Raw genomic sequence first — 115,343 nt, 5'->3', positions numbered from 1 at the left:
TACTCCTTTTACCCATGGAACATGTGCATAAGAGTAAAATGCAAGCCTATCCGGCTTCAGCTCCATTGTTTTTCTGATGGTATGTTCCATTGCTTCCCAAGTCTGGTGTGGAAGTCCGAAAACCAAATCGTGGCTGATTCCTCTGTATCCAATTTCCTTAGCCCATTCCGTTACGTTTTTCACGTTCTCAAAAGGCTGAATTCTATTGATGGCTTTCTGTACTTTAGGATCATAATCCTGAACTCCAAAGCTTACTCTTCTGAATCCAAGGTTATATAAAGTCTGAAGGTGTTCCTTCGTGGTATTATTCGGGTGTCCTTCAAATGAGAATTCCGGGTGTTCTGCAATCTCCACCGTTGAAAAGATCCCTTCCAACAAAGTTTTCAGGTTTTCAGGTGAGAAAAATGTAGGAGTACCACCTCCAAGGTGTAATTCTTTCAGTTTTGGCTTTTCATTAAAAAGCTCAAGATAAAGTTTCCATTCCTTTAAAACACTTTCCAGATAAGGAACTTCAACGCTGTGCTGTTTCGTAATACGTTTATGACATGCACAGAACGTACACAATGCCTCGCAGAAAGGCAAATGGATATAAATAGAAATCCCCTCCTCTGCATTGCTTTCGTGAAACGACCTGATTACGCTCTCCTTCCAACTTTCCGGTGAAAATGTAGATTCATCCCAATATGGAACCGTAGGATAAGACGTGTAACGAGGCCCGGGAATATTATACTTATCTATTAAAGAATTCATTTTGAATAAAAAATTTTATAAGGTGAGGAAGTTTAACATTATTAAAATTCCATCCTACAAAATTAACCATTAGTTATGAATTTCTGTCTATGAATTATATTAGGTTATAGTTTAGAATGAGTCTAAATACACTGTTTAAACCTGTTACGGAAATAATGATAAATTCTATCAGTTTTATTTATTTTATTGATCCGAAATCTGATATCCATTAAGAAATACTATCTCTCATTTTTTTTTATTCAGACTTCTTATTTTATTTTCATTACTACAATCCTATCTTTCCCCGCAAACACTGCTCTATTCCCATCAATCCACTGCCCAATATACAATCCTTTTTCACCCGAAATTTTCTTCCACGTCTTTCCAAAATCAGATGAATAACTAATATGCTGATCACCTACTGCAATCATCTCTTTCCCTTTTGAACCCGGTTTAATTTTCACACAGGTCATATATCCCGCATTTTGCCCTGAAGCCTGAATCTGCCAGGTTTCTCCACCATCATGCGTTGTAGCAATATTATTAACATTAGCATCCTGTTTGGTATAATCACCCCCTACTGCAACTCCGAATTGGTCATCATTAAAATCTATGGAATACATTCCCTGAGAAGATTCTCCCTGAATAAAAGGTGTTTTGAAAACTTCCAGTTTTTCACTTTTAAGATTCAGTCTTAGAATTCTTGAAGCTTTCCCTCCTGTAGCAATCCAAAGATTTTTTTTCGTGGAAGAAATATTGGTATTGCTGGCTGCAAAAGCTGCTTCTCCCTCATTCAGCTTTATATTATTTTTAAACATCCCCCATTTGCCATCTTTATAAACGGCTAACTTTAATAACAGATCACTGCCTGAATCACTGAAGGTATAAGCCAACTTGTTGTTCACAAAATGTAAAGCATCATAAAAAGCCGTTTTTGCAGAATCTGTATAAACAATCTGTGATTTCAAATCCTTTTTATCAATTTTAAAAAAGCGGGCCGGGCTTACAATATTGATCGCATAGAATGACGTTTTATCCTGTGCCAGAGTTCTGAATTCAAGTTTTTCATCAGAAAGCTTAATTTGTTTTTGATTCTTGGCATCCTTAAGATCTACAAACCCGAATTTAGACTCCGAACCACTATACCAGACTTTGTTATCATATAACTCAAGAGCTCTGATGCTAATTTTATCATTAAGAATTGTTTCAATACTTTCCACCTGTTGGGAAAATGCAGCCATTCCTACAGAAAGGAATGCAATGGACAAAAACTTTTTCATATATTTTATTATGGCTTATTTGCAACAAAAAAACCGCCGAAGCGGTTTATATTATTATTAATCTTGGTTCTGATATTTTTCAGGATTGTTAAGTTTACTATTTGATTTTCCATAAAGGAAATATACTAAACCTCCTAAGAATAACCATACAGCCGAAAGCTCCAATGCATGAGCACTTAAGTTAAATATCAAATAAATATTGATAAATACTCCCAGTGCTACAACTATTTTGTAAGCAGGAACTTTGAAAGGCCTGATCAAATTAGGTTCTTTTTTTCTCATTACCCAAACGGCAATACAAACCAGTGTAAATGCAAACAAGGTTCCGAAACTTGTCATATCAGCCAGTGTTGAAATAGGGGTAAATGCAGCGATTAATGCTACAACAATTCCCAACAAAATGATTCCTTTGTAAGGTGTTTTTGTTTTTGGATGAAGATCACCGAAGAATTTAGGAATCAATCCGTCTTTTGCCATTCCGATGAAGATTCTTGACTGTCCCATCATCATTACCATTACTACGGAAATTAATCCTACAGTAGCAGCAATTGTTACTACATTACTAGCCCAGTGTTTTCCTGCAATTTCAAAAGCATAGGCTACAGGAGCTTTGATCGCATCAGGATATTTACCTTCCGGATTAAAGTCTGTATAATGCATCATCCCTGTTAATACAAGAGATACACAAATATATAAAGCCGTACACACCAATAATGAAGCGATAATTGCGAAAGGCACATCTTTCTTAGGATTAATAGCCTCCCCAGCCTGTGTAGAAACAGCATCAAAACCAATATAAGCAAAGAAAATAGCTGCTGCTCCGGAAATGATCCCTTTAATACCATAAGCCGAGACCAGATCTCCCTCAGAATTTTTAATCTGAACCTGATCCGGAATAAAAGGCTTCCAGTTTTTAACACCATCTACTGCATTATAAAGATCTGTATTAGAAAAAATAATATATACCCCTGCAATAATTACAAAGATAACGGCAGAAGTTTTCATCAAAACGATCAGGTTGTTAGCTCCTGCTGCTTCTTTAGTTCCTTTTACCAATAACGCGGTAATCAAAAGAACAAGAATAAACGCAGGCAGGTTCATTGAAAAACCGTCTCCTGTATAACTTGCCGGATCTGAGGTAAGATAAGCCGGTAAATGCACCCCAAAAATCTTCAGAAATTTGGTAAAATATCCAGACCAGCTCACGGAGACCGCCATACTGGCCATTGCATATTCCAGAATAAGACACCAGCCCATCGCCCATGCAAAAATTTCTCCTACTGTTCCATACGCATAGGCATATGCTGATCCTTCAACCGGAATAATGGAGGCAAACTCCGCATAGCATAATGCTGCAAAAACGCAGGCAATTCCTGCAATGATAAAGGAGATTGCAAGTGCTGGCCCTGCATGATAATAGGCTCCTGTTCCCGTAAGAACAAAGATTCCACCTCCAATGATAGCACCTACTCCTATTGCTGTTAAACTCCATTTTCCAAGGACTTTTTTCAGCTCACTTTTCTTCATATCTGCCTCATAGGCACTTAGTGGTTTTTTAACCCAAATTTTCGACATGTTTTTTTATTTATTAAGGATTTACGAAAATATAAAAAATTTAGGAACTCCCACGTTTATCGTTAAACTTTCGTCATTTATTTTACATTAAAGTCTTTAAAAACCTGAACAACACATTATTTAATCCATTTCAAAAAGTCCATATTTTTGCTTATTTTTGATCGCATGAATTTATATGATCTTTTCGTAAAACCTTATGAAAGCTACGATTCTTTACAGATTATGCTGGAAGCGTCAGGTGCTATTTTCGGAACTTTGAGCGTATATTTTTCCATTAAGAAAAATATATGGGTGTACCCTACCGGCATTATTTCAACCCTGATCTATGTATATATTCTTTTCAATTTCGGATTACTGGGAGATTGTCTGATTAATGTATACTATACGATAATGAGCGTCTACGGATGGATTTTATGGGCCAAAAACTCAGAAGATCATATACACGTAGATGTTACCTGGGCTACGAAAAAGGAATGGAATTACGCCATCATTCTTTTTATTCTGAGTCTGGGACTCGTCACTCTTATTTATTATTATAAACCTTATATTGATAATCATTTTTCAATGGAGGGAACCAACCTTGGATTATATCATTTGGATTGGGCGAATTGGATGGATGTTTTCACCACTTCAATATTTTTAGTAGGAATGTCGTTTATGGCCAAACAGCGCATTGAGAACTGGATTTTCTGGATTATCGGAGATTTTATTTGCATGCCTATGATGATTTTTAAGGGTCTTGGCATCACTTCGGTTCAATATTTGGTATTTACTATAATGGCTATCCTAGGATACCTTAGTTGGAAAAAAAGTTTTAAAGAAAAAAAAGTACAATAAAGTTATGAAAAATTTATTAAAAATAGCAGTTAGTATCTTTGCTATAAGCACTTTAACATCCTGTCTTGCCTACACAGACGGTTATGGCAGCAACGGTTATGGTGATCCATATTATAACAATGGTTATTACTATGCCCCTTCCGGATATTATGGTAGTGGCGGATATTATGGTAATGACGGCTATTATTATAGAAACAACGTTAATTACTACTATGATAATGGTATTCCTTACTATTATGACACTTATAATAACTCCAGAAGAAAAGTATATGTAGAAAGAAAAACTACAGTTACTTCACAGAGACCGAGTAATGGCTTCCGTAATAATAGTGATTCATATAATAACGGAAGATATAATAACAGAAATTCAAACAATACCAGCAGTGGTGGGTTCAGAAACTCAAACAACGGTTATCAGAACAATCAGGGAAATCAGAATAATCAAAGCAACGGCGGGTTCAGAAATCAGAACAGCACCTTTGAAAACAGAGGAACAAGTTCTGGTGGTTTCAGAAGTTCAGGAAATACTAACACTGGAAGAGTTGAATCATCCTCAAATGGCGGATTCAGAAGTGGCTCAAGCAGCAGCCAAAGTTCAGGTTCTAGCTCCAATTCAAGCTCAGGTTCAGTGAGACAACAGAGCAGCGGCGGCTTTAGATAAAACAATTATAAATAACGATTATAAATAAGAAAACGAACAGTTAACACTGTTCGTTTTTCGTTTTAATATATTAATTTTGTTTCTTTATTTAGACAAAAAACAATATGGAATTTTATAAATATCAGGGAACGGGAAATGATTTTGTAATGGTAGATAACCGTGATCTTCAGTTTCCTAAAGACAAAAAAATCATTGAAAAACTATGTGACAGACGTTTCGGAATAGGTGCCGATGGGCTTATCCTGCTGGAAAACGATCCTGATTATGATTTTAAAATGGTATACTATAATTCTGATGGCGGAGAAAGCACCATGTGTGGAAATGGCGGAAGATGTCTTGTAGCTTTTGCTTTTTTCCTTGATGTTTTTGAAGACAGATGTAAGTTTATTGCCATAGATGGTGAACATGAAGCAGAAATTCACAACGGGATCATTAAACTAAAAATGATTGATGTAGACACCATTTCACATGATGGAAATGATGCAGTTCTAAATACCGGCTCCCCTCATTACGTAAAATATGTAGAAAATATCGCTGATTATGACGTTTATACCCAGGGGCATGCTATCAGAAACTCAGAAAATTATAAAGAAAAAGGGATTAATGTCAACTTTGTAGAAAAAATTTCGGACAATGAGATTTTTGTAAGAACCTATGAACGAGGCGTTGAGGACGAAACTTACAGTTGTGGAACAGGAGTTACGGCTTCTGCTTTAACTTTTCTCCAAAAAGATAATCTAACTTCTGTAAAAGTTAAAACTTTAGGAGGAAATCTTAAGGTATATGCTGAAAAAAGCGGTGATTCTTTCTGCAACATCTGGCTGGAAGGTCCTGCAAAGCAAGTTTTTAAAGGTAAAGTAGATATTCTTTAAAATCAAAAACTTTTAATCAATAATATAGGAATGAAAAAAGCTATTCTCATTATCATTCTGCTTGTTTTTGTAGTAGCAGGATTTTTTGGATTGAGATTTTATAATAAGTATTTTGGAAACAATGTAGAAAAGGACGGTTATGTTTTGATCCCTCATAAGGCAAACTTTAATCAGATCATGGATTCTATTGCTCCATACATCAAAGACCATAAATCTTTTGAAGTGGTAGCCAAAGATAAAGGCCTTGCTTCTAATTTTAAAGCAGGACGCTATCATATCCAAAGTGGGAAAGGAAATACAGACCTTGTTAATATGATTAAAGCTGGTAACCAAACAGCAAATTCATTCAGAATCGGAGATTTTGGAGATATGTACCAGATGATTGGAAAGGTTACCAAAAAGACAGAATTGGATTCTCTTCATTTTGTAAATGATCTGGATATAGTGGCCCAACAAAAAGGATATAAAGACATTGAAGATCTAAAGAAATATTTCTTCATTGATACTTATAACTTTTTCTGGACCGTAAGCCCTAGAGAATTTTTTGCAAAATTCGAAGATCAGTACAATGAGTTCTGGACCAGTGAAAGAAAAAATAAAGAACAGCAATCAGGGCTTTCAAGAGAACAGATTTATGCTCTTGCATCTATTGTATATAAAGAATCGGGAGGAAAGAAGGATGAAATGAAAACCATTGCCGGTTTATATTTAAACCGTTACAGAAAAGGAATGAAACTTCAGTCTGATCCAACTGTAATTTATGCAATCAATAAGCAGACGAACTTTAAAGAATCGATTAAAAGAGTATTATATAAACATCTGTCTACTCCATCTCCATATAATACCTACGCTAATGCAGGAATTCCTCCGGGACCAATTTGTGTAGTGGATAAAAACTCAGTAGATGCAGTTTTAAATGCAGAAAACAATAATTATATATTTATGTGCGCAGATCCTGCAAGATTTGGGTATCATAAGTTTACGGCAAGTGCGGAAGAGCATGCTGTAAATGCAAAAGCTTATCAGGACTGGCTCAATTCAAAAAATATAAAATAAGCTTAGCAGACACCAGTATTTTATAGAAATAAAAAACAATAATTAAATCATAACATTTTGATAGTCAAATAAATATTGAATTTCAAAATGTTAAGGGTTATCCTTTCACGATTTTATACAAAAAAATAACCTATGAAGAATAAGACAGAAATTGTCAATATTTTTACCAGAAAAACACTAGGACTTACTTTAGTACTCTCGGCAGCTGCTATGGCTTTTGCCCAGGAAAAGGCTGATATTTCAGGAATCATTGTCAATAAAAAGAACCAGCCGGTTCCTTATGCCTCTGTAGCCTTTAGCAACAAGGCCAACAAATCATTAAGCGATGCTGTATTGACGGATGAAAAAGGACAATATAAATTACAGCTTACTCCCGGAAGTTATGATATTACTGTAGAAGCTATTGATTACAAAAAAAGTGTTGTCAGCAAAAATATTGCAGCAGCAGGTAATATCGGGGCGCTATCTATTGAGGCAGAGGCTACCTCTACTATTGACGGCAAAACCAATGAAATACAGGGTGTTGTTATCACAGCTTCAGCAACCAAAGCCTATAAAGTAGAACTTGACAAAAAGACTTATGATCCTTCACAGGATATTGTGAGCAAAGGAGGAAGCCTGCAGGATGTTTTAACCAATGTGCCATCGGTTACTGTAGATACGGATGGAACTGTTTCTATGAGAGGAAGTTCTAACGTAAAATTCCTAATCAACGGTAAGCCTTCTTCCCTATTGGGTATTGATGATGGAGCAAATGCTTTACAGAGTATTCCAGCAGATCAAATCGAGAGAATTGAAGTTATTACCAACCCTTCTTCAAAGTTTGAAGCAAGTGGTACTTCTGGTATTTTAAATATTATTCTTAAAAAAAGCAAAAAAGTAGGATTTAACGGGAGTGTGGTTGGAAGTCTTGGATATTTCCCAAGAACATCCCTGAATGCCAATTTAAGCTGGAGAAAAAATAACTGGACCTGGTTTGTAAATGGCGGCGGCGGCTATACGGAAAATAAAACCAAAAGTAATACTGAAACCACCTATCATAATATTAAATTCCCGAAAGTAGACCCTATTCCTACCACTCAGGCAGAAATAGATAAAATCCCTACTGTTCCCGTTCATCAACTTCAAAACTCTACCAGCAAAACCTATAATAAAAACTATAATGCAAGTGCCGGTTTTGTATATGATATTTCTGAAAAAACCTCTATTAATCTAACAGGATTGGTAAGGACTTTTGAAGGTGACGGAAATGATCTGGTAAATACTTATGACTCTTTTTACAAATACACAAAAGACACCTCAGATCCATGGAAACTTATGAATCCTTACACTTTGAGAGATTCTAAAAGTATCTTTAATAACCTTGCTTTCCAGGGGGATGTAGGGTTGGACCATAAATTTGACGATAAAGGTCAAAACTTATCTGTATCATTAAGTTTACAGAGAAACAGAAGTAATAATAATGCAGACATTCAGGAAAGTGTAGACCATATTCTTTCTGTACAGGATATTACCAGAAGACATTCTGTAAGCAAAACCATAATAGGAAAAGCAGATTATGAATTACCGATAGGCGAAAACTCTAAGCTTGAGGCCGGTTACAGATTGGATATCAATAACAATACATATAATAACTTTGTAAGCACCACATCAAACAACCCACTGATTGCAGATTACAATAACAATACAGACTACAAGGAAATGTTCAATGCCTTCTATTTACAGTTTAGAAGTAAGATTGGAAACTTTGGTTATCAGGTAGGATTAAGAGATGAGATTTCCAATGTTAAGATTAATTATATCAGCCAGAATCCTACGAAAGCTCCATTAGATAAACCTAAGAATTACAATAATTTATTCCCAAGTGTATTCTTAAGTTATGACATCGCTAAGAATAACCAGATCTTAGTTAATTATTCCCGAAGAATAGACAGACCTAGATCATTCTTTATGGTTCCTTTCTCGAATTATACCAATAATCAAAATATTTTCGAGGGAAATATTGATTTAAACCCGTCGTATGTAGATTCATACGAAGTAGGTTATAACCTTACAAAAAAGAAGTTTACCCTGAATCCTACCTTCTATTACAGACATGCCACAGAAGATACAAAAATGCTAGTCTACAGACCGGATGAAAGAGAAACTGTCTTCTACACTAAACCGGAAAACCTGGGCAATGACGATCGTATTGGTTTGGACTTAAATTTCACTTATGATCCTTTTGCATGGTTCAAAATTATGGGTAGTGCGGATATCTTCAGATACAAAACAACAGGAATCACTTCTTATGCTACAATAGATAAAGATGGATTGAACCAGATAAGAACATTAAACTTTACAGGAAGTGGTTTCTCTACCCGATTACGTCTTAATACTACATTCAGACTGGATAAGACATTAAGTGTACAGTTACAAGGTTTCTACAGAGGTGGACAGAAAACAGAAAACCAGGATAGAAAAGATATGTATGCTGTAAACTTCGGAGCATCCAAAACCATTTGGAAAGGAGATGGAACTATTACATTCAACATTCAGGATATCTTTAATACAAGAGGTATGGAAGTGTTTAATTACGCCAGCGATTATACCCGCAGTAGCTTCATGCAATGGCAGCCAAGACAGTTTTCTCTCTCTTTAACTTACAGATTCAAACAGGGTGAAAAGATAGAACAGCCGAAAAGAAATTTCGGGTTTTTTGTTTTTATTTTACAGACTCTACTCTGCTCTCTTTTTCTTTTTCAGCTTCGTAGATTCTTTTTCTTAAGTCGCTGGTGGAAAATCTGTGGTCTCTTTTGTTGTAAAAGATCTCAATCCCTTTTTCCTCACAGTATTGTTTACCTGTAAAATCTCTGTCTATATAATCATCACCAATGATTCTTATATCAATTACAAAAGATTTTAAGATATCCAGCAAATCTTCTTCCGTGTAATAAGGTACAATTTCATCCACAGCATTTACTGCTTTTAACTGAATATAACGTTCAACAATCGTCTGGCTGGGTTTGTTTTTATTTGGACGGTCGTGGGATGGATCAATCTGTAATCCTACAATCAGATAGTCACATACTGTTTTAGCTTCTTCAAGCATTTTGATATGTCCTGCATGTAATAAATCAAACGAGGAAAATGTAATCCCTATTCTTTGTGTCTTCATATTAATGATAAAATTAAAACTTCGCTGAAATAAAGGTTCTTTTAAACGGATAAAAGACCGGTGATTCAGGGAAGATGTTTTGTAATTGTTGTTTATAATCGTTTTTAAATTCTTCTTTCATTTCATCAGGAAGCTTTTCTATATAAGGAAGCATCGCTGTTCCGGAAGCCCAAGTAAATACTGCTTCTGCATTTTCAAGAACATGCGGGAACACTTTCTCAAATACTGTAATTTCTTTCCCATTATTCTCAAATAATATCTGAGCGTAGTCTTCAATTGCTAAAACCGTATACTCTCTTTCCCATCCATTATAGGCACTTTTATAAGGCTCTGTACCCGCAACTTTTCTGAGGAGCTGATGAACCACATATTCATGATTAGAAGGAATCTGCACCGCTAATTGTCCCCCTTCCTTAATTTTACTTATAATTCTTGGAAAAAGCTCTTTATGATGACTGCACCATTGGATCGCTGCATTGGAAATAATCAAATCAAAAGTATCTCCCAAATGAAGCTGCTCTTCAATGCTCCTTTTTTCAAAAGTCAATCTGCTTGTTTTAAACTGGGCTGCTTTCTCAAGCATTTCTCCAGAAGAATCTATTCCTAAAACCTTAGAATCTTCTAAATAATCTAAAAGTTTCGAAGTAAGTTCTCCCGTTCCACATCCTAAATCGATAACAGATATTCCCGTTCTTGATGCTACAAGCTTTAACAGGTCAAAGAAAGGAGTTGAACGCTCTTCTTTAAATTGGTCATATACTTCAGGATTCCAAGCCATATAATTGAATTTATGAGTTTAGTTTCTCGAGTTGAGATATTTTTGCCACTCCCAAACAGTCTTTAAAGACTCTTCCAAAGATGTGCCAGACTTCCAACCAAGCTCTCTTTCTGCTTTGGAAGGATCTGCATAAGCAATTGTAATATCACCTTCTCTCCTATCACAGATCTGATAAGAAACCTCTACGTTATTAGCTTTTTCAAATGCCTTCACCACTTCCAAAACGGATGATCCTTTTCCTGTTCCCAAATTATAAGTATCAATCACTGCTTCACCCGATTGGTCTTCTATTAGTTTTTTCAAGGCTGCTACGTGAGCTTTAGCCAGGTCTACAACATAGATATAATCACGAACAGCTGTTCCGTCTTCTGTTGGATAATCATCTCCCCAAACGCTTAATTTTTCGCGAACTCCTGCAGCAGTCTGCATTACGTAAGGAACAAGGTTATTAGGGATTCCTATTGGCAGCTCTCCAAGTTTTGCAGATGGATGCGCTCCAATGGGATTAAAGTATCTTAATAAGGATATTTTACGCTTGTATGCCTTAGCAAAATCAATAAGGATTTCCTCTCCCATTTGCTTAGTCTTCCCATAAACGCTTTCAGGCATTTTTAATGGTGTATTTTCATCAATTGGCATCACATCAGCCTGTCCGTAAACAGTACATGATGAACTGAAAATAAAGTTTGAGATTTCTCTTTCTTTAAACTCCTGTAAGATATTAATAAGAGAGAATAAATTATTTTCGTAATAATCTATAGGTTTTACCTGACTCTCTCCTACAGCTTTAAAAGCTGCAAAATTAATACATCCTTCAATGGTATGAGCATCAAAAACCTGATTCAGAAGTTCTTTACGCTTCAAATCAAAAGGATAAAAAACCGGCTTCTTACCCGTAATTTCCTCAATATTATTTAAAATAAATCTCTCCGAATGGGACAGATCGTCTACAATAACAACTTCAAAGCCATTATTAAGCAGTTCTACAACGGTATGAGAACCAATATATCCAAGTCCTCCTGTAACAAGTATTGCCATTTTTATTTTTTAATCTTTATATTTTCCAATCTCATCCATTTCCAGAAACTGTATTTTTTTATTTTTAAAAACATTAGTTATCAAAATAAAAACTGAGATGGTAGAAAATGTGAAAAATAATTTTAAACTATCACCTTCTTCAAACGTTTTTTTGACCAGAATGTTTATGTATCCTGAAACAAAAAATAATAAAATTAAAATATAGTTTATATTTAAATATAGAATCGCTTTTGTGCTTTTAAATAAAAGTAATATTAAGCTTAAAAATGTACTTATACAGATTGATGCTGCAGAAATAAAAATAAAACTCTCTACTGAAAATTTCTGTTCAATACTGAATTTTATAAATGAATCATAAGTACCATAGCCAAATAAAAAAAGTAAAAACAATTCGAACAGAAATACCACTATTCCAACTATTCTATATTTAAATATTCTATTTTTCATTCATTACCCCATAAACTCAAGTACAGCGTCTGTAATATACTTCAACTGTTCTTCGTCTAATTCCGTATGCATTGGTAAAGAGATCACCTGATCCAAAAGCTTATCTGTATTCACAAAATCAGCTGCATTACTCTCCTGGAAATACGCTTTTTGCTTTCTTAAGGCTACCGGATAGTAGATCATTGCAGGAATTTCCTTTTCTGTAAGGAATTTCTGAAGTTCATTTCTCTTACCATTCAGAATTCTCAGTGTATACTGGTGGAATACGTGAGTAGAACTCTCTGATCTTTTTGGAGTTAAAATATTTTCATGTCCAGCGAATGCTTCATCATAATAATCAGCGGCTTTTCTTCTCGCTTCGTTGTATGAGTCCAGGTGTGGTAATTTTTTTCTTAAAACTGCTGCCTGAATACTGTCCAGACGAGAGTTTACCCCAACCTCATCATGGTAATATCTTTCGTACATTCCATGGTTTACAATTCCCCTTAAACGGTGTGCCAGCTCATCATTGTTGGTAAAAATAGCACCTCCATCTCCATAACATCCAAGGTTTTTAGAAGGGAAGAAAGAAGTTGTACCTACAGTTGCCATTGTTCCGGCATATTTTGATGTCCCGTCAGAGAATGTATATTCTGCACCAATTGCCTGTGCATTGTCTTCAATTACGTATAAATTGTGCTCTTCCGCAATTTTAAGGATTTCTTCCATATTTGCACACTGTCCGAATATATGTACAGGAATAATAGCCTTTGTTTTTGGTGTAATGGCCTTTCTTAAAGCTTCTGTAGAAATAGTAAATGTATCATAGTCAACATCTACCAAAACAGATTTTAATTTAAGCAGATGAATCACCTCTACTGTTGCAGCAAAGGTAAAATCAGCAGTAATGATTTCGTCTCCCTCCTTCAGATCCAGTGCCATAAGAGCAATCTGTAATGCATCAGTTCCATTAGCACATGGAATAACATGTTTTACATCTAAATAAGACTCCAATTCATTCTGGAAAGACTTTACTTCAGGACCGTTAATAAAAGCTGCGGAATCCATTACATTTAAAACTGCATTGTCTACATCATTCTTTATTTTGTAATACTGACTTTGCAAGTCAACCATCTGAATTTTTTTCATAAATAAATTATTTCTGTAAAAATAAGGATTTTAAAATCCTACCAAAAATTTTATTGATTTTGTTTTTATCTTTATACAAAAATTTATATGAAAAAAATTTTACTGTTTTGTTTCCTAACAGGTTACTCTTATACCTTTGCGCAAACTCAGCTTGTTTTTGTATTTTTTAAAGACAAGCCCAATAAAGCTGCATTTTATGCTAATCCTCTTTCTGAGCTTAGTCAAAAATCACTTGACAGACGTACAACCTTAGGCATATCGCTTAATGACCAGGATGCTCCTATAGAACAATCTTATATACAAAATCTTCAGAATCTGGGATTTACTGTCACTGATTATTCTAAGTGGCTTAATGGAGCCGCCGTAAATGCAACCCCTGCTCAAATCACTCTCTTGCAAACACAGCCTTTTGTTTTGTCTGTAGAAAGTTTTGCGCGTAACGGAGCTCCTACTGTACAGCCAGCACCTGTCAATAAATGGAAAATGCCAACACATACTCAAAAGATTCTTACCACTTTTGAATACGGTACTGGTACAGCACAGATAGACCAAAGCAATATAAGACCTCTTCATCTGGCAGGTTATACCGGGAATGGAGTTTCTATAGCTGTTATTGACACCGGATTTCCTACAGTAAATACCGGAGATGCTTTTTTAAGATTACGAAACAATAACAAAATAAAAGGGGGTTATGACTTTGTCACTAAGTCTACTGACATTTACAACCCTTCTCTGAATGCCCATGGAACAACCGTTTTAGGTGTTATAGGCGGCTATCTCGAAAATGTATTTGTAGGTTCAGCTCCTGATGCTGATTTTTATCTGTACCGTAGTGAAAACACAACGGCTGAAGTTCCGGAAGAAGAACTCTATTGGATTGAAGCAGCTGAAGAAGCAGACAGAAAAGGTGTTGAAGTTATTACCACATCACTTGGATACAATGTTTTTGATAATCCGCAATACAGTTACACCTATGCTGATATGAACGGAAGTACCTCTTTTATTGCAAGAGGAGCAGGAATTGCTGCAGAAAAAGGAATTTTTGTTCTTGCTGCCGCAGGAAATTCAGGAACTGGTTCTTGGCATTATCTTTTGACACCTGCAGACAATGCTAAAGTGTTTACGATTGGTGCGGTAGACTCTTCAGGGAATTCTTCTGCTTTTTCATCTTACGGACCTAACTCCCTTGGAGTTGTTAAACCAGACGGAAGTACCCGAGGGACTGCGACCGCAACAGTTTTAGGGAATACCACCTATTCAACGAATGGAACTTCCCTTGCTACTCCCATAGCTGCTGGTGGAGTTGCCTGTCTTCTTCAGGCATTTCCTATTATGAACAGAGACCAGCTTAAATCCAAACTAAGACAAACAGCTTCATTATATCCTAACCATACAGATCAGATGGGATATGGCATTCTTAATTTCGGAAGCCTATATAACAGTGTATTAAACACTTCGGAAATTGTTAAAAAAGAAAAATTCGCTTTGTTCCCAAACCCTGTAAAAAATATCCTGAATATTACTTCAGAAAACGAGATCAACTCACTGGAACTTTATGATAATCTGGGAAGACTGATAAGAAAAGCAGATCATGAGAAGTCTGTAAAAGTTGATGATTTTGCAAAAGGAGTTTATTACCTTAAAATCCTCTCAAAAGATAAGGTTTACTATGAAAAGTTCATTAAAGAATAAAAAATAGCAGCCTCACTTGAGGCTGCCATTTTTTATTCAAGTTATATGAGTTTATTTCTTTTAAGCAGAATTTCGGCTTGCATTAATATTTCCAAACAATGATCTTGTCACTAATTTTTCATAGGCTTCTTTATTTCCTTCTCCTTTTTGGATTTTCATCAGTGCATATTGCTGAATACTTAGCAATGGTAGAACAATCTTCTCACGGATTTTCACAGATTTTCTGGATAACGGATCTTCTTCCTGAAGCATTTTGAACCCGGTAAGTTCCAGCATGATATCTCTTGAAAGTTCATATTCACTGAAAAGAATATTCCAGAAGGCTCCAAATTTAGGGTTCTTTTTAATGTAGTAAGTCAACGGGAAATAAGACTTGTTCATACTCATCATGGAGTTCAAGACCAATGTTTTAAAGAAATCTGATCCTTTATACAATTCTCTTACTTCTTCAAATCTTCCCTGCTCCTTCATCTGCTGCATAGCGTAGCCAAACCCAAAAAATCCGGGAACGTTCTGCTTCAATTGTGACCAGGAACCTACAAAAGGGATCGCTCTCAGATCTTCAAACTTCAGTTCATTTCCGTTTCCTCTTTTGGACGGACGGCTTCCGATATTGGTTTTCCCATAGTATTCCAGGGTACTCATCTCCTGCAGATAAGGCACAAACATTGGATGCGCCTTCAGATCCGAGTATTTCTGATAACTGATATTCGCCAGTTCAATAATCAAAGCTCTTTCTTTTTCCGTAAGGTCTTTTTTAGCATTTTTGAATACATCATTTTCTACTCCGGCAGTCAAAAGTTGTTCAAAATTATACATTGCCTGCTCCTTATTTCCAAAAATACTGGTAATCGTCTGCCCTTGGATCGTTAGTTCAATTTTATTGTTAGCAATTGTTTTTCCCTGAGAAGCATAGAAATCATGGGTTTTCCCGCCACCTCTTGCCGGAGGTCCGCCTCTACCGTCGAAAAATACAACTTTGATATTATTCTGTTCTGAAAGTTTTGTCAGGACTTCTTTAGCCTTATAAATTTCCCAGTTGGCTTTTAAATAACCACCATCCTTGGTTCCATCAGAAAATCCCAACATAATGGTCTGCTGGTTCCCTCTTCTTTCAAGATGTTTTTTATAAACAGGGTTCTGGTATAACTCATTCATCACATGTTCAGCATTATCAAGCCCTTCCATGGTTTCAAAAAGCGGTACAATATCCATGTTGATATCTTCATTCTTATATCCGCAAATCTTAAAGAAAGCATAAACATTCATTACATCTTTCACCGCATCAGAATTGGAGATAATATAACGGTTCATTCCTCTCAGTCCGTTCAAATTCTGAATTTCAGAGACCTGAGATACAGTTAATAAAGTATCCTTTACAATATCTTCAAAATCATTTGCATTTACAGGACCTGAAACCTGAATCAGTTTATTGAATTTCTCTTCATAATCCACTTCTTCATTGCCATATACTTTTACAAAAACCTCATCAATTACTTTTTGGTGAATTCTGCTGTCCTGGCGGATATCCAATGTCGCAAAATGAGTTCCGAAAATCTTCACACGATCCCTGAAATTAACCAAAAGATCTAAAAACAGGGCATTGTGCTCATTCACTAATATTTTTTCAGCCTCATCGGTTCTCTTTAACATATCTTCTGCAGTAATGGTTTTACCATCAAAAATAGCGGCATACAATTCCTCACTCAACACTGTCAATACTTCTGAAACGCCTCTGAAGCTTAATCTTCTTCTGATGAATTTCAAGTGACTGTAATAAGATTTCAGAATGGCTGAACGAAGTTCTTCCGCTACTCTTTTGGTAACATCTGCCGTCACAAAAGGGTTTCCGTCGCGGTCCCCGCCCGGCCAGAAGCCAAGTTGAATAAGATCTTCATGCAGATGAAAGTGTCCGTTTCCAAAAGTTTTTTTAATCTTGGTAAATAACTCACCGATCGTATCGTAATATACATATCTCAGGTAGGAAATAATGCTCAACGCCTCATCAATAGGGGTTGGTTTTTCTTTGTTCACAAAAGGCGTTTTTCCTAATTGCTGTAAAAGGGTATCAATCTGAGTAACGGAATCACTGGTAATGGCTCCTCTAAGATCCTGGATGATTCTCTGTACTGAACTTGGATAAAACTGAGTGGGGTGTGCGGTAAACACTACCTTCACACTGAAATCCTTTAGCTTTTCCCGTACTTTTTCAATTTTATGATCCTGGAAAGAACGTTCAAAGAGATTAGTAACGGTTCCACCATCACTTTCAGAATGCAGGTTCGGAAACGCTGCATCTTCGATACTATCAAATAAAACCACCTGTCTTTCTATATACTGGATAATCTTAAAAAGCAGTTCAAGTTTCTGCTCTTCGGTCTGTAGATCGGTATGGTTTTTAAAGAATTCTTCAACAATTTCTTCGGGTGTTTTGCCGCCTTCGTATCCGATTCTGCTTTCCTCATAAAGAAAAGGAAGCAGCATCCCAATATTAGTCATTTTATCATAGGGCAGGCTCATAAATAATGAATTGTAGATCTGGAATTTGTTCTCCACGATCTGCCTGAATTTTTCTGCGCGTTGGTCGTGTCTCATAATAACAAATGTAAGTGATTTTGGAATTAGTTGAATTGATAAATGACAAAAAATAAAAACTTTATTGTAACCTGAAAAATAAAAATAATAAGGGGAATTACATCCTGTTTTAACATAAAAAGTTAGGCGCTCCATACATCATCCATATTGATCTCTTCAATTAAACATTTCGTAACTTTGCTCTTTGATTTCTTCTTGAATACAGGATTACATTAAAATTTTCGAATATGGGTTACATCAGAGAATATTATGAGCAAATTGTTAAGCTACAGGAATCTGAGTGGAAGTTTATCGCAGGGTATTTTCATAGAAAGGTGTATGCTAAAAACGAAATTATTACCCAGCAGGGCGATACGGAAAATCACCTGTCCTTTATAGAATCCGGACTGGTAAGATTTTATATTCCTGATGATGAACATGGCTATACTTTCAGCTTCAGCTTTGAAAAAGAATTTACCTGTGCCTATGATTCTTTTCTTACCCAAACTCCATCTGAATATGAGATGCAGGCATTAACTGAGACTGTAGTATGGCAAATCTCATATAACGACTTACAGAAAATTTACAGCCAGACGAATGTAGGAAATCATTTGGGCCGTTTTGCTTCTGAAAAATTGTTCCTATCCAAAAGTAAAAGAGAACTTTCTTTATTGAAACTTACCGCCAAAGAACGTTATTTAAAACTATTTACAGAGCAACCTGAGCTCTTACAACGTGTTCCCTTAAAATACATTGCTTCCTATATCGGAATTACTCCACAGGCTTTAAGCAGAATCCGCAGACAGATTAATTAACATAGGTTCATTGTATATCTTTACTCTTCTGCTGAACTTTGCAGAAAAATATTTCAATGAATTTACCTATTGTAGCCTATGGAAACCGCATTTTAAAACAGAAATGCATACAGATTAATGAAAACAGTCATGAAATCCAGGACCTCATTACCAATATGTGGGAAACCATGGAAAATTCCAACGGTTGTGGTCTCTCCTCTTCTCAAATCAATAAACCTTTGCAGCTATTTATTGTTGACAGCCAGATCGCCTTTGAAAATTTTGATACTGAAGATCAGCTTCTTTATTTTGAAAAGAATGATAAAGGGATCAGAGAAACCTTTATTAATGCTAAGATTATTGATTCTTCTGGGGAAACCTGGGAAGATTATGAAGGCTGCCTAAGCATTCCCGGTCTGTCTCAAAAGGTGAAAAGACCATGGGGAATTACCATTGAATATCTTGATCAAAATTTCATTAAATATACCAAAACCTTCACCGGATTAACAGCAAGAATCATCCAGCATGAATACGACCATACACAGGGTATTTTATATATTGATCATTTGAAACCGCTCACAAAAAAAATGATAGAATCGAAACTGAAGAAAATTGTCCATGGAAATATTCAGACAGGATATCCTATGCAGTTTTTATAATATTTCCTTAACATTAAGAAACGTAAGTAATTTTTGTAAATTTGCTCTGAAAACACCTTTCTTTATGAAAATTATCATCACACTATCCCTGATCGTTTCCAATCTGCTTTCTGCACAGGTCAAGGTTCCTGATGATTATAAAAAGATCCCGGATATTCTGGGTACTACCGACTATCTTTATCCATTCGTCATTCCCAATAAAGAATATGCCTATTGGAGAGTACTTACTAACGATCCTGATCCTGATAAAGCTGTGATCTATGAAAGTCAGGCTCCACTTTTTATGACCATTAATGAGCCGGTTCCGGAAAAAGGATTTTTTCAGAAATGCATTGAAAATAATTGCTTTTCCTATATTTTAGCGTGTAAAAAAGAAAGACCTGTTTATTTTTCCAATGAACAGCAATTAAGAGACTTCATCGAAACGGTTGATAATCTTCCAGAAGCTATTTTATTAGCTAAAACGTATGGCTACTCTATTGATACCCAAAATCGTTTTACAGGTTCTTATAAAATTGAAGACCATACTATTTCCTTATATGCTTTACAGGCTAAAGGCTGCCCTGTGACTAAAGAATCGTTTTTAATTAAAATCAATAGAAAAACTGGCAAACTGCAAGTTAAGAGTAATGGTATTTACTCAAAAAGTGAGGATTGCACAACTTTATAGTATTTGAAATACACAAGGCTATAAAATATTACTAAGATATCCATTATTTTTTGCCACGAATGCCAGTTTATTAGGCATTCGTGGCAATAGAAAAGAATACTTAATGGTAAACAATTTATCTTAGATAAAAGTTTTGTAGCTTGACTCTTTCCCAGCATCAGATGTTAATCGCTCCTTGTCCGGATGCCATCAGATAAGCCTCTTTCAGCGTCTCTGAATAAGTAGGATGCGCATAGGAAATACGGAACATATCTTCTGCTGTCACCTCATATTCCTGTGCAATAACTCCCTGTGCAATCAGATCTGCGGCCCTTGCTCCGATGATATGTACTCCCAGGACTTCACCATATTTCAGATCAACTAAAACTTTAGCAAACCCATCCGTATCCATGGAAGCTCTGGCCCTTGCACTGGCTGAAAACGGAAATTTGCCCACATTGTAAGCTATATTATTCTTTTTGAGATATTCTTCAGTATATCCAACGGATGCTACTTCGGGCCAGGTATATACGACAGACGGAATGCGATCATAATGGATATCGTGTTTCTGCCCATTGATGGTTTCCGCTACCAAAACGCCTTCTTCTTCCGCTTTATGGGCAAGCATTGCTCCACCAATTACATCACCAATAGCATAAATATTTGAAACAGATGTCCGGTTGTTTTCATCAACTTGAATAAACCCACGGTTATCTAATTGTACATTTGTATTTTCTAACCCCAATCCTTTTACATAAGGACTTCTTCCTACTGCGACCAGGATATAATCAGCTTCCAATTCATTTTCTGTTCCATTTTTATCTTTAAAAAAGACTTTAGCTCCAGCATCTGAACTTTCCGTTTTATACACTGATTGCCCTAAACGGATATCAACTCCTTCCCTTTTTAGAATTTTCTGAAGATTTTTTCCTAATTCATGATCCATAGCCGCAATAAGATGGTCTGCATATTCAAGAATGATGACCTGAGTTCCGATACGGTTAAAAATGGAGGCCATTTCTACTCCAATTACACCGTCGCCAATGATAATCATAGATTTCGGTTTTTCTTTCAGAGTTAAGGCTTCTGTAGAAGTAATGATTCTCTTTTTATTGATTTCCACTCCCGGAATGGTGGATGGTTTTGAGCCTGTTGCAATGACATAATTTTTGGCGGTAATTTCTTTAGATTCTGCTTCATGAACCACTTTAATAGAGGAATTATTGATGAAACTTGCAGTCCCTTTCAGACGGGTAATATTATTTTTATTCATTAAGAAATCAAGTCCGCTGGTGTTCTTAGCAACTACTTCAGATTTTCTTTTATACATCTGGGTAAAATCAAGTTCTATCTTATCAAGCTTAATTCCATGTTCTTTAAATTTATCCTGAGCTTCTGCATAATGATGCGTGCTGTCCAGCAAAGCTTTTGTTGGGATACAGCCTACATTGGTACAGGTTCCGCCCAATGTGTCATATTTTTCAATAATTACTGTTTTATAGCCTAATTGGGCACTTCTTATAGCGGCAACATATCCTCCGGGTCCTGAGCCAATTACGGCAATGTCATAGTTTTCCATTTGATTTATTAATTATTTATGATTAAATTTACTTGCAAAATAAAAGCAAAATTAAAACAAACGCTTTCATTCTGCAAGTAATATTTTTTAAATTAAAAAAATGAGTAAAAAAAGGTCAGACTGTCCTATTAGCTGTTCTCTTGAAATATGGGGCGATAAATGGTCATTATTAATCATCCGTGATCTGATGCTTAAAAAGCAATGTACTTATGGTGATCTTCAGAAGGCTGATGAAAAAATTGCGTCCAATATTCTGGCAACAAGACTTCAGAATCTACTGGAAAATGGAATTATTGATAAAAAGAACCATCCTGAAAATAAATTAAAGATCTTATACCACCTTACAGAAAAAGGAATTGATTTAGTTCCAATTATTGTTGAAATCAATCTATGGGGTGACAAATATCTAACGATTCCTGAAGAGAGAAAGAGACTGCTGGAAGATATTAAAAAAGATAAAGAAAGCTTTATTAAAAGAGCCAAAAGTTATCTTTCCTGTGAGTCTCCATAAAGACAGTCAATCAATTATCCATGGAGACAGATTGGGAAATCAGCTTTTGATTGCTTTTATGAAATTCTGTGATAGCAATTTTAAACTTTCATTAACTTAATTTTCCTTTTTCATTCCGTAAATTTGGGTTAAAATAAATTTAGAACAATGCTTAATTTCGAGTTTAAAAATCCAACCAAAATACTTTTCGGAAAGGGAGAAATCGCTAAAATTTCCAAGGAAATTCCTCAAAACGCCAAAATATTAATGATCTACGGTGGTGGAAGTATTAAAAATAATGGTGTTTATGATCAGGTAAAAGAAGCTTTAAAAGATCATGAACTCTATGAATTCGGTGGAGTTCCTGCCAATCCTGAATATGAGGTTCTCATTAACGCCATTAGTTTTATTAAGGAAAATAACATCAATTATCTTCTTGCCGTAGGTGGTGGGTCTGTGATTGACGGAACTAAGTTTATCTCTGCAGCGGCCAACTATAATGGGGAACCTTGGGATATTCTGAGAAACCAGGTGAGAACTTTTGAAGGAGAAGGAATGCCATTTGGGAGTATTCTGACGCTTCCGGCAACCGGTTCGGAAATGAACTCAGGATATGTGATTTCCAGAAGAGAAACCAATGAAAAATTGTCTTCCGGAGGTCCGGGACTTTTCCCTCAATTCTCTGTGCTAGATCCTGAAGTTATCAGATCTATTCCTAAAAATCAAATTGTCAACGGAATTACAGATGCTTACACTCATGTACTGGAACAATATATGACGGCTCCTTCTTCTGCTGATCTTCAGGAAAGAATTGCAGAAAGCATTCTGATCAGCCTTCAGGAAACAGCACCAAAAGTATTGGCTGATGATTTCAACTATGATGCTGCCGGAAACTTTATGTGGTGTTGTACGATGGCTTTAAACGGACTGATCCAAAAAGGAGTTATTACTGACTGGGCTGTACATGCTATGGGCCATGAATTAACCGCTTACTTCGGTATTGACCATGCAAGAACACTAGCCATCATTGCTCCTTCTCACTACCGTTATAACTTTGAAGATAAAAAAGGGAAGCTGGCTCAGTATGCGGAAAGAGTTTGGGGAATTAAAGAAGGAAGTATTGAAGAAAAAGCGGAGCTGGGAATTAAAAAACTTGAAGAATTCTTCCACAGCCTGCATATCAAAACCAAACTTTCTGAATATACGGAAGACTATAATGGTACAGCTGAAAGAGTGGAGAAAGCCTTTACAGACAGAAACTGGCTGGGACTTGGTGAGTATAAAAAACTAACTCCTCAGGATGCTTCCAAGATTGTAGAGATGAGCTACTAGATAATTCAAAGTTTAAGGTTTAGAGCTTTTACTTTAAGTTTTGGCTAAAGCCAATGGAATTATGATTTATTTGTTTGGGCGGGCTAAAGCCCGCCCCTATTGATGTTGATATCCGCATGGATATATACACGGATAATAGTTGTTTAACGACAAGATCTTTTATCTTTTATCTTTTATCTTTTATCTTTTATCTTTTATCTTTTATCTTTTATCTTTTATCTTTTATCATAAGACAAATATTCCTTTTTAGATTCATATCCATTTAAAATCTCAAACGGACTTTTAAAAATTGACTTATTTGTAAACATTCGTTTAAAAAAAGATCATTTCATCACATATATTTCAAATTTATTTATATTTTAGCATATTCTTAAATTTGTGAAAATGAAAAAACAGCTACTTTTATTTGCCTTTTCAGCTCTGGCGCTTACTTCTTGTAATGATGATAACCTTACCGCCTATGAAATGGATATTATGAAAGGGGATTGGAAAGAAGTAAAGACAGAAATTATTTCAGGAAAAGATAATAAAACTGTGCTTGAAACTACAACTCCGGAAGGATGTACTGCGAAAAATACACTTTTCTTCAGAACAGATTATTATGTAAGCTATACAGCTTACGATGGAAATGCAGATGGAACTAATTGCCATTTTGCTGCTAAAAACGAAGGGAAATACACTTATGATACAGATTCTAAAGTTCTGAATATTCAACTAAAAGGAGAGGATGGTGAGCCTGACAATATGAGCTTCAGAGTTGATATGCTTACCCAAACCGAGTTTAGACTGGCACAGCTGGTTGGAAATTATGATAAAAACGGAGACAAGGTTATAGACGTCACCTACATTACTTATAAAAGATAAGACTTAAACTCCCGCTGATCGGGAGTTTTTTATTATTTTTATCTCAAATTCTAAAACTGAATATAATGAAGAAGATTCTATCAGCATTTCTAATGTTGTATTTTACGATTGCCTTTTCGCAGGAAAAAAAGCCAATGTTCTGGCACGACATCCAGGAATTCAAAAAGCAAGATCAACAAACTCCGCCTCCTCAAAATGCTATTTTATTAATAGGAAGTTCATCTTTTACGAAATGGACTGATGTAGCGGATTATTTCCCAACTAAAACCATTATCAACAGAGGTTTTGGTGGTTCAAGGCTTACTGATCTTAATTATTTCGCAGATGATCTTTTATCTCCTTACCAGCCTAAGCAGATCATTATCTATTGCGGAGAAAATGATTTTGCAGATAATCATCAATTAAAAGCACAAAAAGTTGTTAAGAGATACAAAAGCTTTTACAAAAAAATCCGTGAAAAATTTCCTGATATTGAAGTAGATTATATCTCCATGAAATACTCGCCCAGTAGAGAGATCCTTTGGCCTCAGATCAAAGAAGCCAATGCAAGGATTGAGGCCTTCATGAAAAAGCAGCCTCATTCAGAGTTTATAGATGTAACCAAGGCAATGGAAGATGCCAACGGGAAGGTAAGAAAAGATATTTTCGTGGAAGATATGCTTCACTTTAAACCGGAAGGTTATCAGATCTGGGCTAAGGTGATTACTCCTTATATGAAATAAAGATGATGAAGAGGAAGAAAGTTAAATCTTACAACGATTCATCAACAAAATTGATAAAAAAAACGATTCCTGATTTGGAATCGTTTTTTGTTTTATTTCTTTCTCTTCGATTTAGAGATTGCCTTCTGCTGCGATCTGTTAGCTCCAAACTTCTTGGGCACTTTTCTTTTTGAAGGTCCACCCCAGTTTTCTTTTGTATTCTTCGCCTTTTTCTCATGGAATGCTCCTCCACCATCGTTCAGTTTTACCTGTGCAGGATTTTTCATCACTACTTCATCTTTTTCTGAAGCAATTTTGTTCGGGTTAATTTTAACGCCTTCCGGGAAGTCATTAAACTGTAATTCTTTATCCATTAAAAGCTCGATATCCAGAATTAAAGGCTCTTCCTTTTTAGTAACAAAAGTCATTGCTTTACCCTCTTTATCTGCTCTACCTGTTCTACCGATTCTATGGATATACTGCTCAGGGATATCAGGCGTTTCAAAGTTGATAACGTGGGTAATATTTGAGATATCAAGACCTCTCGCCATTACATCGGTTGTAATTAAACCTCTGATTTCTTCATTTTCAAAGCTTTTCATCGCCTTAAGCCTGTAGTTTTGAGATTTATTGGAGTGAATCACATCAAACTGCTCAGGGAAAAGCTCATCAATTTTAGTGAAAAGAAGATCAGCATGTTTTTTATTATTGTTAAAGATCAAAACTTTAGACATATCTGTATCATTCTTCAACAAATGCTCAAGAAGGTTGATCTTCGTATTAAAGTTTTCAACTTTATAGGCTGTCTGCTCAATTTTTTCAAGCGGAGTCCCTGATTTTGCCAATGAAATTTCTATAGGGCTGGCAAAGTATTCTTCCAACATACCGTCTACAGCTTCTGTCATGGTTGCAGAGAAAAGAATATTTTGTCTCTTCTCCTTCATCATTTCAAAAATATGGGTAAGCTGTGGTCTGAAACCCAGATTAAGCATCTCATCAAATTCATCAATGATAAGCTTCTGAATTTCTTTAAGAGAAATGGCATTGTCTATGGAAAGGTCCATTACTCTTCCTGGTGTACCTACTAAAATATCACAACCATCATTAAATAATAGTTTCTGGGTATTGATATTTTTTCCACCGTATATTCCGATTACTCTTGCAGTAATATTTTCAGTCAGTTTCTCAAGAATTTCTGTTACCTGTACCACCAATTCTCTTGTAGGAACCAATACTAAAACCGTTGGATTTCCTGTTTTACTGTATTTCCACGTTTTAAGAACGGGTAAAAGATACGCCAATGTTTTCCCGGTTCCGGTTTGTGCAATTCCCATTACATCTCTTCCGGAAAGGATAGGCTTTAAACTTTTCTCCTGAATCGGAGTAGGCTCAAATAATTCTAAATCTGCTAAAACATCAAGAATTTTAACCGGCAGGTCAAAATCTGCAAAAGTGAGTTTTTCCATTTTGCAAAGATAGGTATTAATATTAAAATGTAAAATCAGGTTTTAGCAAACAGAAAAGAGATAAGGAGAATGGAGATCCGAGATTTCAAGAGGTAAGGTATGAAACATCTTCTTTAAAACTCATATTAACCTTGACTTTTAATCTCTTAACCGTCTCAATTTACTTTTACGCTTTTACTGCTTATTTTAATATCATCATCTTTCCATTCACTGGTCGTGATGATAACACTTCGGGTCTTTTTAGGGTCTTTTTTAATAGGAAATTTATCTTCTTCCCATTGGTTACAATGAGTGGAAATAGGGTCTACCAATGGTCTCCATCCGGTTTTACTTAAAGTGTAGGTATAAAATGGATGCCAGCAGCTGGTACACCAATTGGGATAAAAGCCAATATCATCCTTTCCGTCGTTGTTAAGATCCCCCAGGTTGTATAAAGCACCGCCTTTAGCCATCGAAATAGTGAATGGCTTTATATTTTTATCACTGAAATAAACGGTGGTATTACACTTCCCGTCACATTCATCACTGCAATCACTGACCTTAGCATACCCATATTCTTTTGTTCCGTTTCCATCAAAGTCTCCTTGGATCTTCTCTTCATTTCCTTCCTGAGCCATGCAGAATGAACTGCAAAGAGTTATCGTGGTTATGATTAGTTTTTTCATTGCTTTATTTTTTAAGTGGTACGAGATCCGAGGTTCGGGATACCAACTTTAGATGATACATCTTTTTATACTCGAAGCCCGCAACTCGATTATTTTCTTGTTACTCTCAGCAAAAGTATTACTATTAAAATGATTGAAAAAATGAAGCCCAGAACAGCTACCAAAGATAGTTCTCCTATTCTCGGTCCGGATTCTGAGGTAAAAACAATTGATGTCGCAATAATATTAGCCCCTAAAATCATGGCTAAAATCAGATTGACCACACTGGATTTAATCAGCTGATTGGTTTTTTCTATATTTTTGATCTCACTGGAGACTGTAAATTTATTTTCATCCAGTTTTTGAAGTACTGAGCGAAGTTCTCTTGGAATTTCATCAATATTGTCTGTAAAATTCATCATCCGATCCATTCCTGTCTTTAAAAGGTTTTTCGGACTGATCTTTTTGGTAAATATTTTTTTAGTGTAGGGATGAAGGCTTTTTACGATATCCAGATCAGGATTGATATTTCTTCCTACTCCTTCTATCAAGCTAATTCCTTTAAATAAAAGGTAAAAATAATCAGGCATATAAAGTCTGTTATCTTTCAAAATATCCTTCATTTTATTAATAATCACCTGTACGTTGATCTCCTGTAATGAAGAACTGTGTACGAAATTCAAAATATCTTCTACATCGTTTTCAAATCTTCTTTCGTCAGGAATTTCATAGCTCACCGCCATTTTTTTGAGATAACGGACTATTTTATGTGGATTTTTAGCTACAAAGCTTACGATAAGATTTTCAAGAATCTCCTTATCATTTGGTTGAATCTTTCCTACTGCTCCAAAATCAATAAAAACAATTCGTCCATCTTTTTTTACTAAAATATTTCCTGCATGTGGGTCGGCATGAAAGAATCCATAGTCCAGGATTTGCGAAACAAAGAGTCTCAGACCGGCTTCAGAAACTTTTACAGGATCAATATTGTTAGCTAAAAGAACAGATTTATCGGTTACCTTGATCCCATCAATAAATTCCATACAAAGAATATTATTGTTGGAAAATTCATCATAAACCTTAGGAACATAGGTTTCTTTGCTATTCTTAAAATTGAGTCGGAATTGTTGGATGTTATTCTTCTCATTAATCAGAGAAACTTCTTCTAATAGAGATCTTTCAAAAGTAGAAATCGCCTGTTTGAGATTAAGCTTCTCTCCAATTTCCGAATAGGCTGAAATTAATTTTTCAATGTCTTTGATGAGTAATAAATCATCTTCTATGACAGATTGTACATCAGGTTTTCTAAGCTTTAAAATAACCGGACTACCATCCAGTAATACGGCTTTATATACCTGTGCAATAGAGGCGGTTGCCAAAGGTTCTTTCTGAATTTCCAGAAAATGATCTTTCACAGAAATATTAAACTCATTTTCCAGAGCTTCTTCTACATCCATATCTACTGTTTCAACCTTATCCTGCAGCTTCTGCAGCTCCTGAATCAATTCCGGTGGCAACAGATCTTCTCTGTTACTGAATGTTTGTCCAAGCTTTACAAAAGTAGGCCCCAATTCTTCCAAAGCAAGTCTGATCCTTTCATAAACTGTTCCTTTTGAAATAATCTCATCCGAATTACCGGAAACTTCTTCCTGTTTATTTCCCCCATTCATTCTTGCAAGCATATCTTTAAAGCCGTATTTGCTTAATACAGAAATCAGTCTTGCGGATCTTTTCAGTTTTCTTTGTTGCTTATCAAACATAGTATATCAATAGTAGGTGCAATTTACTCCAAAAACTATTCCTAATAGTATTTTCACTTGAGTTTGGAGTAAGAAAGTTAAGGTTAAATGGCTGGAAGTGGGAAGCTTGAGGGTGGAAGTTACTTTTAGCCATACCGTTACTATCTATGTTCTTATTTAATGAAACAAAAAAATAGTCTTTCTTGATGTTTTTTAATTAATCCCGCCTCCGATTGCTAACTTCATGCTCATTTGAGCAAAAATTTCTACCCTGAACTTAGGTTATTTTATTAAAAAACTGACAGAAAATCACCATATAGAGATTAAAAATATCATCACATAATCAATGTTTTAAGTGATTATTTATAAGCATAATGAAAAAAGAATGTCATGTATAATAATAATTTATATATTTACGGAGTACAAACATTAAAACAAACCAATAAAAGTATTACAACATGAAAAATTTACGTAACAGCAAACTTTCAAGAGAACAATTAAAAAGTGTTTCCGGAAGCGGAATTATCATCGGTGGAAAATGTTCACACCAATGCTGCCCTACTGATGGACTTCCACAGTGCCCGGGATTGATTTGTCCTGCAGTGGTTTGCCCACAGTATAAATAATTCGCTCAAAAAATTTTAGGTAAATAAAAACAGAATGCTTTCGCATTCTGTTTTGTTATTTAAGATAGGTTTCATAAAGATCTTTTCTGCGGTCTTTCATCACCTGAACCGAGCCATTGTGATGGAGGTCTTTCAGTAAATTCAAATCTACATCTACAATCAGGGTCATTTCTGTATTAGGTGTTGCTTCCCCTTTCACTGCATTAGATGGGAATGCGAAATCTGAAGGAGTAAATACAGCAGCCTGCCCAAACTGGATATCCATATTATTGACTTTCGGAAGATTCCCTACACAACCTGCAATGGCTACATAGCATTCATTTTCTATAGCTCTTGCTGCGGCACAATGGCGGACTCTCATATACGCGTTCTGTGTATCGGTAAGATAAGGAACAAACAGGATCTTCATCCCCTGATCGGCTAAAATTCTTGGCAATTCCGGGAATTCAACGTCGTAGCAGATCACGAGACCTATTTTACCACAGTCTGTATCGAAAACTTTTATTTCATTACCTCCTTTCATCCCATAATATCTCTTTTCATTTGGTGTGATATGGATCTTTCTGTATTCATCCATACGCCCATCACGGTGAAGAAGGTAACTGACATTATACAAATCATTAGTATCATGATCAAAGACTGGCATACTTCCGGAAATGATATTGACATTATAACTAATGGCCAACTCAGAAATTTTCTTTTTAATATCCTCAGTAAGTTTTGCAAGCTCTATCATACTGTCTCTTTCAGAAAGATTATTGAAAGGAGCCAGCAAAGGAGTGTTAAAGAGTTCAGGAAAAAGAACAAAATCGGATTTATAATCCCCCATTACATTCACAAAAAACTCCACCTGTTCATAAAAGGCTTCTATATCTTTGAAATGCCTCATCTGCCACTGCACCAGACCAAGACGGATAATGCTGTCCTGCATGGTATTCGGTTTTCTGCTGTAATAGATGTTGTTCCATTGTAAAAGAACTGCATTTTCTCTCGATGCTTCATCTTCAGGAAGATATTTTTTCAGGATTCTTATCGGAAGAAAGTTATTGGAAAGCTGAAAAGACAATACCGGATCATAAATCTCTTTATCTCTTACTTTTCGGATATATTCTCTTGGCGAAAACTCGTGGCTGTATTTGTGATAATTCGGGATTCTGCCCCCAAGAACAATTGATTTTAGGTTTAACTGTTCACAGAGCTCTTTCCGGGCATCATAGAGCCTCCTTCCAAGGCGTAGTTCACGATACTCAGGATCTACAAAGACTTCTATTCCGTATAAAACATTTCCGGTGGATAAATGGGTATTGAAAGTATAATTTCCAGTAATATCACTATAGGTATGGTCATCCCCGAATTCTTCATAATTAACAATGATAGAAAGCGCTACTGCCGCTAATTTTCCGTCTACTGTAATGCAGATTTGCCCATTGGGAAATATCCTTGTCAGTTTTTCTATGCTTTTTTTAGACCATATGGATTCTGACATTTGCGGATAGGCTCTTTTCATTGTTTCTGCCAGCTCATCATAATCCTGAACAGTCAGGGGTCTTGTATCTATTTGCATTGGGTATATTTTTACTTAAATTTAGTGAAAATTTTATAACTAATAAGCATCTATACTTAAACAGAATCTTAAATACACAAGCGCTAATTGATCAAAAAATAAAAGTACGACACGAAAATTAAAACTTTATAAACTCAACAAATAATCCTACCCAAATGGGCAGGATCATTATTTTAAAATTAAATTGAAAATTTTTCCCACTTAATAATCACTTATTCTTCATTTAAGTGATAGACTTCTTTCAGTTTCTGAGGTTTAATTTCTCTCACAATCTCATATTTCCCATTAAAGTAATCTAATTGACATTCATATGTTTTGGATTTTCCACCGGCAATTAAAACACCTATAACACCACCAATTGGACCACCAATCATTGCCCCTGTAGTACCGGATATAAGCTGCCTTTCTCCAGTTGGCCTGTCATATATTTTTGAAATAAAATAAAAATCTTCGGAGGTTTTTCTCATAGGATATAATTCTCCTTCATACATTATATATGCTTTCCCTTGAGTAACCACTGCGTAAGAGTCAGTTTTGGCATTTCTCTTTTTCCCCTTATCATCAATATAAGTCACTTTAGTAATCATCCCAAGATTTACTTGTATTTCACTAATTGATTTATCGGGAACTTGTGTACTGAAAGATTTATAATTCAAATAAACTCCATCTTTTAGTTTGGATTGAGTATATAGCGGTAATTGTGACTTTGCTATTCTATCATAATTATTGATATCTTCTTGTGTATAGATTTTATGATCGATAGGAGCAGCAGAAACAGCATCGAAAACAGTTTTATGGAGATAATCCAAGGACTGTTCTTCCAACTTCTTGGTTACATCCATTTTAAACAAAACCATCGTAGTATCTATTTTCTTGATCAGTTGGTATTGATTTTCTTTACCTCCAAAAATCAGCGCTCTGAAATTAAAATATCCGTACTGTACCATATCAATCGTCACTTCCTTATAATTCAGGCTTCTTAATTGTATCAATAATTCCTGATCTTTTGCAGAGGTTTTATCAATTCCTTTATCAAACATTTTGGTTAGCTGCTCTTCAAAACTTGGACTAAATCTAACTTTCGCTTTTCTATCAGATACTCCTTTCATCACAATTCCATAATCATCAGGATTGGTTCTTATATCCTGAAGTTTGATTTTATTATAATTAGAATTGACAATAGTTTGCAAAGGATCTGACAAGTTTAATTCTTCAATAATAAACTTTTTAGACTGGGCAAAAGTGGTAGTTACCGTCAGAAGCAATAACAGAGTTAAGATGTTTCTCATATTTTTAGATTTCCATGGATTTTGTTTTTTCTATCAGAGAGGATCCATTTCAATTAGCGTTCATGATTATTTTCTGCTAAATACGCATTTTTTTCAGAGAAAATAAAGACATTTAACAAAAAATCCTACCCAAAAAGGGCAGGATTTATATTTTACATTCAAGTTGAGATTATTCCCACTCAATCGTTGCAGGTGGTTTGCTTGAAATATCGTAAGCTACTCTGTTAATTCCTCTTACTTCGTTAATGATTCTGCTTGAAACAGTATCTAAGAACTCGTAAGGAAGTCTGCTCCATGTTGCTGTCATAAAGTCGATAGTGTTAGCAGAACGAACTACAGCTGTATACTCGTAAGTTCTTTCGTCTCCCATTACTCCTACAGATTTTACAGGAAGTAATACTACGAAAGCCTGAGAAACTTTTTCATAAAGATCGTTTTTGTATAATTCTTCAATGAAAATATCGTCAGCCTCCTGAAGGATTCTTACTTTCTCAGCATCTACAGCTCCCAATACTCTGATTCCTAATCCAGGACCTGGGAAAGGGTGTCTGTAAACCATATGATGAGGAATCCCTAGTTCTTCTCCTACTCTTCTTACTTCGTCCTTGAAAAGCTCTCTTAATGGCTCTAATAATTCGAATTCCATATCTTCAGGAAGTCCTCCAACATTGTGGTGAGACTTGATTACTGCAGAGGGTCCGTTTACAGACTGGCTTTCGATAACATCTGGGTAAATGGTTCCCTGAGCTAAGAATTTAGCCCCTTCAATTTTATGAGATTCTTCATCAAATACGTGGATAAATTCGTTTCCGATGATCTTTCTCTTCGCTTCCGGATCGTCTACTCCTGCCAATTTTGAAAGGAATCTTTCCTGAGCATCCACCATTTTAATGTTCATATGGAAGTGCTCTCCATACTGATCCATTACTTTCTTACCTTCATCCTTTCTCAATAATCCTGTATCTACGAAGATACAAGTTAACTGATCTCCGATTGCTTTATGGATCAAAACCGCTGCTACAGAGGAGTCAACCCCTCCAGAAAGACCCAGGATTACTTTGTGGCCTCCTACTTTTTCACGGATTTCTTCAACTGTTTTTTCAATATAGTTTGTCAGTTTCCAGTTTTTCTCTGCATTACAGATTCCAAACACGAAGTTTTCAAGCATTTTTCCTCCTTCTTCCGTATGAGAAACTTCCGGGTGGAACTGAACGCAGAAGATTTTCTTGTCTTCATTGGAAATAGAAGCAATTACTCCTGATTTTGCGTTTAATTCAAAACCTACAGGTAACTCTCCTACCTCATCAAAGTGGCTCATCCAAACTACAGAGTTCTGAGTCACTCCTTTTAATAAAGAGCTCTCTTTAACGATCTCAAGATTAGCCTTTCCGTATTCACCTTTTTCTCCTTTGTTTACTTTTCCTCCTAAAAGGTGAGCCGTCATCTGCATTCCGTAGCAAATCCCCAACACAGGAACTCCCTGTTCGTATAATTCTTTTTCAACAAGGTGAGCATTTTCTGCATTTACAGAACTTGGTCCTCCTGAAAGAATAATTCCTTTTGGCTGTTTTGCTATAATATCTTGTAAAGGTGTATTGAAAGGTAAGATTTCAGAATACACTCCCATCTCACGGATTCTTCTTCCGATAAGCTGGTTGTACTGGGATCCGAAATCTAAAATAATAATACCGTTGTTCATTTTTGATAATTGATTTATTTGAAAGATTTCAGATTTAAGACATCCTATTTCAGATTTTTAGTCTGAAGTCTGGAATCTAGCATCTGAACTCTTATTTCTAATATTAACTGTTTTACAAAAAAAGACTTGGAATGGCTCCAAATCTTTTTTCGTGATTTTTATTAAAACTTTCCGATGTCTTCTCTGTAGAAGCCGTAATCGAAATGTACATGACCTGCGTCTTCGTAAACTTTTTTGCGGGCATCTTCGAAAGTAGCTCCTGTTGCTACAATGTTCAATACTCTACCGCCATTGGAAACTACTTTATCTCCTTTTGTGACAGCTCCTGCATATAATAGTTTACTGTGTTTTACTTTATCTTCTCCTGTAATTTGGAAACCTGTTTCAATATTTCTTGGGTAACCACCTGAACACATTACAAGACAAACTGCTTTTTCGTCTTTAAACTTAAGCTCGATGTCTTTTCCGTCCATACAGTCCTGAATCACATCTAAAAGGTTGTTTTCCATAAGAGCCATCAATACCTGAGTTTCAGGATCTCCAAATCTCATGTTGTACTCAAGAAGATAAGCTCCGTTCTTAGTGACCATTAATCCGAAGAAAATGATTCCTTTGAAACTGAAACCTTCAGCTTTAAGACCTTTAATAGTAGGTTCTAAAATATTTTGCTCAAAATCAGCGTAATGCTCCTGAGTGAATTCCGGGCTTGGTGCTATTGAACCCATGCCTCCTGTATTGGGTCCTGAATCTCCGTTTCCAGCTTTCTTATAATCTTTAGCTGCAACACAAGGGAATAATTTTTCCCCGTTTGAGAAAGCGATAATTGATGCCTCAAATCCTTGTAAATATTCCTCGATCACTAAACGGATACCCGCGTCTCCATAGATTCTTCTGATCATGAAATCGTGGATCGTAGCTTCAGCTTCTTCAAGATTATCACAGATTACAACACCTTTTCCGCCTGCTAAACCACTTGCTTTGATCACTAGAGGATACTGCTGTGTCTGGATGTATTCTTTAGCATCATTATATGAATCAAATACTACCGCTTTAGCTGTTTTGATATCATAGGTCTGCATAAATCTCTTAGAGAAAGCCTTACTTCCTTCCAGACTGGCTACTTTCTGAGTAGGTCCGAAAACCTTAAGGTCGTGTTTTTTGAACTCATCCTTGATCCCGGCTACCAATGGAGCTTCTGGTCCAACAATTGTTAAATCAACCTTTTCTTTAATAGCGAAATCTCTAAGTTCTTTGATTTCTGATAAATGAACATTTTTCCCTATTGCATCGGTAGTAGCATTCCCGTTAGCAAAAAACATTTTAGAAATTCTTGGGTCATTCTGAAGCTTTGCTGCTAAAGCAGATTCTCTACCGCCTTCACCTATGATTAATATTCTCATACTTTATTTATTATCTAGTCTTATTCTACAAATATATAATTTTGGATGCTATAAATACAATCCCCAATTATTTTTTAATTCTATTTTAATTAGTGGAAAAAGTGTCTAACCCCAGTAAACATCATTGGGATTTTATGCTCATTAGCAGCTTCAATACTGTCCTGATCTTTTACACTTCCTCCTGGCTGAATGATCGCCTTAATACCTTCCTGAGCGCAGAAATCTACTACGTCACGGAAAGGGAAAAATGCATCTGATGCCAGTACTAAATCTCCTGTGAATTTTTCTTTTGCTCTTTCGATTGCCTGTTGTGTAGCCCAGATTCTGTTAACCTGTCCGCCTCCAATTCCGAAAGCCTGGATTCCGTTGGAAACCACAATAGCATTAGATTTCACATATTTTACAACTCTCTGAGAGAAAAGCAATGCTTTTTTCTGCTCCTCCGTAGGCTGAGTTTCAGTCACTACTTTGATGTCATCAGAGAAATGCAAATCATTATCCTGAACCAAGATACCTCCATCTACTTTAACCCATGTTTTCTTGTCGGAAACAGGGTTTACGATTTTGATGATTCTTAAGTTTTTCTTTTTTCTTAAAATTTCAAGAGCTTCTTCTTCAAAATCCGGAGCCATTACAATCTCAAGGAATGTTTTGTTTAGTTCTTCAGCTGTTGCCGCATCAATTTTATAATTCATTGCAACAATTCCGCCAAAGATGGAAACCGGATCACATTCGAAAGTTTTTTGGTAAGTTTCCAATGCTGAAGTACCGATTGCAACTCCACAAGGTGTAGAGTGTTTTACAGCACAACAAGCCATTTCTTCTTTAAACTCAGTGACTACTTTCCAGCAAAGGTCCATATCACGAAGGTTGTTGAAAGAAAGTTCTTTCCCTCCAAGCTGTTCGAAGTCTTTCATTGCTCCGTTCTCAAAAGTAGAAACGTAGTAAGCTGCTGACTGGTGAGGGTTTTCACCGTATCTCAAGTCAGAAACTTTCTTGTAAGATGCATTTAAATACGTTGGATACTCCTCATCTAAAAGCATTCTTGAAATAGCGGCATCATAAGCTGATGTAAGGTTGAATACTTTTCCTGCAAGCTTCTTACGAGTCTCAATGTAAGTATCTCCGTTTTGTTCCATTTCCAGTTTTACGGTTGTATAATCTTCTACATCGGTAATTACAGTAACGGAATCAAAATTTTTCGCTGCAGAACGAAGCATTGACGGACCTCCGATATCGATAAACTCTACTTTCTCATGTAAAGAAATGTCTTTATTCACATTTTCAAAGAAAGGATAAAGGTTTACGATCACCATGTCTATCAGACCAATTCCGTGCTCCTGAACAGTTTTCATATGCTCTTCGTTAGTACGAACCGCTAGCAGTCCACCGTGAACTTTTGGGTGTAAAGTTTTCACTCTTCCATCCAGCATTTCAGGGAAATTGGTTACCTCATCAATCTGAATTGGATTTAAACCAGCGTCTTTCAAATGTTTGAACGTTCCTCCCGTAGAGATCAACTCATAATTCTGAGCTTCCAAAAACTGTGCGAATTCAATTAATCCACTTTTGTCAGAAACACTGATTAAAACTCTCTTTTTACTCATTACTTTCAATTTTTACTTTTCACAGTTATTTCAAACTGTACCCGGGTCTTTCACTTCCGGATTACTTTTTATTTTACTTAGATTATTTGCTAATGTAGCAATGTACCAGTTTAACAGTGTAACAATTAAATGATTGGTAAATTGGTACATTGCTAGATTGTTACATTATCAGTTTCCTAGAACCTTATTGATCGCTAGAGGAAATATCTCATATTCAATCTGGTGAACTTTCTGAGCTAATGTTTCAGGGGTATCATCTGTTGTTACTTCAAAAGATTTCTGAAGAATGGCTGCTCCTTCATCAATACCCGGCGTTACAAAATGTACTGTTGCCCCACTCTCTACTTCTTTAGCTTCAATCACTGCATTGTGAACGTTCATTCCCCACATTCCTTTTCCACCGAATTTTGGAAGCAATGCGGGATGAATATTGATTATTTTACCATTCCAGTTTTCACAGAATTCAGGTTTTAAAATGGAAAGGAATCCTGCCAATACAATAAGGTCTGTATCTTGTGGAATTACTTTAGCCAATTCGCTGCTGAAGTTCTTTCCTCTTGGAATCAGTATGGTTTCTATATTATGATTCTTCGCTCTTTCCAATCCGAAACATTCTCTGTCTGCCACTACCAAAGCTACTTCTGCATTCTGAATTTCTCCAGCCTCAATAGTATCAATGATTCTCTGCAGATTGGTTCCTGAACCGGATACAAGGACTACAATGTTCTTCATATTTATTTGGCAGCCTTGTCAAGGTTTAAAACCTTGACAAGGCTTTTTTAATTAGCCCCGATTGCAGCGGCATCCTTTTTTGAAATGGCTTTGTAAAAAAGCACTGGCAAAAAAGATATAGCGGAAAGCGGGATTAAGCTTCTAAAATTTTAAATTGATTTTCTCTGTTCCCTCAGTGATTTCTCCGATTTCGTAGGCATCATCTAAAAGGTGTAATATTTTTTCAGCGTGCTCTGCATCTACAACAATTACCATACCTACTCCCATATTGAAAGTACCATACATTTCTTCTCTGGTAACTCCGCCTCTTTTTTCTAATTCGAGCATTACACTTGGAATTCTGATTTTAGAACCATCAATAGAAGCACAAAGTCCTTCAGGAATGATTCTTGGAACGTTTTCGTAAAGACCTCCACCTGTAATGTGTGCAATTCCTTCTACTTTTACTTCTTCCAATACTTTATGAATATCTTTGAAGTATAATCTTGTAGGAACTAAAAGTGTTTCATATAAAGGTTTTCCTTCAAATTCTTCTTCGAAGTTCGGGAATACTTTTCTTACTAAAGAGAATCCGTTGGAGTGGAATCCTGAGCTTGGCAATGCGATAATTTTGTTACCTGGCTTGATTTTAGAACCGTCAATGATCTGGTCTTTTTCTACGATTCCTACGCAGAATCCGGCAACATCATAATCTCCAGGTTGGTACATTCCCGGCATTTCAGCAGTTTCTCCACCGATTAATGCACAGTTGTTATCTTTACAAGCTTCAACCATTCCTAAAACGATTTCAGCAGCAATCTCAGAATCAAGCTTTCCACAAGCTAAATAATCTAAGAAGAATAAAGGTTTAGCACCATGGCAAAGAATATCGTTAGCACACATTGCGAAACAGTCTACCCCAATAGAATCATATTTTTTGGTATCCAAAGCTACTTTGAGTTTTGTTCCTACTCCATCTGTTCCTGAAACAAGAACCGGATTTTTGTATCCGCCAATTTCATAGAAAGCCCCAAAGCTTCCCAAGTGGTTCAATACATTGGAATTGTGGGTTTCGCCCACTGCTTTTTTGATCTTGTCAACCGTTTTGTATCCTTCTTCTTTGTCTACTCCTGCTGATTTGTAAGTGTTGCTCATGCTTAATAATTTATTTAATGTAACAGTATATCAGTTTAACAATGTAACAATAGTCTAATTTTGAAAACCGGAAAATTGGTATATTATTGCATTGGCATACTGCTGCATTTCACTTTTATATTTTTACTTTTTATATTCGATTTAGAAAACAAAAAAGCCGACAATCTTTTCAGATTATCGGCCGTTATTTTATCTCAGAATTTCAGAGCCCACAATTTTCCCTTTATGAGAAAAACATTGTTTATAGGAGGTCTGAATTTTCATCTCTTTTCTTTTTGCAAAAATAGTAATTTTAAACGAATATTCAAATTCTATTTTTCAAGGATGGTTTCAATGGCTGCAATCTTCTTTACTTTTTCCTTTAATTCACTGTCTTTCTCAGCGTTAGAAATTTTTTGTTCAGCTTTATCAAAGTTATCATTGAAAAAAGGAAGAGAGAATGTTTCTACCACATTTCCACCGTGGAAAGGGAAACGCTTAGACGCAGCTTCCAAAACTCCTGCTCCCCCTCTACCTCCAGGCGAGGTAGACATCAATAACATAGGTACTTCATTCCATACCGTTCTGTCTTTGATTCTTGATACCCAATCGAACACATTTTTGAATGCTGTAGAGTAGGTTCCGTTGTGCTCTCCTAAAGAAACCAACAACACATCTGCTGCATCAATTTTAGCTGCAAAATCATGAGCTTCCTGAGGAACTCCATCTGCTAATTCTCTTTCATGCTTATAGATGGGCATTTCGAAAGGATTCAAATCAATCACTTCCACTTCTGCTTTATCAAATAATGTTGATGCATAAGCTACCAACTGTTTGTTCATTGAAACTTCTGAATTACTTCCTGCTATTGCTAAAATCTTCATATTTTGTATTAAATTTTTAAGTTATCATTAAAGAATCACCATCTGCAAGGACTTTGTTGATGGTAATCCTATTTTATTTTAATTTTAAGGATACAAATTTAGTTTTTTATTTAAGATAAGAAGGTAATTCCATTGGGACTTCCATCAATAATATTTCGGTATCTTCTACTGCCTCGATATTAAAACTTTGTGTATCCCAGATTCCTAATCCATCTCTTTCATTCAGAATACGATCTCCTACTTTTGCGCTTCCTTTCAGCACAAATGCATAAACTCCATTTCCTTTTTTATTCAACGTATAGTTTTTACCATTCCCTTTTTTGAAGTTCGCAATATTAAACCATGCATCCTGATGAATCCAGACTCCATCATCATTTTTATTAGGTGATAAAATCTGTTGGAATCCGTTGATTTTTTCTCCTTCTTTAATGCTTTTCTGATCGTATCGTGGTTCAACATTCAATTCTTTTGGGAAAACCCATATCTGTAAGAATTTTACTTCCTCATCTTTATTTTTGTTGTATTCACTGTGTTGTACTCCGGTTCCGGCACTCATCACCTGGATTTCTCCTTTTCTGATTACCGCAGTAGTTCCCATTGAATCTTTATGTTCCAAATCTCCTTCTAGAGGAATAGAAATAATTTCCATATCCCTGTGCGGGTGTGTCCCGAATCCCATTCCCTGAGAAACGGTGTCATCATTCAATACTCTCAAAACTCCAAAGTTTGTTCTGTCTCTGTTCTGATAGTTTGCAAAACTGAAGGTATGATAAGAGTTTAACCAACCATGATTGGCATGGCCTCTTGAATCTGCTTTATGATATACTGTTTTCATTTCTGTGATTATTTATGGTACAAATGTACGGGATGTAGTGGTGAAATAAAGTTGATATAGGATAAGAAAGAACAACTGCTGATAAATCCATATGAGATATTTAATTTCCCGCAGATCACACAGATTTCGCAGATTTTTATTTGAGAAAAAAAATATTCATCAATCTTTTAAATCCCGTTGAAACGTTATTTTTCATTGGAATTATTGTAGTATAATCTGTATTATATTCTCTTGTTTCTATATTCATTTTATGGAGAAGTTGTTCAGCATCGATTTTTATATTTTTCCAAAACTCATGGGTATCTAAAATATTCCAATCCCATATTTCATTGGAAGTGTCATTTACTTTCTTTTTGAATAGCAAAAGTTCTTCTTTTAAGGACATATCAATAAGCTTATTCCTAAATACTGTTTCAAATAATACTGGCAAAAAAGCATAGTCAAGCTCTTCATATAATTCTGTTAGTGGATCTATTAAAACAGGAGCCATCTTATCCAGCTCTTCTACATTATAGGTATAGAGAATTAATGAATTGATGATATTTGTATAATAGAAATCTACATGTTTATCATATTCTGCTAATTCTTCCCGGGTAGAGCCTAGACTATCAAATTCATCAGGTTTGTTTTCTGACATTTTCCTTCTTTTACTTATTTAAAACAGCAATTTAGCTAATCTATTCATCCTTGTTCTACCTCATTACAGAATGGGAACGAGTATAAATATAAAAATAAGTTTGAGCAAAAACTACGGATTTTTCCAAAAGTATAAAAAATGCATATCGCTATAGAATTAAATCTATATATTTAACTACGAAGAGTGTTAAAAACGTTTTATATTTATCCCGTTTAACGTAAATATAAAAAGAATGATCAAGAAAACTCTATTTTTAAGCATTGCAACCTTAAGCTTATTCGCATGTAATAATGACGATAACGATAACAACCAAAAAATTGAAGCAAGTATTGTTGGCAAATGGCAACCTTCTAAATATATGGCCTACTCCGGAAAAGACGGCAGTATTATTGCCAGCGAATCATCCGATGCAAATGTATGTGATAAAAAAGGATTTATAGACATTGCAGCCAATGGAAAAATACACGAAATTTCCTACTATGGAAATGCTGAATCAGAATGCAAACTTGATACTGATACTACCACTGATTATACTTATGACGCTTCTTCTAAAACAATACAGGTTAAATATGATGGAAGCACTGAAGTCTCTACTATAAAAAAATTGACAGCCACTGAATTAGAAGTTATACAGGAACTCACGGATGTAAATGGTGATGGAATAAAGGATGAGATAACAGCAATATACAAAAGACTATAATTAATAACGCCACCTGATTTAGATGGCGTTTATTTTTGGTCTTATTCATCAATCAGGTTCTTATTTTCCCATAAATCACACAAAATACACAGATCTTTATATTCGCATGGCGCATGGATAAAATATGATGTTTATATTTTTAAATTGTTAAAACAATCTGAATCATCTGGAAATCTGTGAACCATCATACAAGAGTCTGGAAACATATAGGTTTTGGCTAAAGCCAAATGGAATGCATTTTAAATATAAGAGCGGGCTAAAGCCCGCCCCTATTGAATTTTATTACATTTATTTTTATTCTATAGCTGTATTATTTTCAGCTTCAGACTAAAAATGTACCTGTTTAATCTCTTCTTCAATTTCTTTGGGAGTTTCGTCTTCAGATTTAACAAAAATCATAGTGACCAAAGCTCCGATCAGCATGCATACTCCACCTACTACAACATAATCCATAGCCTGTTTACCAAAAATACCGCTTACGACAGGCCCTCCAAACAAACCGTTAATGATCTGCGGAATCACAATAAAGAAGTTGAATATACCCATATAAACTCCCATTTTTCTCTGTGGAATTACTTCTATCAGCATCGCATAAGGCATTGCCAGAATACTTGCCCATGCAAACCCTAATCCGATCATTGAAATCCAGAGGTTCTCCACATCTTTGATAAAATACATAGAGATCAATCCTAAACCACCACACAACAGAGCTAAAGCATGAGTCTGCTTTTTACCGATCCATTTAGCAATAGGTGTTAACAAAAAGGCAAAAGGAATTGCCCAAAGGTTATACATTCCAAAGAGTTTACCGGTTAAATCTCCAGCATCATTGAATGCTTTTGAATGAGTATCTTCCGGAGAAAGTCCCAAATGATGGGTTGCCAAAGCACTGGTTGTAAATACCCACATTGTAAACAGGGCAAACCATGAGAAGAATTGGACAATTCCAAGCTTTTTCATCTGTGCAGGAATTCCGGCAAAATCTTTGAAAATATCTGAAAATTTGGATTTTTCATGTTCTATTTCTTTTCCATCTTCAAAGGCTGCAAATTCTTCCGGAGAATATTCTTTAGTTGTGATGATGGTATACAGAATAGAAATAATCAGCAATACCGCGCCCACATAGAAGGAATAGATGACGTTGTCTGCAACAAAACCTTTAGGCGCTACGTTGGAAATACCAAGCTTGGTCAGCCAATCTGGCAAATACGACCCCAATACTGCTCCAACTCCAATCAGGATGGTTTGCACTGAAAACCCGATGGTTCCCTGATGTTTGGGGAGCATATCCCCCACCAATGCTCTGAAAGGTTCCATGGCAATATTAACGGAAGCATCCATCATCGCCAGAAAAATCACCGCTAATAAAAGGGCATTAGCTGCAAACATCTGGGTTACAGAAGCAGCATTTGGCAGCAACACCAATCCTATGGCACACAAGACAGCACCAATCAGGAAATAGGGTTTTCTTCTTCCCAACGGGCTCCAGGTATTATCACCCATATGGCCAATAATTGGCTGAACAATGAGCCCTGTAATGGGAGCCACCAGCCAGAACCATGACAGTTCGTGAACATCCGCTCCTAAATTGGCAAGAATACGGCTTGCATTTCCATTTTGTAATCCGAATGCCATTTGGATTCCGAGGAATCCCATACTCATATTAATGATCTGAGTAAGTGAAAGTTCAGGTTTTATTTTTCCAGCCATTGCTTTTTTATGCTTATTTTGTCTTTAATTCTTTAATCAAAACATCTTCAAGAGCTGTTTTCTCCACTACAACTTTATCTACAACATCATTAGGAACCGTCATAGAAAGGACGTATTGTTTTACTTTCCATTGTCCATTGATCTTTTCTACGACTCCTGAACCACGGCAGATTTTCATTTGAGTATCCAGTAATTCATCAAACCAAGCCAGCTTTCCATCTTTACTGAAGTAGATATTTCTTTTCAATGCTGTAAAATTCCAGGTTTTCTTTTTATCGAAATGAGGTTTTGCCCACACCATAAATTCCTTTTTATTCCAGACTTCTGTAGCATCTGTTCCGATAAATGTGGACTCATCAGCAAAAAAGTTGAAGTACCCTGTATAATCAGCTTTGGCAGCAGCTACATTGAAGGCATCAAGCATGGTGCTGATTTCTGATTTTTCTTTTTCAAATGTTTTGTTTGATTGTGCTGAAACTACTGTAAATCCGAATAAAAACAGGATAAGTGTATGAACAGCTATTAATTTATTCATCGTATTATTTATTTTTCTAGTTCAATAATTAATGGAGTTTTGGCAGGAATTGTTAACGTATTCTGTAATGAAAATTCTTTGCCTGAAATCACTTCTTTGCCTTTGGAAAACCCTTTCAGCGATTCTTCAAAATATTTTAAGTCTAACGTATGATCATTTTTATTATTGTTGATGACCACCATTACACTTTCTTTGTCATTATATCTGAAATAAGTAAATACACCATCTTTCGGAACAAAATTTTTCGTTTTCCCGGTATGAATTACTTCTTTTCCTTTTCTCCAGTTTAATAATTTCCGGGTAAACTGATAGAATTCTTTTTGCTCAGGAGTTTGTGTTGTGGGATTGAAAGCATTTTGTTTATCAGATTTCCAGCCTCCCGGAAAGTCTCTGCGGATATCAGCATCGCCTCCTTTTTCTTTATTCCCTCGCATTCCGACTTCTGAGCCATAATAGATCTGTGGAATTCCGCGGACTGTTGAGATAAGGGTTAATCCCATTTTGTAAACGTTCGGATCTGCGTTGAAAATCTCATTCCATCTTTCGGTATCATGATTTTCAAAGAACACCATTACATTATTGATGTCCGGATAAAGGAAATCGCTGCTGAAAGAGTCGTAAAGCTTAATCATTCCTGTATTCCAGCCTTCTTTTTCTTTGAAAGCTTTCGGCATATCTCCAAAAAGCATAAAATCCATTACAGACGGGAGGTTTGAGTTATATCCGGCTGCTTCTCCTGTTTTTGAGTTTTTTTGCCATGCTGAAATTTGCCCTGCGGTATACAACCAAGATTCGCCTACGATATTAAATTTGGGATATTCATCGGTAATGGCTTTGGCCCATTTTGCCATGGCTTCTTTATCATTGTAAGGATAGGTATCTACACGGAAACCTCCTAATTCAGCATATTCAATCCACCAGATGGCATTTTGGGTTAAATATTTTAAAACCAATGGATTTTTCTGGTTAAGATCCGGCATTGTTTTATCAAACCATCCATCTAACGCATATTTTTTATCAATATCCGAAGCGTTGGGATCAAACTGTGTGGATGTTTTGTAATTGGATCTTTTAAAACCATCTTCTCCTTCTTTGAACCAGTGAATCCAGTCTTTTGTGGGAAGGTCTTTTATCATCCAATGAGAAATACCCCAGTGATTGGTGACATAATCCATCACCAGTTTCATATTCCTTTTATTTAATTCCTGAGAAAGTTTTTTGTAGTCTTCATTGGTGCCGTAGCGGGCATCAATTTTATACAGATCGGTCTGAGCATATCCATGATAGGAATATACTTTTTCATTATCTTCATTCACAGGTGTTAACCAAACAGCTGTTGCGCCAAGGTTTTGAATGTAATCCAAATTATTGATGATTCCCTGAAGGTCTCCGCCGTGTCTTCCGTTGGGTAAAGTTCGATCTGCTTTTTCAGTTAATTCCGGAACAGAATCGTTTTTTTCGTTTCCATTGGCAAAACGATCCGGCATAATAAGGTACATCACATCCTTTGAAGTATAAGATTCTCGGTCTGCGGCTCCTGAATTTCTTGGTTTCAGTTCATAGGTATAAGAACCCAGATTCTTTTTATCATTTTCAATATTGATGCTAAACTTCGGAACGTTAATTTCATTGGTATTGATTGTGATAAAAACATAGTTCGGATTTTCTACCTTTTGAACATTTTTAATCTGTACACCATCTGAAAGAGAGATCTTATTATTAGCGATTCCTTTTCCGTAAACAAGAATCTGCAGTTCAGGATTTTTCATTCCCTTCCACCAGAAAGCCGGTTCTACTTTTTCCAACACTGTTGATTGGGAAAAAGCTATTGAAGCAGCGGAAAGGGCAAATAATGTATATATTTTTCTCATAACTTAGTTGTAATCTCCAATTTAATGATTAGCTGTGTACTATAGAATGCCATTAAGAACACTGTTCATCATTTTGAAAACCAGCAAGTTACATTTTAACACTCAACAATTTAAGTATGAACAACTTAGCAGCAAATTACGAAAAAAGCTTTAGAGTTATTATAAAATAATGAGTAGAATTATCTTTTATTCATCAGATTTCTCCGATTGATAAAATTCATTACTGGAATAGAGCTTCATTTATTACTTATTTTAAAACAGAACAACAATATTTCACTATTCGCATCCTATTTTCTATTAAATTTCCAATAAATTATAACATAAAAAGAACATTTAATCCAAAATAAGCAATTTTTAACTGTTTTATTTTTAGATTTACAGAAAAAATGTTTGATTTCAGTAAAATGTTTGAAAGTGATGGACCGGATATTGTTTATCCTTGGGCCATTCCTATGTTTGCGGGTATCATTTTTATAGAGATGGCGTATAGCCACTTCAATAAAGAGAAGCTTTATGAAACGAAAGATGTGGCTACCAATGTGCTTTTAGCACTTTTAAATTATAGCCTTGATATCATTATGAAAGGTTTTTCCATGCTCGTTATGATGTTCTTTTACTATCATCGCATTTTTGATTGGGAAGTAGGAGTCTGGTACTGGATAGCTGTATTTCTGGCCCAGGATCTTGCTTATTATGTTCATCATTACGTAGATCATCATTCCCGTGTGTTTTGGGCAGTGCATATCACCCATCATAATTCTGATTATTTCAATATCACCACAGGGTTCAGAAGTCCTGTATTTCAACCTTTGTACAGATATTTATTCTTCTCTCCTTTAGCATTCATCGGATTTCATCCACTGCATGTTATGGTAGCTTATTCTGCTATTCAGATTTATGGGACCTTTGTACACACGCAGTCTATAAAAAGTATGGGCTTCCTGGAATATATTTTAGTAACTCCTTCTCATCACCGAGTGCATCATGCCTGTAATATTAAATACCTTGACCGTAACATGGGAATGGGATTGATTATCTGGGATAAAATCTTCGGAACATTTGAAAAGGAAGATCCTGAAGTTCCTGTAAAATATGGTATTTATCCTAAGATGAAGTCTAAAGATCCGGCCACAGTCCTGTTTTATGAATGGAGAAGAATTGGAAAGGATCTGAAACAACCGGGACTTTCTTTCAAAGACCGTCTGAAATACCTCTTCTATTCACCGGGATGGAGACATGACGGAACTGGTAAAACTGTAAAACAGTTCCAGAAAGAATACAAAGAAAAGGTAAAAAATAAACCATTACCCGCTCAAGCTGAACCGAACGAAGCTAATGAGCCTGAATATACTCCTAATTAACCCGGATTCGGGATCATAAAATTAAGGATAAGAGGCTGGAAGAGAGAGGCTGGAAGTTACTATCGAAACTACAATTTCTGACATTGCCGCAAAATTTGATGAAGCTCTCTTTAAAGGAATAATACATTACAGGGTTGTAAGTGCTTTTTTAACCTCAATTCACTTCCCTCTCCCAGCTCCAGGCTTCCTTACTTACTAAAAACAGAAATGTCTTATCCCGAACTCAGGTTATTTAACATAAAAAGCCCCCAAGCCAATAAAAACTTGGGGACTTTTTATATTATTGTATTAAAAACACTGATCTAAAAAAGCTTATTTACTTTCAATATAAGTAACATTAACCAGTTTATTAGGCTTCAGATAAACAATATTTTTTTGAAAGTCCAGAAATATATTAAACCTTTTCAGGATTTCATTACCCAAAATATTCATCCTGGTACCCGTTACGGGTCTACTTTGAGACAATAGCTGTACAGGAATGTCTTTTAGCTGTGTTTTTCCTAATGATAAAGTTTGAAGATTAGAGGTCATAACAGGAATTTCATTGCCTTGTGCTCCTTTCATGATTACTTTTTTAATGACTGTCATTTTATCCGTTGGAAAACCTTGTTCATTCAATAAAGGACCATCCAGCATCGCTGTTCTTTGATATCCTGTATCAAACAGATACCAATCTTTATTTTTAGTCTGGTCCTGAGCAATATCTACCGGAACCTGAAAGACATTGTTATAATATTTTATCGGAAGCTGAGAATATTCAGATTTTACTTTGGATGGAAGCTGAGAATGCACCACCATTAAACCTTTATCATGATTTAATTCTACAACCATTCCATCAAATAAATCCCAACCAAATCTACCATCCGTCCCATGACCGGTAAGCTGTGCCGGATAAATATTGAAACCCCGATATTCTTTTTTTCCGATCTGCAGAAAATTGGTCCCCGATTTTAATGAGCTTTTGATTTTATTCTTCAATGTTTCCTGCGTAAGAACAAGATCACTTGTACCCGTATCAAAATTAAGTAAAAGGGTATCCACTTTATTAAGTACTGTTTTTACAAATATCGTATTCTGTTCATTGATATGAAGCTGCAGCGTGTCTTTAAAGGACATTTTACTAAAATCTTTCGGTGGCAGAGACTCAATTCTCGTCAACGCAGAATCTTTACCTTTCAAAAGAATAATAAAGTCTTTTTTTTTCTCCTTTTTTGAGATCTACAATAAGAGAGTCTATATCTGTTTTTATAGTAACCCTTTTATTAGAAGTGGCTATTTTAGATACCGTATAGACATCCGGCTTAATTTTAGGATCTATATTCCAGTCTGTTTTTAAGCCATTATCTTTTTCGTAAATAACGGCTTTAGGTCCATTGGCTTTTAGAACAGTTAATTTATTCTGGGCGAGTGAAAAGGAAGTTAAAAACGAGACAAGCAATAATGACAGAAATGACTTCATACCTCAATATTATTTAAATTATATACAAAATTTACCCAAATAAGTCATTACAACATCTATGGCTGTATTGCCTATTGTAGTACCATCATGAAAACAGTTATCCGTAGGAGCAATGTAAAACTGATAGGGTTCTTGCTTTACTTTAATCACAGGATAGGCCGGATAATGCTTTAAAAAATAATCTGTAATATTTTCATTGGTTATTTCTACCTCCTTAAGTTCTTCTTTTTCTTTAAGCATATTACATGCCTGCTTCATCGTAAGATTAATAAATAAAAAATATCGAGATTGCTCACCTAAATTGATGGTAAACCTGTTTCCATACTGATAACAGGTATGCAGGGTCATATCTTTAGAACTGTCTTTATGTACTCCTATATAATGAATGTCTTTAAAGGTATAATTTTCAGGTAATTTCCTTTTATTTAAAGAAACCACTTCACTATTGGGATAGTTGGTTGCAATACTCATAAACCTATAAGGCGCCAATGAAATCTCATCCAACACCCCATTGAGATGGGTATTTAGTTCCTGAACCAATTCTTTATTTTCAATGAATTTTTGAAATGCATCATTATCTGAAGTAGCGGAATGAAGATTAAGCTGATGGAACAGGGATTTCAATTCTTCAGGGATTTCTCCTATAAAAACCGAATTATAATCTTTCTTATTAACATGGTCTCCTTTTATAGTATCAAGTTCCTGCTCGGAAAGTTTTCGCCAATCCCTTTTCGCCAAATGTGCATTGGGTTCATATTGTGCCTTGAACTTAATGTCTTTGAATACAATTTCTACAGGTTCCTGTTCTGAATGATGGGCAACTCCAGAATTGATTTCTAAAACATTTTCTAAATTCTCACCGTATATTTTGATTCCTGATTTGAGTTTCATAGTGATTAGTAATTATTAAATTCTCCCACAAATACCATGGTGATATCAAATTTTTTGTTCCCCAGCGTACTTCCATCATGAATGAAATTATCTGTTGGAGCAATATAATATTGGTAAGGTTTTACTTCTATTCTGATTACCGGATAATCCGGATACAGGGAGAAAAATAATTCTACAATATTATCTGAAGTAACAGTAATATCCTGATGATGCTTCTTAACATCGGTATAAATTTGTTTCAATGTTAAATTTACAAAATACAGATATCTGGATTCTTCACTAATATTGATGGAAATTCTATTGTCTGATTTATACGCTGTATTGGGCGTAAATTTTGTACTTTGGTCTATATGCAAACCCGTATATTTTATATGCTCCCTATTATGGAGATGAAAAGTAGTAGTATGCATATCCGGAAGACATCTTGTAATACGATGAAAATTGTATTTCTGAGAATCGGATTTTTGATTAAGAAATTGATTTAAAACTTTATTAAGCTTTAATGTAAGTTTTTCATCTTCCTGAAATTTAGGCTGAACATCAAATAGAGTCTTGCATTCCTCCAGCTTTACTGCTTTAAACAAGATCTTTAATTCATCCGGAATCTCGCCCAGTCCTAAGGTATTGAACATTTTATTGCCTTTCTCTGAATAAGAGAGAATTTTATATTCAGACTCAGTAAGATCCCGCCATTCATCATCAGGTAAATAGGCATTATCAAAATATTCAATTCCTGTATTGACCACTTTTTCGGCCACTACTCCTTTATTGATTTTAAGCTGATTTTTCCAGTTAGAACCAGAGTCTCCAGCCAAATACATTCCTTTCTTTAGATTCATACTAAACGATAATGCATTAATTTCTCTTTAACTTCAGTTTCAATCATAATTTCTTCTGTTTCAAATTCCATCTCATTGACTATATCATCATAAGAAACTTTAGACAACTCCATTTCCTCTTGGGTTTCTTTTGGAATTCCGTCTATAATATCATTCTGAATATAGGTAATAAGTTTAATCATATCATGACAATAAATAGTAGGATTATCAAAACCTCTTTCGTTAGAATAACGATTACCTAAAAATCCACCACCACAAAAATCATAAATGGAACAGTTGAGGCATTTTTGTGATACCATTGAATGAGCATTCATATAAACATCAAAAAGCCGATCTTTAGAAGCATCACCAATAGCATGGGTATGAATATTAATATTATTTCTGGTAATTCCTTCATAGCAAGCTCTTATAAAGTCTGCTACTTCTAAATTCCCATTGGTTTCCAGTACGGCAACCCCATTGATATTTTTACCTAAAACCTGATCTCCTTCATCCTCACCCACAATCAGATCAATAAGTGTTTTAAAAAATCTCACACTCATCCTTTCTTTGTCGTTCTTCCAGATCTTAAACAATTCTATAAGCCAATCTGCATAGGGTGTATAATTTTTTGTATTAACCAATTCTTTTTCCATTCCATCAGGAAGTTGGTCAAAATGACCATCCGGCAGAAGAATATTAAGACTTTTTACGTTAAGCTCCTTCACTTCATCATACAGTTCCTGAGGAGGAATATTAATATTGATGACAGACAAAATTCCATTAAGTCCATACTCCTGTCCCAAGACAATTGCTTCTTTTACCTCATCATAAGAGCCTTTTCCATTATGAAAAACACGGTATTTATCATGGTATTCTTTAGGCCCGTCTATACTTATCCCTACCCTGATATCCAACTCATTAAAAAGCTGATACCATTCATCATCTAATCCAACACCATTGGTCTGGATGACAAAATCAAAGTAATTATCAGGAAGTATTTCCGTGAAAATCCTAATGGATTCACGATAAAACTCTTTGGATATTAATAAGGGTTCTCCTCCATGAAAAACAATCTGTATATTATTCAAATTATTTTCCAGGCAATATTCATTAAGTTTAGCTGCGAAGGCTTTTATGGTATCAATTGACATGAATTTAGGCTGCTTCAGATACGTTTTATCACCCAAATTATACATGTAACAATACGAACAGTTGAGATTGCATCTACTTGCAACCTTTAATACAAAAGATGTAATCATATCCTATAGAATAAAAAAATAGTTCTCCGCCATAGCGAAGAACTATACATTTTAATTTAGTAATTATAGCTTAGTGGTAGCTAATAAGAATTGATCAGCTCTGTTATAAGCAGCCGAAGCTCCTGATCTAGCTGTTACGCTACAATTATCAGGTGATACTATAATAGTACTTCCACCACCAAAAATAGATTTATACAAATCTACATTTTCAGAAGACTGCATCGCTTTTTTAAGGATGTTCTTTTGCTCTAAGTTACTGGTAATTTTTAGTTTCTTTTTCATGATAAAATAGTTTTGGTTAATAAATTATAATAATTCCCCAAATATAGATATTTTATTAAACGAAAAAGAAAACTTTTACAAAATAATTACTTTTTTTTAATTGTTATTGCAAAACCACCACTTCTAGCCATTTTAAAATTAATTTTTGATTTGCTTGTGATTGTTTTGTTGTAAATATGATAACTCTGAGGATTATTGATATAATCAGCATCTTTTCCATCTTCATAGATGGTTGCTTCATAGGCTTGCCCTTTATCCAGGAATGAGAAATCCACCGTATATTCACGTTTGTTTTCATCTGTAATACCTCCTACAAACCAGTTTTCTGTACCTTTTGCTTTTCTGGCAGTAATTACATAATCTCCCGGTTCTGCAGATAAGATTTTCGTATCATCCCAATCAGCAGCAACATCTTTGATGAACTGGAATGCATCCATATGCTTTTTATAATTCTCAGGAAGGTCTGCAGCCATCTGAAGCGGCATATACATCGTTACGTATAAGGCAAGCTGTTTTGCCAATGTTGTTTTTACAAAACGTGCATCTCCAGGGAAATAATAGTCTAATTTCGTCTGGAAAATTCCCGGTGTGTAATCCATAGAACCTCCCATCCATCTTGTAAACGGAAGTACTGTCTGATGATCCGGCTTATTCCCTCCGAATGCTTCATACTCTGTTCCTCGCGCCGCTTCTGCAGAGATGTAGTTCGGATAGGTACGGCTTTCCCCTGTAGGACGTACAGACTCGTGAGAGTTCACCATAATTTTATAGTCGTTTGCTTTTTCAGCAATTCTATAATAATGATTGATCGTCCATTGAGAATAGTGATGCTCTCCTCTTGGAATAATATCACCTACATATCCTGTTTTTACAGCATCATAGCCATATTTATTCATCGTTTGGAAAGCTTTATCTGCCCATCTTTCATAGTTCGTAGCAGAACCTGAAGTTTCGTGGTGCATGATCAATTTAATTCCTTTTGAATGAGCATAATCGTTTAGCATTTTGATATCGAAATCCGGATAAGGAGTAATGAAATCAAAAACAAACTCTTTAGAATGTCCGAACCAGTCTTCCCATCCAATGTTCCATCCTTCAATTAATAATCCCTGGAATCCATTCTCAGCAGCAAAATCGATATATTCTTTAACTTTCGTATTATTTGCTGCATGTTTTCCGTTTGGAGTTAACTTTGCAAAGTCTGTTTTACCCAAATGAACATTTTCAGCTGTAGAATATGCCCACTGAGATTTTCCGATAATCATTTCCCACCAGACTCCCATGTATTTTGTAGGATGAATATAAGAGGTATCTGTGTATTTTGTAGGCTCGTTCAGGTTAAAGATCATTTTGGAATCCATTACCTCTTCAGCTTTTGGTGCAACAATAATCGTTCTCCAAGGGGTTACTGATGGGGTCTGGATATACCCTTTTGCCCCTTGTCTGTCAGCCGTTAAGTGTGTTTTAAACTTAAAGTTCTGAGCATCTACTTCAAGGTGTGAAGCTGGATAATCTAGTACAGCAGCTTCAGCAACATTAATGTATAAAGGGCTCTTCCCTTCTTTTTTAAGCATTAAGGGAGACTGAACTGCATTTTTCACCAAAGTCTGAGAAGCATTAGCATCAAATGCTTTATCCCATTTTGCAGGAATTTCTGAAACTTTTGTTTCCTGATACTGATATTCCTGAGAGTCGTAATCTGCTACGATCCACCAAGCCTTCATATCGGTTGGGAAATCAATTTCAGAATCTTCTTCTCTGATTACGAAATAATTAAGGTTTTTCTGTTGTGGAAATTCGTATCTGAATCCCAGACCATCATTAAACAGTCTGAATTTTACTACAATACTTCTGTCTGTAGAAGCCTGATTAAGCGTAAGGGCTAATTCATTGTAGTTGTTGATATAATTTTTCTTTTCCCCAAGAACCGGCTGCCAGGTCTCGTTTTTGAAGTCTCTTTTTTCATCTACCTTCGCAAAACCGTTGTTAAGGTCATATTTTGCATCTTCTGGTTTGGCAATTTCAGAAGCAAATTTAATGGCTGTGTCTTTAAATAATCTCAATCCCAATTTTGAATCTTCAACTACCACCACCCCGTTGTATTTCAGATTATAGAAAGGAACTCCATCTTTTAACTGGAAATTCATTTCAAATTTACCATCCGGCGATTTTAAAGATTGTGCTTTCACACCTGTAAACATCATTGAGAGCAAGAGTGCTCCAACTGTAATTTTCTTCATAATGACTATTTATTAACTTAAAAAAATAGATAAAGTGCTGCGGTAAAGCAGCACTTTGCTTTTATAATTAAACTTAATGTTCTATAATGGCTTTATTGAGTAGACTCCTAATTTTAAATCTACGGTGATTTTATAGTTTCCTCCTGTACCATCAAACTTGATGTTACCATTACTCCCTTTAGGGGCCAGATACCCTGTATTGCTATCAGCTTTAAGGTCTCCCCATTCTAGCTCTCCCCAGCTCTGTTGGCCTACGAATTTCAGTTGGCTTCCCGCTGAAAGAGCAATAATGTGTTCGAATTTACCATCGCCTAAATTTGTCATTGGGATAGCACCTCCAATATTCCAACCATTAACAGATCCTACTAAATATAAGTTTGTAGGATTCCAAAGACTGATTGAAGAAGATGAAATAGTAAGAGTTTTCTTCACTGGCTCTGAATCAACAACAATCTTGTAAATCCCAGACTCTCCATTAAATTTAATATTTTCAGCATCTGCCACGGATAGGTTTGTGGACCATGTTTTGAAATATTTGTTACCATCTTTTATTCCTGCTGCATCCAAGCTATAGTTAGTAGGGTCCCAAGCTTGTTGCCCTAAAAATCTGAAGGCTTTTCCTTTCTCCAAATAGGTATAGATTGTAGAGATATTCTCATCTTTATAAAGCAACTGTGCATTTCCAGCATTCCATCCCACTGCAGAAGCTTCTCCTACTAAATAAAATGGTGGATATTCAGCAAGGTAGGGGGTAACGGTCATAGAAATTACATTAGAATAAAATACTGCGTTACCCACAGATGTTTTCATTCTAACATCAACATCTACTATTTTTTCAGGCAAAAAGCCCGCATCATTCATTATTTTATTGAACTCTTTAACACTATAAGTTGTAGATAGATCTTTTGCGTTAACATCAACACTTTTAGCATCTTTAAATCCTGTATCTTTCTTTGCAAATTCCAATGAATTATTATAGACAACAGAAATATTATATTGTGGGTTCGTCCAATCAAATTTAACAGCTTTATCTGCTTCATTATCTCTGAGAAGAACCAGAGTTTTTGCATCTGAAGCCAAAGCAGAGTTTTTTGTTTGCTGAAGCACGGCCTGATCTTCATCTTTTTCACAGGAAATCACTAGCAATCCTATGAAAACCATACTTATTATTTTAAATATATTTTTCATTTTAAATAGACGTTTTTAGAATTAATAACCTGGGTTTTGAATTAAATTAGGATTTGCTATGATATCTTTAGCCGGAATAGGGAAAAGATTTCTATAGCTTTCAACTGCTTTTCCGCCTTTCACATTTCCTTTCCACGGCCATAAATATTCTCCGGATGTAAACTTCCCAAATCTGATAAGATCTGATCTCCTTGTCATTTCCCAAGATAATTCTCTTGATCTTTCATCTAATATAAAGTCTAAATTAATAGATGAAACATTCCCACTTCCGTTTCCATAAGCTCTTTGTCTCAGTTGATTTACATACTCTACGGCAGTCGTCATATTTCCATTTCCTCCTCTAAGAGTGGCTTCAGCATACATCAAGTAAATATCCGCTAAACGATACAATGGAATATCTGTTTCTACCCAATTTGTATTAGATCCGGCAGAACCGTTGCTTTTAACATTTTTATATTTAATGAATGCATATCCATCATTGAATGATCCTAAATCATTAATTTCCAGATTTTGTCCGTCTGTATAAAAGTTTCCTCTTTTATCCGCTCCGTTAGCTGGGAATTTTTCTACAAATGATTTAGTAGTTCTAAGGCCACTCCACCCTCCATTAACTCCAAAGTCAGAAGCTTTCATTGAACCTCCTATTGCAGCATGAACCAGATAAGTTGTTCCTCCGTTTGTCTGTGTATTAATACCATCAAAATTAACCGTTAGAATAGCTTCTGGATTGTTTTGATCATTATCTGCAAGAAAAAGTGATTTATAATCAGATTTCAAGGCATATCCGGCTCCAATTACTTTGTTACAATAAGTGATACAGTCATTGTTTCTTTGTGTTCCTGTATAAACCCCTGCATTAAGATAAAGCCTTGCTAATAATGCCCATGCAGCCGCTTTGTCAGCTCGTCCATACACACTTGTTTTTGCCTCCTTCATGTCATTCGCACTGGCCAACAATTCCTGTTCTACGAAATTAAATAAAGCTGCTCTTTCTATTCTTGGAGGTCCGTCAACTGCTCCCGGAAGATAATCTTCTTTTGCAAAAGGTACATTTCCAAACATATCCAAGGCATGATAATAAGACTGTGCTCTTAGGAAACGAGCTTCCGCTCTCATATATTTAGCTTCAGTAAGGTTGTTTCCTGTAATACCATTCTGTGCAAGCTTTTCATCAGTTACATTTCTCAAAAACTCATTACAAAGTCCTATCTCTGTATAGATTCTATAGTACATCGCAGTGATGAATTCGTTAGAAGAATCCCATGTCATCTTATGAATAGTATGTAAATTCCCATCATTCCAACCAATTACCGCTTCATCTGTGGAAACAACATTTAATGTATACATCAATCTTGTATACTGTGAAAATCCGCCATTGATCCCACTTATATCACTATCCGGATAATTTCCTCCGTCTCCTGATACTTGGCCACCCATGGATAGTCCTCCATATAATTTAGCTAATACATTCTGATAATTTCCAAAATCCTTAAAGACAACATCTGCTGTAACATCAGTCATAGGCTCTCTTTCAAGATCTTTTATACAGGAAGTTGTAGAAAATAACATGGCTACAGCTGCTGTTATTACTAAACTTTTGATTTTTATATTTGATTTCTTCATTTCTTCTAGTTTAAAATTGAAAATTAAGTCCTAAGGAATAAATTCTAGGCATTTGATAATATCCATTATCAATTCCACCAAATACCTCAGGGTCAACCCCTTTATATTTAGTGATTACAAAAACATTTTGCGCCATTGCATATACTTTCAGATTACTATTTTTATTAAAAATATTTCCGAAATTATATCCGACATTCAGATTATCTAATCTAAAGAAAGAAGCATTTTCTACATATATATCAGAAAAATATCTGTTGGAATCTTTTAGAGCATATTCTGGTGCAGTATAAAAGACATTCTGAAGATATTCATTGGTAGATGCAGACTGCAAAGAACTGTTTGATGCCGCATTGTTATATACGTAGTTTCCTAATACAGCTCTTGCACTTAATCCAAAATCCCAGTTTTTATAATTAAGTTTGGTTGAGAATCCTAATAAGGCATCAGGAGTGGTAGACTTGTAATAATACTTATCACCAGTATCTATTTTTCCGTCTCCGTTTCTGTCTACATAGGCTCCATCAACAGGCTTACCATTCGCATCATATACCTGTTGGAATACCCAGAAAGAGTTTGGTGCCTGTCCTACTGCATGGGCCTGAATCATATTTCCTGCTCCTCCTTCTATACCACCAACGGCAATATTAAAAGACGCATCTGCTCTCTGTAAAAGGTTTGTAACAACTGGTTTATAATGTGTTGCATTAAAGCTTACTTCCCAGGTTGTTTTTTCAGTTTTAATAGGAACGAAAGTAATACTTCCTTCTATCCCTTCATTTTTCATGTTTCCTACATTCATCCAGTTCGCATTACTCACCCCTCCGGCAGGCGTATTTACGTATACCAAAAGATCTTTTGTATCTTTTCTGAATAAATCAATGGAACCTGTAATTCTATTTTTAGCAAAACCGAAATCTACCCCAATGTTTTTAGTCGTAGTTGTCTCCCAAGTTAAATTAGGATTATAGTTGGTAGGACGGAACATATAATAGTATTGGCTGCCTAATTCATAATAAGCTCCCGGATTACTTCCGGCGTATGAGGCATAAGCAGGATAATTATTAGGCCTGTTCCCATCCAACCCAGGAAGTTCCTGTTGACCTGTTTTCCCCCAACCAGCTCTAATTTTTAAATTACTGATGGCTGAAATATCTCTAATAAAACTTTCTTCATTTAATTTCCAGGCTACAGATACCCCAGGGAAGTTACCCCAAACATTATCTCTGGTTCCATTAAAGAATCTTGAAGAACCATCTCTTCTCATGGATCCGGAAATCACATACTTATCAGCAATCGTAAAAATAGCTCTTCCATAAAAAGAAAGTAGTGTATTTCTTGTTTCAAAATCTCTGTTAACCTGAGTTGCAGCATTTCCTTTATAATTAGTTTCTCCTGGTATAACCGTAAGGAAATCCTGATAAGAATACCCTGCTGTAAGATCTACACTTGTATTGATGGCGGTAATTTTCTTAAGATAATTAAAATAAGTTTCCAATAACTTATTCTTCTTTTCCATACTATAGAGTCTGGAACTTCCCATATCATTTATCCCTGGTCTAAAAATAGGACTAACAGATTTTTGACCGTCACTTTTTGTATAATCATATCCTGCATTTACATTAAAATGCAGATCTGGAAGAAAATGAAACTTATAATCTAATTGAATGTTTCCAAGTCCCCTCCATACAGAAGAAACATCACGGATACCATTCAGCATTCCAAGTGGATTTGATGTAGCATTCACATTAAATCCATTAGGTGCACCTGCATCCAGCCATTCATAATAGCCACCAAATTTGGAGTTTCCGGAATATACTGACTGCGTAGGATCAAAATAAGTTGCCGCTCTAATTACTCCTGCGTCTACAAATCTATTATCTGTAAAGGTTCCTTTTGCGTTAACGTTTACAGAAAGGTGATTATCAAAAAACTTAGGATTCAAGTTTAATCCAATTGAAGTTCTTTTGAATGAATTCGTTTTTACAATACCATTTTGTTCATTATACCCTAATGATAAACGATATGGTAACCCTTTAACACCTCCTGAGAAAGACACGTTATTATCTGTTCCCCAGGCAGCCTGATAGATAAGGTTCTGCCAGTTAGTGTTAGCTGTTCCTAATTTAGCTCTATAGGCAGCAGATGCATTTGCATTCACAAAATCCCTAAACTGATCACCATCTAAAACATTTACATTACTCATTTTGGTAGAAACAGAAGTTACTGTAGAAAAATTTACTTTAAATCTTCCTGCAGATCCTTTTTTAGTCGTAATTAAGATAACCCCATTTGTTGCTCTGTTACCGTAGATTGCGGTAGCTGAAGCATCTTTTAGAATGTCAAAAGATTCTATATCACTAGGGTTTATTAATGATAGAGGATCAGAAGCTCCGTTTACCCCTACAAAATCCTGTGGTACCCCATCAATTACAATTAGTGGAGCGTTATTCCCATTTAAAGACGCTGTACCTCTAATTCTGATTGCAGTTCCGGATCCAGGCGCACCACTATTATTAGTGATCTGTACTCCAGGTGTTTTCCCCTGAATAAGCTGTCCTGCAGAAGTTGCTCCACCGTTAAAGTCTTTGGCTGTTACAGAAGTAATAGATCCTGTAAGATCCGATTTCTTCTGCTTACCATATCCAATCAAGACTACCTCCTCGATTTTCTTCTCTTTGGTGGCCGAGTCTTTAACCTGCGCATGCATTACTGTACTTGCCAGTAAAAAAGCAGGCGCTATTTTTAATACCGTTGTAAAATTCTTCACAATTTTATTTTTATAGTTTCGTTTTTCAGTCTTAAATCCGGCCTGAGCCAGTGCTGCAATTTAAAAAAAAATTAGAATTATTATAATTTTAATATAAATTATGATAAAATTATGTATATTACGAAACCGTTTTTAGTTAAAATTATACTCCTCAATCTTTTACACGATAGTATGCAATACATAACATTTGTTTCGCGTTAACAAAAAGTTAAACATATGTTTAACTTAATTTCATATGAAACTCTGAAAAACGGCAAGATTCATCATAATAACTCCACAAAGAGCGGTATTCAAGAGATAATCCTTATCTTTGCAGTCAAAACTTTACTATAAATGTCAAACAGAAAGATGATTACGGCAGCTTTGCCTTATGCAAACGGTCCGGTTCATATAGGACATTTGGCAGGTGTTTATATTCCTGCGGATGTTTACGCAAGATTTCAGAGAAGATTAGGAAAAGATGTAGCGTTTATCTGTGGTTCGGATGAACACGGTATTCCTATTACCATAAGAGCTAAAAAAGAAGGCGTTACGCCACAGGATATCGTTGACAAATATCACGGGATTATTAAAAAATCTTTTGCTGATCTGGGAATTTCATTTGATGAATATTCAAGAACAACTTCACCAAAGCATTATGAAACCAGTCAGGATTTCTTCAAAGTTCTTTATGAAAAAGGAAAATTTACAGAAGAGGTTTCTGAACAATATTTTGATGAGCAGGCAGGAGAATTTCTTGCTGACCGCTATATTGTAGGAACTTGTCCGAACTGTGGTAATGAGAATGCTTACGGTGACCAGTGTGAGAAATGTGGTTCTACCCTTTCTCCCTCTGAACTGATCAACCCAAAATCAATGCTTAGCGGAAATGTTCCTATTCTTAAAGATACAAAGAACTGGTATCTGCCACTTAATGAATACGAAGATTTCTTAAACGAATGGATCATTGAAGGTCATAAAGATGACTGGAAGCCTAACGTATACGGTCAGGTTAAATCTTGGTTAAACGATGGATTAAAGCCACGTGCCATGACCAGAGACCTGAATTGGGGTGTTCCTGTTCCCCTTCCGAATGCAGAAGGAAAAGTTCTTTATGTTTGGTTTGATGCTCCTATCGGATATATTTCTTTCACAAAAGAATGGGCTGAGAAAAACGGAAAAGACTGGAAAGATTACTGGCAAAGCGAAAACAGTGATCTGGTACACTTTATCGGAAAGGATAATATTGTATTCCATTGTATTATTTTTCCAGCAATGATGAAGGCACATGGAGATTATATCATGCCTAAAAATGTACCTGCTTTTGAATTCCTGAACCTTGAGAATGATAAAATCTCAACATCAAGAAACTGGGCAGTTTGGGCGCATGAGTATGTAGAAGAATTCCCGGGACAACAGGATGTTTTAAGATATGCTCTTCTTTCATCGGCTCCTGAAACTAAGGATAATAATTTTACATGGAAGGATTTCCAAACGAAGAATAATTCTGAATTGGTAGGAATCTTCGGAAACTTTATCAACAGAGTTGCCGTTCTTATTCATAAATATTATGATGGAGTTGTTCCTCAGGGAGATGTTAACAGCCCGGAATTAAAAGAGATCAATAAGGCAGCTGCAGAAATTTCAGAATTCCTTGATAATTATGAGTTCAGAAATGCTTTATCTGCATTAATGAACCTTGCAAGATTCGGGAATCAATATCTTCAGACTGAAGAGCCTTGGAAAACCATTAAGGATAATCCGGAGAAAGCAGCTCAATCACTTTTTGTAGGAGCTCAGATTGCTGTTGGTTTAGCTCAGTTATGTGAACCATTCATGCCTTTCAGTTCTGAGAAGCTATTGAATATGTTCAATGTTGAAAAGAAAAGCTGGAGCGATGTTGAAAATCAGTCTGTATTAATTGAAACAGGTCACAAGATCAACGAATCCTCTCTTTTATTCTCAAAAATTGAAGATCATGTAATCGAAGCTCAGATTCAAAAGCTGGAAGACACCAAACAAAACAATAAGAAAACAAACCCTAACGCTAATCCAATGAAAGAAGAAATCACTTTTGATGATTTTACTAAAATAGATCTTAGAACAGCAACCATTTTAGAAGCTGAAAAAGTAGAAAAAGCAGATAAATTACTGAAACTTACTGTAGATACAGGAGTGGATGTAAGAACTGTAGTTTCAGGTATTGCAGAAAGCTTTACCCCTGAAGAAGTGATTGGTAAGCAGGTTATGATCTTATTAAACCTTGCTCCGAGAAAGATCAGAGGAATTGAGTCTCAGGGAATGTTGTTATTAACGACTAAACCGGATGGTAAATTATCTTTCGTAACACCGGATGACAGCAATGTTGAAAACGGTATTGAGATCGGATAATTACTCCTTAATATAAAGATTAAAGGCTGTTTCATCCGAAACAGCCTTTTCTATTTCAATTAATTGTTGGTTATATACTGTATTCTCTCGCAGATCTTACAGATTTCACAGATGATTCCAAAATATGTTTAGGCTAAAACCCGTTTCTATTGAATGTTGTTAAAAACATTTTATTTCTTTGTCAGTTTTGCCAGGTAAGAATCTTCATCCTGCAATACTTTTTCTACTTTAAATCCATTATTTTCAGCAGCATTCTTCAAAGTATTGAAGTCAAGATATAACCATGTGATCGGTTTTTCAGATTCACCTTTATAATGAACAATATATTCCAATTCTCCGTAATACCCACCGGCAGGAATGTATACTCCACCATCTTTATCGCGGTCAAACATATAAAGGATGTCTGTACTGTCGATTAAAATCTGTCCACCCTCATTCAACAAGTTTCCTAGTTTCTGAAGGTAGGTATCTATCTTGGATAACCCTTCAAAGATTCCGGTACCATTCATTAATAATAAAACAGTATCAAACGTTCCTTCTGAAAAATCAAGAATATTCTTGCAAACAGCATGCTTAACTCCTCTTAACTTGCAAACTTCAATGGATTTTGGAGAAATATCTAAAGCCGTAACATCAAGATTCGCATCATTCTGAAGGTATAAAGCATGTGAACCGGCTCCAGCACCAATATCCAACACTTTTCCTTTAGATAACTGTAATGCTTTCTGCTCAATATCATTCATCTCTTCAAAATCCCTGAACAAATAATCTACAGGAAGTTCATCCAATTCAGAAATTGATGTTTCCGTCTGCAGGTCTTCAGGATTTTCATTATGATAATAATCCCAGATGGCTTGCCCCATTAAATCTTTCATAATGCAAAGATACAGCTTCAAAGGATAAAGTTCAAAGTTTGAATGGCGAGTTTTAGGTTGCGGGGTTCGTGGTACGAGGTTATGAGGTACGGGTTACGAGATTTGCATTGTTATCGTTATAATGTTTCTCGGATCTTCATATGTCTATATTATTATAACGCAATAGATCGCAAGGTTTTGAAAATGCTAATTCTTTTTCTAAGATCACAAAGGTGTTTCACTCAGCAATGAAACCATTTATGTCCTAGCTAAAGGAAATGCCTTTGCGAACGAAATTATTTTCAAGTTTGATTAAAAACTTTGCGATCCCAGCGTTAAAAATATTAAAAAGTTTCCTTATTAGAACTCAGGCTATGCTATAGATTCCTTTTCTTCACGTCTGTCTGCCTGCGACTCGTTTTCTGCTTTCCCAGCTTTCCAGTAAGAAAATGCATAGAGCTCTTTTGAAGTCCAGTTTTTCTCTTTTCGAAGGAAAGTACGTATTTCTTTAACGCTGGAGAATTCACAAGCTACATACCCGAATTTTGAAGCTTCAGGAATATCAATACTCTTCACCACATCAGCAATTTCACTGCTGATTTGAGGCTGGGAATTATGAAGCCATCTAAATTCAATATCTGCTTTGGTTTCCAATATCTGCTCATCTTCTTTTCCATGAACTTCGATAATACAGACTCCTTTTGCTGTTTCCGGAAGCGTTTCCAAAATAGCACTCAACACAGGAATTGCGGTAGCATCACCTGCCAATAAATACCATTCTGCTTCAGGATATAGCCCTTTTCCATCCAGACGCATCATTACACCAAGTTTTGATCCTGCTTGTGCATTTCTAACCCATTTTGAGGCCGGGCCTCCGTCTCCATGATCCACAAAATCAATGAATACTTCATTCTTTTCCAGATCAATTCCTCTATGCGTATACGTTCTGATGGATGGAGCCACTTCTTTTGGCGGATGCACCCATTCATGGTTTTCATCTATCGTCGGAAAATAAACTTCGTTTACCCCAACCGGAGGAATGGCAATTTTATTATTGTCTCCTATCGTAGTGTTTTTAAACAATTGAACTTCCGGAGAATACAAATACACTCTGATAAAATGATCGGTAATGTATTCTTTTCTGGTGACTTCGGCAATGAACTGCCCTGTTGAAATTTGAGCCATAACTGAATTAATTTTTAAGTTAAAATCCAGATTCCTATCAATATCAGAAACCGGACTTGTAGAAAGTATTTGATCCAGACTAAGGCATGATTACCTTAATCTTAATTTGTTAAAATTCAAAAGTATAAGACAGATTAAATGTTCTGCCTCTTCCTTTATAGTTAAATAGGTCCGGAATTCCGTAGCTTGAATATAAAACCTGGGAACGCTTGCTCCAGATGGTCTGATAATCTGTATTGAACAGATTCTGGATTCCAAGGTTGAATTTTCCAAACTGGAACCGGTAACCTATCATAAGGTCTGATGTATTGTATCCTTCAACAACATTCATAAGCTCATCCTTCTGCTTGAAATTCTGTAATGATTGGAATCTGAATGACCAGTTTTTCACATTATACCCAATATAGGTTACCAATTTTGACGGTGACGCATTATAAATTTCCTGCTTCTGCCATTCTCCTTTATTGTCTACTTCAGATTTGATCAATAATCCGCTTGCTCCGAAATAAACACCATTGTTCATGGAATAGGAAATCTCTGCTTCAATTCCCATATTTCTTAATTTTAAATCGTTAACAAGAATCTGGAATGTTTTCTTATCGACGACTACTGTCTTGTCAGAATTACTTAAGAACCCGGCAATCTGTGCTCTCAATCCCCCTTTATTAATACGGTATCCCACTTCAAACTGATTGGTTTTGATGGCTTGTAAAGGCTGATCTTTTACATTGATACTTGAAATGACATCCCAATTCGTTCCATTCAGCGTATATTTCCCAATTCCGTAGAATTTAGCAGGATCTGCCAAACTTGCTCCCTGAGAGAATGTTCCCCAGACCTGGTGCTTTTCGTTGATTTTATAGAGTAATCCGGCATTCGCTAATGTTACATTATAAGAGCTTTCTCCTCCCGGAATAGCAGAGGCAGAAGTTCCATATCCCATGGCAATCTGTGTTTGCTGTTCAGAACCTACAAAATCATCCATTTTTACATTGATGTGCTGGTAACGTACTCCTGCATTAAGCTGTAATTTAGGAATGATATTATATTTTGCCTGAACATATCCTGCATAACTTTGTGAGTGGTTGGTAGGATATCTTCCAAGCCTGTATTGAGTCTCGTTGATTAATCCACCACTGGACATTGTTTTCGTAATATCATATACTGATTGGTTTCCTTCAAACTTTTCAAAATCTATATCAGCGCCATAGGTAACATTCAACCCTTTCCATGATTTTGATAATAATGCCTTTATCCCTGAATAATAGGTGTCCTGTTGAGATGAAGACATATAAGCTTCAGTTTTCTTATTTGCCAGAGCTACATTTCCAGGGAAAGGATAAAAATCCTAACTTTTCACCTCTCGTGGCTAACTGAATATACAGATCCTGCCCTCCAAGAATTCCGTTTCCATTATAGGTTACTGTTGCCATATAGCGTTCTGTCCCTACATTTTTATCGGAAGAAAAACCATCTCTCATTTCCAATAAATTTCCGTCTTTCTTGATAAAAGCCCCTAGATTTTCGCCTAAATACAAGCTTCTGTCTCCATTGAATTTGGAATTATAATATTGAAGGGAAGCCGTTATTTTATGCTTATTGTTAAACTGATATCCCCCGGTCGCCAAGATGTCAATAGATTGGTTGTACTGAAGATCGGTTTGGGTAATGTCTGTAAACAACTGTTTCTGATCTGCTCCATACACTCCACCATTCTGCTGATAGGCAACTCCCAGTCTTCCAAAGAACTTTTCTCCTTTTCCTGCAATAGATTGTGCTGCACGGAAATCATGGTCATCTTTGCCCATAAATCCTGTACGTACTCCTAATTCGGTCTCTCCACTGATTCCTTTTTTAGACGGTGCTTTCGTAATGATATTAATGATACCACCGGTTGCATTTCCACCGTAGATAGAACTTGCTCCGGAAAGTACCTCTATTCTTTCGACATTAAATGGATCAATGGCATCCAATTGGCGGCTGATCGCACGGATACTGTTCAGAGAAACCCCATCTATCATTACCAGAGCAGAACGTCCCCTCATGTTCTGTCCGTAATTGGTTCTTCCCTGTGGCCCGATATCCATACTTGGAATTAATATGGATAACATTTCCTTAATGGGAACTCCACTTTTAGCCTGTTCCTGAATTTTTTCTTTCTGAACAACCCAAACGGTACCGGGAATTTCAGAAATTTTGGTAGGTTTTCTTGATGCTACGATCACCACATCTTCTATCCCTTTAGAGGTTACAGTGTCTTTAACAGTTTGGGAAAACAATAATCCCGATGCCAACAGACCTATGAATGCATAATGCTTTTTCATTCCTTCAAATCAAAGTTTTATAATCCCGCAAATATAATTTTTATTTAGAAACAATAAAAATAAGAAAGGGTGAAATTTTTCAGCTTTTGGGTTTTAAAGGCTGGAGGTTGGAAGTTATTTTTGTCATCAATATGGTTAGAAGTTATCATAGCTTCCCCCTTCCAGCCTCCAGCTTCCTTCATCATAAAACTTAGACTCACTATGAAATGATTCATCTATAAAAATTGAGATATAACCATTAATCGCCTATCATCACTTCCCTCTTCCAGCCTCAAGCTTCCTTCCTAAAAATCATAAGATCCCAGCCCAACTAAGGGCCAGGATCTTACTGTGAAAAACAAGGTATCTTTACATCGCAGGCCCGGCTGCGTCTTTTATTTCTTCTAATAATTTTTTACGTTCACGAAGTCTTCTTCTTGCAATAACAGATTTACCACCAAGAACTCTGACAAATCTGAAGTATTGAAATCTTTTAGCTCCGAAATGGTGCGTAATTACATACAACAAGACTCCAAAACCAATCAGAATAATGAATCCGAATATCTTTTTAGTGGCTATCAAAATAGCATTCAACTGAATGGCTTTCATATTAGCCATCACATTCTGCGGAGTGACGGTCATTCCATCCATATAAACGGCCAGATCTCCTACTGCTGTAACCTGAAAACGGTATTGTAACCATGAATATAGGGTTGAAAATATACCTACCGCTAAAAATGTTCTCCAAACCAATACCAATCCGATGGCTGCCAACATTTCATCCATTTCAAGTTTATCCAAAGTATAAAACCATACGGAGATAAACAGTGAACACATTCCATAGCCTTTTAAGAACATAGGCAGATACCAGTTATCATAATTGAATTCCAGTACCATAGAGAAATACATAATGATCGAATATCCTATCATCCCTGCAAACCCTGAAAAAATATACATTTTCAATGGTTTTTCTTTTTTAAACCAAAAAATAGCAATGATTCCGGCTACAATGATTCCGGGAATCATCATCATGCTCAGCTTTGCATTAGTCAATGGATCATATCCTAAAACTCCTACAGCAAAAGTATTCTGAAGAGAAGCAGTTCCTAAGAACATCCCCAGCCAGAACAGCATAAATAAACCGTTCTGTACATTATTTTTAGTGAAAATTTTAAATGACAGATAAGGTCTCTTTAAGGTTAACTGACGAATGGAAAGCAAGGCAAAGCTTACAAATGCTGCAATACTCGCATTAATAATATTCTTCGAATTCAACCAGTCCTGCTGTCTTCCGAATGCATAAACATATGCCGAAAACATAAAGGTTGAAATGAAAAGCAGGATACTCAGCCAGTCGATATAATGCAATGGAACTTTCAGCGCAAAGTATTTGTTATGCATAAAAATCCAGTGTATTAATGCTAATATAAAACATAGAACTGCTGTAAAAATGTAAAACTGCTGCCAGTTATAAAGAAGAGCAAACTCCGCTGAGTAATACACTGCCACCTGGTTCATCACCAGAACAAATGTATAAAATGCGCCATAAAAAATTCCTCTGTTCCCAATCATGACCATCAATGGCAGGAAGAGTTCTATGGTTACCATCATCTTCAAAAATCCAATCAATAAGGCTGAAAATACAAAGATCATCGGTTGTAAAGTAGTACCATTGATATAGCTCAACAGCCCTAAAAGAACCAATAGCAGTACCATTTTATCTCTTACCTTGAACCTCATTTTGATTCTGAGGACCACAGGCATACAGGCTCCCATTCCAATAGTGGTTGCATAGTTCGCCCACATGAAATATTCTGTCATCGCTCCGGTTCCACTCACCAGATAGCTGATGTTTCCTGTATACACCCCACCAATCGGCATTACCACGGCAAGCAGCAATACAATCAGCAGAAGCTGTACGGGTTTGGGTACCCAGTCGTTATATAATCCTTTGTTGTACATATTGTAGATAATAGATTTCAGATATCAGATGACAGACTTTCTAGACATTCAGCCTTAACTTTCTACGCTGCATAATGTCTGGAATCTGATATCTTCCATCTTTTAGTCTTTATTAATATTCACGTTCATATTCATCCCAGCACTCAGCTTTTCAAGATCTTCTTTTTTATTAGTAGCCGTGAATTCGATTCTTACAGGAATTCTTTGCTGAACTTTAATAAAGTTACCGGTAGAGTTATCGGTTGGTACGCTTGAATATCTTGATCCTGTAGCTGCAGAAACGGCAGTTACTACTCCTTCAAACTGCTTTCCACCCAAGGCATCTGCCGTCATCATCATCTTTTCTCCTACTTTAATATTAGGCATCTGACTTTCAAGGAAGTTAGCCGTTACCCATTTCTGACCATTTAATACGATGGTTGCCACTTGCTGACCGGGTTGAATCAGTTGTCCTTCAGAAATCGTTCTTCTTCCCATCACTCCATCATAAGGAGCTGTAATTACAGTATAAGAAAGATTGATTCTGGCCATATCCAGCGCAGATTTTGTTCTTTTGATCTCTGCATCATTGATTCCTAATTTACTTTTCACTTCTGTAGTAGAAAGGTTTGCAGATTGCTTCTGATTCACCAGTGTTTCATAAGCTGCCTTTTGAGCATCATATTCTGTTTTCACCTGATCGTATTGTTGCCTTGTTACCGCTTCCGCAGATAAAAGGTTTTTGTATCTGTTCAGGTTCTGTTCAGCATTCCAAAGTCTTGCTTTTGCTCCGGCAATATTAGATTCCATTACATTGATGTTGTTGGAAACAGTGTTTACGGAAGAACTTGTTGCTGTTTTTTGAGCCATTGCGTTTTGATAAGCTGCTTCAGCCTGTCCTAATTGGGTAAGGATTTCACGTTCATCCAAAACAACCAATGTATCTCCTTTTTTAACTCTTTGGTGCTCAATAAATTTAATTTCTTTGATATAAGCAGAAACTCTTGTATTGATCGGGTTGATGAATTCTTCTACCTGAGCCGCTTCCGTATAGGTTTTGTTTCCGATGTGGAAATATTCACGGATGAGCCAGAATAATCCGAATCCGATCACCAGAAAAACGATGATATTGGAAATAATCGCTCTGATTTTGTTTTTCTTGTTCTGCTTTTTTTTGCTATCTGCCGCTGGTCTTGCGGGAGTTGGTGTAGTATTTTGAGTAGTTTGTTCCTTGTTTTCCATTGTGTTGATTTCAGTTTAAAAAAATTAAAGTGTTCCTGTAGCTTTCAAAAGGTTATAATATTGATACAAAACATTGATCTCTGCATTGGCATAATCCAGCTCTGACTGCAGTTTCTGGTTCTGCGCATCAATCATTTCTGCCTGTACAGCCAATTGATTCAAATATTTGGCTTCGGTAATTTTGTAGTTTTCCTCTGCCAGCCTTTTGGAATCATTTAGGATGTCTGCCTGTTGGATAGCTTCCTGATATTTAGTATACGCTGCATTCACGCCCATATCTACATTCTGCTGTACTAAAGTCATGGCATCATTCGCCTGATTTTTCTGCAGTTCACCTAATTTTACTTTTTCCTTTGTTTTATACAGCGTATCAATATTGTAGCTAAGAGAAACACCTGTCTGCCAACCTCCTGAATACATATCCAAGACAGGGTTTCTCGTAGTAATTGGTCTTTGTAAAGTATAACCACCGAATCCTGCCAGAGTAGGCAAGTTATCAGTTTTTATAATTTCAATATTCTTATCGGCTACTGCAATGTTTTTCTGTGCTGATTTCAACACCGGATTGCTTTCATGAGCAAGATTCATATAATAATCCATCCCAATTCCGGATTCTTTGTTCTCCAGATTTTCAGTAGGAACAATTTCAGTATCAGAAGATAAACCTAATGCAATATTTAAATTATAATTAAGGATTTTTTTATTGTTGGAAAGCGTCAGAATTCCCTGATCCAGGTTTTTAAGAGCAAGCTCCCCACGAATCACTTCGTTTCTGGTCACCATTCCCTGCTGATAGAACTTCTGGATATTTTTAAGACGTTCCTGAGCTAACTTTTTGTTATTCTGAAAAACCTCTTGTTGGTTAATCATTTTATAGACATCCAGATAATTGGAAATCACTAAAAATTTCACATCCTGCTTATTTTTCTCCAGATCCAGTTCGGAAAGCTGTTCACGAAGCCCCGCCATTTCAATGGATTTATTTACCAGTCCTCCTTTGAAGATTAATTGAGTTGCCTGCACCGCATACGAACTTCCGTAATGAGGCATCGGAACCTTTGTAGAGTTTGAAAAGTCTTTGTCAATAGCTACGGCATCTCCCAAATAGAATTGGCTTGTAGAAGCCGTAATGGTTGGAAGTTTCTGAAGCTTAGCAACATTGATATTCTGTTTGGCAATATCAATATTTTGAGCCGAAACCTTCAACTGCTGATGATTCTGAACTGCCAGTTCAGCAATCTCACCTGCGGTCAGCTGTTTAATCTGTTGTGAAAAAAACAGCGCAGGAAAAGCTGCTATCAGAACTGATAGTGCTGTTTTTATTTTTTGTGTCATTTTACCTTGTTTTACAGATGCAAAGTTAGGTGAACAACAAAATCAATCAAATGTTTGATTTTTGGAAAAAGATGTTCAAATGTAGGATTTTAGTTTTCAAACTGATGTCTGTACTGCCTAGGGCTCACTTCCATATGTTTTTTAAAAAAGTGCGAAAACGCGTACTGATCACTGAAACCGAGGATGGAAGACACCTCTGAAACAGGTTTATTGGAAGAGTTCAGGAGTACTTTGGCTTCATTTATGACAATTAAAGCAATGATATGGCTTGCTGTTTTTCCCGTGACTTCTTTGACCACTGATGAAAGATGTCTGGTTGTAATGGATTGTCTCTCGGCATAAAACTCAACGGTTCTTTCAGTAAGATGATATTCGGAAAGGTCGGTAAGAAAAACGAACACAATTTCTTCCTGTCTGGACATCTGATTCATAGAATTATTGTCTTCTTTCGAAATAATTCCAGCCATTTGATAACAGAAAACGGAAAAAAGGTGTTCCACCATCTCTTTTTTGTAGAGCATATCGGTTTCTGAATCCAAAATGTATTTCAGAAAATTGACACTTTTCCAGACTACTTCCATTTCACTTTCCGGAAAAGGAACCCCTCTATTCATCTGCTGCCTGAAATATCGATAGGTAATCAATCTGTTGAACTTCAAAGAAAGGGCGGAAATAAATTCTCTTTTATAAGAAACCATTCTGGATTGAAAATCATCGCTCACAGACACCACTTCATAAATCGTTTGTGGATCGGTCACCATAAACATATTGGCAGAAACCTCAAGATCACTGAAGTGCTGGCGAAGTTTTATGGTTCCTGATTTAATGAAAATAAAAGCCGGATTATCGGGACGAAAAGGCTTATCAACAGCGATTCTCTCGAAAATATTTTTTTGCGTAAAAATTTCAACTCCGAACTTTTCTAAGGCAGACATAACACAAATGTAAGCAAACTTATCACTGATTACAAAATTTTATTATTTTAGCATTAATCCAATTCCTGTCAGTATGAGAAAGGTTGATTTATTATTTGCAGAATATAGTAAGAGCCATAGAAATGCGACTAACAAGTTCATTCATTGGTTTTGTGTGCCTTTAATCTTTTGTTCTATTCTGGGGTTTATTTCTTTGATTCCTTCGCCCCATTTCTGTATTTCCTACCTTGGATGTATCAGTATTGTGAGCTTAGTTGCCGTTATTCTGATCAGTTTATATTATCTAAGGTTATCTTTATTAATTGGAATCGCCATGATTTTGATTATGCTTTTGGCAGAACATTGTATCTATCTTACCAATATTAGCCTTGGCAAACAATCATGGATACTTTATCTCAGTGTTTTTATTGTTACATGGATCTTGCAGTTTATCGGGCATAAAATTGAAGGGAAAAAACCATCTTTCCTGAAGGCTATTCAGTTTCTACTTATCGGCCCTATCTGGCTGTTAGGTTTTATTCTGAAAAAAACAGGAATCAGGTATTAACGTTTTTGGCTTATTCTTTTACCCAATTTTCGGTAATTATCTTTCCAAGCATAGTTTTTGATAGTATTCATGGAAAATTAACCTTCCATGAGAACAATACTTTTACCTTTACTTTTTCTTGCCTTTATCAATTGTAGTAAGTCTGGTGGTGATAAGCATTCTGTTAAGGCTAACCTTGTAGATATTATTAACGAAGAACCACTTCCACCTCATTCTGTATCTGAAAAGGCTTCATCTGACGTAACTTCATTTCCTACTTTAAAAGGATCAGATACTGTCTCCAGAAAAATTATTAAAAATGGAGAAATGAGAATTCAGGTGGGAGATATTAAAAAAGCGCAAAGTCAGACCCAAGAGATTTTAAAGAAGAATAATGGATACATCCAGAAAGAAGAGTTTCAAAATACAGATGTGAATGAAAATCTGAATCTGACAATCAGAGTTCCTCACAAAAGTTTCGATAAACTTATTAATTCATTTTCTGATGGTGTAGGTTCTGTGCTATCTAAAAATATTTCATCAGATGATGTTACAGAGGAATATACTGATGTATCCATAAAATTAGCTAACAAAAAAATCTATCTTGAAAAGTATAGAGATATGCTTAAAAATGCAGCCACCACAAAAGATATGTTGGAAATACAGGAAAAGATCCGGGCATTGGAAGATGAGATTGATGTAGCAGAAGGAAGACTTCGTTTTATTGATGACCGAGTGAATTACAGTACTTTAGAACTTAGCTTATATAAAGAAAAAGTAAGAAGTTCTGCTACTTCAAAAATTGGATTCGGAAGCCGGTTTGTGGACTCTTTGACAGAAGGCTGGAATAGTTTCGTAGCCTTTTTATTAGGTATTATTTCCTTTTGGCCATTCTTTTTACTGATTCCTCTTATGATTGTTCTTTGGAAAAAATGGAAGAAAAGAAAGCAGTAAACATCGCCATATAAATTAACAAAACCGAATCTCTACTGAGGCTCGGTTTTTATTTTAACGTGCATATTTTGTCGGAAGATCCGGGTAATTATCTTTTAATGGGATTGTTTTTCCTCCTTTAGAAATTTCAGCCTTTGGATAAGCGTTTTTAAATAATGTAAAAGTAATCAGGATTGGTTCGTTACTATTTATCTGATTTAAATTTTTAAAAGCATCCAAAATCTCCTGACTGTCAAAGGAATAATTACTTCCATATCTCTGTGTATTTCCCCAATCCATAGAAAACCTGTTTGGAAGATTTCTCAGTTTCGATTCTTCAAAGGTTTCATTTTCAACGCTCATTGATTTACCATCAAAAGCATACGCTGAAATTTCAGAAACTTTCTCAGTGTTTTCAGTTTCAATCTTCACCATCCATGAGTATTTTTGGATAAGAATATCTGAATAATCCGAAACATCTTTCAGGGAAGGAAACTCATTATATTCTTCTCCTGCATATTTTCTGTATACCAGCATTTTCAATACTCCAGGAATTTCCTTTGCCTCAAAACTTTCTATTAATTTTGATCCGAAATTCTTATTTCCCGGCTGTTCAATCATCACAGAAATTTTACCTTTTGGCTGAATTTCCAACTTCAAATCTATTCCTAGGTTCTTATTTTCCAAAGAATTCTGTATTTTTTCCTGAGGAAGTTTTGTATTCAGCTGGTAAAACTTTTTCTCCTCAACAGAAAAATATTTAATGGATAAAGAATCCGGCAACAGATCATCCTGTGACCAAAAATAAGCAGAATCTGCTCCTTTTGAAACAATTAACTTTGGAGAATTATAATCTAAAATATTTTCAGAATCATTAAAAGTATTGATAAAAACAGCATCAAGGATCTTAAGCATACCCGACTTATCATCTGTTGAATTAGGTACCACACTAATGATCTTTGCAGACCAGTTTACTTTATCAAATTCCTTTTTTTTCAACAAAGCAATTCCATAGAAAAGAACCAGCACAATAAAAACAACTGCCAGACAAAAATTCAGATAATCTATGACCGTTTTTTTCATATTTTAATGTTGATAAGCTCTTCCTAAAGCACCTAAATAAGACAATGCTACAAATGCCAACAAGGAAATAATTACAATAAAAAAAGTAAAATATCTGAATGATTTTTTATATCGGGATTCTCCCATAAACCCATTAAGAATAAGAGAAATAACCGGAATAAAAAAGCACACAAAAGCTAAAGACAACCCTTCCCCTATCTTTACATTAAAGTCTATATAATCCAGGTATTTGATAAGCAATACCTGAATACAAAACAATAGAAAAACAGTAAGAAACGGGTTATTTTTCAACATTATTTTTTTATTTTCCTAATACAAATACAGCAGGAACTTTATGAAGTTCAGGCTTTTGTTTTTGCCAGTCTTTTATTGTTTTGGTCTTGATAAATTCATGCTCAGGATCATTGATATTAGCCGCAATACAAAGCTTGGTATTGGGTGATAAAAATTTGGTCAGGTCTTCAATAAGCTGATTATTCCTGTAAGGAGTTTCCATAAAGATCTGAGAATAACCTGTTTTCTGAACTAAACTTTCCAGCTGTTGAATCTGCTTCTTTTTCTCTCCTTTATCAATTGGAAGGTATCCGTTAAAAGTAAACTCCTGCCCGTTAAATCCACTGGATATTAACGCCAAAATAATAGATGAAGGTCCTGAAATAGGAACTACCTGAATGTTTTTTTCATGACACCATTTTACCATCAGATTTCCAGGATCTGCAATACATGGCAGCCCGGCTTCAGAAAGCAATCCAAAGTCCTGCCCTTTCAACATCAACTGTTGAGCTTCTTTAATATCTGCATTTTCTGTATACTTATCTAGTAAAAACAATTTCAGATCTGCCTGTTTCTTTTCAGGGGCAAAGAATTTAACGACCTTTCTGGCTGTTTTCTCATTCTCCACAAAGAAGTAGTCCGTTTGCATGATATATTCCTTAATAACAGGTGCAAAATGGGTAATAGAGGTATTTTCTGATAAATAAGCAGGAAGTAAAAAAAGCATAAAAATTTATTTATGGATGATGATTATAAATTATGAATCGTTAACTGGGAAGCAATGGCATTGCAACCTTTATCTAATAACTGGAAAACTTTTTCGAAGTCTTCCATTCCACCCCAGTATGGGTCAGGAACTTCAGTATTGTTGAATTTTCCGGCCGCTTCCAGAAACAATGATATTTTTTGTTTTTGTTCTTCATTGAGCGCTTTAGCCATAACATCTTTATAGACACTAGCATCCATACAGTAAATCTTATCAAAGGTTTCATAATCAGCCCTTGTGATGGGCCTTGACCTCTGCATGGAAATATCAACACCATGATTGGCAGCAGTTTTAATGGCTCTTTTATCCGGATGTTCCCCTTCATGCATAGAAATCGTTCCGGCAGAATCTACCACAAAGCTTTCCGGCACTTTAGTTTTCATAATTCCTTCTGCCAAAGGGCTTCTGCATATATTTCCAAGGCAAACCATCAGGATTTTCATAGTCTGATATTTAAAAGATTAAACTGTGATAAATGTTTATTAGCTTCAACAAATCTAAATAAAAAAATGAAGAATATAACTATTCTTCATTTTTTAATATTTTAGCTTAAGATGATCTTACTGCTTGATTCTTTCGGTAAGATCCTTAACGTATTTCTTGATTTCTTTATCAATTTTCGATACATCCTTGATGGTATCACAAGCATACATTACCGTAGAGTGGTCTTTCCCGCCCATTTCTTCACCAATTTTAGTGAACGTGGAGTTAGTAAACTCTTTTGAGAAATACATCGCTAATTGTCTTGGTAAAGCGATTTCTCTTTTTCTTGTTTTAGACAGAAGCTGCTCTTTTTTGATTCCAAAATAATCGCATACCACTTCCTGAATATAAGGAATATTGATCACCTTCTTTTGGTTGGCTGCAATTCTGTTGATGGTTTCCTTTAATAATTCAAGACTTAAATCTCTCTTGTATACTGTAGAATAAGCAATCACCGAGTTAATAACACCTATTAATTCTCTTACGTTTGTTTTCGTTTCAACAGCAAGGAAATCAAGCATATCTCCAGGAAGAACAATTCCGTCTCTGCTTAATTTATCTTCAATAATCTGTCTTCTTGTGGATAAATCCGGAGATTTGATCTCTGCAGAAAGTCCCCATTTGAAACGGGAAACAATTCTGTCCTGAATATCCATAATGTCTGCAGGTGCTTTATCTGAAGTAAGGATGATCTGCTTTCCATTTTGATGCAAGTGATCGAAAATATGGAAGAAACTATCCTGAGTTGCCGATTTTCCTGATAAAAACTGAATATCATCGATAATCAATACATCTACCATTTGATAGAAGTTAGCAAATTCTGTCTGCTTATGTGCTTTTGCAGCTGAAATAAACTGCTGGATGAATTTTTCTGAAGATAAGTAAAGAACTACTTTGTCCGGAAACTGATTCTTTACTTCAAGACCCACTGCCTGGCCTAAGTGTGTTTTTCCTACTCCATATCCTCCATATAAGAATAATGGGTTAAATGCTGTAGCTCCTGGTCTTTTTGCAATTGATCTTGCTACGGTAGCTGCGAATTTATTACTTTCTCCTTCTACATAACTATCAAAAGAATAGTCTGGTTTCAGGTTAGAATCAATATTTACTTTTCTAATTCCAGGGACCACGAAAGGGTTTACAATATTAGCAGAGAATCCTTGTGGCATTGTTTCCTGTGTTTTTGGAGTAGGAACGCTTTGTCCCTTCATATTCATGGTAACCGGTTTTTCCTCACCTTTTGGTCTGTTTTCCATTACAGAATACCATAATTTAACTCCTTTTCCTACATTTTTCTTCAGGGCAGCAGAAAGTAAGGACAAGTAGTTGTCCTCTATATATTCCTTGTAAAAATCGCTCGGTACGATAAGTGTAAGGTTATTAGACACTAATGAAAGTGGCTGTACCTTATCAAATAACATATCGAAAGATTTTTCAAGTTTTTTCAGGTCAGAATTATCTTCAGCCGCGTTCAAGTTATCACGCATAAACTGAAGGCACTTCTGCCATATCATCATTAAATTGTCATCCATTTTTTATGCCCTGATTATTCTTTTGTTTGTACTGTTTTTAGAAGGGAGACAAAGGTCCAATATTTTCTTTTTAAAAAAAAATATTGCAGGTATTGATTATTTAAAAATATATTTGTATGTATAATTAAAGACCTAAAATGATACATACAACACATTCAATACGAGTACGTTACGCAGAAACAGACCCCATGAAATATGTCTACTATGGCAACTACGCTCAGTACTTTGAAGTGGGCCGGGTTGAGCTCTTCAGAAGTATAGGAATTTCATACGATGAAATTGAAAACCAAGGAATTTGGCTACCGGTTTCAGACTACAAAATTAAATATATTCGTCCAGCTTTGTATGACCAAAAGTTAGAAATTCATACTTATGTAAAAAAAATTCCTGGCGTAAGGATTGAATTTGAATATGAAATTTACAATGAAAAACATATTAAAATTACCGAAGCTTCCACTACCCTTTTCTTTTTAGATGCCCAAACCAATAAAGTCATCAAATGTCCGGATTTCCTGATGAAGATGATTGAATCTCATTGGAAGAAAACAACAGACGATACATTATAGAGGCTTGAGACAGGAGATATAAAGCGTGGAGATAAGACTTAATCTCTATGCCACCACTTTAAACTTCGAACTTTAAACGCTCTCCCCTTGCACTTTGAACTATAATTCGCACCTTTGTCACTTTATAACAACAACACCTTATATATTTACTTATGAAGATTGCATTTTTGGGGCCTCACGCCAGCTTTACCCAGCTTGCAGCAGCACAACTTTTTCCTGATGATGAGCTTTTACCACAAGCCAGCATTCTGGACTGTTTTGGAGCGGTAGAAAGCGGAGACGCACTTAAAGCGGTTGTTCCTTTGGAAAACTCCATAGAAGGCACCGTATCAATGACGCTGGATTATTTGTATAAGACACCGTCTATTAAAATTGAAGCAGAAGCTGTAATGCCGATCGCCCACCATCTGATGCTTCATCCTGAAAACTCTATTGAGGAGATAGAAAGGATTTATTCGCATCCACAGGCATTGGCCCAAAGTTTCCATTTTTTAGACACTCATTATAAAGGAATTCCCAAACAGGACTTTTCTTCTACAGCAGCAGCAGCTAAATTTGTTTCGGAAAACAAAGACTCTAAAATTGCTGCAGTAGCGAATCAGTATGCAGCCAACTTATATGGTTTAAACATCATTAACCGTAATATTCAGGATTTTGAACAAAATCATACCCGATTTATCATTATCTCCAAACAGCAAAATAAATACGACAACAGCCAACTGGAAACATTAGGAGAGAAATCCGGAATGCTCGTAACCCTTCCTGAAGATCATCCGGGAGGGCTTCACCAGGTTTTATCGGTTTTCGCATGGAGAAAAATGAACCTCAGCAAGATTGAATCCCGAACGTTAAAGACCGGATTGGGCAATTACTTCTTTTTTATTAATGTGGAAGGTTCATGGGAAGATATACTTCATGGAAATGCTTTGAAGGAGCTCGAATCCATCAATGCCAATGTTGATTTTCTTGGAAATTATAAAGAATTTCTTTTAGAAAGTTAAAATAAACCAGTATATTCATTACAAAAGCACTGTTACCTCAACAGTGCTTTTGTATTATATATTAGGTAATTATATACAATTTTACACTGACCCTAATATTTTACTATTTTGACCCTGTCATTCTGAATACAGGCTGAAAGCCTGCGAACGTAGTTCAGAAGTGAAATAAAGAATCTAAGCCAAATATGAGATTCTTCCTTCGTCAGAATGACAATGGTGTAAAATTGTATATAGACTCCATATATTATAAAACAATATCTGGCTGACAACAATTAATAACTCAAAAAAAACAACCCACATAAAAGGGATAATTTTATTTTTCAAAATCCTCATATACATTCATTTGATAAAACGAAAAAAAATAATTCGTAATTAAAATATGAAATAATATACACTAAAATATAAACATACGTTTAAATATTTTATATCATATTAACGTTAAAAGTGAAAAATTCATAATATAGATTTTAGTATTTTCGTATCTTTGTTATCAACTAAATAAAAATTTGATCATGAAAACTAAAATCTACAGCCTAATTATAGCTTTTGCTACTCTACCGTTATTTTCACAAGTAGGAATTAATACTAATACTCCAACGGCAACACTGGACGTTAACGGAAACATGAGAGTTCGAAATACCCCTACAGCAACTACAGTTCCCGGATACCAGCTTTTAGTTCAAGATACAGGAAGTACAGAAGTATACGCCATGGATCCACAATTGCTAATAGGAGCAGCTAATGTTAACTCAGGAATGTATTCTGCTAAAAAAACAACCGGCATCAGCCTTGTAAACGTTGCCCTTTTTCCAGCTACCTTTAAACCTGTCAATTTTTTAACAAATGAGAGAACAATAGGATCTGCGGCTATGTTTTCTGATTCAGACAGTTCTTTTATCATTCCATCTACCGGAGTTTATATGTTAGGATATACTTTCAGGTACGGAACAGGATTACAAGCAGACCTTCTTGTAAACGGTTACGGTATTGGAATTGCAAGAACCAGAAGCGGAGTGGGTACAATTATCGACACCCGACCATTCTCAGGTCTTGATTTGCTTGTAGCAAAATTAACAATTTCTGAAGCCAGTATAAATTCTCTATACTCTTTTCAGGCCGGAGACAAGGTAAGTTTTGGACTTACAGGAAGTAATGTTTTATCACTATCCATTGCAGGTTCTAGTGTTTCTTCATTCTATATCTATAAAGTATCCAATTAATAAAACATATTGTTAGTTATCTATATCGTTAACCCATCGCCTCCTGTTGCGATGGGTTAATTTTTTAACACCATTTTAAAATTCTTTATATTTGATAAAAACTATATAATGAATGAGTATCTTGCGGTTATCCTGATTATAGTCATTGCCATTATTTTCAACAACCTGAACACCAAAATCCGGAAACTTGAAAAAGAGGTATCAGATCTTAATTCCAAAATCAATAAAAAAACACTACAGCCTGAGCCAGCCCGGGAAGTCACTTCTACTGAAGAAATCATCACCCCATCACCAACTCCAATATACGAACCTCACAAGGAAACTACAACCCTGAATGAAAACTCCGAAACCTCTCCTGTAATTCAAAAAGACTGGCTAAGCCCTGTTTTTGAATTTTTAAAACAAAACATTCTTACTGTTGTTGGTATTTTCACTTTAGTTCTCGGAATAGGTTACTTTGTAAAATACGCTATTGATAAAAACTGGATTGGGGAAACCGCAAGAGCAGGAATTGGTCTTTGCACCGGAACAATTATTATCCTTACAGGACATTTTCTCAGAAAAAACTATAAAACATTTGCCTCCATCATTACTGGCGGCGGAATTGCTGTTTTATATTTCACCACTACCATCGCATTCAGAGAATACCATCTTTTCAGCCAGAATACAGCCTTTGCTATTACTTCAATAATCACCATTGTAGCTATCATTTTATCCTACTATTACAGAAGTGAAGTTTTAATCATTTTTTCATTAATAGGTGGTTTCACAGCTCCTCTAATGATTAGTACAGGAGAAAATAATTATATATTCCTTTTCACTTATCTTACTTTACTAAATATAGGAATGCTGGCTGTTGCTTTTCTTCAACATTGGAAAAGTGCAGGATGGACAGCTTATATCTTTACCGGTATATATCTTTTTTACTGGACTGTAGACCTTCCTGAACTTTTGAGCATTGCTTTCTATCTCATCAGCTATATTATTTTCTACACTTTTGCTCTTATTGATTATTTCAGAAAAAAAGTACTTTCTGTTCCGGATATTTTAATGCTTGCTCTTATCAATGGCTCAAGTATTATAGGCCTTGCTTATATCTTCAATGAATTACAATATGAACCCGTTATTATATTTCCTCTGATTTTCGCATTGGTGAATACCATTCTTCTCTTCAGGGAATATGGAAAAAGAAATTTTGGGATTTCCTTTTCTGTTTTTGCAGGAATAACCGTTAGTCTGATTACAATAGCTGTTGCTTTACAGTTTAAAGCTCATCTTATTACCAGTGTTTGGGCTATAGAGGCCGCCCTACTCCTTTTTATATGGAAAAAAACAGGTCATAAAATTTTTAAAACATGTTTTCACATCCTTTTTCCATTGGTTATTTTCGCACAGCTTATCACCTGGTGTGAATATCTCAATGCCGTAAACCTCAATATTATATTCAACCCTGTATTTTTAACGAGTATGGTGACCATTGTTTCCATTGGAATCAATTTATATTTATTAAAAACCACCAGTGAAGAAACAGAAACGGGAACCAATTCTTTTTTTGAAGACCTTATTACAGCTGCAAGCTATGGGGTTATTTACACTGCCATTCTTCTTGAAATCATTTATCACATCAATACTCTACCTTGGGCTGCAATAACCAGTGTAGCATTGTTGTACAGTATCTATTATATTTTCATATTACTATTTTTCAGAAAAAAGCTGAGTATTGCCAAAGATCTTCAAACAGGACTAATCTATTTGTTTTTCTTCCTTATAATGATTAATATTTCTGTTGCCACCTCATCAATAGTTACAGATATTCTATCAAAACAACTTCAGAACAGTTTTTATATATTACACCTACTTCAATGGATACCTTTTATATATGTATCTTTAAAAATCATTCCCGATACAGGATTCCATCAATCAAAAATATCATACTGGATCGTTTCTCTGGCACTCATTGTTTCAGTGAGCTGTGAACTTCATCATTTATATGTATTGGCGACATCTCATGGTGTGGAAGATTCTTATGCCGTAAAAAACCATTTCAACATTCTTTATCTACCCATCATCTGGACCATTCTTGCGAGTATATTCATTTATATAGGATTGAGAAAAAATATTCAGGAATACAACAAGATTGGGTTTTCCCTGATTGGCTTAATGGTTTTAAAACTTTATGCTTATGATGTCTGGCAAATGGATAACATCTCAAGAATCAGCGCATTTATTGCTCTGGGGATTATACTGTTATTAAGTTCTTTCACTTTTCAGCGTCTTAAAAACATTATCAAAAACATGGTTGACACCAAAGAAAAAAATGAAGAAAACCAGGAAGTATAATTAGGCTAAAGGTTTTTATTTCTAAATAAAACGTAAAACATTTTAATATTTAATTCACATTTTACAAAAAATAACTATATTTATCACGTTTTTAACAGTTACATATTCTGATTATGAAAAAATTACTCTATTCTTTTTTAATACTGTCATCTGCAACTTTATTTGCACAAAAAAAGCTTGCAGTGGCTGACAATATGATTGGAACAGAAGATCTGTTCAAGTCTGCAGGTTCTCGCATACAGGTCCTAAAGACCTATAATAGCGCAGCGAGCCTTCCTGCTAATTTGAAAAAATACAGTTCTGTTTTTACCAACGGGGTTACTGTATATAAAATCAATAAAAGCATTGGTTTTGATAAGATGGCATTAGCTCAGCTAAACCAACAAAGTGATATTCCTGCTGATAATTCTGTTTTTATTGATGGATATGAATTTACAGATTCATCCACTAAAATATTCACAGCCATTATAGCAAAATCGGAAAAGAAGGATTACAACGGAAAGTCAACTTTATTTATTTATACAACAAAGTAATTTTTAACAATACAAAAAAGGATAGCATTTTTTATGTTATCCTTTTTTATTTAATATTTCTTTCCCCACTTCTTCTTTAACTCTTCATAGATTTTTTTTTCTGTAGCATTGTTTCCTGGTTCATACAGTTTCACATTTTTGATCTCCTGAGGAAGAAAATCCTGGTCTACAAAATTCCCTTCATAGGAATGGGCATATTTATATTCTTTTCCGTAATCAAGATCCTTCATCAGCTTGGTGGGAGCATTTCTTAAATGGAGAGGTACAGGGAGATTTCCTGTTTGTTTCACTAATGCCATTGCTTCATTAATTGCCATATAGGCAGAGTTGCTTTTAGGAGAAACAGCAAGATATACTGCCGTTTCACTTAGAATAATTCTTGCCTCAGGATTCCCGATCACATTAATCGCCTGAAAACAGTTATTGGCAATTACCAGCGCATTAGGATTGGCCAATCCGATATCTTCTGCTGCCAGAATGAGCATTCTTCTTGCAATAAATTTAATATCCTCTCCCCCAACAAGCATTCTCGCCAGCCAATACACAGCTCCGTTAGGATCACTTCCGCGCATTGATTTAATGAAAGCAGAAATAATATCATAATGCTGCTCACCATTCTTATCATACAACGCCATTGTTTCCTGAAGAACTTCCAGCACGTCTGAATTGATAATCTCTTGGGTATCTGTATTTTTATACTGATTCAAAACCAGCTCTACAGAATTAATCAGTTTTCTGGCATCTCCTCCAGAATACTGAATAAGCGCCTCTTTTTCAAGAATTTTAAAATTCGTTCCTTCATCTTTATTATATCGTTCAGAAGCAATATCAATAAGTTCTTCTAATTTCTCATAACTTAAAGCCTTCAGAATATACACCTGACTTCTGGACAACAAAGCCGAAACTACCTCAAAACTTGGATTTTCTGTAGTAGCTCCTATCAAAACAATCCAGCCTTTTTCTACCGCATGTAGCAGCGAATCCTGCTGGGATTTATTGAAACGGTGGATCTCATCAATAAATAAGATGGGAGATTTTCCGGAAAATAAATTCTGTCCTCTAGCATCTTCAATCACATCACGAACATCTTTCACTCCAGAGGAAACAGCGGAAAGCTTATAAAACTTCCTTCCTGAACTTTCAGAAATAATTTCTGCCAGTGTGGTTTTTCCTGTTCCCGGAGGTCCCCAAAAGATCAGGGAATTCAGGGTATTATTTTCGATCATTTTTCTGATCGTCCCTTTTTCGCCGGTAAGATGTTCCTGTCCCAAAACTTCATCCAGAGTTTTAGGTCTTAATTTCTCGGCTAATGGAATATTTTGATTCAAAGTATTTTATTTTTTAAGATCAATATTTCAGATTTCTATGGTCTGAAACTTCTAACAAAATTAAACTAATTTTCATTTTTTTACCCTATTTTTGCATTGTTTTGAAACTTACATTCAATAAAATCATTACATTTCCTATGGTAATTTTGATAAAATTTTACCAGTGGTTTATCTCGCCCCTACTTCCTAAAAACTGCCGCTACGAACCTACCTGCTCTCATTATATGATAGAGTCTTTACAGGTTCATGGTATATTTAAAGGTTTCTGGCTGGGATTTAAAAGAATTTTAAGATGTCATCCGTGGGGAGGAAGCGGTTATGATCCTGTTCCACCTAAACACAAACATCAATAAGAAATAACAAACGATTAAATCAATAGAAAAATGAGTAATATTTTTTTCAGAATTTACCTTGTCATATTTGCATTGGTTACCCAGTGTCTTTTTGCACAGGAATACCCAGGAGGTCTATCTGACGGAACTCTAGATATCAATGGAAATAATGTTCCCGTGAAAATCTATTCCACTACAGAAATGGGGGATCTGGCTGCTTTTCCCGACAGGGGAATTAAAGAGAATGTTCTTGTCATCCTTAACGAATCCAATTTTGAGCCTGCTTACTATAATTTCGGTGTTTCAACACTGGCAAGATTCAAGGATTCGCAATATCAGTTTCTGGATAAAAACTTTAAATTGATTGACGCAGCTCCTACCAAGGATAATATCACCGCATACAAATATGCTGTAAAATCTGCAAAACCTATCTCTGATGCTGATAAAGTAGAACTTAAAACATCCTTTAAAATATGGGATCCTTCAAAAGGCATCCATCTCTGGATATTTACTTTACACTTCTACAGCTTAATGTTTGTCTTTGCATTTGGTTTCGGGTATATTTTAATGACCAGAATTTTTAAAATTGACAACGTAAACCAGAAATATCTTGAGCCACTTTTCACATGGACATTGATAGGAACTATTCTTGGAGCAAGATTAGGACACGTTATTTTCTATCAGCCGGAACTGTTTAAAGAGGACTTCTGGAGTGTCTTTTTACCGATTAGCACCAAAAATGGAATCAAATTTACAGGATTCTCAGGATTGGCAAGCCATGGAGCAACAATAGCATTGATCCTTACCACTCTTTATTACTCATATAAGATTATCAAGAAAAACCCTTTCTGGGTATACGACAGATTAGGGATTGTAGTAGCTTTAGGCGGTGCATTTGTAAGAATGGGAAACTTCTTCAATTCTGAAATTGTTGGGAAACCAGCTGATCCAAATTCTCCTTTTGCTTTACTATTCCCACAACAAAGCAGCGAGTATGGACTTACTGTTCCACGTTACCCAAGCCAGTTATTTGAGGCGGTAGGATATGTTGCTCTTTTCATTTTATTATGGATTCTTTATAGAAAAACAAATAAAAAATATCAGCAAGGATGGCTATTTGGATTATTCTTTATCATTCTTTGGGCGATTAGATTCTTTGTTGAATTCCTGAAAGAGCCTCAGGGTGATGAATTCATCCAAATAGGAGGTTTAAATACCGGACAGGTTCTGTCTATTCCGTTTATGATTGCCGGAGTTATCATCATGATTATCTCTAAGAAGTTTAAAATTACAGAAGCTGAAAATGCAAAACCTGAGTAATTAAACTCTATAGATCATCTTGATTAAAAATATAGAAAGGCAAATTTGTTTATTACAGATTTGCCTTTTTACTTTTAAGTTTTATGATGTTCTTCCTCTTGACTTATAAGCTTCGGTGTGTCTTCCTATTTAATTCTTTAAAAACATTTCCCAATTCATCTATTACATCTGTAGGAAGCATAGATTCTTTTGAATGTTTTTCTGCTGCAAAATCAGCCGCTTTTCCATGTAACCAAACTCCAAGGATACAGGTCTCTTTTTCGGAATACCCCTGTGCTAAAAGTGAGGTTAAAATCCCCGTCAGGATATCACCACTTCCGCCTTTGGCAAGACCTGCATTTCCAGTCAGGTTATAGTAAACGTCGCCGTTAGGGATAACCACCTGTGTATGGTGATCTTTTAACACAATATAAATACCTAGTTCCTTAGCTTTTTCCCTTGCAAGCTCTAATCTTTTAAATGAATTTTCTATTTTTCCGAATAACCTTTCGAATTCTTTAGGATGAGGAGTGATAATGGATCTTTTAGGAATTAACTGAAGGTTTTTCTGCTCTCTAGAAATAATATTCAATGCATCAGCATCCAAAACTAATGGTGACTGATAATCTTTCAAAAAAGCCAAAAGACCTTTTTGAGTCTCTTTGTGAGTTCCCAAACCGGGACCTATTCCTATGGTTGCACCTTTATCAATATCAAAATGCTTAATAAACTGATCTCCATCTTCTAAAAACATAGCTTCCGGACAAGTGGTTTGTACTATATCATAGCCACATTGAGGAGCTAACGTAAAAGTAAGTCCGGCACCTGTTTTTAAAACAGATTTTGTGGCCAATACTGCAGCACCTATCTTTCCATAGCTCCCACCCACAATAACTGCTTTACCATAATTTCCTTTGTGGGCAAAATCATTTCTGGGGTTAAAAAGAGATTCAGCAAGGTAATCATCGGTTGCAAAATAACCTGTTTCAGTTGTTTCATGATAATTTTTACTGAGACCAATATCCAGAATAATTACTTTTCCGGTGTACTTTCCTGTTTCCGGATGTAGAAAACTTCTTTTCCAGCATTGAAAACTTAAGGTATAGTTGGCTTTTAAAACAATAGAATCGCCATCCAAAAGTCCGTCAGCAGAAAGTCCGGAAGGAAGATCTATTGCTATTTTAAGATTATTCTTTTTATTGATCCAGCCTACCCACTCTTTATATTCATCAGCTAAAGGTCTCGATAATCCGTTTCCGAACAGTGCATCAATAATAATTGTTTTATCATCAAAGTTATATTGTTCAATTTGATTAAAGCTTCCTACGGAAATCCCAGAGATCCCTTGTAATCTTTTAAGATTCACAGTTGCATCTTCTGAAAGTTTTCCTTTAGGATCATTAACAAATACATCTACATCAAAACCTTTCAGATAGAGCATCCTTGCCACAGCAAACCCATCACCCCCGTTATTTCCATTACCACAAAGGATAACCGCCTTCCTATGAGCTTTGCAGTGTTCAGATATCCAATTGGCTAAAGCCAACGAGGCTCTTTCCATCAATTGAACAGAAGAGATAGGTTCATGGGATATGGTAAACTGATCCCAGCTTCTAATTTGTCCGGCAGTGAAGATTTTCATAAGCGAATCTAACTTTAAATAAATTATAAAAGATATTTCATTACGGTAAGGCCCCGGCAACAAAAATACAGGGACATCATTAATGAGATAAAATATAAGGTTAAAGTTACAATTTCTATTAAAAAAGATAATATCGATTTAGAATAAAAATCCAGTTTTTGGGGATAGAAAACTACAAAAAGTAATGTTTTTTACATTTTTTAATTATATTTTTGTGTATATACTAATTAAAAAAATATAAATTATGGGATTTGTTAAGGAATTTAAAGAGTTTGCCTTTAAAGGAAATGTTCTCGATTTGGCTGTCGGTGTAATCATCGGTGGTGCATTTGGTAAAATTGTTTCCTCTTTAGTGGAAGATGTTATTACCCCTCTGATCTTAAACCCTGCACTTAAAGCAGCAGGTGCAGAAAACATCGCTAAACTTACATGGAATGGTGTTGCTTATGGAAACTTCCTATCTGCAATCATTAGTTTTCTTTGTATTGCTATGGTTCTTTTCTGGATTATTAAAGGTGCTAATAAAGTTAACAAAAAAGAAGCTCCAGCTCCTGCAGGACCTACAGATGATCAAAAGCTGTTGGCTGAGATCAGAGATTTATTGAAAAGCAAAAACAATATATAATCTGTTCTTTAACGGTTTAAAATACAAAAGCACCTTCATTTGTGAAGGTGCTTTTACTTTTATCTTATATCTCCAATTACTGGATCTGTAAAATGCTTGAAATCTGATCCGCCAGAGAAAGTCCAATTCTATCCTGAGCTTCAAGAGTAGAAGCTCCTGTGTGTGGCGTTAAAGAGATTTTAGAATGGCTAAGAATGTCTTTAGAAGGTGTTGGTTCGTTAATGAAAACATCAAGCCCAGCAAATCTTACTTTCCCGGAATCCAAGGCTTCAATTAAAGCAGATTCATCAATTACTCCGCCTCTTGAACAGTTAACAACCGCTACTCCATCTTTCATGATTTCAAACTCCTTTTTACCAATCATATATCCATCTTTCTGGGCCGGAACGTGAAGGGTAATAAAGTCTGAATGTTTTAAAACTTCCTGTAAAGGTTCTGTTTCGATATCTACATTAATGAACTGATTGTTGTAAAATTTCACTTTGATGCTTGCTCTTCCTACATTATTATCAGCTGCAACTACTCTCATTCCAAGGCCAAGGGCAATTCTTGCCACTTCCTGACCAATTCTTCCCATCCCAACAATTCCGATGGTTTTTCCTCTCAATTCAATTCCGGCTGCATATGATTTTTTAAGACCAGCAAACTCTGTATCTCCTACCAAAGGCATTTTTCTGTTGGAATCCTGAAGGAATCTCGCTCCGGAAAATAAATGCGCAAAAACAAGTTCAGCAACGGATTCTGAAGAAGCTGCCGGTGTGTTGATGACATGAATTCCTTTTTCTCTGGCATAATCTACATCAATATTATCCATTCCTACACCACCTCTTCCGATGATTTCCAGCGAAGGGCAGCCATCAATAATATCTTTTCTTACCTGCGTAGCACTTCTTACCAATAAAGTACGAACTTGGTGCTCGTTAATATAATCTACTAAAAATTCCTGTGGAACTTTTACAGTAATCACCTCGAATCCTTTTTCTGTTAATGCATCAATTCCAGATTGGTCTAGGCCGTCATTAGCTAAAACTTTCATAAATACAACTATGTTTTAAAAGTTGAAAGATTTAAAAATTAAAGGATACACTCCATTCAATTTTTAAATCTTTCGTTATATTAAATTTATTCTTCGTCTTCTTTGAACACTTCAATAGTTACTTGCTTTTCTACCAGGTCTGTAAATCTTCCCTTGTATCTTGTTGCTCTTACCAAATGATTATCGATCCAGTGATAGTTTCCACCTCTTGGTTTTCCGCAGAGTACACTGTGGTATTTGAACCCATGCTTATCCAGCCAATCAATTGTGATTTGCTTCAGGTTTTCGGTTCTTGAGGTAAAGAAACAGATCTGATGCCCTTCATCATACCATTTATTAACAGTTTCCAAAGCATCCGGATATGGTTCACAGGTAACCATTCTTTCAGGTTCTTCATTAGGAACGTCATCTGTAATGGTTCCATCTATATCAATTAAGTAATTTTTAACTCCATCCTTAAGAATAGGACTGAGGTGCTCTATGTATTCTAATTCCATCACGAAAATTTGAGTAACAAAGTTACGGCTTTTATATCTATCAGGTGCATTAATCTTAGTTTATGTTAAAAATTTACTATAAAAATCGTTATTTAGTAAATAATATTAACATTTTATTCGTAATTTGATGCCTTATGATTAAAATTTTTCTTTTTAAATTTTAGTTTACAAGTTGAAATAGAGAATATTTGAGGTTTTAATGAATCTTGTCTTAGGTTTCAAATTTACTTTTTTATGCTCTTTCCTCCCCATTCAAAATGATATAATGTTTTCCTAAAAATTTCCAAAATACATTTATTACTCTTACATTTGTAAAAATGGAAGAATTAGTAGTTTTAGTAAATCCTGATGATATGGTTCTGGGCTTGATGGAAAAACAGCAAGCTCACGTTAATGGCTTGTTACACCGGGCTTTTTCTGTATTCCTGTTCAACAGTAAGGGCGAAATGCTTCTTCAGAAAAGAGCATCAGGAAAATATCATTCTCCAAATCAATGGACCAATGCAGTCTGTTCGCACCCCAAAATTGGGGAAACTTACCTTACCGGAGCCCAGCGAAGATTAAAAGAAGAACTGGGAATAGATACGGAACTTTCAGAGAAATTCAGCTTTATTTACAAAGCAGATGTAGGTGGTGGCCTTTGGGAACATGAACTAGACCATGTTTTTGTAGGAAACTATGAATCTGGCTTTAATTTAAATAAAGAGGAGGTAGAAGAAGTAAGATTTATTTCTCCTGAAGACCTGGATAAAGAGGTTTCTGAAAATCCTGAACACTTTACGGAATGGTTTAAAATCATCCTTGAAGAGTATAAACACCATTTTTAACGATGAAAAAAATACTTCTTTTTACTGCCATCTTATCAGGAAGTCTGTTTTTTGCTCAAAAAGCAACAACTTATGACAGTACAAACTACTCGATCAATGTTCCTGAAGGTTGGAAATCTACCAATGACAGTGATATTATTAATATTTTCCCTACCAATGAAATCGGAGCGATTACCATTTCCGAATATCACGATCTGAATCTTCCTAAAACCGAAACGAAGAAATTCATTCTGGCACTTTATAAATCTGAAGATGCTGAAAAAAAGGTAAAGGAAAGCCGAGGTAAAAAAGGATATACAGAATATTTCTACGAATATTTTGATGAAAAAGAAAAACTTTTTTGGATTACAAGAGCCTTTCAAAAAGATAAAGACTTGTACCTCGTCACTATTAATTGTGGCCAGAAATTCTGGAACGGAAACTATATGACCCTATTTAATGAGACTTTTAACAGTTTTAAAATAAAGAAATAAAAATTAAATATGAAGAAAACAGCTTTATACGACAAACATGCGTCATTAGGAGCTAAGATCGTACCTTTTGCAGGTTTTGAAATGCCTGTACAATATTCAGGAGTAACGGAAGAGCATTTTGCAGTAAGAGAAAAAGCAGGGTTATTTGATGTTTCCCATATGGGACAATTTTTCATCGAAGGTCCTGGATCTAAAGATCTTTTACAATTTGTGACAACTAACAATGTAGACGCTCTTGAAAACGGAAAAGCTCAGTACTCATGTCTTCCGAACGAAAACGGAGGAATTGTAGATGATCTTATCGTTTACAAAATGGAGGATGACAAATACTTCGTAGTAGTTAACGCTTCCAATATTGACAAAGACTGGAATCATATCTCTAAATACAATACTTTCGGAGCAAAAATGACCAATGCTTCTGATGACATGTCGTTATTAGCAATTCAAGGTCCCAAGGCTACTGAAATTCTTCAAAAACTTACTGATGTAAATCTTTCTGAAATTCCTTACTATCACTTTACAGTAGGAAGTGTTGCAGGAGTAAATGATATCATCATCTCCAACACGGGATATACTGGAAGCGGAGGTTTTGAAATTTATTTCAAAAACGAAAGCGCAGAAAAACTTTGGGATGAAGTAATGAAAGCTGGTGAAGCCGAAGGAATTATCCCTTGCGGACTGGCTGCCAGAGATACCTTAAGGCTTGAAAAAGGATTCTGCCTTTACGGAAACGATATCGACGATACTACTTCTCCAATTGAAGCTGGTTTAGGATGGATCACTAAATTTGATAAAGATTTCGTTTCTAAAGAAATTTTTGCAAAACAAAAAGAGGAAGGAGTAACAAGAAAATTAGTTGCTTTTGAATTGACAGACAAAGGAGTTCCAAGACACGACTACCCTGTTGTGGATGCTGAAGGAAATGTAATTGGAAAAGTAACTTCCGGAACTCAGTCTCCAATGAAGAAGATCGGTTTAGGTCTTGCTTATGTAGACAAACCTCACTTCAAGTTAGGTTCTGAGATCTTTATCCAGGTAAGAAACAAAAACATTCCTGCAAAAGTAGTGAAAGCTCCTTTTGTATAATTGTTATCAATATAATACTGAAAAAGAGACTATCCGATGATAGTCTCTTTTTCTTTTGAATATTTTATCGCATCAATGAGTGTCATACTCTTAGCCTCATGCAATTTTCAACACAAAATACTTTTGAATTGTTTTTTCAAAAAAAGAGATTGTAAAATTTATAATCTCTGGATTCTTATCTGCAGTAGCAGCAAAGTGATCTGTCCGGAGTACACATATCTCCTATTCCCGGATGGTTTGAAACTACACCTCCAGCTTCACCACAAAGGGTATAACAGTTAGGTAGAATAACTTTTCCTCCTCCTTTAATTTCTTTTAATTCTGATCTGTTAAGATTTCTCGTTTTTAAAAAGCTTTTTGTCATGATTTTATTTTTTGATACTTATAAAGTTAAGTATTTAATAATTAACCTATTAAAAATAAATCACAAATTACAGATAAAGCTTAATTCTTCGGAAGATGCTGAAAACAATAATCATTTCCGATACGGGTATAATGTTTACATCTCGTTCCTGCTTTTGTAGTTCCCAGACATTGGCTTTCTTTATCTGTCCCATTTACTTTCTTGGGCAAAGAAACCATTCCATATACTGATGATGTGGAAGCCGGATTACAGATTTTGCAGGGTTGCAGCCCTATTTCCAATGCTTTCTGTAAAGGAAGACCGGAAGAAACATTTTTTACCATTCTACATGATGATCCATGAAACTTTGTACCTGAAGGTGTCCTGTAAACCGTTTGTGCTTTTAAACTAATGGTAAGGCAAAGGAATATGGATATCAGGTATTTCATTCATTCACTCCAAAGAAAGTTTTTAGAGCCTCTACATTATTTTTATCATTTCCTACAAAAATCTCTTTATCAGTAATAAAAACAGGACGTTTTAGGAAGGTATAATGATCCAGTAACAATTCTTTAAAATCTTTTTCTCCTAAAGACTTTACATCTAATCCTCTCAACTTAATCTGGGTAGATTTTCTGCTGAATAAAGCTTCATATGACTTTGTCAGTTGATGCATTTCTGCTAATTCCTCTTTGGTAATAGGCTGTTTTTTAATCTCACGAAGTTCCCAGTCTGTAAGGTCAAATTGTGCTAAAATTTTTCTGCAGGTATCGCAGGTGTTCAGGTAAAATACTTTCTTCATTGCTATTCTTAAGTCTGTTATTGGTTAAAATTCTACTTCATTACTATTTCGTCTTTCAAAAGTAGGATTTAATCTAAAACTTTCGAAATTATTAAATAACTTTATTCAAATTTTATAAAAATGCAGAACAAACCTATTACTTTTCAGTTTATTTCAGAGCCATCAGATGTTAATTATGGAGGAAATGTGCACGGCGGAAGCGTTATGAAATGGATTGATCAGGCAGGCTATGCGTGTGCCACCACCTGGAGCGGAAATTATTCCGTAACAGTGTATGTAGGTGGAATCCGTTTTTATGATCCTATTAAAATCGGTGAAGTGGTAAAAGTAGAAGCTCAGGTAATCTATACGGGTACCTCAAGTATGCACATTTCCATTAATGTCTTTTCCCGAAACCTGAAACAGCCTACTTTTGATAAAAAAACCCACTGCATCATTGTTTTTGTAGCCGTAGATGAGAACGGTAAAAAACTCCCTGTTCCCAAATGGATTCCTGAAACAGAAGAGGAAAAACAAAAAGAACAGTATGCTAAACGCCTGATGGATCTGAGAACACAGATTGAGGATGAAATGAAGCCTTTTTTATAAGAGACGTAGAGTTTGAGAGCTTCAGGGTAAAAGTGTTTAAGGAAAATGACACGAGGTACGGGATACGAATTTTTCGAGGGCAATTTGTGTTTGAAGAAATATGCATCAGAGGGAAGATATAAAATCATACATCTACTTTTCACATTATTTTATTGTATACTAAATTAGGATTATCTAATTTAGTATCAACCCATTCCAAGTATAACATGAAAAATATCCTTACAATCACAGCTATTCTATTGATGGTTGTTCTTCAGGCACAGACGCATAGATTTATGTATGAGCTTCAGTATAAGATGGATTCTACCGAGACTGGCTATGAAAAACTTAATATGATTCTGGATATCACCCCTAAAGAAGTGAAGTTCTATGAGAAAGGTCTCTCCAATACAGATTCTCTCAATAAGAAATTCGGAATGAATTCCAGCTATACTGATATGACAGGACAGGTAGTTAAAAGAAAGATCAATTCTTTTGATCACGAAAATTTCATCAATATCAAAAATGGGTATTATTCATTTAAAACCACCGATAAAATCAATTGGACGATTACTGATGAAACTAAAAAGATAGAAAACTACACCCTACAAAAAGCAACCACTACATTTGGCGGAAGAAGCTGGGCTGCATGGTTCTGTAAAGATATTCCTTTTCATGAAGGACCATTTAAATTACGAGGATTACCCGGTTTGATCTTTGAATTATCAGATGCTAAGAAAAATTTCATGTATACTCTTATCAAAAGCAGAGAGCTTCCTGAAATCTACTCCACTTCAGATTTTCTGGAATCTCATTTTGGAAATAAAGCGATTTCTATCAACGAAAAGCAAAAACAGAAGCTGATGATGGAGTTTTACAGTGATCCTTTTGCCTTTGAAAGGAATAATTTCAGCAAATCTAATACCGATCTTAGAATTAATATTAATGGCAAGGAAATTCATAATGTGGATGAGCTGAATACTCAAACCAAGAGCATGCAGGAAGTCATCAGAAAATATAACAATCCGATTGAAATAGATAAGGCGATGCATTATCCGATATATTAAACATCAATACTTCTCACTTTTATTAATCTTTTGTTTTTAAATAAAAGGTATTCTATTTTTTTAGTTTTGGCTAAAGCCATTGGATTTTTTTAAATTTATTAGGTGGGCTAAAGCCCACCCCTATTGATATTGATATCCTGATGGATAAATGGATAATAAATAATAGTTGTTTAACGACAAGATCTTTTATCTTTTATCTTTTATCTTTTATCTTTTATCTTTTATCTTTTATCTTTTATCTTTTATCTTTTATCTTTTATCCTTAATTATTATATTTGCATTATCAAAAGGAAATGGTGTTCTTCCTTACCCAACCGCTTTACAAAAGCTGATGACGCCTGATTGAGAGATTATTAAACAATAACTAATCAGGATTATTATGTCAAAAAATCAACGAACCCTTTGTCAAAAAGCAATTTTTCACGCACAATTTTTCTTCAGAAAATTTCCGGCGATTCCTTATATTTTTAAATGGCTGGTCATCAGTATTATTATTGGAGCTTTGATAGGAAGTGCTTCTGCGGGATTTCTACAATCATTGGAATGGGCTACTAATTTCAGAGAAACTCATCTATGGTTGATTGCTTTACTTCCTGTTGCCGGTTTTTTTATTGGGCTGCTGTATTATTATTGGGGAAAGGATGTGGAAGCAGGAAATAATCTTTTGATTGACAATATTCATGATCCAAAAGGAATTATTCCGTTCAAAATGGCCCCTTTTGTTTATCTGGGAACCATTGCTACTCATTTTTTTGGAGGTTCAGCTGGCCGTGAAGGAACAGCTCTTCAGATGGCGGCGGCTATTGCAGATCAGCTTAGTAAACCTTTTAAACTTGATAGGAATGAAAGAAAAATATTGATCATCTCCGCCATTGCTGCAGGATTTGGCTCTGTTTTCGGAACTCCTTTAGCTGGAGCTGTTTTCGGACTTGAAGTTTTTCTGATCGGAAGAATACGTTACAATGCCATATTTCCGGCTTTTGCATCAGCTATACTTGCCGATTGGGCTACTAACCTATGGAATGTAAAACATACTCATTATCATATTGATTTTATCCCAAAACTAGAGTTTTTACCAATTCTGTATAGCATCTTAGCCGGTATTGCTTTTGGAATCTGTGCGGCAGCTTTCAGTAAAATCATTCATTGGGCCGGTTCTATTTTTAAATCAAAAATTAAATATCCGCCACTTCGTCCCGTTGTTGGAGGAACTATTATCGCTTTGGCGGTTTTATTTATGGGCACAACAAGATATATCGGTCTTGGAATTCCTGTTATTGTTGAATCTTTTGAAAAACAGCTTCCCTTATATGATTTTGCTCTAAAAATGGCTTTTACCATCATTACTCTTTCAGCGGGATTTAAAGGTGGTGAAGTGACACCCTTATTCTTTATCGGGGCTACACTGGGAAGTGCCTTATCTCTATTTATCCCATTGCCATTTGGGGTATTGGCAGGAATGGGGTTTGTTGCCGTATTTGCAGGAGCAACCAATACACCATTAGCCTGTATACTGATGGGTATTGAATTATTTGGAGCTGAATGTGGTGTTTATATTGCCATTGCCTGTGTTGTTTCTTATCTTCTTTCGGGACACAACAGTATTTACACTAAACAAAAAATTGGAGAGGCTAAAAACAGGAGGTATGAAAGCCAGCAGGATAGATCTGTATCAGATTTTTTATAAATGAGAAGCTAGAACCAAGAATAAAGAGTAAAAGAATAAAGACTAGAGATTGGAGATTGGAGATTTTAATCAGAAAATGTCAATCAGCAGTAATATTATAGAATTATAGACCAACGAATTTACACAATAAACAAAAATCAAACACTATCCCACTTCCAAACTTGCCAATGTAGACACCATTAACTTTACAACTATATTACGTACTTTTGTGCTATGTTCGATTACAGGCTAAAAGTTTTCCATACGGTGGCTTCCAGATTGAGTTTTACTAAAGCTTCTGAGGAGCTTCATATTTCGCAGCCGGCAGTTACCAAACACATCAAAGAAATTGAAGTGCAGCTGAGCACTAAGTTATTTGACAGAAAAGGAACCTCCATACAACTGACACAAAGTGGGAAAATCCTCTATGAGTATGCCGAAAAGATCAGAAATATCTATCGTGATCTGGAATTTGAGATCAGTCAGATTAATCAGCAACACAAGGGAAAACTTATTATTGGGGCCAGCACCACCGTTGCCCAATATATTTTACCTGAAATCTTAGCCAAGTTCAATGCTTATTATAAAGACATTAAAATTGAGCTTCTTACAGGGAATACTGAAGCCATTTCATCTCTTTTAAAAGATGAAAAGATTGATTTGGGTATTATTGAAGGAGAATCACAGTCTTCTTATTTCGATTACAAAACTTTTAAACCTGATGAAATTGTTCTGGCAGCTAAATCAGATCATGCTTTGGCACACAAAACGCTCAATATAAAAGACCTGTATCAGCTTAACCTTATTTTCCGTGAACAAGGTTCCGGAACTCTTGAGTTTATACAAAACCGATTAAAGGAAAAAGACATTAATATTCATGAACTGAATACCGTCATCCAACTGGGAAGCAGTGAAAGTATCAAAAACTACCTGCTTCATTCGGATTGTATGGCCTTTCTTTCCATCAGCACCATTTTAAATGAACTGAAAAATAACATTCTTACTGTTATTGACATTAAAAACTTCAGCATTGAAAGAGATTTTCATTTTATCCTTCCCAAAGGAGAACAATCTGAGCTGATAGAGCTATTTTTAAGGTTTGCAGAGTAGTCAAATCTGTTAATTAAATGAAAAGTCCATTTTTTTACCAGGTGTTTTAGGTTGATTGATTAACGGCATCCTATTTTTAGGTTTTGGCTGAAGCCATTGGATTTGTTTTATTTATTTAAGCGGGCTAAAGCCCGCCCCTATTGATATTGATATCCGCATGGATATATACACGGATAATAGTTGTTTAACGACAAGATCTTTTATCTTTTATCTTTTATCTTTTATCTTTTATAACTTAAAGTTATCCAACATAACAAATTACAATTTACTTTATAATAACATATTGCCGAATTTTGACCCAGATTTTAAAAGTTCACAATATGAAAGATTTCATTCTCAATGAAAGAACACGAAAAGTAATTTTTATTGGACTGGCAGTTTTATGTCTTACTCCATTCATTTCTTCTCCCATTGCCCTGGCATTAGGTTTTACCCTGGTAGTCTTTATCGGAAATCCATTTGAAAAGCATTTACATCAATATATTCATCTGCTGTTGCAGATTTCAATTGTAGGATTAGGTTTTGGATTAAAGCTGGATGAAGCGCTTCATGCAGGAAAAACAGGATTAATGCTCACTGTTGTAAGTATTATCAGTGTAATGGTTCTTGGATATTTTTTAGGAAAGATCTTTAAACTCGAAAGACCATTATCCTATCTTCTTTCTGCCGGAACTGCTATTTGCGGTGGAAGTGCTATTGCAGCAGTTTCTCCTATCATCAAACCCAGCACAAAACAAATTTCTCTAGCATTAGCAATTGTTTTTACATTAAACTCTATTGCATTGTTCGTTTATCCGGCTATCGGTCACCTTTTGAATCTGTCACAGGAGCAGTTTGGGTTATGGTGCGCGGTTGGAATTCATGATACAAGTTCAGTGGTAGGAGCAGCCAGTAAATATGGTAATGAAGCTTTAAAAATTGCAACTACTGTTAAATTAGCCCGTGCTTTATGGATCATCCCAGTTTCTCTAATAACCATGTTCATTTTTAAAAGCAAGGATTCAAAAATTAAAATCCCTTGGTTTATCGGGTATTTCATTCTGGCCATTCTGCTGAACACTTATTTTCCTTTTATGGATCAATTTAGCACTGCCATTACTTCATTTGCTAAATCCGGACTGAATTTGACTTTATTTTTTATTGGTTCTACCCTTTCCATCCAAACTTTAAAAACAATAGGTTTTAAACCCTTGCTCACCGCTGTATTGCTTTGGGTTACCATCAGTATCGGAAGCCTCTTATATATTATTCAATAAAAACAGCAGCACCCTCCTGAAATCAGAAGGGTGCTGCCTATTAAATGTGGAAATGTTTATTTCATACTTCAATAATTTCTTATACCTGTCCACAAGTATAAACCTGTAGGCAGCCCATATATATAGAGCAATACTCTGGGCCTGTGACAGCACCTGAACAGCTGCATCCGCAAAGAGATAAATCCGGCTTACCGCTTACTCCTCCTGTAATACTTCTAAGATCTTGTTTTTTTAGCTTTTTAGCATTTTTAATAATGTTCATATGATTTAGTTTTAGTTACTCTCCAAAGTTAAACAAAAATAAATTATTTGCAACAAAAATAAATTCAAATTATAATAATTTATTGATTGTAATACTATTATGATATTATAAAATAAGACAATATTACTTATATTTTTTAAACAACATAAAATCTACTCCGTAAACTCCAGGTCTTTATTATGGGTTTCTGAAATCGTCAGTGAAGAATAGAATGCCAATCCAAATACCACAGCACCTACAAATGCAGCACTTTCTATTACTGAAAAACTTCCTTTAAGGAAATCGAAAGCCAGAATCATTACAGGAACCAATCCTCTTACCATATTGGGAACTGTAGTGGTAGCTGTATTTCTGATATTAGTTCCAAACTGTTCTGCTGCAAGGGTAACGAACATCGCCCAATATCCCGTACCCAAACCTAGCCACACACAGAATATATAATATTTTGTCTCCGTATTGGTATTTCCAAATAACATGATCCCAATTCCGACCAGAGTGAAAAGCAACATGTAGAATATGGCCATTTTACGTGACTTCAAAGCATGTGAAATAAAACCACTCGCCAGATCTCCCACAGAAATCCCTAAATAAGCCCACATAATTGCCTTTCCGGGGCTGATGTCTTTAATCCCGAACTCAGGGGCAAATTGATTAGCTAAAACAGCCAGAATCCCTATACAATACCAGGTAGGTAATCCCACAGCAATACATTTTAAGTATCGTATCAATCTGTCTTTATTCGTAAAAAACGATAGGAAATTTCCTTTGGAGACATTTTTATGTTCAATATTCTTATAAATCCCGGATTCCGAAACGCTTATTCTCAGCAGCAATAAAAGAATTCCCATTATTCCGCCAATGATGTAGGAAGTATTCCATCCTCCGGCTAATTCTACAGTTAATTGGGCCACAACAGCACCCATCAATCCAAAACCTGCAACTACTGAGGTGCCAATTGCTCTTAAATTCTTCGGCAGACTTTCAGAAACCAGCGTAATTCCAGCTCCAAGCTCTCCGGCAAGACCTATTCCCGCAATAAACCTTAAAGCGGCATATTGATACACTAAATGCTCTTTTGGGAAATAAGGTAAAAAACCACAGGCAATATTTGCCAGAGAATACACCAGAATAGAGCCAAAGAGTACAGAAAGTCTTCCTTTTTTATCTCCGAAGATTCCCCAGAATACTCCGCCAATAAGAAGCCCTACCATCTGACAGTTCAGGATAAAAGTTCCATCAGCATCCGGATTAAGGCCTAATGCTTTTAAACTGGGAATCCTTACGATCCCGAACAGGAGAAGGTCATAGATATCTACGAAATAGCCCAGGGCAGAAATAATAACAGGAATAGAGAAAATGTATTTCAGTTTTGAAGACAGTGATCGTTCTTGCATTGTTAAGTTTTGATAAAAATAAAAAACCTTTCAATCTCTTGAAAGGTTTTTATAAAATATCTTGTTCCGATTATTATCTTGCAATATTCACGGCTCTTGTTTCTCTAATTACGGTTACTTTCACCTGTCCAGGGTAAGTAAGTTCATTCTGGATCTTTTCAGAGATATCATAAGATAATTGAGAAGCTACTTCATCATTCACTTTTCCACTTTCTACCATTACTCTTAATTCTCTACCTGCCTGAATAGCATAAGCGCTAGATACTCCATCGAAGCTTAATGCTGCAGATTCAAGATCTTTCAGTCTCTGGATATAAGATTCCAATACCTGTCTTCTTGCTCCTGGTCTTGCTCCTGAGATCGCATCAGCTACCTGAATGATTGGAGATAACAGAGATTTCATTTCAATTTCGTCGTGGTGAGCACCAATAGCATTTACTACTTCTGGATTTTCTCCGTATTTCTCAGCCCACTGCATTCCTAAAAGTGCGTGTGGTAATTCTGATTCCTGTTCAGGAACTTTACCAATATCGTGTAAAAGACCAGCTCTCTTAGCTAGCTTAACATTTAATCCTAATTCAGCAGCCATTGTTGCAGCAATGTTAGCTACTTCTCTTGAGTGCTGTAATAGGTTTTGACCATATGAAGAACGGTATTTCATTCTACCTACGATCTTGATTAACTCAGGGTGTAATCCGTGGATTCCTAAATCGATGATCGTTCTTTTTCCTACTTCAATGATCTCCTCTTCAATTTGTTTTCTTGTTTTTTCAACAACTTCTTCAATTCTTGCCGGGTGAATTCTACCATCGGTAACCAATCTGTGAAGGGATAGTCTTGCAATCTCTCTTCTTACCGGATCGAAACATGAAAGAAGAATAGCTTCCGGGGTATCGTCCACAATGATCTCAACTCCTGTTACCGCTTCTAAAGCACGGATATTTCTCCCTTCTCTACCAATGATTCTACCTTTTACTTCGTCAGATTCAATGTTAAATACTGATACTGAGTTCTCAATAGCCTGCTCTGTTCCGATTCTCTGAATTGTTTGGATAACAATTTTTCTCGCTTCGTTTTTAGCATTCATCTGAGCTTCCTCCATGATGCCCTGAACGTGTGCCTGAGCTCTTGTCTTCGCTTCAGCTTTCATGGTTTCTACCAATTCTGCTTTAGCTTCATCAGCAGTGTAATTAGAGATTTTTTCAAGTATTTCTACTTTTTTAGCCGTTGCTATATCTAATTCCTGTTGCTTTTTGTCTAAAATTTCGTTCTTCTTAGAATAATCAGCAATCTGTTTGTCTAAATCTTTTTCAAGTTTTCCAATCTTGCTAAGCTCATCATTAAACTTATGCTCCTTGTCTTTAGTTCTTTTTTCCACTTCCTGCATTTTCTTTTCGCGGGACTGGATATCAGCATCATGCTGTGATTTCAATTCAAGGAATTTTTCTTTAGCTTGAAGATTCTTTTCTTTCTTTATGGATTCAGCCTGTACGTTAGCTTTTTCTATAAGGTTTTCGGCGTTTTTCTTAGCATCATCCATAATAAATTTTGCCTTAGTATTCAGAGAGCTTTTTGAGAACATTATTCCCACGGCAGCCCCGATTACTAAACATACAACACCGACTATAACTTCTATCATAATGTATATTGAGTTTTAATTGTATTCATATCCTTTAAAAATAAAAAAAGCCTACAATAATCCAGAGATTGAGAGTAAACTCCTAATCAACACGATTTGAACTGATTTCCACTGTCTGTAATCCGGAAGACCGGCACGCCATTCGATGGACATTTGTTCGGTAATTGTTTAGCGTTGAGTTTACCTTTAATGTGTTAGAATTATTGTAGGCAGCTTGTTCAGGAAAAAAAATCTATTTCCCGATTTCATTCAACGATTGATTGATCTGTTGTAATCTTTCGTTGGTAGAATTAATATTTTTCTCGTAGTTAAGAGAAACTACTTCTGCATTGGTTCCCAGTTTCAGGGCACACATCGCCAAAGCGTCTTGTTTATCTCTTACATCGAAGTTCTGTTCAAAATCTTTAATCATATTCTCGATCTGCTTCCCTACCTTACGCAAAGTTTCTTCTTCTGCTGCCGGTACGTTCAGCGGATACACTCTTCCTGCAATGTTTACGGTTATTCTCCTTACCTCCATTATAATCCACTGTTTTGAAGCTGAGCAATACAGAAATCAATTTCTTTTACCAATCTGTTGATATGGTTTTTCATTAACCTATTGTGTTCAGGATTTCCTGATATTGCTGAATAAAGCTTTATATTTTTTTGTTCTTCTGCTAATACCTGATTTCTTCTTCTTTCCTCATCATACTTCTTCTTCAATTCTTCATGCTCAAAACTTAATTCTGTCAAATTTTCTGTAAGATTCTTATAGTTCTTTTGCAGAGTCGAAATTTTTCTCTCTAATTCTGAAAAATTGTTTTCTAAATCTTGAAGCATTTCAGGTTTGTATATTCTAACTAGAAGCAAAAATAAAAAAATATTAACACTAACAAAAATAAATAGTCCTATATTTTGATCTCTCCACAAAAAAGGAGATGCAAAAGCATCTCCTGAGTATTTTTAATTTGATAATTTCTTATTCAAATTTTAGTACAAACATTACGGCTCTGGTCTGTAATGTAGATACTGCAGAAGCCCAGTAAGGAGGTGTAGTAGCATTATCAGCCACTTTTTCATTATTCATGAAAAATGTTCCTCTAATAGCAGGGGTAAGTTTAAATTTATTGAAATAAAACTGGATTCCCATTTCTGCAGACCACGCAAAGTTATGAGTAGTAGTTCTGAAGATCTGCTGCATATTGTCATCCGTAGAACTTGAGTTAGACTGTAGGTTCACAACATAGTTTACCCCAGCTGCAACATATGGTCTTGAGTTGTACCATCTTCTTCCGTGAAGCTCCAAAAGTACCGGAATGTCAACCAATGTAGATTTAATATCCCTTACTTTATCTTTTTCCTGTAAAGGGATTGGTGTAAAAGGAGGATTAGTTACAGATCCACCTGCATACAAATCATTGGATTGAGTATTAAAAGTCAGCTGTCTTTGTGCAAACTGCAACCCCGGCTCTACTCTTACATCCAGATAATCATTCAGTCTCCATTTTGCAATAAGCCCGGCACCGAAGCTGTAACTTTCTTTAGTGCTGGTAACAAGATTCTGATTATCTTTCATCCCATAGGTTGGATGTAATACGATTCGGTAGTCCAGTTTATTCCCGTTCAAATAAAAACCCCAACTGAATTTCTGCTCGTCGAAATCTTCCAACTTATCCATTCTGTTTCGGGTTCTAAATTGCGCGTTTGCAAAAACGGCAACATTTACTGAGGTTAAAACCAGTGCTTTTAATAGAAATTTATTCATAGGTTACTTTGTTGCTTTATAAATTGTGGCTATACCCAAACTTAATTTTTTATATTCAACTTTCTTAAATCCCGTATCTAAAAGAATTTGCTTCATCTTCTCCCCGAAAGGAAAAGCATTTACAGAATCCGGAAGGTATGTATACGCCCTATTATCTTTGGAAACCAGTTTACCTATTGCAGGCAATATATTTTTGAAATAAAACATATAAAATGGCCCCATAAAACCCTCAACCTTTGAAAACTCCAGTATATAAACACTTTTGTTATCTTTAACTACTCTTCTTAACTCTGCCAAACCTTTGGGAAGGTTCTCAAAATTCCTTACTCCAAATGCAACGGAAACAGCATCAAATCTATTGTCCTCGAAAGGTAAATTTTCTGCATCTCCTTTTTGCATGGAAATTTTGCCGTCTAATTTAAGTTTTTTTATTTTAATAACGCCAACATTGAGCATTTGTTGTGATAAATCTAAACCAACTACTTTTGAACCGGTTCCTTTTTCGATCGTAATGGCAAGATCTCCCGTTCCTGTAGCCACATCCAGCACTTCCTGCGGGTTATCATTTTTCATCCATTTTACCAATTTATTTCTCCATAAAACATCAATTTTCATGGATAAAACATGGTTCAAGAGGTCATACTTTGGTGCAATATTGTCGAACATATCCTCTACCTGGCTCTTCTTAGTAGCCTCAGAATTGTAGGGAGTAACTTTAGTGATATCTTTTGTCAAAACTTAAAACTTGTAATATTCTTTATAATAATTTAGGAAATCCTGCTTTCTGAAGACTTTTGATCTTGATTCCACTTTCTGGACATTCTTAATCACTTTGTCATAATCTTCATCTACATTGTAATAAAAATCTTCTGTGTAAAGCTTATTGAAACGCTTTGCTCCTCCGTAGTAATCCTTTCCGTCAATAACAGTCTTGTCAAGCGCTGTCAATAACGAATCTTTTTTAAGATTATACCCGTAGTACTGGTCATTCACGTAGTAATCCTGATGCGCAATATTAAGCAGACCACGAAGTTTGTTTACTTCAAATGCCGAATCGTAAAGCATTTTTTTATTCTGATCGAAAACCTGAATAGAGTTTTTTCCCTTATTCAAATCCACATGCACATACTGCCCCGCCGATATAATTCCTTCAGAACCGTTATTGATTTTAAAGTAATACGTGTTAGGGGTAGGATTATCTACAACATAATAATTCTTCTTGGCTAAAAAAAGGAAGTAGATCCCAAAGGCAACGATAAACGCCACACCTGCAATAAGTAAGCCTTTTAAGGATGGGTTGTTTTTCATAGATTGTAAAGTACAATTTTTGCAAATTTAATAATATTTTTAATTCTCCGTTATTAATATTAATTATTAACTTTGCATCTTTAAAAAAATCATATAAACGAATGTCGAATACGATCATTATTGGCTCTGGATGTTATATTCCGAACAGAGTTGTTGGTAGAGATTACTTCATGAATTCCGAGTTCTACACCGAAGACGGAGTAAAGATTGAAAAACCTGTGGAAGAGACCATTGCTAAGTTTGTAGAAATTACAGAAATCGAAAACAGGAGATTTATTGAAGATGATCTTTCCAATTCACAGATCGGTTATGAAGCCGCAAAAATTGCCCTTGAGGATGCAAAAGTAGACGGCGAAGAACTGGATTATATTATTTACGCAAGTAATTTCGGGGAAGTTACAGAGAACGGATACGCAGACTTTATGCCGACAATGGCAGCAAGAGTTAAGAATAAACTAGGAATTAAAAACAGAAAATGTGTAACGTATGACATGATTTTCGGTTGCCCGGGATGGGTAGAAGGTATGATTTTAGCAGACAATCTTATTAAAGCTAAAGTGGCCAAAACTATTCTTGTTATTGGAGCAGAAACTTTAAGCCGTGTAACAGACCCGCATGACAGAAACAGAATGATCTTTGCTGACGGTGCCGGAGCGGTAATTGTAAAAGCAACAGATGAGGAAAATGTAGGAATCATTGCTCACAATACGATCTGTGACAACGGCCCTGAACTAAATTATCTTGAAAATCAACCATCTATAAACAAAGAAGTAGATCAAAAGCGTCTTTACGTAAGAATGTTAGGTAGAAAAATCTACGAATACGCTCTTAAAAATGTTCCTGTAGCCATTAAAGACACCATTACTGATGCAGGTCTTTCTATTGAAGATATCGACAAAATTCTTATCCACCAAGCTAATGCTAAAATGGATTATGCTATGATTGAAAGACTTCACAGACTTTATGATGTGAAAGAATACGATCACGCTATCTCTCCTATGACGATCCAAAACCTTGGAAATACATCTGTTGCCACCATTCCTACTATGTATGATTTAATAATTAAAGGAAAAATGGAGGGTCAATCGTTTAAAGAGAATGGTAACATTGTAATGACTTCGGTAGGTGCCGGAATGAACATCAATGCTATCGTTTACAGATTTCCTTAAAAATAATTTTAATTAAAAATATAAAAAGCACAAAGGAAATCTTCTTTTGTGCTTTTTTTGAATCAGAATATGTCAAAGAATCTTTTAATCACCGCCGGAATCTTCCTGTTTTTGGAGATTTACATCTACCAAGCCATCAGAACCCTTACAAACAATTTCTGGATAAGAACGGGGTATTGGACAGTATCTTTAATTGTGTATGCCATCTTCGCTTATGAGGTTACCCATTACCAGAGATCAGACCGAAGTATGCTGAGAGCTCAGATCATGATTTCAGTATTTCTGATATTTATCCTCCCAAAAGTTTTCATCGTTTTATTTTTACTAATTGATGATATTGTAAGAACCGGAGGCTATTTGGTCGGCTTTGCCAAACCCTCTGAAAACTTCTTTCCAGAGAGGCGAAAATTCTTAAGTCTTGTAGGATTGGGTATGAGTGGAGTGCTTTCTGCCCTGTTTATTGATGGGATTACATTCGGGAAATACCGTCATAAGGTGAGAAGAGTAAAGGTTAAATTCCCCGATCTTCCAAAAAGTTTTAAAGGATATAAAATCATTCAGATCTCTGATGTTCATAGTGGAAGTTTCTCCGATCCTAGCAAACTGCAGCATGCTGTTGATCTGATTAACGAGCAAAAACCCGATCTTGTTTTATTCACCGGAGACATGGTAAATAATGTAGCAGATGAATTCAAACCATTTATTCCTGTGTTTTCACAAATTAAGGCCAAAGACGGTAAATTTGCTGTATTGGGAAACCATGATTATGCTGATTATGTAACCTGGGATTCTACTGAAGCGAAGAAAAAAAACCTTGACACCCTAATTGATTATGAAAAACAGGCCGGATTTGACTTATTGAGAAACGAGCACAGAATCATTGAAAAGAACGGAGAAAAATTGTACATTCTTGGTGTTGAGAACTGGGGATTAAAACCATTCCCTCAATTCGGAAAAATTAACGATGCTTTAAAAGGAGTTCCTGAATCCGCAACCAAAATCTTAATGAGCCATGACCCTACCCATTTTGATCATGTGGTAAAAAAACACCCCGGAAACATCCACTTAACGCTTTCAGGACACACTCATGGGATGCAGTTTGGACTGGATCTTAAAAATGTAAAATGGTCACCTGTTCAGTATCGTTACCCAAAATGGGCAGATCTTTATGAAAGCGAAGGAAAGCTACTATATGTAAACAGAGGATTCGGAGTATTGGGATACCCGGGAAGAGTTGGGGTATTACCGGAGATCACTCTTTTTGAACTGAGTTAGAGATGTAGGGGTCGGGATGCGAGATTCGGGTCACGAGTTATTAGTTGCCGGCTATTTGGCTGCTAGTTTTTTTTTAGTTTAATATTTAATTAAGAAATGGAACATCTGTCCTTTTAAGAAATCGTTCTTTCCTAATTCCTGCAACCTAATATCTAACACCTATTACCTAAAAAATATAATCTTTCATACGGGAAGTGGCCATGTCTCTCTCGTTGAGAAAAATAAGGAGGGCATCTAATTTGTCCTCCATTTTTTTGCCCGAAAATAAGCTTCGGTAAAAAGGAATATCAAAACGGTATTTATTAAAATTGGTAAACTGCCATGCATTAAGATAGATCAAAACAAACTCTTCATTCTGCAATGTCTCCAATACCATATTCTGATAATACTTCATCGGCAGAATCTGGAATACAAAATCATTATAGGGTAACTGACTGTAGGGTGAGATACTTTCCGGCACAATACTAAGCCCATCTTCTTCTGTAATTTCAGTATCTCTTTTCAGACGTTTGAAGGGAAAAAGAATATTGGCATTGTCAATATTGGAGACATAATTAAACTCTAAAAGCTTCAAACTTTCCTGTGGGATCTTTACATCTTTCTGACGAATTCCTCTAATCTGTTTTCCTAAAAGATCCTGAATATTTTTCTTTGCATTCTCAATTTCTTCCAGGTTTGAACCTTTATTATAAAAAGCAATTTCATGCCCTTGGGATGAAATTGCTTTAATAAGATTCTGCAGTTTTTCAGTGAGAGAAATCTCTACAAAAAAACTTGCTTTTGTATCATGAATATCTAAAACTCTAAGAATAGCTTTTGTATTCTCTTCTGTAATTTTTAATCTTTCTTCACCCGTAATTTGAGAACCATTTTTAGTTCCAGCCTCAATATTTGCAATGTTGAAAGTTAATAAAACCATTTAAATTAAATTTTAGATAAAAGTTATAATAAATTAAAAATCAGATGTTAAATAACAACTTAATCAAAGTATTACTTTACATTATTAATTCTTAGCTAATTTTACTTTAAGATTTTTAATCATGTCTTTCGTCATTTCAGAAATTCCGAAATCATAAGTCAATCCCCAATCTTTTTTAGCTACAGAATCATCAATAGAAGCTGGCCAGGAATCTGCAATGGCTTGTCTGAAATCCGGATTATAATCAATACTAAAATCCGGGATTTCTTTCTTGATTTCTTCTGCCAATTCTTTTGGAGTAAATGACATCCCTCCTAAATTATAAGATGAACGTACTGTTACACTTTCCTTTGGAGCATCCATTAATTTCAGAGTTGCATTAATGGCATCATCCATATACAACATAGGCATTCCTGTGTTCTCGGAAATGAAACTTGTATACTTTCCGTCTTCAATAGCTTTGTAGAAAATCTCAACTGCATAATCGGTTGTTCCACCACCTGCCGGAGTCTTCCAGGAAATCAATCCAGGATATCTGATACTTCTTACATCCACTCCATGTTTGTCGAAATAATACTCACACCACTTCTCTCCTGCCATCTTAGAGATTCCATAAACAGTTGTTGGGTTCAGCACTACATCCTGTCCTACATCATGCTTAGGAATTCCTTTTCCAAACACCGCAATGGAACTTGGCCAAAAGATCTTTTTAAGAAGCCCTTCTTTCGCCATTTCACAAAAATGAAGAAGAGGCTCAAGATTCAGTTTCCATGCAAAAATAGGCTGCTTTTCCGAAGTTCCAGATAAAAGTGAAGCCAAATGATACACTGTAGTGATGTCATAATCTTTAACGATCTGTCTCACTAATTGAGTATTGGTAACATCCATTCTCTCATAGTGACCTGCAGAGGTAATTCCCTCCTGCCATCTATCCAGACCGGAAGCGACAACATTTTCTGCTCCGTGAATTTCAACAAGTCTATTGGTAAGCTCGGTGCCGATTTGTCCCAAAGCACCTGTAATCAGTATTCTTTCCGTATAGGATTCCATTTTTTAGATTTTTTTTAGAATTGTACAAAAGTAAAAAAAACATGTCAACCATAACAATAAAGGTGTATTTAAAAATACACCCTGGATTGTAAATGAAAAATTATTCTTGAATTTCTTATTTCTGGTTACAAACGAAAATGATGTTCAGACTTTTTATCTTTATAAAAACAAAATTCAAAATCAAATAATGATAAGTATCCTAATGAGTTAAAAGCTAAACATCAGATATTTTTAAAACTTTAGCCTCTATCAGATTATTAATTGTATTCAACAAGTCCTGCATATTATAATCTGCTTCAAATTCAGATTGTATCTCATCAAGAATCAATTGTAAGCTTTTTATGCCGTCAATTCTTGATAACAACTCAATCATAAAATCTGCATTTTCATACTGAACCCCTTGTTTTGTAAAAAAAACAGAATGGTAATCTATTTCTCCCAGATTGGTTATTTTGAACTCACGGTTCACAAATAAAGGCTGAGAGATATTCAGAATGGCATCTGCTGTTACGATTTTATCATTTGTTTTTTTTCTTGCAACAAATGCCCAATTTTTATGAATAATAGTGGAAAGATGTTTATCAGAACTCATATAGGGGGTCTCCACAAATTCTTCATCTATTATTTCAAAATCAAAGTTTGTAAAGACTTTCTTAATCTCCGCAGGTAATAATTTATGAACAAAATTATCATAAGGATATCCAACCGGACCCAAATTAATAAACAATCCTCCCGGCTCCAAAATCCTATAGAGTTCCTGAATATAAGACTCCACACTCATTACATCAATAAAGTATATGGACACCAAAATACTCATAGATTCCGACCTTAAAGGAAGATTCTTTATATCTGAAATAAAAGGAATAATGTTTCCTACAGGTGAATCATCCCACTTCTCAATAGTATGTGGAATGCAGGAATCATTATTATCATAAACGTTAGATTCATTAATCTCTATTAATTGTATTGGCCGTTTATTCAGTATTTCATTAAAAAAATACATCATCCGATAAGACAAATCGGAACAATAAATAGTGGCTGAAAAAAGTTTTGAAAACTCATAAGCAAACCTTCCTGTTCCGCTTCCGATAAAAAAAATATTTTCCGAATTTTCTGAATGTTTATCAATCAGAGTTTTAACAGCAGTGATGATTATATTGAGTTCTTTTTCACTTTCCGGCAGATAAGACCAGTCTCTTTTTAAATACAAAAGCTCTTTACCCACAACCGGATCATTACTCAATGTAACATACTGAAAATGATCTAACTGAACATACATCCTTATAGGATCGAGCATTTTGTCATAGATGAGTAAGTTTCTCTTATATGAATCAATTATTGTATTGATTATTGGCTCCCGATCAGTCTGAAATTTTGCTAATTCTTTATTATACTGAAGGTAATTATTTACATTTTTAATATGATTTTTGATGCTAAAAAATACTTCAGATAAGAAAAAAGAAGCATCACTCACTAAAACAGGAGTATTATTAACAGTAAGATAAAAACTTGAACATGATGCACAGGTAGTATCTTTAGAACTAATTTCTAAAGGACTTTTGCAATTAACACAAACAAAATTCATTTAATAATTATTTTATGGCTAAAAAACCTTCAAAACAAAGGTATTTCATAACGGTAGTGATATCTTCGAAACCAGCTCTTTTCAACAGATCTAAATTTCCGTTGGTAGAAAAAGGCTCTAAAACACCCTTCAAGCTACGTTGTTTAGAAATGATCTCTTCGGGAGTATACCCTCTGTCTAGCTTATACTCCATATATAGTGTAGAAATGATATCCTGAAACCTTGCATCACAGGCTCTTACTTTTTCAAAATAGATAAATGCCCCGCCCCAGTTTAAGGATTCGTAAATTTTATTGATTACCAGCTGGCGTACCCGTGGATTAATAAACTGAACTGAGTAATAAGAAATTATAAGATCTGATTTTTCCAATTCAAGATTAATAATATCATCACAAATGAGATTAATATTATTAAAATCTGCACATTTTTTCTTTGCCTGAAGAATCATATCTTGTTCTATATCAATTCCTGTTATTTTGATCTGTTTTTCAATATTCAGATTCCGATTACCTATTTTTTCCAATAAAGTCCCTGTACTACAGCCTATTTCATAAATATGAGATCCGTTATTAACAAAAAAATCGGATAGAGAGCATATAAGATCGTGCCCCTGATTATAATAAGGAACAGATAATTTAACATGCTCATCAAAGTTTTCAGCTACTGTCCCTGAGAATTTCCAATTAGATTCTATAGATACAATATTATTTCCTACAACATTTTTCATATGGTCTTCTGTAGATTTTTAGATTTAAACTTCTCCAGATCAAATACATAAACCTGATCTTTTATATCCAATGAATCAAATAATTCTTTTCTTTTCTCATAAAGTTTTTCATAACCTTCACGGAAGATAGCAAACATTTCTTTTCCATATTCACTTAAGATCCGATCAGAATATTCCTGATACTGATAAATTCCCAATCCGTATTTATACATTCTGAACGCATACCTTCCTATAAGTTCCAGTCTAGAGTCTTCATCCAGGTTTTCTTCATTATCAAGAATGACATCAAAAATATAATTCCCAGTATATTGTGGAAAGAAGGAATAAAAAGCATTGATGAGATCACGGTCATCTGTTTCAATCCCGGAAAAATGAGACATCGGAGTTGTATAATCCATAATAAACAGTTTATCTCTATCGATAGACATCGGATAAAACAAAGCGTGCCCACATTGGTGCGTAATTTCCTCCAAAAAGAAAATATCAGAAACTTTTTCGTTATTTAAATTGATATAAGCATTATTCAAAGTACATATGGATGCAAAGGAATTTAACTGACTGCTTGTAAAAAGAACGATTCTTCTCATGGTATAATTAAGCCATTCAGCATAAAAAGGAGTATGCTTTTTGATCAAATGATAGGCATTATTTAAATGCAATACACTTTTTTCGAGACCCTTTTCCAATTCTATATTTTCTGTCTGGTCCGGAAAAAACTGAATGATGCTTTCATCTTCTGATCTACAAATCTCAATATCTGTATCGCTGATGTATACCTCTTCTTTAAAAGAAACAAGTGCAATCTCTCTATCAGATTTGAAAACAGTAAAAGAAGTATTGTTTTTGATTCTGATTTCTAAATTTTCATTAGGTTCATTAGTATAAAAGTATCCAACCTTAGGAATGTGAACAACACCATGTTTATTGGAAATTGCATTTATCTTTGATGGAATAGGCTCTAAAAATCCTAAAACCATTTGTTCAACAGGAATATTTATTTCTGTGCTGAAAGCAGAACAGATCATTGGCTCATTAAATGCATCAGTATCTTCTAAAAGAGCGTACAGATTCTCATATTTTTCTTTGAATAAACTGCGGAAGATCAACTCAAACTCTTCACTTCCTTCTTCAAGCAAGCTTTCAAAATATCGTTGTTCGATTTTCATGGTAGTATAGTTATTAGTAGGAAAAAAGGCTGAATTAAAAATTCAGCCCTATGGTTTGGCTAATTAACCAATTGTTCTGATAGTTCCAATTGTTGGATTAGTAGGGTTAGTTACAACTTTCGTGTAGCCTGGATGGCAGTACTGCTGTAATACTAGAGTTCCCCCATTGATCTTGTTTAACATTTCGCTTTTTACAGTTTTTTGCTCAAACTGCTCCAGAGATAATCTCTTTTTTGTTTTCATGATATTAAAATTTAAAAATTATGCCTACTCTTGGTTTGGTTTTTCGGCTTCCCCCATTATTTTTTCGCAAAGGCGTCTATCTCCCATTTACTTATCTGATAAGGATATTTCTCATATAAAGCACCATTTTCATTAAATGAATTTCCGGAAGCATAATACTCTGAAACCATTTCCATTAAGGAATGGAATTCATTATTGTCTTTATTAATTTTATGCAGGGAAATAGCCTTATAATACAAAGCATCTGAAAATTTAGGCTGTAATTGCAGTGCCAGATCAAAAGCTGAAACAGCCGCTTTATAATCTCTTTGCTCATATTTTATGATTCCCAGATAGAAATATGCTGATGGTGAGATCCAATCTTTCCCAAATTTCTTTTCTATAAAATCCAAATCCAGGTTGATATACTTCTCTGCCCTGTCATATTGGTTTAATTGAAGATAGCAAAGCGCCCTGTAAAAATTATATGTATGATCATTTTCAATACTTTCACCAAATTCTGCCGAAGCATTATCAAAATCCTTAAGTGCACTTTTATAATCTTTAGAAAAAATACAGTTCAGATACCCTCTTCTTCCCAGATATTCCCGTCTGTCATATTGTACAGCTTTATTATAGTAATCTAAAGCAATCGTGTATTTTCTTATTTTCCAGTAAGGCAATGCTCTTCTCTGCCATAGTAAAGCGATTGTAGAGTCTTCTTTTATAGCTTTCTCAATATTACTTTCCCACTCCTGATCAAGATAGTGATATCTATATGCTCCATGATCAAGATACTTTACAAGAATATCTTTTTGTTTCTGGGTAAGATCCTGAGAAAATGCTGTTGAACATATTAACAAATATGACAAGTAAAATACTTTTCTTAAGAAAGACATGATCTGGTTATTGAAGTTTTATATCAACAATGTTAGAAATATTTATTCAATTGACAAAATAATTCAAAATTTTATGAAAAATATTTTATTATGTTAAATAATAACTAACAATACAATATTTTAACGAAAAATAAAAATATATCAGAATTAGCTATCAATACTTACTTCATATTTAATAATTCTATTTTTTTAGCATTTATTTTATAATTATTCCAATAAAGGTGACAAATAAATCAAAATAAAATTGACACTCCCGATCAGTTTATTCATCATTTTTTAGATAAAAAAACTATATTTTTGTTATAAGAAAAACAATCAGTATGAAGAAAATTTTAATTGCGTCGATTATATTAGCCAGCCAGCTTAGCTGGGCTCAGTTTACAGATATCAATATTGTAAAAGAGGTAAAGGTTAAGAATAAAGGTGTAGTAGTATCTGCCCATCCATTAGCCAGTGAAGCGGGAGCAAAAATCCTGAGAATGGGCGGAAATGCTTATGATGCCATTACAGCAACTCAGTACGCATTAGCCGTAGTGTATCCACAGGCAGGAAACATTGGCGGTGGCGGATTTTTAGTAGGTGTAAAGAAGAATGGTGAAAAATTCACACTGGATTACAGGGAAACAGCTCCTAAAAAGGCCTCCAGAGATATGTATCTTGATAAAAACGGAAAAGCCAACACAGACTTATCTCAAAACGGACGTCTGGCAGTAGGTATTCCAGGAAGTGTAGCCGGATTCTTTGCTACGCTGAAATATTGTAATCTTCCA

General features: G+C 35.4%; 109 protein-coding genes, 1 pseudogene and 1 riboswitch (2 of these 111 running past the window's edge). Of the genes and pseudogenes, 38 read left to right on the top strand and 72 right to left on the bottom strand.

Annotation, left to right across the window (positions count from 1 at the left end):
- The 3 genes from hemN to CHSO_RS09545 all read right to left on the bottom strand — a co-directional run.
- Positions 1 to 750, bottom strand: partial view of an oxygen-independent coproporphyrinogen III oxidase gene (gene hemN / locus CHSO_RS09555; protein WP_045495326.1) — the 5' portion only. Its footprint begins 609 nt before the window's first position; the window shows 750 of its 1,359 coding nt (coding positions 1–750); it begins with the start codon at positions 748 to 750; the stop codon falls past the left edge of the window.
- 248 nt (positions 751 to 998) lie between these two features.
- Positions 999 to 2,009: a WD40/YVTN/BNR-like repeat-containing protein gene (locus CHSO_RS09550; RefSeq protein ID WP_045495324.1), complete on the bottom strand. Its 1,011-nt coding sequence runs from the start codon at positions 2,007 to 2,009 to the stop codon at positions 999 to 1,001.
- A gap of 57 nt (positions 2,010 to 2,066) precedes the next feature.
- Positions 2,067 to 3,584: an amino acid permease gene (locus tag CHSO_RS09545; protein ID WP_045495322.1), complete on the bottom strand. Its 1,518-nt coding sequence runs from the start codon at positions 3,582 to 3,584 to the stop codon at positions 2,067 to 2,069.
- Between the two features lie 165 nt (positions 3,585 to 3,749).
- Here CHSO_RS09545 and pnuC point away from each other — a divergent pair, with 165 nt between their 5' ends.
- The 5 genes and pseudogenes from pnuC to CHSO_RS09520 all read left to right on the top strand — a co-directional run.
- Positions 3,750 to 4,421 carry a nicotinamide riboside transporter PnuC gene (pnuC, locus tag CHSO_RS09540; protein WP_045495320.1) on the top strand — a complete coding sequence of 224 codons (672 nt, stop codon included), beginning with the start codon at positions 3,750 to 3,752 and terminating at the stop codon, positions 4,419 to 4,421.
- Positions 4,422 to 4,425: 4 nt separating this feature from the next.
- Positions 4,426 to 5,082: a hypothetical protein gene (locus CHSO_RS09535; protein ID WP_045495318.1), complete on the top strand. Its 657-nt coding sequence runs from the start codon at positions 4,426 to 4,428 to the stop codon at positions 5,080 to 5,082.
- 104 nt (positions 5,083 to 5,186) lie between these two features.
- On the top strand, positions 5,187 to 5,954 hold the full coding sequence (gene dapF / locus CHSO_RS09530; RefSeq protein WP_045495317.1) for a diaminopimelate epimerase: 768 nt from the start codon (positions 5,187 to 5,189) through the stop codon (positions 5,952 to 5,954).
- Positions 5,955 to 5,984: 30 nt separating this feature from the next.
- Positions 5,985 to 7,010, top strand: a complete 1,026-nt coding sequence (gene mltG / locus CHSO_RS09525; protein WP_045495315.1) for an endolytic transglycosylase MltG — start codon at positions 5,985 to 5,987, stop codon at positions 7,008 to 7,010.
- A 132-nt stretch (positions 7,011 to 7,142) separates the two neighbouring features.
- Positions 7,143 to 9,695, top strand: a pseudogene (locus CHSO_RS09520) (TonB-dependent receptor domain-containing protein); the annotation flags it as partial.
- Between the two features lie 19 nt (positions 9,696 to 9,714).
- Here the strand turns inward: CHSO_RS09520 and CHSO_RS09515 are convergent.
- Genes CHSO_RS09515 through CHSO_RS09495 form a run of 5 tightly spaced genes read right to left on the bottom strand, consistent with a single transcriptional unit; the run spans position 9,715 to position 13,558 of the window.
- On the bottom strand, positions 9,715 to 10,167 hold the full coding sequence (locus tag CHSO_RS09515; protein ID WP_045495314.1) for an adenylyltransferase/cytidyltransferase family protein: 453 nt from the start codon (positions 10,165 to 10,167) through the stop codon (positions 9,715 to 9,717).
- 13 nt (positions 10,168 to 10,180) lie between these two features.
- Positions 10,181 to 10,945: a methyltransferase domain-containing protein gene (locus tag CHSO_RS09510; protein WP_045495313.1), complete on the bottom strand. Its 765-nt coding sequence runs from the start codon at positions 10,943 to 10,945 to the stop codon at positions 10,181 to 10,183.
- Positions 10,946 to 10,963: 18 nt separating this feature from the next.
- The gene (gene galE, locus CHSO_RS09505) at positions 10,964 to 11,983 is read right to left on the bottom strand and encodes a UDP-glucose 4-epimerase GalE (RefSeq protein WP_045495310.1); all 1,020 of its coding nucleotides are present in this window, start codon (positions 11,981 to 11,983) and stop codon (positions 10,964 to 10,966) included.
- A 9-nt stretch (positions 11,984 to 11,992) separates the two neighbouring features.
- Positions 11,993 to 12,430, bottom strand: a complete 438-nt coding sequence (locus CHSO_RS09500) for a hypothetical protein (RefSeq protein WP_045495309.1) — start codon at positions 12,428 to 12,430, stop codon at positions 11,993 to 11,995.
- A 3-nt stretch (positions 12,431 to 12,433) separates the two neighbouring features.
- Positions 12,434 to 13,558 (bottom strand): DegT/DnrJ/EryC1/StrS family aminotransferase, encoded by a 1,125-nt coding sequence (locus CHSO_RS09495; RefSeq protein ID WP_045495307.1) that lies wholly within the window; start codon positions 13,556 to 13,558, stop codon positions 12,434 to 12,436.
- Between the two features lie 87 nt (positions 13,559 to 13,645).
- Here CHSO_RS09495 and CHSO_RS09490 point away from each other — a divergent pair, with 87 nt between their 5' ends.
- The gene (locus CHSO_RS09490; protein ID WP_045495305.1) at positions 13,646 to 15,250 is read left to right on the top strand and encodes a S8 family peptidase; all 1,605 of its coding nucleotides are present in this window, start codon (positions 13,646 to 13,648) and stop codon (positions 15,248 to 15,250) included.
- 60 nt (positions 15,251 to 15,310) lie between these two features.
- On the opposite strand, the gene CHSO_RS09485 is transcribed toward CHSO_RS09490, so the two are convergent.
- Complete coding sequence (locus tag CHSO_RS09485; protein WP_045495304.1) at positions 15,311 to 17,845, bottom strand: phosphoenolpyruvate carboxylase; 2,535 nt, start codon at positions 17,843 to 17,845, stop codon at positions 15,311 to 15,313.
- 227 nt (positions 17,846 to 18,072) lie between these two features.
- On the opposite strand from CHSO_RS09485, the gene CHSO_RS09480 reads away from it, so the two are divergent.
- The 3 genes from CHSO_RS09480 to CHSO_RS09470 all read left to right on the top strand — a co-directional run bounded on the left by CHSO_RS09480 (position 18,073) and on the right by CHSO_RS09470 (position 19,947).
- Positions 18,073 to 18,639: a Crp/Fnr family transcriptional regulator gene (locus CHSO_RS09480; protein ID WP_045495303.1), complete on the top strand. Its 567-nt coding sequence runs from the start codon at positions 18,073 to 18,075 to the stop codon at positions 18,637 to 18,639.
- A gap of 56 nt (positions 18,640 to 18,695) precedes the next feature.
- Positions 18,696 to 19,277 (top strand): peptide deformylase, encoded by a 582-nt coding sequence (gene def / locus CHSO_RS09475; protein WP_045495301.1) that lies wholly within the window; start codon positions 18,696 to 18,698, stop codon positions 19,275 to 19,277.
- Positions 19,278 to 19,341: 64 nt separating this feature from the next.
- Positions 19,342 to 19,947, top strand: a complete 606-nt coding sequence (locus tag CHSO_RS09470) for a hypothetical protein (RefSeq protein WP_045495298.1) — start codon at positions 19,342 to 19,344, stop codon at positions 19,945 to 19,947.
- 157 nt (positions 19,948 to 20,104) lie between these two features.
- Here the strand turns inward: CHSO_RS09470 and lpdA are convergent, their stop codons facing one another.
- Positions 20,105 to 21,505 (bottom strand): dihydrolipoyl dehydrogenase, encoded by a 1,401-nt coding sequence (gene lpdA, locus CHSO_RS09465; protein ID WP_045495296.1) that lies wholly within the window; start codon positions 21,503 to 21,505, stop codon positions 20,105 to 20,107.
- Between the two features lie 100 nt (positions 21,506 to 21,605).
- Here lpdA and CHSO_RS09460 point away from each other — a divergent pair, with 100 nt between their 5' ends.
- The 4 genes from CHSO_RS09460 to CHSO_RS09445 all read left to right on the top strand — a co-directional run bounded on the left by CHSO_RS09460 (position 21,606) and on the right by CHSO_RS09445 (position 24,913).
- Complete coding sequence (locus CHSO_RS09460) at positions 21,606 to 22,016, top strand: winged helix-turn-helix transcriptional regulator (RefSeq protein ID WP_045495294.1); 411 nt, start codon at positions 21,606 to 21,608, stop codon at positions 22,014 to 22,016.
- 147 nt (positions 22,017 to 22,163) lie between these two features.
- Positions 22,164 to 23,327 (top strand): iron-containing alcohol dehydrogenase, encoded by a 1,164-nt coding sequence (locus tag CHSO_RS09455; RefSeq protein ID WP_045495292.1) that lies wholly within the window; start codon positions 22,164 to 22,166, stop codon positions 23,325 to 23,327.
- A gap of 384 nt (positions 23,328 to 23,711) precedes the next feature.
- Positions 23,712 to 24,191 (top strand): lipocalin family protein, encoded by a 480-nt coding sequence (locus CHSO_RS09450; protein ID WP_045495290.1) that lies wholly within the window; start codon positions 23,712 to 23,714, stop codon positions 24,189 to 24,191.
- A 65-nt stretch (positions 24,192 to 24,256) separates the two neighbouring features.
- On the top strand, positions 24,257 to 24,913 hold the full coding sequence (locus CHSO_RS09445; RefSeq protein ID WP_045495288.1) for a GDSL-type esterase/lipase family protein: 657 nt from the start codon (positions 24,257 to 24,259) through the stop codon (positions 24,911 to 24,913).
- Positions 24,914 to 25,005: 92 nt separating this feature from the next.
- Here CHSO_RS09445 and CHSO_RS09440 read toward each other — a convergent pair whose 3' ends face one another.
- From CHSO_RS09440 to CHSO_RS09430, 3 genes are all read right to left on the bottom strand, one after another.
- Positions 25,006 to 26,358: a DEAD/DEAH box helicase gene (locus CHSO_RS09440; RefSeq protein WP_045495285.1), complete on the bottom strand. Its 1,353-nt coding sequence runs from the start codon at positions 26,356 to 26,358 to the stop codon at positions 25,006 to 25,008.
- 155 nt (positions 26,359 to 26,513) lie between these two features.
- Positions 26,514 to 27,023 (bottom strand): hypothetical protein, encoded by a 510-nt coding sequence (locus tag CHSO_RS09435; protein ID WP_045495283.1) that lies wholly within the window; start codon positions 27,021 to 27,023, stop codon positions 26,514 to 26,516.
- Between the two features lie 89 nt (positions 27,024 to 27,112).
- Complete coding sequence (locus tag CHSO_RS09430) at positions 27,113 to 28,762, bottom strand: ABC1 kinase family protein (RefSeq protein ID WP_045495281.1); 1,650 nt, start codon at positions 28,760 to 28,762, stop codon at positions 27,113 to 27,115.
- A gap of 437 nt (positions 28,763 to 29,199) precedes the next feature.
- Here CHSO_RS09430 and CHSO_RS25935 point away from each other — a divergent pair, with 437 nt between their 5' ends.
- Positions 29,200 to 29,367 carry a hypothetical protein gene (locus CHSO_RS25935; RefSeq protein WP_171817630.1) on the top strand — a complete coding sequence of 56 codons (168 nt, stop codon included), beginning with the start codon at positions 29,200 to 29,202 and terminating at the stop codon, positions 29,365 to 29,367.
- Positions 29,368 to 29,422: 55 nt separating this feature from the next.
- On the opposite strand, the gene CHSO_RS09425 is transcribed toward CHSO_RS25935, so the two are convergent.
- The 10 genes from CHSO_RS09425 to CHSO_RS09380 all read right to left on the bottom strand — a co-directional run bounded on the left by CHSO_RS09425 (position 29,423) and on the right by CHSO_RS09380 (position 41,127).
- Entirely contained in the window at positions 29,423 to 30,931 is a 1,509-nt protein-coding gene (locus CHSO_RS09425; RefSeq protein WP_045495280.1) for a bifunctional GNAT family N-acetyltransferase/carbon-nitrogen hydrolase family protein, read from the bottom strand.
- Between the two features lie 212 nt (positions 30,932 to 31,143).
- Complete coding sequence (locus tag CHSO_RS09420; protein ID WP_045495279.1) at positions 31,144 to 32,220, bottom strand: hypothetical protein; 1,077 nt, start codon at positions 32,218 to 32,220, stop codon at positions 31,144 to 31,146.
- A gap of 169 nt (positions 32,221 to 32,389) precedes the next feature.
- Positions 32,390 to 33,919, bottom strand: coding sequence for a glutamine-hydrolyzing GMP synthase (gene guaA, locus CHSO_RS09415; protein WP_045495278.1), 1,530 nt, complete (start codon positions 33,917 to 33,919; stop codon positions 32,390 to 32,392).
- A 161-nt stretch (positions 33,920 to 34,080) separates the two neighbouring features.
- Entirely contained in the window at positions 34,081 to 35,319 is a 1,239-nt protein-coding gene (gene purD, locus CHSO_RS09410; protein ID WP_045495277.1) for a phosphoribosylamine--glycine ligase, read from the bottom strand.
- Between the two features lie 89 nt (positions 35,320 to 35,408).
- Complete coding sequence (gene purH, locus CHSO_RS09405; protein WP_045495275.1) at positions 35,409 to 36,926, bottom strand: bifunctional phosphoribosylaminoimidazolecarboxamide formyltransferase/IMP cyclohydrolase; 1,518 nt, start codon at positions 36,924 to 36,926, stop codon at positions 35,409 to 35,411.
- A 168-nt stretch (positions 36,927 to 37,094) separates the two neighbouring features.
- Positions 37,095 to 37,658 carry a phosphoribosylglycinamide formyltransferase gene (gene purN, locus CHSO_RS09400; RefSeq protein ID WP_045495273.1) on the bottom strand — a complete coding sequence of 188 codons (564 nt, stop codon included), beginning with the start codon at positions 37,656 to 37,658 and terminating at the stop codon, positions 37,095 to 37,097.
- A 141-nt stretch (positions 37,659 to 37,799) separates the two neighbouring features.
- On the bottom strand, positions 37,800 to 38,792 hold the full coding sequence (gene purM / locus CHSO_RS09395; RefSeq protein ID WP_045495272.1) for a phosphoribosylformylglycinamidine cyclo-ligase: 993 nt from the start codon (positions 38,790 to 38,792) through the stop codon (positions 37,800 to 37,802).
- Positions 38,793 to 39,103: 311 nt separating this feature from the next.
- Positions 39,104 to 39,655, bottom strand: a complete 552-nt coding sequence (locus tag CHSO_RS09390; RefSeq protein ID WP_045495270.1) for an NADPH-dependent FMN reductase — start codon at positions 39,653 to 39,655, stop codon at positions 39,104 to 39,106.
- A gap of 106 nt (positions 39,656 to 39,761) precedes the next feature.
- Positions 39,762 to 40,490 (bottom strand): pirin family protein, encoded by a 729-nt coding sequence (locus CHSO_RS09385; protein WP_045495268.1) that lies wholly within the window; start codon positions 40,488 to 40,490, stop codon positions 39,762 to 39,764.
- Positions 40,491 to 40,626: 136 nt separating this feature from the next.
- Positions 40,627 to 41,127, bottom strand: a complete 501-nt coding sequence (locus CHSO_RS09380; protein WP_185114277.1) for a hypothetical protein — start codon at positions 41,125 to 41,127, stop codon at positions 40,627 to 40,629.
- 232 nt (positions 41,128 to 41,359) lie between these two features.
- Between CHSO_RS09380 and CHSO_RS09375 the strand changes: the two genes are divergently transcribed.
- The gene (locus CHSO_RS09375) at positions 41,360 to 41,827 is read left to right on the top strand and encodes a lipocalin family protein (RefSeq protein ID WP_045495266.1); all 468 of its coding nucleotides are present in this window, start codon (positions 41,360 to 41,362) and stop codon (positions 41,825 to 41,827) included.
- A 327-nt stretch (positions 41,828 to 42,154) separates the two neighbouring features.
- Here CHSO_RS09375 and CHSO_RS09370 read toward each other — a convergent pair whose 3' ends face one another.
- From CHSO_RS09370 to CHSO_RS09360, 3 genes are read right to left on the bottom strand one after another with little or no spacing between them, the layout of a single operon-like run.
- The gene (locus tag CHSO_RS09370) at positions 42,155 to 43,537 is read right to left on the bottom strand and encodes an MFS transporter (RefSeq protein WP_045495264.1); all 1,383 of its coding nucleotides are present in this window, start codon (positions 43,535 to 43,537) and stop codon (positions 42,155 to 42,157) included.
- Between the two features lie 13 nt (positions 43,538 to 43,550).
- Positions 43,551 to 44,072: a nuclear transport factor 2 family protein gene (locus tag CHSO_RS09365; protein WP_045495262.1), complete on the bottom strand. Its 522-nt coding sequence runs from the start codon at positions 44,070 to 44,072 to the stop codon at positions 43,551 to 43,553.
- 8 nt (positions 44,073 to 44,080) lie between these two features.
- Positions 44,081 to 45,943 (bottom strand): glycoside hydrolase family 13 protein, encoded by a 1,863-nt coding sequence (locus tag CHSO_RS09360; protein ID WP_045495260.1) that lies wholly within the window; start codon positions 45,941 to 45,943, stop codon positions 44,081 to 44,083.
- 386 nt (positions 45,944 to 46,329) lie between these two features.
- On the opposite strand from CHSO_RS09360, the gene CHSO_RS09355 reads away from it, so the two are divergent.
- Complete coding sequence (locus CHSO_RS09355; RefSeq protein ID WP_045495258.1) at positions 46,330 to 47,304, top strand: sterol desaturase family protein; 975 nt, start codon at positions 46,330 to 46,332, stop codon at positions 47,302 to 47,304.
- Positions 47,305 to 47,616: 312 nt separating this feature from the next.
- Here the strand turns inward: CHSO_RS09355 and CHSO_RS09350 are convergent, their stop codons facing one another.
- The 10 genes from CHSO_RS09350 to CHSO_RS09305 form a co-directional block, all read right to left on the bottom strand.
- Positions 47,617 to 48,420 carry a clan AA aspartic protease gene (locus CHSO_RS09350; protein ID WP_232509173.1) on the bottom strand — a complete coding sequence of 268 codons (804 nt, stop codon included), beginning with the start codon at positions 48,418 to 48,420 and terminating at the stop codon, positions 47,617 to 47,619.
- A gap of 52 nt (positions 48,421 to 48,472) precedes the next feature.
- Positions 48,473 to 48,763: a hypothetical protein gene (locus CHSO_RS09345; protein WP_045495256.1), complete on the bottom strand. Its 291-nt coding sequence runs from the start codon at positions 48,761 to 48,763 to the stop codon at positions 48,473 to 48,475.
- Positions 48,764 to 48,781: 18 nt separating this feature from the next.
- The gene (locus CHSO_RS09340; protein WP_045495254.1) at positions 48,782 to 49,654 is read right to left on the bottom strand and encodes a hypothetical protein; all 873 of its coding nucleotides are present in this window, start codon (positions 49,652 to 49,654) and stop codon (positions 48,782 to 48,784) included.
- 5 nt (positions 49,655 to 49,659) lie between these two features.
- Entirely contained in the window at positions 49,660 to 50,493 is an 834-nt protein-coding gene (locus CHSO_RS09335) for a hypothetical protein (RefSeq protein WP_045495252.1), read from the bottom strand.
- On the bottom strand, positions 50,490 to 51,734 hold the full coding sequence (locus tag CHSO_RS09330; RefSeq protein WP_084220956.1) for a radical SAM protein: 1,245 nt from the start codon (positions 51,732 to 51,734) through the stop codon (positions 50,490 to 50,492). Before CHSO_RS09330 ends, CHSO_RS09335 begins: the two co-directional genes overlap by 4 nt.
- Before the next feature lie 63 nt (positions 51,735 to 51,797).
- The gene (locus CHSO_RS09325; RefSeq protein ID WP_045495248.1) at positions 51,798 to 52,016 is read right to left on the bottom strand and encodes a hypothetical protein; all 219 of its coding nucleotides are present in this window, start codon (positions 52,014 to 52,016) and stop codon (positions 51,798 to 51,800) included.
- A gap of 86 nt (positions 52,017 to 52,102) precedes the next feature.
- Complete coding sequence (locus CHSO_RS09320) at positions 52,103 to 54,256, bottom strand: glycoside hydrolase family 97 protein (protein WP_045495246.1); 2,154 nt, start codon at positions 54,254 to 54,256, stop codon at positions 52,103 to 52,105.
- A gap of 81 nt (positions 54,257 to 54,337) precedes the next feature.
- Positions 54,338 to 55,444, bottom strand: a complete 1,107-nt coding sequence (locus tag CHSO_RS09315; RefSeq protein WP_045495244.1) for a SusE domain-containing protein — start codon at positions 55,442 to 55,444, stop codon at positions 54,338 to 54,340.
- A gap of 21 nt (positions 55,445 to 55,465) precedes the next feature.
- On the bottom strand, positions 55,466 to 57,067 hold the full coding sequence (locus tag CHSO_RS09310; RefSeq protein ID WP_045495242.1) for a RagB/SusD family nutrient uptake outer membrane protein: 1,602 nt from the start codon (positions 57,065 to 57,067) through the stop codon (positions 55,466 to 55,468).
- Between the two features lie 10 nt (positions 57,068 to 57,077).
- Complete coding sequence (locus CHSO_RS09305; protein ID WP_045495240.1) at positions 57,078 to 59,834, bottom strand: SusC/RagA family TonB-linked outer membrane protein; 2,757 nt, start codon at positions 59,832 to 59,834, stop codon at positions 57,078 to 57,080.
- A gap of 333 nt (positions 59,835 to 60,167) precedes the next feature.
- On the opposite strand from CHSO_RS09305, the gene metG reads away from it, so the two are divergent.
- The gene (gene metG / locus CHSO_RS09300; protein WP_045495238.1) at positions 60,168 to 62,204 is read left to right on the top strand and encodes a methionine--tRNA ligase; all 2,037 of its coding nucleotides are present in this window, start codon (positions 60,168 to 60,170) and stop codon (positions 62,202 to 62,204) included.
- 170 nt (positions 62,205 to 62,374) lie between these two features.
- On the opposite strand, the gene CHSO_RS09295 is transcribed toward metG, so the two are convergent.
- The 9 genes from CHSO_RS09295 to CHSO_RS09265 form a co-directional block, all read right to left on the bottom strand.
- Positions 62,375 to 63,079: a class I SAM-dependent methyltransferase gene (locus CHSO_RS09295; protein ID WP_045495236.1), complete on the bottom strand. Its 705-nt coding sequence runs from the start codon at positions 63,077 to 63,079 to the stop codon at positions 62,375 to 62,377.
- Positions 63,080 to 63,430: 351 nt separating this feature from the next.
- On the bottom strand, positions 63,431 to 64,243 hold the full coding sequence (locus tag CHSO_RS09290; protein WP_045495234.1) for a siderophore-interacting protein: 813 nt from the start codon (positions 64,241 to 64,243) through the stop codon (positions 63,431 to 63,433).
- Positions 64,244 to 64,352: 109 nt separating this feature from the next.
- Complete coding sequence (locus CHSO_RS26200) at positions 64,353 to 65,534, bottom strand: TonB-dependent receptor domain-containing protein (protein ID WP_232509172.1); 1,182 nt, start codon at positions 65,532 to 65,534, stop codon at positions 64,353 to 64,355.
- Positions 65,535 to 65,550: 16 nt separating this feature from the next.
- Positions 65,551 to 66,567 carry a TonB-dependent receptor gene (locus CHSO_RS26195; protein WP_232509171.1) on the bottom strand — a complete coding sequence of 339 codons (1,017 nt, stop codon included), beginning with the start codon at positions 66,565 to 66,567 and terminating at the stop codon, positions 65,551 to 65,553.
- Between the two features lie 44 nt (positions 66,568 to 66,611).
- Positions 66,612 to 66,782, bottom strand: a complete 171-nt coding sequence (locus CHSO_RS25930; RefSeq protein ID WP_171817629.1) for a hypothetical protein — start codon at positions 66,780 to 66,782, stop codon at positions 66,612 to 66,614.
- 133 nt (positions 66,783 to 66,915) lie between these two features.
- Positions 66,916 to 68,508 carry a hypothetical protein gene (locus CHSO_RS09280; RefSeq protein WP_045495232.1) on the bottom strand — a complete coding sequence of 531 codons (1,593 nt, stop codon included), beginning with the start codon at positions 68,506 to 68,508 and terminating at the stop codon, positions 66,916 to 66,918.
- 102 nt (positions 68,509 to 68,610) lie between these two features.
- Positions 68,611 to 69,729, bottom strand: coding sequence for an HlyD family secretion protein (locus CHSO_RS09275; RefSeq protein ID WP_045495230.1), 1,119 nt, complete (start codon positions 69,727 to 69,729; stop codon positions 68,611 to 68,613).
- Between the two features lie 24 nt (positions 69,730 to 69,753).
- Entirely contained in the window at positions 69,754 to 71,064 is a 1,311-nt protein-coding gene (locus tag CHSO_RS09270; protein ID WP_045495229.1) for a TolC family protein, read from the bottom strand.
- An 89-nt stretch (positions 71,065 to 71,153) separates the two neighbouring features.
- Positions 71,154 to 71,999: a helix-turn-helix domain-containing protein gene (locus CHSO_RS09265; protein WP_045495227.1), complete on the bottom strand. Its 846-nt coding sequence runs from the start codon at positions 71,997 to 71,999 to the stop codon at positions 71,154 to 71,156.
- Between the two features lie 73 nt (positions 72,000 to 72,072).
- On the opposite strand from CHSO_RS09265, the gene CHSO_RS09260 reads away from it, so the two are divergent.
- Positions 72,073 to 72,546 carry a DUF962 domain-containing protein gene (locus CHSO_RS09260; RefSeq protein ID WP_045495225.1) on the top strand — a complete coding sequence of 158 codons (474 nt, stop codon included), beginning with the start codon at positions 72,073 to 72,075 and terminating at the stop codon, positions 72,544 to 72,546.
- Between the two features lie 87 nt (positions 72,547 to 72,633).
- Complete coding sequence (locus CHSO_RS09255) at positions 72,634 to 73,479, top strand: DUF4349 domain-containing protein (RefSeq protein ID WP_045495223.1); 846 nt, start codon at positions 72,634 to 72,636, stop codon at positions 73,477 to 73,479.
- Between the two features lie 54 nt (positions 73,480 to 73,533).
- Here CHSO_RS09255 and CHSO_RS09250 read toward each other — a convergent pair whose 3' ends face one another.
- The 5 genes from CHSO_RS09250 to dnaA all read right to left on the bottom strand — a co-directional run bounded on the left by CHSO_RS09250 (position 73,534) and on the right by dnaA (position 77,595).
- Positions 73,534 to 74,541 (bottom strand): DUF2931 family protein, encoded by a 1,008-nt coding sequence (locus tag CHSO_RS09250; protein ID WP_045495221.1) that lies wholly within the window; start codon positions 74,539 to 74,541, stop codon positions 73,534 to 73,536.
- Positions 74,542 to 74,544: 3 nt separating this feature from the next.
- A complete protein-coding gene (locus CHSO_RS09245) occupies positions 74,545 to 74,835 on the bottom strand; it encodes a hypothetical protein (RefSeq protein WP_045495219.1) in 291 nt (96 codons plus the stop codon).
- A 7-nt stretch (positions 74,836 to 74,842) separates the two neighbouring features.
- Entirely contained in the window at positions 74,843 to 75,541 is a 699-nt protein-coding gene (locus tag CHSO_RS09240) for an SAM-dependent methyltransferase (RefSeq protein WP_045495217.1), read from the bottom strand.
- A 23-nt stretch (positions 75,542 to 75,564) separates the two neighbouring features.
- On the bottom strand, positions 75,565 to 76,023 hold the full coding sequence (locus CHSO_RS09235; RefSeq protein ID WP_045495215.1) for a low molecular weight protein-tyrosine-phosphatase: 459 nt from the start codon (positions 76,021 to 76,023) through the stop codon (positions 75,565 to 75,567).
- Between the two features lie 117 nt (positions 76,024 to 76,140).
- Positions 76,141 to 77,595: a chromosomal replication initiator protein DnaA gene (gene dnaA, locus CHSO_RS09230; protein ID WP_045495212.1), complete on the bottom strand. Its 1,455-nt coding sequence runs from the start codon at positions 77,593 to 77,595 to the stop codon at positions 76,141 to 76,143.
- Between the two features lie 137 nt (positions 77,596 to 77,732).
- Here dnaA and CHSO_RS09225 point away from each other — a divergent pair, with 137 nt between their 5' ends.
- The 5 genes from CHSO_RS09225 (at position 77,733) to CHSO_RS09205 (ending at position 83,255) form a co-directional block, all read left to right on the top strand.
- The gene (locus CHSO_RS09225; RefSeq protein ID WP_045495210.1) at positions 77,733 to 78,161 is read left to right on the top strand and encodes an acyl-CoA thioesterase; all 429 of its coding nucleotides are present in this window, start codon (positions 77,733 to 77,735) and stop codon (positions 78,159 to 78,161) included.
- 152 nt (positions 78,162 to 78,313) lie between these two features.
- Positions 78,314 to 79,162 (top strand): prephenate dehydratase, encoded by an 849-nt coding sequence (gene pheA / locus CHSO_RS09220; RefSeq protein WP_045495208.1) that lies wholly within the window; start codon positions 78,314 to 78,316, stop codon positions 79,160 to 79,162.
- Between the two features lie 512 nt (positions 79,163 to 79,674).
- Positions 79,675 to 80,382, top strand: coding sequence for a hypothetical protein (locus CHSO_RS09215; RefSeq protein ID WP_045495206.1), 708 nt, complete (start codon positions 79,675 to 79,677; stop codon positions 80,380 to 80,382).
- Between the two features lie 108 nt (positions 80,383 to 80,490).
- On the top strand, positions 80,491 to 82,722 hold the full coding sequence (locus CHSO_RS09210) for a DUF2339 domain-containing protein (protein ID WP_045495205.1): 2,232 nt from the start codon (positions 80,491 to 80,493) through the stop codon (positions 82,720 to 82,722).
- Between the two features lie 113 nt (positions 82,723 to 82,835).
- A complete protein-coding gene (locus CHSO_RS09205; RefSeq protein WP_045495204.1) occupies positions 82,836 to 83,255 on the top strand; it encodes a hypothetical protein in 420 nt (139 codons plus the stop codon).
- Between the two features lie 50 nt (positions 83,256 to 83,305).
- Here CHSO_RS09205 and CHSO_RS09200 read toward each other — a convergent pair whose 3' ends face one another.
- Positions 83,306 to 84,583, bottom strand: coding sequence for a replication-associated recombination protein A (locus CHSO_RS09200; protein WP_045495202.1), 1,278 nt, complete (start codon positions 84,581 to 84,583; stop codon positions 83,306 to 83,308).
- A gap of 137 nt (positions 84,584 to 84,720) precedes the next feature.
- Between CHSO_RS09200 and yidD the strand changes: the two genes are divergently transcribed.
- Together yidD and lgt are read left to right on the top strand one after the other, a co-directional pair.
- A complete protein-coding gene (gene yidD / locus CHSO_RS09195) occupies positions 84,721 to 84,936 on the top strand; it encodes a membrane protein insertion efficiency factor YidD (protein WP_045502213.1) in 216 nt (71 codons plus the stop codon).
- A 450-nt stretch (positions 84,937 to 85,386) separates the two neighbouring features.
- The gene (gene lgt, locus CHSO_RS26190; RefSeq protein WP_045502210.1) at positions 85,387 to 86,235 is read left to right on the top strand and encodes a prolipoprotein diacylglyceryl transferase; all 849 of its coding nucleotides are present in this window, start codon (positions 85,387 to 85,389) and stop codon (positions 86,233 to 86,235) included.
- Positions 86,236 to 86,338: 103 nt separating this feature from the next.
- Here the strand turns inward: lgt and CHSO_RS09185 are convergent, their stop codons facing one another.
- Entirely contained in the window at positions 86,339 to 87,856 is a 1,518-nt protein-coding gene (locus tag CHSO_RS09185; protein ID WP_045495201.1) for a bifunctional ADP-dependent NAD(P)H-hydrate dehydratase/NAD(P)H-hydrate epimerase, read from the bottom strand.
- 244 nt (positions 87,857 to 88,100) lie between these two features.
- Here CHSO_RS09185 and mscL point away from each other — a divergent pair, with 244 nt between their 5' ends.
- Complete coding sequence (gene mscL / locus CHSO_RS09180; protein WP_045495200.1) at positions 88,101 to 88,481, top strand: large conductance mechanosensitive channel protein MscL; 381 nt, start codon at positions 88,101 to 88,103, stop codon at positions 88,479 to 88,481.
- A 76-nt stretch (positions 88,482 to 88,557) separates the two neighbouring features.
- On the opposite strand, the gene CHSO_RS09175 is transcribed toward mscL, so the two are convergent.
- On the bottom strand, positions 88,558 to 89,517 hold the full coding sequence (locus tag CHSO_RS09175) for a D-2-hydroxyacid dehydrogenase (RefSeq protein ID WP_045495199.1): 960 nt from the start codon (positions 89,515 to 89,517) through the stop codon (positions 88,558 to 88,560).
- An 86-nt stretch (positions 89,518 to 89,603) separates the two neighbouring features.
- Positions 89,604 to 90,014, bottom strand: a complete 411-nt coding sequence (locus CHSO_RS09170; protein ID WP_045495198.1) for a phosphoheptose isomerase — start codon at positions 90,012 to 90,014, stop codon at positions 89,604 to 89,606.
- Positions 90,015 to 90,331: 317 nt separating this feature from the next.
- On the opposite strand from CHSO_RS09170, the gene idi reads away from it, so the two are divergent.
- From idi to gcvT, 3 genes are read left to right on the top strand one after another with little or no spacing between them, the layout of a single operon-like run.
- Complete coding sequence (gene idi / locus CHSO_RS09165) at positions 90,332 to 90,841, top strand: isopentenyl-diphosphate Delta-isomerase (RefSeq protein WP_045495197.1); 510 nt, start codon at positions 90,332 to 90,334, stop codon at positions 90,839 to 90,841.
- Between the two features lie 2 nt (positions 90,842 to 90,843).
- A complete protein-coding gene (locus tag CHSO_RS09160) occupies positions 90,844 to 91,314 on the top strand; it encodes a hypothetical protein (RefSeq protein WP_045495196.1) in 471 nt (156 codons plus the stop codon).
- A gap of 9 nt (positions 91,315 to 91,323) precedes the next feature.
- Entirely contained in the window at positions 91,324 to 92,400 is a 1,077-nt protein-coding gene (gcvT, locus tag CHSO_RS09155) for a glycine cleavage system aminomethyltransferase GcvT (RefSeq protein WP_045495195.1), read from the top strand.
- Positions 92,401 to 92,575: 175 nt separating this feature from the next.
- On the opposite strand, the gene CHSO_RS09150 is transcribed toward gcvT, so the two are convergent.
- The 3 genes from CHSO_RS09150 to CHSO_RS09140 all read right to left on the bottom strand — a co-directional run bounded on the left by CHSO_RS09150 (position 92,576) and on the right by CHSO_RS09140 (position 93,545).
- Positions 92,576 to 92,764 carry a hypothetical protein gene (locus tag CHSO_RS09150; protein ID WP_045495194.1) on the bottom strand — a complete coding sequence of 63 codons (189 nt, stop codon included), beginning with the start codon at positions 92,762 to 92,764 and terminating at the stop codon, positions 92,576 to 92,578.
- Between the two features lie 80 nt (positions 92,765 to 92,844).
- A complete protein-coding gene (locus tag CHSO_RS09145) occupies positions 92,845 to 93,192 on the bottom strand; it encodes a hypothetical protein (protein WP_045495193.1) in 348 nt (115 codons plus the stop codon).
- The gene (locus CHSO_RS09140; protein ID WP_045495192.1) at positions 93,189 to 93,545 is read right to left on the bottom strand and encodes an arsenate reductase family protein; all 357 of its coding nucleotides are present in this window, start codon (positions 93,543 to 93,545) and stop codon (positions 93,189 to 93,191) included. Before CHSO_RS09140 ends, CHSO_RS09145 begins: the two co-directional genes overlap by 4 nt.
- A 120-nt stretch (positions 93,546 to 93,665) precedes the next feature.
- Between CHSO_RS09140 and CHSO_RS09135 the strand changes: the two genes are divergently transcribed.
- From CHSO_RS09135 to CHSO_RS09115, 5 genes are all read left to right on the top strand, one after another.
- The gene (locus CHSO_RS09135) at positions 93,666 to 94,133 is read left to right on the top strand and encodes an acyl-CoA thioesterase (RefSeq protein WP_045495190.1); all 468 of its coding nucleotides are present in this window, start codon (positions 93,666 to 93,668) and stop codon (positions 94,131 to 94,133) included.
- Positions 94,134 to 94,339: 206 nt separating this feature from the next.
- Positions 94,340 to 95,179: a GLPGLI family protein gene (locus tag CHSO_RS09130; protein ID WP_084220954.1), complete on the top strand. Its 840-nt coding sequence runs from the start codon at positions 94,340 to 94,342 to the stop codon at positions 95,177 to 95,179.
- 280 nt (positions 95,180 to 95,459) lie between these two features.
- A riboswitch (Fluoride riboswitch) is annotated at positions 95,460 to 95,527 on the top strand.
- A 31-nt stretch (positions 95,528 to 95,558) separates the two neighbouring features.
- On the top strand, positions 95,559 to 96,866 hold the full coding sequence (locus CHSO_RS09125) for a voltage-gated chloride channel family protein (protein WP_171817627.1): 1,308 nt from the start codon (positions 95,559 to 95,561) through the stop codon (positions 96,864 to 96,866).
- A 213-nt stretch (positions 96,867 to 97,079) separates the two neighbouring features.
- The gene (locus CHSO_RS09120) at positions 97,080 to 97,955 is read left to right on the top strand and encodes a LysR substrate-binding domain-containing protein (RefSeq protein ID WP_045495188.1); all 876 of its coding nucleotides are present in this window, start codon (positions 97,080 to 97,082) and stop codon (positions 97,953 to 97,955) included.
- A gap of 320 nt (positions 97,956 to 98,275) precedes the next feature.
- Positions 98,276 to 99,211: a YeiH family protein gene (locus tag CHSO_RS09115; protein ID WP_045495186.1), complete on the top strand. Its 936-nt coding sequence runs from the start codon at positions 98,276 to 98,278 to the stop codon at positions 99,209 to 99,211.
- A gap of 79 nt (positions 99,212 to 99,290) precedes the next feature.
- Here CHSO_RS09115 and CHSO_RS09110 read toward each other — a convergent pair whose 3' ends face one another.
- The 8 genes from CHSO_RS09110 to CHSO_RS09075 form a co-directional block, all read right to left on the bottom strand.
- A complete protein-coding gene (locus CHSO_RS09110) occupies positions 99,291 to 99,473 on the bottom strand; it encodes a hypothetical protein (protein WP_045495185.1) in 183 nt (60 codons plus the stop codon).
- A gap of 152 nt (positions 99,474 to 99,625) precedes the next feature.
- The gene (locus tag CHSO_RS09105; protein WP_045495183.1) at positions 99,626 to 100,867 is read right to left on the bottom strand and encodes an MFS transporter; all 1,242 of its coding nucleotides are present in this window, start codon (positions 100,865 to 100,867) and stop codon (positions 99,626 to 99,628) included.
- Between the two features lie 73 nt (positions 100,868 to 100,940).
- The gene (gene rny / locus CHSO_RS09100) at positions 100,941 to 102,506 is read right to left on the bottom strand and encodes a ribonuclease Y (protein WP_045495181.1); all 1,566 of its coding nucleotides are present in this window, start codon (positions 102,504 to 102,506) and stop codon (positions 100,941 to 100,943) included.
- A gap of 232 nt (positions 102,507 to 102,738) precedes the next feature.
- Positions 102,739 to 103,026 carry a cell division protein ZapA gene (locus CHSO_RS09095; protein ID WP_045495179.1) on the bottom strand — a complete coding sequence of 96 codons (288 nt, stop codon included), beginning with the start codon at positions 103,024 to 103,026 and terminating at the stop codon, positions 102,739 to 102,741.
- Positions 103,026 to 103,328, bottom strand: a complete 303-nt coding sequence (locus CHSO_RS09090) for a hypothetical protein (RefSeq protein ID WP_045495177.1) — start codon at positions 103,326 to 103,328, stop codon at positions 103,026 to 103,028. Before CHSO_RS09090 ends, CHSO_RS09095 begins: the two co-directional genes overlap by 1 nt.
- A gap of 139 nt (positions 103,329 to 103,467) precedes the next feature.
- A complete protein-coding gene (locus CHSO_RS09085) occupies positions 103,468 to 104,253 on the bottom strand; it encodes a porin family protein (RefSeq protein WP_045495175.1) in 786 nt (261 codons plus the stop codon).
- Between the two features lie 3 nt (positions 104,254 to 104,256).
- Entirely contained in the window at positions 104,257 to 104,988 is a 732-nt protein-coding gene (ubiE, locus tag CHSO_RS09080; RefSeq protein ID WP_045495173.1) for a bifunctional demethylmenaquinone methyltransferase/2-methoxy-6-polyprenyl-1,4-benzoquinol methylase UbiE, read from the bottom strand.
- Positions 104,989 to 104,991: 3 nt separating this feature from the next.
- Positions 104,992 to 105,561, bottom strand: coding sequence for a hypothetical protein (locus tag CHSO_RS09075; RefSeq protein WP_045495171.1), 570 nt, complete (start codon positions 105,559 to 105,561; stop codon positions 104,992 to 104,994).
- A 101-nt stretch (positions 105,562 to 105,662) separates the two neighbouring features.
- On the opposite strand from CHSO_RS09075, the gene CHSO_RS09070 reads away from it, so the two are divergent.
- Together CHSO_RS09070 and CHSO_RS09065 are read left to right on the top strand one after the other, a co-directional pair.
- Positions 105,663 to 106,730: a 3-oxoacyl-ACP synthase III family protein gene (locus CHSO_RS09070; protein WP_045495169.1), complete on the top strand. Its 1,068-nt coding sequence runs from the start codon at positions 105,663 to 105,665 to the stop codon at positions 106,728 to 106,730.
- Positions 106,731 to 106,799: 69 nt separating this feature from the next.
- The gene (locus CHSO_RS09065) at positions 106,800 to 108,005 is read left to right on the top strand and encodes a metallophosphoesterase (RefSeq protein ID WP_045495167.1); all 1,206 of its coding nucleotides are present in this window, start codon (positions 106,800 to 106,802) and stop codon (positions 108,003 to 108,005) included.
- A 166-nt stretch (positions 108,006 to 108,171) separates the two neighbouring features.
- On the opposite strand, the gene CHSO_RS09060 is transcribed toward CHSO_RS09065, so the two are convergent.
- The 7 genes from CHSO_RS09060 to CHSO_RS09030 form a co-directional block, all read right to left on the bottom strand.
- Positions 108,172 to 108,924 (bottom strand): polysaccharide deacetylase family protein, encoded by a 753-nt coding sequence (locus CHSO_RS09060; protein ID WP_045495165.1) that lies wholly within the window; start codon positions 108,922 to 108,924, stop codon positions 108,172 to 108,174.
- Positions 108,925 to 109,008: 84 nt separating this feature from the next.
- Positions 109,009 to 109,974 (bottom strand): NAD-dependent epimerase/dehydratase family protein, encoded by a 966-nt coding sequence (locus tag CHSO_RS09055; protein WP_045495163.1) that lies wholly within the window; start codon positions 109,972 to 109,974, stop codon positions 109,009 to 109,011.
- 214 nt (positions 109,975 to 110,188) lie between these two features.
- Positions 110,189 to 111,559 carry a methyltransferase domain-containing protein gene (locus CHSO_RS09050; RefSeq protein ID WP_045495161.1) on the bottom strand — a complete coding sequence of 457 codons (1,371 nt, stop codon included), beginning with the start codon at positions 111,557 to 111,559 and terminating at the stop codon, positions 110,189 to 110,191.
- 7 nt (positions 111,560 to 111,566) lie between these two features.
- Positions 111,567 to 112,286 (bottom strand): methyltransferase, encoded by a 720-nt coding sequence (locus tag CHSO_RS09045; protein WP_045495159.1) that lies wholly within the window; start codon positions 112,284 to 112,286, stop codon positions 111,567 to 111,569.
- Positions 112,283 to 113,452: a hypothetical protein gene (locus CHSO_RS09040; protein WP_045495158.1), complete on the bottom strand. Its 1,170-nt coding sequence runs from the start codon at positions 113,450 to 113,452 to the stop codon at positions 112,283 to 112,285. The genes CHSO_RS09045 and CHSO_RS09040 overlap by 4 nt, the downstream gene beginning before the upstream one ends.
- Before the next feature lie 63 nt (positions 113,453 to 113,515).
- On the bottom strand, positions 113,516 to 113,695 hold the full coding sequence (locus tag CHSO_RS09035) for a hypothetical protein (RefSeq protein ID WP_045495156.1): 180 nt from the start codon (positions 113,693 to 113,695) through the stop codon (positions 113,516 to 113,518).
- 56 nt (positions 113,696 to 113,751) lie between these two features.
- Positions 113,752 to 114,546, bottom strand: a complete 795-nt coding sequence (locus CHSO_RS09030; protein WP_045502200.1) for a tetratricopeptide repeat protein — start codon at positions 114,544 to 114,546, stop codon at positions 113,752 to 113,754.
- Between the two features lie 347 nt (positions 114,547 to 114,893).
- Here CHSO_RS09030 and ggt point away from each other — a divergent pair, with 347 nt between their 5' ends.
- A protein-coding gene (gene ggt / locus CHSO_RS09025; protein WP_045495154.1) for a gamma-glutamyltransferase crosses the window boundary here: on the top strand, positions 114,894 to 115,343 show its start. It continues 1,239 nt past the right edge of the window; only the first 450 of its 1,689 coding nucleotides appear in the window; it begins with the start codon at positions 114,894 to 114,896; its stop codon lies off the right edge, out of view.

Source organism: Chryseobacterium sp. StRB126 (genome assembly GCF_000829375.1).
Taxonomy (GTDB): domain Bacteria; phylum Bacteroidota; class Bacteroidia; order Flavobacteriales; family Weeksellaceae; genus Chryseobacterium.
Note: the sequence above shows the minus strand (reverse complement) of the source record. Positions and strands in the feature narration are given on the sequence as shown.

What these genes read in the sequence shown, in the direction of transcription:
- CHSO_RS09550 (WP_045495324.1), bottom strand. Translation starts at nt 2,009, where the DNA reads ATGAAAAAGTTTTTGTCCATTGCATTCCTTTCTGTAGGAATGGCTGCA.
- CHSO_RS09545 (WP_045495322.1), bottom strand. Translation starts at nt 3,584, where the DNA reads ATGTCGAAAATTTGGGTTAAAAAACCACTAAGTGCCTATGAGGCAGAT.
- pnuC (WP_045495320.1), top strand. Translation starts at nt 3,750, where the DNA reads ATGAATTTATATGATCTTTTCGTAAAACCTTATGAAAGCTACGATTCT.
- CHSO_RS09535 (WP_045495318.1), top strand. Translation starts at nt 4,426, where the DNA reads ATGAAAAATTTATTAAAAATAGCAGTTAGTATCTTTGCTATAAGCACT.
- dapF (WP_045495317.1), top strand. Translation starts at nt 5,187, where the DNA reads ATGGAATTTTATAAATATCAGGGAACGGGAAATGATTTTGTAATGGTA.
- mltG (WP_045495315.1), top strand. Translation starts at nt 5,985, where the DNA reads ATGAAAAAAGCTATTCTCATTATCATTCTGCTTGTTTTTGTAGTAGCA.
- CHSO_RS09515 (WP_045495314.1), bottom strand. Translation starts at nt 10,167, where the DNA reads ATGAAGACACAAAGAATAGGGATTACATTTTCCTCGTTTGATTTATTA.
- CHSO_RS09510 (WP_045495313.1), bottom strand. Translation starts at nt 10,945, where the DNA reads ATGGCTTGGAATCCTGAAGTATATGACCAATTTAAAGAAGAGCGTTCA.
- galE (WP_045495310.1), bottom strand. Translation starts at nt 11,983, where the DNA reads ATGGCAATACTTGTTACAGGAGGACTTGGATATATTGGTTCTCATACC.
- CHSO_RS09500 (WP_045495309.1), bottom strand. Translation starts at nt 12,430, where the DNA reads ATGAAAAATAGAATATTTAAATATAGAATAGTTGGAATAGTGGTATTT.
- CHSO_RS09495 (WP_045495307.1), bottom strand. Translation starts at nt 13,558, where the DNA reads ATGAAAAAAATTCAGATGGTTGACTTGCAAAGTCAGTATTACAAAATA.
- CHSO_RS09490 (WP_045495305.1), top strand. Translation starts at nt 13,646, where the DNA reads ATGAAAAAAATTTTACTGTTTTGTTTCCTAACAGGTTACTCTTATACC.
- CHSO_RS09485 (WP_045495304.1), bottom strand. Translation starts at nt 17,845, where the DNA reads ATGAGACACGACCAACGCGCAGAAAAATTCAGGCAGATCGTGGAGAAC.
- CHSO_RS09480 (WP_045495303.1), top strand. Translation starts at nt 18,073, where the DNA reads ATGGGTTACATCAGAGAATATTATGAGCAAATTGTTAAGCTACAGGAA.
- def (WP_045495301.1), top strand. Translation starts at nt 18,696, where the DNA reads ATGAATTTACCTATTGTAGCCTATGGAAACCGCATTTTAAAACAGAAA.
- CHSO_RS09470 (WP_045495298.1), top strand. Translation starts at nt 19,342, where the DNA reads ATGAAAATTATCATCACACTATCCCTGATCGTTTCCAATCTGCTTTCT.
- lpdA (WP_045495296.1), bottom strand. Translation starts at nt 21,505, where the DNA reads ATGGAAAACTATGACATTGCCGTAATTGGCTCAGGACCCGGAGGATAT.
- CHSO_RS09460 (WP_045495294.1), top strand. Translation starts at nt 21,606, where the DNA reads ATGAGTAAAAAAAGGTCAGACTGTCCTATTAGCTGTTCTCTTGAAATA.
- CHSO_RS09455 (WP_045495292.1), top strand. Translation starts at nt 22,164, where the DNA reads ATGCTTAATTTCGAGTTTAAAAATCCAACCAAAATACTTTTCGGAAAG.
- CHSO_RS09450 (WP_045495290.1), top strand. Translation starts at nt 23,712, where the DNA reads ATGAAAAAACAGCTACTTTTATTTGCCTTTTCAGCTCTGGCGCTTACT.
- CHSO_RS09445 (WP_045495288.1), top strand. Translation starts at nt 24,257, where the DNA reads ATGAAGAAGATTCTATCAGCATTTCTAATGTTGTATTTTACGATTGCC.
- CHSO_RS09440 (WP_045495285.1), bottom strand. Translation starts at nt 26,358, where the DNA reads ATGGAAAAACTCACTTTTGCAGATTTTGACCTGCCGGTTAAAATTCTT.
- CHSO_RS09435 (WP_045495283.1), bottom strand. Translation starts at nt 27,023, where the DNA reads ATGAAAAAACTAATCATAACCACGATAACTCTTTGCAGTTCATTCTGC.
- CHSO_RS09430 (WP_045495281.1), bottom strand. Translation starts at nt 28,762, where the DNA reads ATGTTTGATAAGCAACAAAGAAAACTGAAAAGATCCGCAAGACTGATT.
- CHSO_RS25935 (WP_171817630.1), top strand. Translation starts at nt 29,200, where the DNA reads ATGAAAAATTTACGTAACAGCAAACTTTCAAGAGAACAATTAAAAAGT.
- CHSO_RS09425 (WP_045495280.1), bottom strand. Translation starts at nt 30,931, where the DNA reads ATGCAAATAGATACAAGACCCCTGACTGTTCAGGATTATGATGAGCTG.
- CHSO_RS09420 (WP_045495279.1), bottom strand. Translation starts at nt 32,220, where the DNA reads ATGAGAAACATCTTAACTCTGTTATTGCTTCTGACGGTAACTACCACT.
- guaA (WP_045495278.1), bottom strand. Translation starts at nt 33,919, where the DNA reads ATGAACAACGGTATTATTATTTTAGATTTCGGATCCCAGTACAACCAG.
- purD (WP_045495277.1), bottom strand. Translation starts at nt 35,319, where the DNA reads ATGAGAATATTAATCATAGGTGAAGGCGGTAGAGAATCTGCTTTAGCA.
- purH (WP_045495275.1), bottom strand. Translation starts at nt 36,926, where the DNA reads ATGAGTAAAAAGAGAGTTTTAATCAGTGTTTCTGACAAAAGTGGATTA.
- purN (WP_045495273.1), bottom strand. Translation starts at nt 37,658, where the DNA reads ATGAAGAACATTGTAGTCCTTGTATCCGGTTCAGGAACCAATCTGCAG.
- purM (WP_045495272.1), bottom strand. Translation starts at nt 38,792, where the DNA reads ATGAGCAACACTTACAAATCAGCAGGAGTAGACAAAGAAGAAGGATAC.
- CHSO_RS09390 (WP_045495270.1), bottom strand. Translation starts at nt 39,655, where the DNA reads ATGAAGATTTTAGCAATAGCAGGAAGTAATTCAGAAGTTTCAATGAAC.
- CHSO_RS09385 (WP_045495268.1), bottom strand. Translation starts at nt 40,490, where the DNA reads ATGAAAACAGTATATCATAAAGCAGATTCAAGAGGCCATGCCAATCAT.
- CHSO_RS09380 (WP_185114277.1), bottom strand. Translation starts at nt 41,127, where the DNA reads ATGTCAGAAAACAAACCTGATGAATTTGATAGTCTAGGCTCTACCCGG.
- CHSO_RS09375 (WP_045495266.1), top strand. Translation starts at nt 41,360, where the DNA reads ATGATCAAGAAAACTCTATTTTTAAGCATTGCAACCTTAAGCTTATTC.
- CHSO_RS09370 (WP_045495264.1), bottom strand. Translation starts at nt 43,537, where the DNA reads ATGGCTGGAAAAATAAAACCTGAACTTTCACTTACTCAGATCATTAAT.
- CHSO_RS09365 (WP_045495262.1), bottom strand. Translation starts at nt 44,072, where the DNA reads ATGAATAAATTAATAGCTGTTCATACACTTATCCTGTTTTTATTCGGA.
- CHSO_RS09360 (WP_045495260.1), bottom strand. Translation starts at nt 45,943, where the DNA reads ATGAGAAAAATATATACATTATTTGCCCTTTCCGCTGCTTCAATAGCT.
- CHSO_RS09355 (WP_045495258.1), top strand. Translation starts at nt 46,330, where the DNA reads ATGTTTGATTTCAGTAAAATGTTTGAAAGTGATGGACCGGATATTGTT.
- CHSO_RS09350 (WP_232509173.1), bottom strand. Translation starts at nt 48,420, where the DNA reads ATGTCCTTTAAAGACACGCTGCAGCTTCATATCAATGAACAGAATACG.
- CHSO_RS09345 (WP_045495256.1), bottom strand. Translation starts at nt 48,763, where the DNA reads ATGAAGTCATTTCTGTCATTATTGCTTGTCTCGTTTTTAACTTCCTTT.
- CHSO_RS09340 (WP_045495254.1), bottom strand. Translation starts at nt 49,654, where the DNA reads ATGAAACTCAAATCAGGAATCAAAATATACGGTGAGAATTTAGAAAAT.
- CHSO_RS09335 (WP_045495252.1), bottom strand. Translation starts at nt 50,493, where the DNA reads ATGAATCTAAAGAAAGGAATGTATTTGGCTGGAGACTCTGGTTCTAAC.
- CHSO_RS09330 (WP_084220956.1), bottom strand. Translation starts at nt 51,734, where the DNA reads ATGATTACATCTTTTGTATTAAAGGTTGCAAGTAGATGCAATCTCAAC.
- CHSO_RS09325 (WP_045495248.1), bottom strand. Translation starts at nt 52,016, where the DNA reads ATGAAAAAGAAACTAAAAATTACCAGTAACTTAGAGCAAAAGAACATC.
- CHSO_RS09320 (WP_045495246.1), bottom strand. Translation starts at nt 54,256, where the DNA reads ATGAAGAAAATTACAGTTGGAGCACTCTTGCTCTCAATGATGTTTACA.
- CHSO_RS09315 (WP_045495244.1), bottom strand. Translation starts at nt 55,444, where the DNA reads ATGAAAAATATATTTAAAATAATAAGTATGGTTTTCATAGGATTGCTA.
- CHSO_RS09310 (WP_045495242.1), bottom strand. Translation starts at nt 57,067, where the DNA reads ATGAAGAAATCAAATATAAAAATCAAAAGTTTAGTAATAACAGCAGCT.
- metG (WP_045495238.1), top strand. Translation starts at nt 60,168, where the DNA reads ATGTCAAACAGAAAGATGATTACGGCAGCTTTGCCTTATGCAAACGGT.
- CHSO_RS09295 (WP_045495236.1), bottom strand. Translation starts at nt 63,079, where the DNA reads ATGAAAGATTTAATGGGGCAAGCCATCTGGGATTATTATCATAATGAA.
- CHSO_RS09290 (WP_045495234.1), bottom strand. Translation starts at nt 64,243, where the DNA reads ATGGCTCAAATTTCAACAGGGCAGTTCATTGCCGAAGTCACCAGAAAA.
- CHSO_RS26200 (WP_232509172.1), bottom strand. Translation starts at nt 65,534, where the DNA reads ATGTCTTCATCTCAACAGGACACCTATTATTCAGGGATAAAGGCATTA.
- CHSO_RS26195 (WP_232509171.1), bottom strand. Translation starts at nt 66,567, where the DNA reads ATGAAAAAGCATTATGCATTCATAGGTCTGTTGGCATCGGGATTATTG.
- CHSO_RS25930 (WP_171817629.1), bottom strand. Translation starts at nt 66,782, where the DNA reads ATGAATCATTTCATAGTGAGTCTAAGTTTTATGATGAAGGAAGCTGGA.
- CHSO_RS09280 (WP_045495232.1), bottom strand. Translation starts at nt 68,508, where the DNA reads ATGTACAACAAAGGATTATATAACGACTGGGTACCCAAACCCGTACAG.
- CHSO_RS09275 (WP_045495230.1), bottom strand. Translation starts at nt 69,729, where the DNA reads ATGGAAAACAAGGAACAAACTACTCAAAATACTACACCAACTCCCGCA.
- CHSO_RS09270 (WP_045495229.1), bottom strand. Translation starts at nt 71,064, where the DNA reads ATGACACAAAAAATAAAAACAGCACTATCAGTTCTGATAGCAGCTTTT.
- CHSO_RS09265 (WP_045495227.1), bottom strand. Translation starts at nt 71,999, where the DNA reads ATGTCTGCCTTAGAAAAGTTCGGAGTTGAAATTTTTACGCAAAAAAAT.
- CHSO_RS09260 (WP_045495225.1), top strand. Translation starts at nt 72,073, where the DNA reads ATGAGAAAGGTTGATTTATTATTTGCAGAATATAGTAAGAGCCATAGA.
- CHSO_RS09255 (WP_045495223.1), top strand. Translation starts at nt 72,634, where the DNA reads ATGAGAACAATACTTTTACCTTTACTTTTTCTTGCCTTTATCAATTGT.
- CHSO_RS09250 (WP_045495221.1), bottom strand. Translation starts at nt 74,541, where the DNA reads ATGAAAAAAACGGTCATAGATTATCTGAATTTTTGTCTGGCAGTTGTT.
- CHSO_RS09245 (WP_045495219.1), bottom strand. Translation starts at nt 74,835, where the DNA reads ATGTTGAAAAATAACCCGTTTCTTACTGTTTTTCTATTGTTTTGTATT.
- CHSO_RS09240 (WP_045495217.1), bottom strand. Translation starts at nt 75,541, where the DNA reads ATGCTTTTTTTACTTCCTGCTTATTTATCAGAAAATACCTCTATTACC.
- CHSO_RS09235 (WP_045495215.1), bottom strand. Translation starts at nt 76,023, where the DNA reads ATGAAAATCCTGATGGTTTGCCTTGGAAATATATGCAGAAGCCCTTTG.
- dnaA (WP_045495212.1), bottom strand. Translation starts at nt 77,595, where the DNA reads ATGGATGACAATTTAATGATGATATGGCAGAAGTGCCTTCAGTTTATG.
- CHSO_RS09225 (WP_045495210.1), top strand. Translation starts at nt 77,733, where the DNA reads ATGATACATACAACACATTCAATACGAGTACGTTACGCAGAAACAGAC.
- pheA (WP_045495208.1), top strand. Translation starts at nt 78,314, where the DNA reads ATGAAGATTGCATTTTTGGGGCCTCACGCCAGCTTTACCCAGCTTGCA.
- CHSO_RS09215 (WP_045495206.1), top strand. Translation starts at nt 79,675, where the DNA reads ATGAAAACTAAAATCTACAGCCTAATTATAGCTTTTGCTACTCTACCG.
- CHSO_RS09210 (WP_045495205.1), top strand. Translation starts at nt 80,491, where the DNA reads ATGAATGAGTATCTTGCGGTTATCCTGATTATAGTCATTGCCATTATT.
- CHSO_RS09205 (WP_045495204.1), top strand. Translation starts at nt 82,836, where the DNA reads ATGAAAAAATTACTCTATTCTTTTTTAATACTGTCATCTGCAACTTTA.
- yidD (WP_045502213.1), top strand. Translation starts at nt 84,721, where the DNA reads ATGGTAATTTTGATAAAATTTTACCAGTGGTTTATCTCGCCCCTACTT.
- CHSO_RS09185 (WP_045495201.1), bottom strand. Translation starts at nt 87,856, where the DNA reads ATGAAAATCTTCACTGCCGGACAAATTAGAAGCTGGGATCAGTTTACC.
- mscL (WP_045495200.1), top strand. Translation starts at nt 88,101, where the DNA reads ATGGGATTTGTTAAGGAATTTAAAGAGTTTGCCTTTAAAGGAAATGTT.
- CHSO_RS09175 (WP_045495199.1), bottom strand. Translation starts at nt 89,517, where the DNA reads ATGAAAGTTTTAGCTAATGACGGCCTAGACCAATCTGGAATTGATGCA.
- CHSO_RS09170 (WP_045495198.1), bottom strand. Translation starts at nt 90,014, where the DNA reads ATGGAATTAGAATACATAGAGCACCTCAGTCCTATTCTTAAGGATGGA.
- idi (WP_045495197.1), top strand. Translation starts at nt 90,332, where the DNA reads ATGGAAGAATTAGTAGTTTTAGTAAATCCTGATGATATGGTTCTGGGC.
- CHSO_RS09160 (WP_045495196.1), top strand. Translation starts at nt 90,844, where the DNA reads ATGAAAAAAATACTTCTTTTTACTGCCATCTTATCAGGAAGTCTGTTT.
- gcvT (WP_045495195.1), top strand. Translation starts at nt 91,324, where the DNA reads ATGAAGAAAACAGCTTTATACGACAAACATGCGTCATTAGGAGCTAAG.
- CHSO_RS09150 (WP_045495194.1), bottom strand. Translation starts at nt 92,764, where the DNA reads ATGACAAAAAGCTTTTTAAAAACGAGAAATCTTAACAGATCAGAATTA.
- CHSO_RS09145 (WP_045495193.1), bottom strand. Translation starts at nt 93,192, where the DNA reads ATGAAATACCTGATATCCATATTCCTTTGCCTTACCATTAGTTTAAAA.
- CHSO_RS09140 (WP_045495192.1), bottom strand. Translation starts at nt 93,545, where the DNA reads ATGAAGAAAGTATTTTACCTGAACACCTGCGATACCTGCAGAAAAATT.
- CHSO_RS09135 (WP_045495190.1), top strand. Translation starts at nt 93,666, where the DNA reads ATGCAGAACAAACCTATTACTTTTCAGTTTATTTCAGAGCCATCAGAT.
- CHSO_RS09130 (WP_084220954.1), top strand. Translation starts at nt 94,340, where the DNA reads ATGAAAAATATCCTTACAATCACAGCTATTCTATTGATGGTTGTTCTT.
- CHSO_RS09125 (WP_171817627.1), top strand. Translation starts at nt 95,559, where the DNA reads ATGTCAAAAAATCAACGAACCCTTTGTCAAAAAGCAATTTTTCACGCA.
- CHSO_RS09120 (WP_045495188.1), top strand. Translation starts at nt 97,080, where the DNA reads ATGTTCGATTACAGGCTAAAAGTTTTCCATACGGTGGCTTCCAGATTG.
- CHSO_RS09115 (WP_045495186.1), top strand. Translation starts at nt 98,276, where the DNA reads ATGAAAGATTTCATTCTCAATGAAAGAACACGAAAAGTAATTTTTATT.
- CHSO_RS09110 (WP_045495185.1), bottom strand. Translation starts at nt 99,473, where the DNA reads ATGAACATTATTAAAAATGCTAAAAAGCTAAAAAAACAAGATCTTAGA.
- CHSO_RS09105 (WP_045495183.1), bottom strand. Translation starts at nt 100,867, where the DNA reads ATGCAAGAACGATCACTGTCTTCAAAACTGAAATACATTTTCTCTATT.
- rny (WP_045495181.1), bottom strand. Translation starts at nt 102,506, where the DNA reads ATGATAGAAGTTATAGTCGGTGTTGTATGTTTAGTAATCGGGGCTGCC.
- CHSO_RS09095 (WP_045495179.1), bottom strand. Translation starts at nt 103,026, where the DNA reads ATGGAGGTAAGGAGAATAACCGTAAACATTGCAGGAAGAGTGTATCCG.
- CHSO_RS09090 (WP_045495177.1), bottom strand. Translation starts at nt 103,328, where the DNA reads ATGCTTCAAGATTTAGAAAACAATTTTTCAGAATTAGAGAGAAAAATT.
- CHSO_RS09085 (WP_045495175.1), bottom strand. Translation starts at nt 104,253, where the DNA reads ATGAATAAATTTCTATTAAAAGCACTGGTTTTAACCTCAGTAAATGTT.
- CHSO_RS09075 (WP_045495171.1), bottom strand. Translation starts at nt 105,561, where the DNA reads ATGAAAAACAACCCATCCTTAAAAGGCTTACTTATTGCAGGTGTGGCG.
- CHSO_RS09070 (WP_045495169.1), top strand. Translation starts at nt 105,663, where the DNA reads ATGTCGAATACGATCATTATTGGCTCTGGATGTTATATTCCGAACAGA.
- CHSO_RS09065 (WP_045495167.1), top strand. Translation starts at nt 106,800, where the DNA reads ATGTCAAAGAATCTTTTAATCACCGCCGGAATCTTCCTGTTTTTGGAG.
- CHSO_RS09060 (WP_045495165.1), bottom strand. Translation starts at nt 108,924, where the DNA reads ATGGTTTTATTAACTTTCAACATTGCAAATATTGAGGCTGGAACTAAA.
- CHSO_RS09055 (WP_045495163.1), bottom strand. Translation starts at nt 109,974, where the DNA reads ATGGAATCCTATACGGAAAGAATACTGATTACAGGTGCTTTGGGACAA.
- CHSO_RS09050 (WP_045495161.1), bottom strand. Translation starts at nt 111,559, where the DNA reads ATGAATTTTGTTTGTGTTAATTGCAAAAGTCCTTTAGAAATTAGTTCT.
- CHSO_RS09045 (WP_045495159.1), bottom strand. Translation starts at nt 112,286, where the DNA reads ATGAAAAATGTTGTAGGAAATAATATTGTATCTATAGAATCTAATTGG.
- CHSO_RS09040 (WP_045495158.1), bottom strand. Translation starts at nt 113,452, where the DNA reads ATGAAAATCGAACAACGATATTTTGAAAGCTTGCTTGAAGAAGGAAGT.
- CHSO_RS09035 (WP_045495156.1), bottom strand. Translation starts at nt 113,695, where the DNA reads ATGAAAACAAAAAAGAGATTATCTCTGGAGCAGTTTGAGCAAAAAACT.